Origin of the sequence: Sulfitobacter sp. S190, assembly GCF_025141935.1 — a bacterium.
Classification (GTDB): Bacteria; Pseudomonadota; Alphaproteobacteria; order Rhodobacterales; family Rhodobacteraceae; genus Sulfitobacter.
Map to the genome: position 1 here is coordinate 2761043 of NZ_CP081120.1, position 113734 is coordinate 2874776.

Sequence of the window (113734 nt, forward strand, 5' to 3'; positions counted from 1 at the left end):
AGCCGCTGACACCCCAACACATCACCCAGATCGCAAGCCCGCCCGGCAAGCGCGGTCGCCTTCGCCTCATCCACGCCCACGTAGTTTCCGGTCAAAAACGCGCCCGCCAGCGCGGTGCAGCTTTCGGACGCCCCAAGATCACACCCGCGTTGCCACGCAGGCAGGAACAGGTCCGGGCGCTCCAGGTCTCCGCGCCCCGACTGGCTGTGCCCGAACAGGGTGCACCCGCGCGCGTCACCGGCCTCACACAGACTTTGCAAAATCGCTCCCGACGTTTCGGTGTCGGCCATGCCGTCGTGGTGGCCCCAGTCAAATCCGCGCCCTGCCAGAGTGATGTAGGTATCGGCGAGCGCGGCGCAGGCCGCGTAATCCGTATCTTTGCACGCGCGGGCAAGACGGCGAATTTGCCCATGATACCGGGGCTGGAACAAAAAGAGCTCGGGCGTCATCACCGCCTCGAAGACGCGACGCCCCGACCGGTTGGCGGCCGACATGGCCTGCGCCTCTTCCCAACTGGTCGCCAGACGGGCGTGGGGGCGTGGCATGGCCGCCTGACACTTTGCGCTGTCGTATTCAAACGTGCAGGCATCCGCCGCCTGCGGCGCATCGCCGGGGCGACCGGCCCTTCGACAGGCCGTCGCATCGCCCAAATCGCATCCAGCCTCGAAAAGGGCCTGCGCCGCGTCTTTCTGCGTGCGCTTGCGCTCACCCAGCCATGCACAACTTTGACCGTGGCCCAGATCGCAACCGGCCTGCAAAACGCCATCCTGCTCCGCCGCGTCGGGCTCCGGCAAATCAAAGGCATCATAGCGGGGAAACGCGCGCCGGATCCCATCGCCTTGGGCAATGCGGTAACGCGTGAAACAGGCCGCCCCGTCACCCGCCGCGCAGCCTTTGCGGGCCAGATCACGCGCCCGCGCCCTGAACGCCTCCGCCCGCTCCAAATCCCGCGCAACAGGCGCGGCTTCGGATTCCAGCCGACCCGCCAGATACGCACAGGCCCGTGCATCGGCTTTGTCGCAGGCCACCTCGAACGCGCCGATGAGCGGCTCACGCTCAGGACGATAAATGCCCAGATCGACCTCCTCGATCAATCCATGACACCCCGCCATAAGGCCGCGGATGCAGGCAAGCTCGAGCGTCACCGCCCCGACGTCCGCGTCAATCCAGACCCCGTCGCCACGGCGGTACATCTCGCCCAGCACGAGGCAATCGCGGGCCTGCCCGGCAATGCACCCCTGCCGGTGCCGGTCGGCGGTCGCGCGCCTTTGCGGTTCGAAATCCTCCCCCGCCTGCGGGGTCAACACCTGCGCCTCGACGGTCTCAAGCGCCGCGATACGGCGGTCATCGCGGTGTCGGTCGCGCCGCGCGGTGCGCACCTGCGCCTGCGCCAGCACCCTGTCGAACTCGGCGCGCGACAGATCCGTGGCGTCCAACCGAGCCAGCGCAGGCCACGCATTGAAAGGCGGCCGTTCCTGTGCCTGAACGGCACCGGCACCGGCGAAAACCAAAGACAAAAGAACCAGAAACAGCCGCATCGTAACCCCGTTGTTTGGCCACACCAAACCGCGCAAGGGTGTCACTATTGAGGCAAATACGCGCCAAAAACGGCACAGATGCCGCCCCGGCAGGGCTCTGGCCCCATCGCCCCTCGCAATTGCGCCGGTACCATCGAAAACCGCTCGCAGCCCCCTAAATCCTTGAACAGCGCACCCACAGCCATAGCGAGACCGTTCATGCCACGCCGATACGCCGAGATTTACCCCTCCTCGCCGCTCCTCAACAGCGACGCGATGGAACATATCTCGGCCGCGGCGCTCATGTCGGTGCGCTACTTTCAGGCCGAACCCGATATCATGCCCGAGGAAGTATTCGGCGAACATCACGTCCTGCTCAACCTGTGCGACACGCCACACCGCGTACAGAACCGGCGCGACGGACAGCTGCGGGATTTTACCTTTCACAAGAACGAAATCGTCGTCACCCCCGCCGGTATGAAATCCGGCTGGCGCTGGTTCGCAAAATCCGATGTCATCGTGGTGACACTCGATCCCGAAAGGGTGAAAAAGTTTGCCCAGACCGAACTGGGCCTCATCCTCGACGCACAGCAATTTGCCGATCTGCCGCAATTCAGCGATGCGGATCTCTGTGCCGCGGGGGTCATGCTGCGCGACGCGCTCGAGAATGACGATCTGACCTCCGGTGTCATGTTCGAGGCCATGAGCCGCGTTCTGCTGGTCAAGCTCTTGCAACGCTACGGCCAGCGGCGCCCCGAAGATCTGGCGCTTTCCGCCCGCTTTACCTCGGATCACTACGGGCGTGTTCTGGCCTACATCCGGGCCAACCTCGACCGCACCATCACGGTCGATGATCTCGCCACGCAAGCGGGCATGTCGCCATCGCATTTCGGACGGGTGTTCAAGGAAACGCTGGGCGAGACGCCGATGCAGTATGTGCTGGCCTACCGGATCGAACAGGCGATCGAGATGATGAAGGATCCCGCACGCGCCCTCGGTGGCATCGCGCTGGACTGCGGGTTCGCCGATCAGGCGCATTTTTCGCGCAGCTTCAAACAGGTCACCGGCCAGACCCCGCGCCAGCACCGGCAAACCTGATCCCGAGCGGTATCGTGCAAAAACTGCGCAGTCCGGTACAATAAATCCCGCCGCCAGCGCCGTATCTCTTTTGTCATCGGGCCAAACGCCCCCCACCTGACACAGGAGAGACTGACATGAAAAACTTCGCCCTCACCACCGCCGCCTTCTTGATGGCCTCGACCGCGGGCTTTGCACAGATCGAAACCCGCACCGTCACTTTCGAAAACGAAGGCGCCACTCTTTCGGGCACCCTGTATCTCCCCGAAGGTCACGACGGCTCCGCCTTGCCCACGGTCGTCGTGACCGGCGCATGGACCTCCGTCGAAGAGCAGATGCCGCGTGTCTATGCGCACGAAATGGTCGAACGCGGCTTTGCGGCCTTTACGTTCGATTTCCGCGGATGGGGCAAATCCGGTGACCTGCCGCAGAACGTGCGCTTTGTCGAAAGCCCCCGGGCCAAGACGTCGGACATCCGCGCCGCCTTTGACTTCGTGGGCACCCTGCCCGAAGTGGACGCCACCCAAATCAACGGTCTGGGGATCTGCGCGTCTGCGGGGTACATGGTCGATGCGGTTTCGGGCAACGCGCAGGTCAGGCGGATCGGCCTCGTCGCACCGTGGCTGCAGAACGAAGAACTCGTCAACGCCGTCTATGGCGGGCCCGACGGTGTGCAAAGCCTGATCGAGATTTCGCGCGACGCGCAGGCCGCGGGCGGCCAGATCATCCCCGCTGCCGGTCCCGAAGGCGCGCAAGGCGTGCTGATGCCCATCGGTGGCTACTACTTCGAAGAAGACCGCGGCGCGATCCCGGCCTACGACAACCAGTGGAACAATGCAGGTTGGGAAGAGTGGCTAACCTATCATCCCGCAGACCACGGTCCGCAGCTGACACAGCCACTGGCCATCGTGCACTCCGACGCAGCGGCCATCCCGCAAGGCGTGCGCAGCTTTCTGCAGGGCTATGCCGGTGACGCCACGCTGCGGATGCTCGAAGAGGTGACGCAGTTCGACTTCTACGACACCCCCGAGGACGTCGCCCGCGCCGCCGATACCGTGGCCGCCCATTTCGCCGCCCCCACCGGCACAGACAGCTGAGCCAGACCGCAGGGGCACCCGCGCCCCTGCGCATTCTCCCCCAATCACGCACAAAAGGATCTTACCATGACACGTTTTCTCGCCACCACCGCCTTGATCGCTACCACCCTTCCCGCCTTCGCGACACAGCCGTTGCCCCCCGCAGGCGCGCCGGACACGGCACAGATCACAACCCTCGTATCCTCCATTCCGCTCGCGGTGGACCGTGCCGCCTACGATCTGGCCGAAGCGGCCTTCGCTCCGGAAATCATCATCGACTACACCAGCCTCTGGGGCGGCGAGCCCACCACGATGACACCCGCCGAACTGATGACCGGATGGCGCGGCATCGTGCCCGGTTTTGACGCGACATGGCATGAACTCGGCCCCGTCAGCGTGACAATCGACGGAGATCTGGCCACAGCAACCGCAAGCGTCGACGGCCGCCACTGGATCGGCGATGACATCTGGCGGCCCATCGGCACCTATCACTGGGATGTGGCACAGCTGGACGGTGAATGGCGCGTCACCCGCATGGTCTTTGACATGACCGCCGAAATCGGGGACCGCGCGCTGGCCGCACAAGCGATGGAAAGGGCGGCCGCCGGCAACTGATCACATGTGGCCATTGCGCCGGCTTCGGTGATAGCTTTCGAGGAAACGACATGACAAACGCTGCACCCGACGCCTTTGAAACCCGATCACAAGACCGACTGACGCGGGCCGAACAGACCGGCCTGCGTCTCGCGCTTGCGTGCCGCTCCGCCATCACCGGTGCGGCCTTTGCCTGGTACGTTCTGGCCGCGTTTCTCTTTCCCGAAGTCTCGCCGCGGACCGCGACAATCGCGGTTCTGCTTGCCTTTACAATGGTCGGGGTGGTGCATCTGGCGATCATCGGAACACGCTATGACCAACGGTGGATCAAATACGCGGTCTATGCCCTCGACAGCTTTGCCATCTGCGCCGCTTTCGCGCTCGTCCCGATCAGCCGCGCCGCCGACATCCCGCAAATCATCGCCTTCCGCGCCTACGGTATCTATTTTCTCTTTCCCCTGCTGGCGATGTCCTGCCTCAGCCTGTCGTGGCGGCTGGTGCTGTGGACCGGGGGCGCGATCATTCTGGGCTGGTGGGCTGCTTTCACATGGGTCGTGGCGCGCATGGACAGCACCCTGTCGTGGGCCGACATCCCGTCCCATGCACAGCGCGACGACTACGTGAACACGTTCCTCTCTATCGATTTCATCGGGCGCGGCAACCGGATCGAGGAAACCGCCATGATCCTCTTTGCCGCCCTCGCGCTGGCCATTGCAGTCTACCGGGCGCGGGCGGTGTTCTTCGCGCAGGTCGCAGCAGACCTCGAGTGGCGACAGGAACGGGCGCTGCGCGAACGGGTGTCGGGCCTTCTGGGCAAATACGTGCCCGAAGCGATTGCCCGCAAACTGATCGCAGATGACAAACCGCTCAAACCCCAGCGCGGCCACGGCACGGTCCTCGTGATGGACATCGCCGGTTTCACCGCCTATTCGGCCCTGCACCCGCCCGAAGTGGTGATTGAAACGCTCGACCACTTCCTCGCGGATGCCGCACAAAGCGTATCGAACACCGGCGGCATCGTCATTTCCTACATCGGGGACGGGTTTCTCGTGACCTTCAATGCCCCGCTGGCCCTCGACAGGCCCGAGCATCACGCCGTCAGCGCCGCGATTGACCTGCTCGATATCGCCAAAACGCATGGCTTTGACATTCGCATCGGTCTGGCCAGCGGCGATCTGGTGACAGGGATCATCGGCAACGATGCGCGGCAGTCCTTCACCGTCTACGGCGACGCCGTGAACCTCGCCGCGCGGCTCGAAGCGCAGGCCAAAACGCTCGGCGCGCGCATCTTGGCGGATGAGGCCACGTTTACAAACGCGGACCACGCTGGCCGACTGCAAAGCCGCTCAGAGGTCAGCATCAAAGGCCTCGATTCCGCTACCGCGGTGTTCACACTCGGTTGAGACGGGCAAGCCCCCGGTCAGCGGCCCGCCCCCTGCATAGGTCTCAGGTGCCCTCGCCCGCACGGCCCGACTTTTCAAATGCCGCAAAGCTTTCGGCATGATCGGGGTGCCAGCGTGACAAGGCGGGGCGGTTCTGCACGATGTCCTGTGCGGCCCATGCGACGCGCCTTGCGTCAATCTCCGGCGTCACCTCGTTGTCGGGGCACAGGATATAGAAATCATCCTGCTCCAGGCGCGCCACCAGATGCGATACCGTTTCCCCGGATGTCCACGCCGCTGCGGGTTTTTCGGGCAGGAACGACGCAATCATACCGGTATAGGTAAATCCCGGCACGAACAGATGCGCCGATACCGGCGCCTTCGCCTCGCGCAGTTCATGGGCGAGCATTTCGGTCATCGCCTTCACACTGGCCTTCGACACGTTGTAGCCCGCGTTGCCCGGCGGGGTCGTGATGCCCTGCTTCGATCCGGTGTTGATCACGACGGCGGGCCAGCCCGCGTCGATCATCCGCGGCACAAACGCCTGCACCCCGTTGAGCGGGCCAAAAAGGTTCACCTCCATAAGACGGCGCCAGTTGTCGGCATTTTCCCACGCCTTCGTGGGCGGGGCGATGCCTGCGTTGTTCATCAGCACCGCCACAGGCCCGATATCAAAGGCGGTATCGGCAAGGGCGCGCACCGCCTCGGCATCGCTCACATCCGTCGTGACGCACCGGATATCGGCCCCCTTCAGCGAAAGCTCTTGCGCGGCGTCCGCCAATGCACTTTCCGAAACATCGGCCAGCACCAACTTCAGACCGCGGGCGGCACATTCCTGCGCCATGGCAAACCCCACGCCGCTTGCACCCCCGGTAATGACGGCAACACCGCCTGCTTTGATTGCTTCATTCCACATGTCTGGTCCTTTCATTTGGCAATCGTGCCCCGCCGCACCGGCAGGGCACCCTGATCTGTCTTCAGCCGATGTTGCGCGCCGCAGAGCCGTAGCTCACGTCTAGCACTTCGGCCGTCATGTTGCGCGTGGCATCACCGGCAAAGAACATCACCGCTTTCGCGATATCCTCGACCTTGTGGTGGCCCACGGGGATCGGGTTGCCCGGCTCCAGAAGGGCAGACACCGCATCGAACGTCGGGGCGGGATGATCCGGCAGCATCTTGCCCAGGATCACCGGGTTGTCCGCCAGCGGCGTGCGCACCAGCCCGGGTGCCACCACGTTGCACATGATGTTGTCGCGCCCGTAGGACAATGCCGCACTTTTCGCAAAACCGATCACCGCCCATTTGGTCGAGGTATAGACCGGGAACAGGTCATTGCCGACCCGCCCGAGCCCCGACGACATGTAGATGATCCGCCCGCCCCCGTTTGCGCGCAGATGCGGCACCGCCGCCTGCGTGGTCTTGACCATGCCGGCCACGTTGATCTCGTACTGGGTCGACATCTCATTGGCGCTGAATTCCTCGATGCGGCCCGCTTGGCTGACCCCCGCATTGGCCAGAACGATATCCAGACCGCCGAAGGTTGCGACCGCCTCGGCCATGGCATCCTCCTGCGCCTGCAGATCGCGCACATCGCCCTGCACAGCGAGACAGCGCACGCCGTGGGCCTCGATCCGCGCCGTGGCTTGCGCCAGATCGTCGGGGCTGGACAACGGATACTGCACATGCGGCACCTCGCGGGTGGCAATGTCGAACAACACGATGTTGGCACCGGCACGGGCCATTTCCTCGGCCGAGGCGAGCCCGATGCCACGCGCACCGCCAGTGATGAACGCGGTCTTGCCCTCCAGCTCCTTGGCGGCAGCGCCGGATTGGGCCATGCCCGCCCGCGCCGTCGCAACCGTCGATGCGGCAACCGTTGCCGCGCCGATCGTTCCCGTGCGCAACATGTCGCGGCGCGACATTTTCGGGGCGGATGCAGAATTGTGTGAAATACTTGTCATGTCGGTAACTCCTTGTCTGTGCCTCTCGGGGCAGGTCAACGGGTGAATGGGGGTCCGTGCAAAGCGCGCTCAGAACGTCAGCAGAACGAGGTGGCTCAGCCGCTCTTGCGCGGCCATCCCCGCGATAACCTCGTCCGTCTTGGCAGTCCGGCGGGTTGCGCGATCGGTCACTTTGAAAAATCTGAACATGGCCATCTCCATTTGTTAGCTGTCGTCGGAAACGCCGCTTTGCCTTTCCGTGACAAACATATGGATCATGCGCCCATGATGCGGTATAGGGCGATTTAACCAATCACAATTGCGTAAAACGCATCAATGGATGACGACGAACTCTTTCTGGCCGTTTTGGACGGGGGCAGCTTTCGCGCCGCCGCCAAAGCTGCGGGGCTTGACCCCAGCCGCGTCAGCCGCCGCATCGCGGCGCTGGAGGCACGGGTGGGTGTCAAACTGCTCAACCGCACCACACGGGCCTGCGCGCCGACCGAAACGGGCACCCGTTACGGCGAAGGGATACGGCGCCTGACCGACGCCCGCGCCGCGCTTCTGGCCGAGGTGACAGGCGGGCAGGACGTGCCCAAGGGCCGGCTGCGCGTGGCGGCGCCCACGGATTTCGGCGCGCGGTTCGTGGCGCCGGTGCTGACGAAAATGTCCGAAACCTATGCGGAGCTGAGTGTCGATCTGCGGTTGGGGTCGGGGTTCGCGGATCTGCTCGCCGAAGGCATCGACGTCGCCATCCGCATCGGCAACCTGTCCGACAGCGCCCTGATGGCACGGCGGATCGGCATCTCGCAGCGCGTTCTTGTCGCCGCCCCCGCCATCGCCGCTGCGGTGCGCACGCCGGCGGACCTTGGCGACATCAGCATCGTTTCCTACCGCACCGGAATGACCGAAATGCGCACGAGCTTCGAACAGGGCGGCGTGCGCCAGGACCTGCGGATGCCCTGCCGCTACGCCGTGAATTCGATGACCGCAGTGCGTGATGCGGTCCTCGCGGGCCGCGGTGCGCATCTTGGGCCGGTGTGGGCGTTTCGCGACGATCTCGCGCAGGGCGATCTGGTCGCTCTGTTGCCCGATGCCCGGTTCGACCCCTTCCCGATCCACGCCGTCTGGTCGCCGACCCCCTACCAGCCCGCCGCGTCCCGTATATTTGTCACCCTGATGGCGGAGCACCTGACCAAAGCAGGGCTGTCGCAGGCATAACGCCTGCCCAAACACCCCCACGCCACGCGGCTTGGGATGCGCCGCAAATCCCTAGGACACCGCCGAAAAGGCGCTCTGCCGGCAGCCGGTTCAGGCCACGTATTCATCGCGCAATTGACGCCGCAGCACCTTACCCGACAGGGTGACTGGCACTTCGTCCACGAACCGGATCACCTTTGGCACCTTGTAGTTTGTCAGCCGCGCCCGGCACGCCTCGAGAATCTGCTCCTCGGTCACGCTTTCATCGGCGCGCACCACGAAAGCCGCTGGCGCCTCGGCTGTCTTGGCATCCTCGATCCCGATCACGCCGACCTGCACCACGCCTGCCACGGTTGAAATCGCATCCTCGATCTCGTTCGGCGACACGTTGAAGCCCGACACAAGGATCATGTCCTTCTTGCGGTCCACGATCTCCAGATACCCGTCCGCGTCCATCACCCCGATGTCGCCCGAATGGTACCACCCGTCCTGCATCACCTCTGCCGTCGCCTCGGGATTGTCGAGATAGCTGTCCATCATGCCGGGGCTGCGCCCGATCACTTCGCCGGGCTCTCCCGCCGCCACATCCTTGCCTGCGTCATCGACAATCCGGATGTCGGACCCCGGTGCCGGCACACCCACCTTGCCCAACCGGTTTGCGCCGGGGGGATTGAAGGTCAGGATGCCGGACACTTCGGTCATGCCGTATCCCTGCAAAATCTCGACCCCGGTCATCTCCTGCCATTTCTGCGCCACACCGGTCTGTTGGGCCGCGCCGCCCGACCCGCAAAACCGGATGTCGGCGAAAAGCGCGCGGTCGAACCACGGCTCGGCCATCAATGCGGCAAACAGCGTGTTGATGCCGGTAAACCACGTGATCCTGTAGGCTTCGAACGCCGCCTTGAGGTTCGACGGTGGCCGCGGGCTGGGCACGAGAATGCCGTGCGCGCCCACCGACATCCCCGAAACGAAGATCAGGCTGAACGCGGTGATATGGTACAGCGGCAGCGCCACCAGCGCGACCTCCTCGCCGTCCCGCAGGGTTCCGACCGTCATCAGGCGGCCCTGCTCGGCGTTTGCCAAAATCGCCTGATGGGACAAAACGGCCCCCTTGCTGCGTCCAGTCGTCCCGCTGGTGTATTGCAGCAGGGCCGGAGTATCGCCGGTGGTATCGCGCGTGTAGGCCGCAATGTCGCTCGACGCCATCTGCGCCCGGCCTGCCGCCAAGGCCTCAGCCATCGGCGTGGCAGCCGTGGTCATTGCCGGGATCACCTTGCGCACCCGTTTCAGGACAAACTTCAAAAGGGTCTTTTTCAGCGTCGGAAAGAAATCCGCAACAGACAGGGTAACGACATGGCGCACCTGCGTTTGCGCAATCACCTCGTCCAGCTTGTCTCCGAAAACATCAATGATCACAATGGCTTTCGCCTTGCTGTGGGTCAGCTGATGCTCAAGCTCGGCCGGCGTGTAGAGCGGGTTCACATTGGTGCCGACGCATCCCGCCTTCGCAATCCCGAGCGAGGCCACACAAAAGCCGATGCAGTTCGGCGACATGATCGCCACGGTTTCTCCGGCGGCCAGACCCAGCTTTTCGCGCAGATACACCGCAAAGGCCTCCGCATGCGCCTTGAGCTCGGCATAGGTGATGGTCGTCTGTGCACCATTGGGCAAAATCGTGGTCAGCGCGGGTTTGGTCCCGAACGTCCCCGCCGCCCGGTCGAGCGCTTCCGACAGCGTGCGCACCTCCAGCGTGTCGAGGCCAAAGCCCGCCGCCTGCTCTCCGAACGGATGTTTCAATGTCTGCGCCATAAGGTCCCTCCCCAACGCGCCCAATGATCCAGACGCAGGATCAGTATACCAAAAATCGGGCCTCCGCATAGGGACACGGACAGACGAAGCCCGCCACACACCCTGCCGGTCGCCTGCCTCCGGGTTTGGTCCACACGCAGTTTACTGGCCGATAAATTCCGCCCGGCGCTCCATCAGCGCGGCACTCAGGTAATCCACCAAAAGCCGTGCCCGCCGAACGCGCCGCAAACCGCCATGCAGCAGGATCCACGTGGATCGACGCTGGTCCAGCCCCGTTCCGGGGACGCGCTGCAATTCCGGAAACACGCTGGGAACCCAATGCGCCAGAAACGTCATTCCCGCACCCGCGCGCGCCAGATGCACGTGCATCTGCGGGTCGCCGACCGTGTGCCGGACACGGGCTGCCGGAAACGCACTGGCCTCGATCATCGCGCGCAGTTCGGGCACTTCTCCGTACCCGATCCACGTCAGCCCCTTGCCCTTCGGTCCGGCCTTCGGCAACTGCGTATCGACATAGCTGCGCGACGCAAACACACCGAGCGACAGCGGAAAAAGCTTCCGCCCGACGGCATCTTCATCGACCTCGATCACGTGACGGACAGAAATATCCGTCTCGTCCTTTTCGATCGAATCCACCGTATAGGAAAGCTTCAGCTCGATCTCGATCTCGGGGTACAGCGCCGCGAATTCCGCCAGAACCGGCGCCAGCAGATAATGCGCGGTCATCGGATCGGCTGACAGCCGAATGCGCCCCGATGCCTCCCGATCCAGCCCTTTGACGGCACTGAACCCCTTGAGCAACGCCGCCTCCGCTTCAATCGCCTGCGGCAACAAACGCCGCCCGGCAGCGGTCAGCGTCAGCCCACCCGCGGCCCGTCGAAACAGCGTCGTGCCCAGCTGCGCCTCCAGACCCTCGATCTGGCGGCGCACCGTGGCGTGGGTGCCGTCCACCTGCGCGGCCCCCGCCCGAAGCGATCCAGAGCGGGCAACAGCCAGAAAGGCAGGGAGCGATTTCCAATCCACGGCAGTGTAACACTTTTTGACCAACTTGGATCATTATAGACAATTATCGGATCAAAATAAATCCGGTATCCCATCCTTCGACCCAAGAAGGAGACCATCATGGACCTCACACGCAATGCCTGGGCCGTCAGCCGCTACGGCGGGCCAGACGTCCTCGTTCCCGTCTCGCGGCCCGTGCCCGCACCCACCGCCACGCAGGTTCTGATCCGTATCCGCGCCTCGGCGGTGTCGCGGGCCGACACGATGATGCGGGCGGGGCAGCCGAATTTTGCCCGCCTGTTTCTTGGTGTGCGACGCCCCCGCGCCGGTTTGGCCGGCACCTGTTTTTCGGGCGATGTGGTTGCCGTCGGCGACCGTGTCACCCGGTTTCGCATCGGTGACGCCGTCTTTGGCGAAGCCGGTCTGCACTTCGGGGCCAACGCGACGCACATCAGCCTCGACGCGCAGGCCAGCCTGCTGACCAAGCCGGAAGCAGTAAGCTATGAGGAGGCCGCAACGCTCTTTGATGGTGCGATGACGTCGTGGCATTTCCTGACCCGCATGGCCCAAGTACGGTCAGGCAGCGCCGTCCTTATTCTGGGTGGTTCCGGGAGCCTCGGAACCGCCGCGATCCAGTTCGCCAAGGCGCTCGGCGCGCGGGTCACGGCCAGCGCGAGCGCACGCAACGCGGCACTGCTGCGCGCGCTGGGAACGGACCGCGTCGTGGACTACACCGCCGAAAACCCTCTGGCAAAAGGCGCCGGTTTCGACGTGGTTTTCGACACGCTCGGGGTCGCGTCCTACCGCGCGGCCAAACCCGCGCTTGCCCCGACGGGCCGGTATCTGTGTCCGGTGCTTGATGCGACGCTCCTGCGCGACATGATCCTGACCCGCGCCACGGGGCAAAAACGGGCGATGTTCGCCGCCGCCGGCATGCTGAAATCCGAAACCCACCGCGCGCAAATGTCGGAAATTCTGGCACTCATGGCAGCGCAGAAATTCGCACCCGTGATGGATCGCACCTACCCGCTCACCGATCTGGTCGAAGCGCATGCCTATGTCGAAACCGGTCGCAAGCGTGGTAATGTCGTCGTGGTTTAGGCGCCGGCGGCGCATCGCCCCCAATGCCCCCAAAAACCGGCAAACCGATTTTTACCTCCTCTCTTCACAAAGGAGCACAACATGCCCCAGCACGCCGTTCTGACCTTGATCAAACAGGCCGACAAAGCGATCAGCGCCGAGGACTTCGACACGTTGATGGAATTCTATGCAGATGACGCGGTTCTGGTTGTGCAGCCGGGCCAGATCGCCAAGGGCAAACCGCAAATCCGTACCGCTTTCGAGGCAATTTCCAGACATTTCGGCAAGACCCTCACCGTGACGCAAGGCCACGCTCATGTGATCGAAGGCGCCGGCACCGCACTTGTCGTCATGGAAACGCTCCTGCATATCGGGCAGGCACCGGAACCGGTCGTGCGCCGCGCGACATATGTATTTGCCATGGACCCGACGCGCGGATGGCTCTGCACCGTCGATAATTCCTACGGCACGGACCTGCTGGATTAGGCGCCGCATTCAACGGCTCGAACGGCCGCGGCGAAAAAGCGGCCCAATGGCCACCCGCCCTGACCCCACGTTGCGCGATCCGGCAACAACACGGGCAGCCCTTGACAGCACGCTGGCCATCGCGACGATGCACCCCCCACCCCTTGTCACGGGCACAAAGAAGTTGGACATGCAAAATCTGCGCGGCAGCACCCTGCGCCATCGCCCCCCCGTCGGGGACATTCCCGGCCCGTTTTACGCCCGGCGCGGATGCATGAGCCATGGATGACACAAGCCTCATCCTGTTTGCCCTGCACATCGCGGGCGCGGCTGCGCTTCTGATCTGGGCGGTTCGGTTGCTGCGCACCGGCGTGGAGCGGGCGTTTTCCGTGCAACTGCGGGCCTTCCTGCGGCGGTCCAACGCGAACCGCGTACAGGCTCTGGGCAGCGGTGCGCTCGCCGCGTTGTGTCTGCAAAGCGCAACGGCGGTGGCCGTTCTGGTGTCGAACTTCGCAACAAGGGGCGGTGTGGGGGTGCTGGCGGGCGTGGCGATCCTGCTGGGCGCCGACATCGGGTCGGCCCTCGTGTCGCAAATTCTGCTGGTCCGGCAGGAGTTCCTGATCCCCCTGCTTCTGCTGGGTGGGGTGGTTCTGTTCCTGCGCAGCGCCCGCAACGAAATCCGGCAATTGGGGCGGATGCTCATCGGGGTCGCACTGATCTTCGTCTCGCTCGACATGATCCGCGCCGCGACCGGCCCCCTGATCGCCAGCCCCGCCACGGCCAGTGTCATGGGCTATCTGGCGGGGGATCTGGTCACGTCCTTCCTGATCGGCGGGCTGTTTGCCTGGGGCGTGCATTCCTCGGTGGCGGCCGTCCTGTTCTTTGTCACTCTCACGGCACAGGGGCTCCTGCCCCCCAGCGGTGCTGCTGCGATGGTGCTGGGGGCAAACGCGGGCGGCGCGATACTGGCCTTCATGCTGACGCTGGGCGCACCTATGACGGCGCGCCGCATGGTCATGGCCAATCTGGTGTTGCGCGGCGGGGGTGCTGCGCTGGTGCTTGTGATCCTCGCCAAAAGTGCCGGCAATCTGGGCTGGCTGGGCGTTGATCCGGCGCGGCAAATCATCAACCTGCATCTGGTTTTCAACATCGGGCTGGGGCTGGTCTGTCTGCCGTTTCTCGGCTGGATCGCCTCTGCCATGCCGCGGCTGATGCCCGACGGCGAAAACACCGCCAACCCGCTCGCGCAAAGCTCCGCGCTTGATCCCTCGACGCTCGACCGGCCGTCGCGCGCGTTGCCCTGTGCCGCGCGCGAGGTTCTCAAAATGGGCGAAGCGACCGAAACCATGCTGCGGTCGTCGATGGCCCTGTTCCAGTCATGGGATGCCCCAACGGCCAAGGCGATCAACGAAAAATCAGAGGACGTCAGCAGGCTGCACGCAGACATCAAGGGCTTTCTGGCAGCACTCGACCACAAAAACCTCTCCGAGACCGAACAGGAGAAAGCAAGCGAACTTGCCTCGATCGCGTTCAATCTGGAAACGGCGGCCAACGCCATTTCACACAACCTCGTGGCGCAGGCCGAACAGCTCGACGCTGACGGGCTGGAATTCTCCGACGATGGCTGGTCCGACCTCAGCGATTTCCACGACCGCATCCTGAGCAATACGCAGCTCGCGCTGAGCGTGCTGATGACCGGCGCGCCGGATGCCGCACGCCAACTGCTGCGCGCCAAGGACAAGGTGCGCAAGGCAGAGCAAAAACTGCAGGAACGTCATCTGGACCGGCTCCGCCGCAACATCCCCGCCAGCTTTGACACCAGCCACATCCATCAGGACACCCTGCGCACGCTCAAGACGATCAACGCCGCTTTTGCCACGATCGGCCAGCCGATTGCGGCGCGGTCGGGCGATCTTTTGTCGACGCGCCTGTCCGCGAAGCCCAAAACAGGCGGCTGAACACCTATCGGTTGGCGCATGGGGCAAAGACCACCTGCCACGGGCGACGGTCCCGACACAGACGCAAGCCAACAAAGCGCATCAGCATCCTCCATCAGGGTGACGCCGACAAACACGCATCCGGCGCTCCGATGCCGGATCACAAAGGCAACCCCACCGCCCGGCGCCCCGCGTCCGTCTTGAGCGAGAAATCGGTCCCCGCATGGGCCGCGCCATCCGGCCCACACAGATACGCAATGGCCCGCGCAACCCATTCGGCAGGGATGTGCACCGACGGATCAAGCCGGCTGACAGGGTTCAGACCGCTTTGCCTGATCGACACCTGCATGTCCGTGGCCACCGTGCCGGGGCTCAACCCCACCACGGTGATGCCCTCGGCGCTGTACTCCTTGTGGGCCACACCCGTCAGACGCAGGACCGCGGCCTTGGTGGCGCAGTAATGGCTCCACCCTTCGAGAAAGGAATTTGCCGCCCCCGACGAGATATTGATGATCGTGCCCGCGCTCTGCGCCTGCATCACCGGGATCGCATAGCGCAGACCATGGTAGACACCCTTGATGTTGACATCGACGACCCGGCCCCACGCTTCTGGGTCACTGTCGGCAATACGGCTGATCGGGTCAATCAGCCCCGCGTTGTTCACAAGAACATCAAGGCTGCCAAAGGTATCCCCGGCAAACTCCACCAGCCGCGCAACCGCGTCCGGATCGCTAACATCACAGGCAAGCGCCGCGGCATGGCCACCGGTCGCCGTGATGTCTTCGGCAATGGCATTGATCCGATCGGCGGACCGTGCGGCCAGAACGACCTTGGCACCAAGCCCGGCAAGATGCCGCGCCGCCGCAGCCCCGATCCCCCGGCTGGCCCCCGTGATGACGACTGTCTTGTTTTGAAGATGTGACATGGGTTTCAATTCTTTCCTAATCATGATGGCCCCGCGGAACGTGATGTCTGCCGTGATGCGACAGATCTATTTCCTGCACATTATTTGCGATATGGTGAGTTTCTCCTTACAGTCGTGCGTAATCTGCATGAATGGATGCCCGATGAATCTCGTCTCTCTCAAAACGGTTCTGGCAGTGCAGCGGGCGGGCAGCATCGTGTCCGCGGCACAGGCGCTGAACCTCGATCCGTCAAACGTGTCGCGCACCGTGAGCGCGGTAGAAGCGGCAGTTGGCCTGCGGATCTTTGAACGCACGACCCGCAGCTTGCGCATCACCGAAGCGGGCGCGCGGTATCTGGCCCGCGTGGCGCCGCTGCTCGACGATCTCGATGCCGCACAGGAAGAGGCGCAGCGCATGGCCGTGGCACCGCAAGGACACCTGCGCATGACCGCATCCGTGGCCTTTGCCATTGAACGGATCGTGCCGCTTCTGCCCGCGTTTCATGCCGCCTATCCGGATGTGACGGTGGAACTCATACCGGCGGACGCAAATCTGGGCCTGTTGGATCAGGGGCTTGATCTGGCGGTGCGTCTTGCGGCCGCGCCCAAGGGCGATCTGATGTCGACGCGGCTGATGCGCACGCGCTACCACGTTGTGGCGTCGCCCGGCTATCTGGCCACAGCGGGGGCGATCGACCATCCCCGCGCGCTGACAGGGCGCAACTGCCTGCGGTTCGCCCTGCCCGATTTCCGAAGCAGATGGCTCTTCCGGCAAAGCGCGCAGGACGACGTGCTCGAGGTCGAGGTGGGCGGCAGAACGCTTATCTCGAATGCGCTGGCGCTGCGCGATGCGGCGCGCGCGGGCATGGGGCCGGTTCTTCTGGCCGACTGGCTGATTGATCGCGATTTGCGTGCAGGCACGTTGGTCGACGCCCTGCCAGATTGGGACTGCACGGCAACGCAGTTCGACACCGGCGCGTTCATTCTCTATCCCAGCCGCGCATATCTGCCGCGCAAGACGCGCGCCATGATCGATTTCCTGAAGGCCGAATTGGGCTGACGGGCCTATCTTCCCGCCCCGTTGCCCCGCAGGCCAATCGCGCCCTCGCGCCGCCCTGAAAACGATTGCGGCTGCGCGCAAACAGGCTCTTGCCGGTCGTGCGCGGGGTGCCAACCCTCAAGCCGCCGCAACAGTGGCGGGGTTTTTACCGGCACCGGACTAGCCGTCACTCGACGCCCGCTTTTCGCAACCCTTCCAGAAACAACTGGCGCTGTTCTTCCGATTTGAAAATCTGGGCAAAATTCGCCGCCCGAAAAAATGGAAAGCGGGATAATCCTTCGGCCACGAGCGCTGTCGCCGCCTCGTTTTGATCAAGCATGGCGTGGGCGGCCGCGCGCACGAACAGGCTGCTCGCCTCGTCGTTCGAGACAAGCGGATACCGCTCGGCCAGCCGGATGACCTCCTCGAACTGCCCTTGGAGATATAGTGCGACGATGGGGCAATTGATCTCATCGGCCCGCGGATAGGGATCAATCATCAACGCCCGTTGGGAGGACAACAGCGCCTCTTCCGCGTCGCCCGAAAACATCTGGACGCTGCAGCGCACGGCATGGCCCTGGGCACTATTGGGGTTGAGCGACAGCGCCTTGTCGATCAGACGTGCCGCTTCCGGCAGCTGCCCTGAAAACTTGAGCGCCTCCGCTTTCAACGCATGGGCCCGATAATCGAACGGATCGAGCGATATTGCCTTGTCTGCATTGGACTGCGCGGCGTCCCAGGCGCGTTGCGGCCATTGGGTCCAGCCAAATTTCAGGTCATTGAGGTGCGTGAACCCCAATTCGGCATAGGCGCTTGCGTAATTCGCGTCCAAGGCGACGGCGCGCTCGAAAAGGCCTCTGGCGTCGGCATTGGCCCTGAGACTGACTTCGCGCATGATGTCGCGGCCACGCAGCACAAGATCATAGGCCGTCAGACTGTCTGTCGGTGCGACCGCGACGCGGGCCTCTTCCACTTGCGTGACCCGCACCGCCAGCGCGGCAACAACCTGTCGGGTCAGCGTGTCCTGAACCTCAAACAGATCGAGAATGTCCTCGTCATAGCGGTCGGACCAGATCAGGACGCCGTTGGCGGCTTCGCTCAATTGCACGCTCAAACGGATCTTGTTGCCGGAGCGTTGAACAGACCCGCTCACAACATAGGCCGCGCCCAGATCGTTCGCCTGCGCCAGCGCAGAACCGTCGGGCTCTCGCAAGGACTCGACCGCGCTCCACGACAGCACGAGCAGCCCCGAAAAACGGCCCAATGCGGCGATGACGTCCTCTGTCACACCATCCACGAAATAGGACTGATCGCTTTGCCCGCCCCTGTTGTCAAACGGCAAAACGGCAATCGTCGGACGTGTCGCTTCGAGGGGCGCTGCCGTTGCCGGTGGCGTATTGGTCCGCGCCGCATCGCCCGTCCCTTGCGACAGGTCAGAGAGCATCCAGACCCCAGCGATCGCTGCCGCAAGAACGCACAGACCCGCCAAGACCACGGCGCGTGCGCGCCGCTTTCGGGCTGTGACGGGTTGCGCGGTCGGGGCATCGCCGTCCGCTTTCGTAACCGCATAGACGTGCAGCGGTTCCGCGATGTTCTTGACGTGATGGGTCCCCCGGTCCTCGAAATGAAGGGGCAGCTTGGTGCCGATCTGGTCGCGCACCGCGGCAGTCACGGCGATACCACCCGCATCCGCGAGCGCCTCGACACGCGCGGCAACATTCACGCCGTTCCCGAATATATCGTCTCCGTCCACGATGATATCACCGAGGTTAAGACCGATCCTGAAGTGCAGCTGTGCGTCCGTCGGCACCGCGAGATGTTCGAGGGCAACCCCGAAAAATATGCTCCCCGCTACGGGGGGTTCTGTGCGGGCGGCATGTCTCTCGGGCGCAAGACGGTGGTTGATCCGCAAGCGTGGATGATCGTCGACGGCAAACTCTTCATGGGCGGGTCGCACGGCGCGATTGCCTACATGGAAAAAGGCACCGACGAGAAAATCGCCAAAGCGGACGAGAATTGGAAAACGCTGGGCGTGACCAACTGATCGACCGCCGGTGTGCGCGGCCCTGTCCATGCCGCCCGACCCATGGGGCGGGCTTAGGCATGGGGAGCGGTCACCCATCACCTGTCGATGACCGACCGCTCCCTAAGGGCTGGACCTAATCCGCCGCCGTTGCTTCGATCTCGAACAACAGACCCGGAATGGCCAAGCGCGTCACACCCAGAAGGGTCATCGGCGGCGCCGCGTTGTGCGGACCAAACCGCATTCCCATCAGATCGAAATTCTTCAGCGCCTCGTCCACATCGGTGGCATAAACGCCAAGCCGGGTCACATGGCTCAGGTCCATCCCGGCCTTGGCCAAAACCGCTTCGAGGTTGTCCAGCGCCAGCGCGATTTGCCCCCGCATGTCGCCGGGATGCTGCGGATTGCCTTCGCCGTCCACCGCCGTCTGGCCGGCGCAGGTGACCTGACGCTTTGCCCCTTCGACCACCTCTGCCTGATTGTAGCCCAGCTTCAGGGACCAGTCCCAAGGGTTTACTGCAGTACGTTCCATCTGTCCGTTCTCCTGTTTGGTGTTGACGATTCAGTCCTACGTTAAAAAGGTGCCAAAATTTGGCACCATTGGTGCTATGGTTGTTTCATGAACATTCGCATCCGACATGACGCACTCGTGCGCAGCCTGCGCCGCAACGGCACCACGACCATCGATGAGCTCGCCCGCGAAGTCGGCGCCTCGCGCCGCACGGTCCTGCGCGACATCAGCGCGCTGCGCGACGAAGGGTTCGTCATCCACTCCGACGTAGGCCGCGGGGGCGGGCTGCAGCTTGATCCCCAATCGATGCAGACCACGGCGCGGCTGTCGGTGTCTGAGGTTTTCGCCCTGTTGATCAGTGTCGCGGCCATGCGCGCCGCCGGCAATCTGCCCTTCTCCGATCTGGCCGATGCCGGACTGGCACGGATCGAAAAGGCGCTGCCTTCGGACAAGATCCGCGATCTGCGGCGGTTTCTCGATTGTCTCCATATCGGTCAGCTTTCTCCGCTTCAGGATCTCTCCGACATCCGGCCGATGGACCCCGCGTTGTTGCCTGCCTTCGAAACGGCGTTTCTCCAACGTCTGCATCTGCGCTTCGACTACCGCGACGCCAAGGGGGCCAAGACCCACCGCACCGTCGAACCGCAAGCCATGCTGATCCTGCAGCCCTTGTGGTATCTGGTGGCATGGGATCCCGCGCGCGATGACTTCCGGCATTTTCGCATGGACCGGATCAGCCAGCCGGAATGCGTGATGGATGCGCCCTTCCGCTGGCGGCATGTGCCGTTCGAGAATGACGTCTGCCCCTACAGCGAGCTGGCGCGTTAGCGGGCGCGCGGCGGCCCTTCGGGCGGTCGGTCGATCAACGTCTCGATCTCCGCCATGACATGCGCGGGCAAAGGGCCGAATGCCACGGCGCCTGCGTTTTCCGCGGCCTGCCTTTCGGTGCGCGCACCCGGCACGGGGATATTCCGGTCCGATTTCGCCAACAACCAGCACAGGGCGCCCTGCCCAAGCGTGCGGCCGTCCGTCTGCAACAGCTCGCGTATGGCCGCGAGGTTGCGAAGATGCGCAGCGGCGGGCTTTGCATCCTGAAAGTAATCCCGCTTCACGCTATTGACCGACCGCACGTCCGTGTCCGGCATCACCGTGGTGCTGTCGTATTTGCCGGTCAGCACCCCCATCGCCAAAGGTGACCGCAACAGGGCCACGAGACCGCTGTCGGAAACGGTTTTCTGGATCGTCGGCACATCCACAAAGATGTTCATCGCGTGCTCGACCCCGACAAACCCCTCCAGATCACACATTGCCCGAATGCTCTCGGGGAAATCCGTGCTCCACCCGTAAGCGCGCAGCTTGCCTTGCGCGCGGGCACGCTCCATCTGCTCGAAAATCGGGCGGGCGGTCTCGATGGGCAGCGCGTTGAGATGCAGCAGCATGACGTCAACGTGGTCCCGGCCCAGCCGCCGCAGGCTGCGTTCTATCGCGGGCATCACCTCGCCCGGCTCTGTCTCGTCATGCAGGACCTGCCGCGTGTCCTCGTCGACGGCGGTGCCCAGTTTCGACACGACGATCGCATCGCGCGTACCCTTCAGCGCCCGGCCTAAAACGCGCTCGGAATGCCCTGCACCATAAACCGCGGCCGTGTCGAAAACCCGCAGGCCCGCCTCCAGCGTGGCGCGGATGGCCCGCTCGGATTCCGCGTCGTCGATGCCGGGAAACCCGTGCGGCTCCGCACCCGCATAGAACTGGCCGCCGATCGCCCAACACCCCATGCCCATCGGCAAAATATCCTGATCCAGAAATCTCATAGAAGCATCTCCCGCAATTCCGGCCCCATCCTCCGCCAGTTCGGCTGGTAAAAATACACAAAGAAACGCAACATACATTTCATGAGTGAAACGAACTCCGACTGGAATGACCTGAAGTTCTTTCTGGCCGTCGCCCGACACAGCGGCCTTTCCGGGGCCGCGCGGCAAACCGGGCTGAGCGCCGCAACGCTCGGACGCCGCATGCAGGCGCTCGAACAGGCCACCGGGATCGAAATTTTTCGCAGGCACGCGCGTGGATACGACCTGACGGAACAGGGCGAGGCGCTCTTTGCCCGGGTCGCGGCCCTCGACGCCGAGGTACGGCCCCTGTTTGACCGTCAAAACATGCGCCCCCTCACGCTGGTCAAATTGTCAGGGGGGCATTGGACCCTGCACGCGCTGGCCCCGCATATTCCGCAGATCGCCAAATCCGCGCCCGACGCCATGCTGCGCCTGATTTCGGCCACCGATCATATGAAGATCAATCACCGCGAAGCAGTGATCGGCATCCGCAACCAGCGTCCCGAAAGAACCGGGCTGGCCTGTCGCAAAGTCGGCACCGTCGCCTTCGCCGGATACGCCACCGACGACGCGGTGCAGGGATGGATACGTGTCACCTCCAAGGCGCCGTCGGCCCGCTGGCTCGCCGATCAGATCGACACGGAAATCACACTGGAAGCAAATGCGCCGCGCCTTGCCAGAGATCTGGCGCTACAAGGGCTGGGCCGCGTGATCCTGCCGTGTTTCATCGGCGAACGCACGCCGGGCCTTGTCCGCGTGCACCCCCGCATCCGCGACCTTGACCACGAACAATGGTTGGTCAGCCACGACGAAGACCGTTTCATCCCGGCAGTCCGCAAAGTACTCGATGCGACCTACACGGCGCTGGGTTTGATCCTCAAAACATCTGAATGAAACGACGCCCCCGCGACTCACCCGAGAACGTCAGGCCCGAACAGCCGCATCCCTGCCCCGCTGCCGCCGGACAAAACAGGTCAGGCATCACCCCAGAAAGACGCGCGGCCCCACACCGCGCGCGCCAATCCCCTGCTCCCGGCCTAGGCTGATCTTCACCGCAGCCCGGCCATCAGCCACATTTCGAATGGCCGCAGCTGCCGCAGGTCATGCAGCCCTCGACCATGCGCAGATCATACTGGCCACAGCTGGAGCACGCCTTGCCGCGCGGCTTGTCCAGTCCCACGACCTTGGCCTGCGGATCGGCCTTCAGGCCCATGCCCTCGCCCGCGATGAACCCCGTGGCCACCATATGCTGCTCGATCACACCGCCGATGGCCGCCAAGATCGAGGGCACGTATTTGCCGCCCATCCACGCCCCGCCGCGCGGGTCGAACACGGCCTTGAGCTCTTCGACCACGAACGACACATCGCCGCCGCGCCGGAACACCGCCGACACCATCCGCGTCAGCGCCACGGTCCAGGCGAAATTCTCCATGTTCTTGGAGTTGATGAACACTTCGAAGGGCCGCCGCTTGCCCCCCACGATCAGATCGTTGACGGTGATGTAGAGCGCGTGCTCGCTGTCGGGCCACTTGATCTTGTAGGTCGCGCCTTCCAGCTCCTGCGGACGGTCCAGCGGCTCGGACATATAGATGACGTCGCCGTGGGGGGCCTGCGGGGCCTCCCCGTCCTGCGCCATCACCTCGGGGGCCTCCTTCTTGTCCTCGCTGACGCTCAGCACGCTGCCGGTGACGTCGTTGGGGCGGTAGGTGGTGCAGCCCTTGCAGCCCGAGTCCCACGCCTCCATGTACACATCCTTGAAGCTCTCGAAGCTGATGTCCTCGGGGCAGTTGATGGTCTTGGAGATGCTCGAATCTACCCACTTCTGGGCCGCGGCCTGCATCTTGACGTGGTCCAGCGGGGCCAGCGTCTGGGCGTTGACGAAATAGTCGGGCAAGGGCGCATCCCCCTTCAGGTCGCGCCACATCTGCACGGCGTAGTCGACCACTTCCTCTTCGGTGCGGCTGCCGTCCTTTTGCAGGACCTTGCGGGTGTAGGCATAGGCAAAGACCGGCTCGATCCCGGAACTGACATTGCCCGCATACAGGCTGATGGTGCCGGTGGGCGCGATCGAGGTCAGCAGGGCGTTGCGGATGCCGTGGGTGCGGATGGCCTCGCGGACATCCTCGTCCATCATCTGCATCGTGCCGGACGCCAGGTATTTATCCGCATCGAACAGCGGGAACGCGCCCTTCTCCTTGGCCAGCTCCACCGACGCCAGATAGGCGGCGCGGGCGATCGCGTGCAGCCATTGCTCGGTCTGACGCGCCGCTTCGTCGCTGCCATACCGCAGGCCCAGCATCAAAAGCGCATCGGCCAGCCCGGTCACGCCCAAACCGATCCGGCGCTTGGCCTGCGCTTCCTGCGCCTGTGCCTCCAGCGGGAATTTCGACACATCGACCACGTTGTCCATCATCCGCACCGCCGTAGCGACCAGCGTGTCGAGCGCGTCGATGTTCAGCTCGGCTGCCTCCTCGAACGGGGCCGACACCAGCCGCGCCAGATTGATCGATCCCAGCAGACACGCGCCATAGGGCGGCAAGGGCTGCTCGCCACACGGGTTGGTGGCGGCGATGGTCTCGCAATAGCTCAGGTTGTTGGCGGCGTTGATCCGGTCGATGAAAATGACACCCGGCTCGGCAAAATCATAGGTCGCCTGCATGATCTGGTTCCACAGATCGCGGGCCTGCACGGTCTTGTAGACGCGGTCCCCGAACACCAGATCCCACGGCCCGTCGGCCTTCACGGCCTCCATGAACGGATCGGTGATCAGCACCGACATGTTGAACATCCGCAAGCGGGCCGCGTCGGATTTGGCGGTGATGAAATCTTCCACATCCGGGTGGTCACAGCGCATCGTGGCCATCATCGCCCCGCGCCGCGATCCCGCCGACATGATGGTGCGGCACATCGCGTCCCATACATCCATGAACGACAGCGGGCCCGACGCATCCGCCGACACGCCTAGCACATCCGCACCGCGGGGCCGGATCGTGGAAAAGTCATAGCCGATGCCGCCGCCCTGCTGCATGGTCAGCGCCGCTTCCTTGAGCATGTCGAAAATGCCGCTCATGCTGTCGGGCACCGTGCCCATGACAAAGCAGTTGAACAGCGTCACGCGCCGTGCCGTGCCCGCCCCGGCGGTGATCCGGCCCGCAGGCAGGTATTTGAAATCCGACAGCGCGTCATAGAACGTCTCTTCCGCCGCGGCAGGGTCGCTTTCGACCTGCGCAAGGTCCCGCGCGATGCGGCGCCAGGTGTCCTCGACCGTGGCATCCTTGGGCGTACCATCTGCCGCTTTGAAACGGTATTTCATGTCCCAGATCTGTTCGGCGATAGGGGCGGCAAAAGCGGTCATTGCGATTCCTCGGATGGCTATGGACGGGGGACGGACAATAGACGGACCTGCGCAAAAGGCCACAGTAAAACGGCCCGGTACTGCCGCGTCATCCTACCACAGTTTGCAGTTTTCTGCGAAACCCCTACTTTATGTCGTGGCTCGCGGGGTGAGTCTGTGGATAAGGCGGTGGATAGATCTGTGAGTAAATTCGTGCATCTGATCAAGCTGTCGGTGGGCAGCGAAAGCGTCGAGCAAATGATCGACTGGCAGCGCCGCCGGTCCAAGCAGATCGTGAACGGCGATTACTACCACCTGACGCGCATGTGGCCCAAACGCGAGGCCGAAATCATCAACGGCGGATCGATCTACTGGGTCATCAAGGGCGAAGTGGCCGCACGCCAGCGGGTGATCCGTCTGGACGAGAAAATCGGCGCCGACGGCATCCGGCGGTGCGCCATCGTGCTCGACGCCGAGGTGATCCCGACGGTGACGGCCCTGCGCCGCCCGTTTCAGGGGTGGCGCTATCTCGATCCGGCGGACGCGCCCGCCGATCTGCCCAAGGGCCGCAGCAAGGAAGACGCCCTGCCGGTCGAGCTGAACAAGGCACTGGCCGACATCGGCGTCCTCTAGCCGCCCGCGCGGGTCGCGGCGGGGCGCGGCGGTCCGTCCTGAGGCCTAGACCGACAGCCGGTCCAGCAACGCGGCCAGCGTGGCGCTCTCGTCTGCATCCATCTCGGCCACACGGCTGCGCCACAGCGTCGCCTGACTGCGCAGCACCAGACCGTCCTCGAGAATTTTCAGATGGTTGGCGCTCAGGGTCTCCCCGCTGGACGTGATGTCCGCAATGGCCTCGGCCGTCTCGTTGGCCACGGTGCCTTCGGTCGCGCCCTGACTGTCGATCAGCGCGTAATCGGCCACACCGGCCTCGCGCAGGAAATCGCGCACCAGCCGGTGGTATTTCGTGGCGATCCGCAACCGCATGCCATGGGTCTGCCGAAAGGCCGCCGCCACCGCATCCAGATCGTCGAGCGTGTCCACATCGATCCAGCCCTGCGGCACCGCGATGATCAGATCGGCATGACCAAAGCCCAGCTCGGCCACATCGGTGACCAACTGGTCATGCAGGGGCAGCTTTTCGCGCACCAGATCGGTGCCCGTGACACCCAGATGGATACGCCCGGCCGCCAGTTCGCGCGGAATTTCTCCCGCCGACAGCAGCACCAGCGACACCCCGTCGATGCCGTCCACGACCCCTGCGTATTCGCGGTCGGACCCGCTGCGCGACAGGGTGATGCCCCGCGCCGCGAACCACTCGAATGTCTTTTCCATCAGCCGCCCCTTCGACGGCACGCCCAGCTTCAGGGTCATCGGCTCTCTCCGTCCAGCAGCAGCATCAGCCCCGGGCGCATCACGCCGCCCACCGCCGGTATTTCCGCGCCCTGCCCCAACCGCCGGGTCAGCGCATCGTATCGCCCACCGCTGGCAATCGCGGGCAGATCGGACCGGCCCCGCGCACGGAACCCGAACACGAACCCGTCGTAATACTCCATCGACGTGCGGCCGTAATCCGCCTCGAACGCCAGCGCCTCCACATCGATGCCACGCGCCGCCAGTGCCGCCTGACGCTGCGCCACGCGCTCCACCGCATCGGCAATCGCGGGCATGTCCCCTGCCAGCGCGCGCAGCTGCTCCAGCGCCACGGGCAGCGTGCCGCGCACCTCCAGCAACCGCTCCAGCAGCGCCACCTGCGCCCCCGACACCGGCGGGGCCGCCTGGTCCGCACGCAACGCGGCCACACGGGCCTCGATCTCGTCCGCGCGGCGCTTGCCGTTCAACGGCGCATCGGTCCGGCAGGTCCCGTCCAGCACGGCCTGCCGCGCCGCCGAGGGCGCAGCCCCGCCCGCGTAGCGCTCCAGCAAGGCGCGGAACCGGCGCGGCCGCCAGATGTGGCGCATCAACGCCGCCTTGCGGGCCGGCAATGTATCCAAGCCCGCAACCGCCGCCATCAGGATGCCGATGTCCCCTGTAACGGGCCGCACATCCAAGCCCTCCAGCTGCCCCGCGATCAACGCGAACACCTCTGCGTCGGCGGCGGCCGGATCGGCGCGGTCGAACACCTCGTATCCCACTTGCACATATTCATTGGCGCGGCCCGGATCGCGTTCCTGACGGCGAAACACCTCGCCCGCGTAGGTATAGCGCGCAGGCTCCGCCCCGCCCGTCATGTGCATCTGCACCACCGGCACCGTGAAATCGGGGCGCAGCATCTGCTCCCCGCGCAGCGCGTCCGACGTCACATAGGCCCGCGCGCGAATGTCCTCGCCATAAAGGTCGAGCAACGTCTCCGCCGATTGCAACAGCGGCGGCTCCACCACCTGCGCGCCCTCGCGCTCGAATGCGGCGCGCAACGCGGCGGCGCGCGCGTTGGTCCGGCCCCGCTCCGACATCAGGCGTAAAGCTCCAGAATTTCGCGCACCTTCGCCACCAGATCGGCGCGGGGCACTTCGTACTGGCTGGGGCGGTCCTTCCATTCCTCCAGCGTCGCCTCCTGCGCGATCCGGGCCCCCAAGATCAGATCCTTGATCTGCACCACACCCTTCTCGTGCTCGTCGCCGCCCTCGATGATCGCCACGGGGCTGGACCGTTTATCGGCGTATTTCAACTGGTTGCCGAAATTCTTCGGGTTGCCCAGATACACTTCCGCACGGATACCAGCCTGACGCAGCTCGGCCACCATCGCCTGATAATCGGCCATGCGGGCCTTATCCATCACCGTCACGACAACGGGGCCCTGCGCGGCCGCGTCCATGCGGCCCTTGGCGTGCAGCGCGGCCAGCAACCGGTCCACCCCGATGGACACACCCGTCGCGGGCACCTCCTGCCCCGTGAAGCGTTTGACCAGATCGTCGTAGCGCCCGCCCCCCGCAACAGAGCCGAAGTTGCGCACCCGGCCCTTGTCGTCCGTGATGTCAAAGGTCAGTTCGGCCTCGTACACGGGGCCGGTATAATACCCCAGACCGCGCACCACAGACGGGTCGATCTCGATACGGTCGGGGCCATAGCCCCCCGCCGCCAGCAGACCCTCGATCGTCTGCAACTCGTCTACACCGTCCCGGCCCGTCTGGCTGTCACCAACCAGTTCGCGCAACCGCTCGACCGTTTCGGCACCGCTGTCGCGCTTGGCCTGCATGAAGCCCATGATGACCTCGGCCTGCGCCACATCCAGCCCCGCACCGTCGGTGAAATCACCACTCTCGTCCTTGCGGCCCTCCCCGAGCAGCGCCCGAACACCCTGCGGCCCCAACCGGTCCAGCTTGTCGATGGCGCGCAGCACGATGCCACGCTCGGCGTCCTTGTCGTCGCCCGCCAATCCGGCGACCTCCAGAACCCCGTTCAGCACCTTGCGGTTGTTCACCCGCACAACGTAATCGCCGCGGGCAATGCCCACCTCTTCCAGACAATCGGCCAGCATCGCGCAAATCTCGGCGTCCGCCGCGACCGAGGCGGCCCCGACGGTGTCGGCATCACATTGGTAAAACTGGCGGAACCGGCCCGGACCGGGCTTTTCGTTGCGCCACACAGGGCCCATCGCATACCGGCGGTAGGGCGTGGGCAAATCGTTGCGGTGCTGGGCGTAAACGCGCGCCAAAGGGGCCGTCAGATCATAGCGCAGCGCCAGCCAGTCGCCGGGCTTTTCGGCCTCTGCATCTTCCTGCCACGCGAAAACGCCCTCGTTGGGGCGGTCCACATCGGGCAAGAACTTGCCCAGCGCCTCGACCCGCTCCACTCCGCTGCTCTCCAGCGCATCAAACCCGTAACGGTGGTACACGGCGGCAATCTTGGCCAGCATATCGGCACGCTGGGTGACTTCGGCACCGAAATAATCGCGAAATCCACGCGGGGTTTCGGCCTTGGGGCGCGGGGTCTTCTTGGGCTTGGCCATGACAATCCTCTGGAACGGTCCGTTCTTTGCCCTGCCTCGTAGCGGATGGTCGCCAGCGGGGCAAGCGTTGCGCCCCCCTGCGCGCCCCCTGCGCCCCCGCCAGCCCCGCGCGCGACACGGGGCGCCCGCAAATGGCGTCGCAGCTTTGCTGCGTCCTTTGGATTGCCCTGCCATTGCCAAAATGCCCTGCACCGCGTAGCAGCGGCGCATGGAACATATCGAAGAAAAGCTGGCCCATCTGATGCGCACCGTGGACGATCTGTCCGATGTGGTGGCGCGGCAGGAAACCGAAATTGCGCTGCTGACGCGGCGTGTGGAGATGCTGATGCGCCGCGAGGCCGAGCGCGACAGCGATCCCACCGGCGGTGTGGTCATCGGCGATGAACGTCCGCCGCACTACTAGGGCGTCGGGGTCTAGTCGGTCGTCTTGACAGCACTGGCCAGCACCGCGCCATCGTGGATCAGGAATTCTTTCCACCGGCCGTTGGTTTCGGCGTATTCATAGGCGCTCAGGAACGCGGTATTCTTGTCGAGCCTGCCGATCCGCCGCGCGTCGCACGGCTTGCGTTTGCCCACCTTGCAGACCGAGGCTTTCACCTTGTCATAGGCCTTGTCCGTCGCGGCATACGGCAGATGCCGCCCCGCCGGTCCGAACCGCAGCACCTCGTAGAAAGACGGCGCACCCACCAGCGCCGTGGCGGCGGTAAACTGGCGCGGGCATTTGTCGTCAAATCCGGTCAGGTAGAACGTCCGCTTGCTCTTGATGCCGGGGTTGGTGTCATAGAGCGCAAAGCCGCGCCCGCCCATGTTCTCGACCCGCGTGCCCAGCGGCTTGCCCCGCGCCTCGCAGACGCGCGCGATCTCGCCAAAGGCCAGCACCGTGCCATAGGGCACATCGGCGGTGTCGGGCCCGTTGCGCGCGCTGCTGCCGGCGCCGCGGCCGAACAATCCGCCGCGGCGCGGTTGGGTGGCCTGCGGGCTGTCTGCGCTGTCGGCATCCGGACTGCGGGTCGCCACGACGACGGTCGCGGCCGTCTGCGGTGTTGCCGCCTCCGGTGCGGCGGCGGTCGCGCTGTCGACCAGACGGCCGAAAAATCCGCGTGGTTTGTCAGGTGAAGCGCTTTGTGCTGTGGCCTGCGTGTCTGCGCCGGTTTCCGCATCTGCGGGCAGGTCGCGTCCCTCTGCCGCATCGGTGCCCAGAAACCCGTCGCGCGCCACTTCCGCCGCATCCGGTGCCACGGCAGCCGTGTCGCTTGCCGGCACGTCCACATCCGACAACCGGTCGACCCCCGACAGCGGATCCGCGCAGGCAGCAAGCCCCAAAACAATCACACAGGCGACAAGTGCACGCACGAAAACCCTCCCGATACCTCGCGCTTGTGTAGCGAACACCGCCCGCGCCGTCCAGCGGGCCATCGCGTCACATCCCGGCTCCGCCGGATCACGCCGATGCCTGCGGGTGCTCAGATTTCCTCGACCTCGAGCACCCCGCCCAGCGACCGGATCGCGCCCTTGATCTGCGGTGTGACGGGAAATTCCGCGCCCAGATCCACCTCGACTTCACCGGGCAGGCTGGGGTCCATCAGGCACAGCTGCACCGGCCCCTTGCCCGCCGCCCGCGCGGCCGTGCGCGCGCCCGCCAGCACATCCGACACCGCCGCGATCGCGGCCGGGCTCTCGATGAAAATCTTCAGCCCCATGCCCCCCGCATCGGCCACTGCCGCCTCTACCGGCGCCACCGACCGGCCCAGCAGCTTGAGCTGGTCGCTCTCCATCGTGGCCTCGACGGTGACGACCACCTTCGATCCCGTCTCCAGATGATCGCGCGCCAGCTCCAGCGTGTCGGAGAACAGCGTCACCTCATAGGCGCCCGTCGGATCGCTCAGCTGGGCAAAGGCAAACCGGTTGCCCCGCGCCGACTTGCGCTCCTGCCGGCCCGCGACCACACCGGCCAGCCGCGCATTCATCGCCCCGCGGTCGGCCACCTTGTCGGTCAACCCGTCCAGCGTCATGAACGGCACACCGCGGTCATTGCCCCACTTGCGGTTCAGCGGCCCCATATAATCATCCAGCGGATGCCCCGACAGGTAGAACCCCACCGCCTTGAACTCCTCGGTCAGCCGCTCGGCACTCAGCCAATCGTCGCCCGCCATGATGCGCGGCTCGGGCAGATCGTCACCCGCCTCCCCGAACAACGACACCTGGTTTGACGCCTTCTGATCGAAAATCGCCGCCGAATAGGCCACCAGCGCATCCAGCGCGCCAAAGACACGGCGGCGGTTGGGATCAAGCTGGTCAAAGGCGCCGGACCGGGCCAGCATCTCCAGCGGGCGCTTGCCCACCCGTTTCAGATCCACCCGCCGCGCCATGTCGAACAACGTGGCAAACGGCCTGTCGACACCTTCCACCTTGCGGCCCTCGGTCACCAGACGCATCGCCTCCACGCCCACGTTCTTGAGCGCGCCCAGCGCATAGACCAGCGCCCCGTCAACAACCTTGAACGTCGCATCCGACCGGTTCACGCAGGGCGGCACCCAAGGCAATTCCAGCCGCTTGCGGACCTCTTCGAAATACACGGCCAACTTGTCGGTCAGATGGATATCGCAATTCATCACGCCAGCCATGAACTCGACCGGATGGTTCGCCTTGAGCCACGCGGTCTGGTAGCTGACGACCGCATAGGCCGCCGCGTGGGACTTGTTGAACCCGTAGTTGGCGAATTTCTCCAACAGGTCGAACACTTCCGAGGCCTTCTTCTTCTCGACCCCGTTCTCCATCGCGCCCTTTTCGAACTTGGGGCGCTCCTTGGCCATCTCCTCGGCGATCTTCTTGCCCATCGCACGGCGCAACAGGTCCGCCCCGCCAAGGCTGTAGCCCGCCATGACCTGCGCGATCTGCATCACCTGTTCCTGATAAACGATGATGCCCTGCGTCTCTTCGAGAATGTGATCGATCAGCGGATGCACACTCTCGCGCTCGCGCTTGCCGTTCTTGACCTCGCAATAGGTCGGAATGTTCTCCATCGGACCGGGCCTGTAAAGTGCCACCAGCGCCACGATGTCCTCGATACAGGTGGGCTTCATCCGCTTGAGCGCATCCATCATGCCCGAGCTTTCCACCTGGAACACCGCCACCGTCTTGGCCGCGGCATACAGCCTGTAGGACGCCTCGTCATCCAGCGGGATCGTGGCGATGTCGTCAAGCAGCCCCTCGGGCGGCTCGAACAGCTCCGTGCCATCGGCGGCGATGTGCAGATGACGCCCCGACGCCTTGATCTGGTCCACCGCGTTCTGGATCACGGTCAGGGTTTTCAGACCCAGAAAGTCGAATTTCACCAGCCCCGCCTGCTCGACCCATTTCATGTTGAACTGGGTGGCGGGCATGTCCGATCGCGGATCCTGATAGAGCGGCACCAGCGCGTCCAGCGGGCGATCGCCAATCACCACCCCCGCCGCGTGGGTCGAGGCATTGCGCAACAGCCCCTCCACCTGCTGGCCGTATTCCAGCAGGCGTGCGACCACCTCCTCGCTGCGGGCTTCCTCGCGCAACCGCGGCTCGTCGGCCAGCGCCTTTTCGATGCTGACGGGTTTGACCCCTTCGACGGGGATCATCTTCGACAGACGGTCCACCTGCCCGTAGGGCATCTGCAACACGCGCCCGATGTCGCGCACCGCGGCCTTCGACAGAAGCGCGCCAAAGGTGATGATCTGGCCCACTTTGTCACGGCCGTATTTCTCCTGCACATAGCGGATCACCTCTTCGCGGCGGTCCATGCAGAAATCGATGTCGAAATCCGGCATCGATACCCGTTCGGGGTTCAAGAACCGCTCGAACAGAAGCGAGTACCGCAGCGGATCGAGATCGGTGATCAACAGCGCATAGGCCACCAACGATCCCGCGCCGGACCCCCGCCCCGGCCCCACCGGAATGCCCTGATCCTTGGCCCATTTGATGAAATCGGCAACGATCAGGAAATAGCCGGGAAACCCCATGCCCTCGATGATCTTCAGCTCGAAATCCAGTCGTGCCTCGTATTCGGCCACCTCTGTGGCATGCGGGATGATCGCCAACCGCGCGCGCAGCCCCTCTTCGGCCTGACGGCGCAACTCGGCCACCTCGTCATCGGCAAACTTCGGCAGGATCGGATCGCGGCGATAGGCCTGAAAGGCACAGCGCTTGGCAATCTCGACGGTGTTCTCGATCGCTTCGGGCAGATCGGCGAACAGGGTGACCATTTCGGACTGCGATTTGAAATAATGCTGCGGGGTCAGACGGCGGCGACCGTCCTGCTGATCGACATAGGCGCCTTCCGCAATACAGATCAGCGCGTCATGCGCCTCAAACATGTCGGTCTTGGGAAAATAGACATCGTTCGTGGCCACCAGCGGCAGCTCCATTGCATAGGCCATCTCGATATGACCCCGCTCGGTCAGCCGCTCGGCCTCCGGCGGGCCGCTGTCGGTCGGGTGGCGCTGCAACTCGACATAGAGCCGGTCGCCAAAGGCCGCCGCCAGCCGGTCCATCAACGCCTGCGCGGCGGGGCGCTGGCCGTTTTGCAGCAAGCGGCCCACCGGCCCGTCCGGCCCGCCGGTCAGGCAGATCACATCGGTGGCATGGGCGGCCAGCTGGTCCAGCGTCACCTGCGGCAGCGCGCCGTCCTTGTCGACGTAAAGACAGGTGTTGAGCTTCATCAGGTTTTCGTAGCCGGTCTCGCTCTGGGCCAGCAGCACCACCGGCGCGGGATCGCGGGCGCGCTCGCCGGGTCCGACCTGCACGTATTCCACATCGACCTGACAGCCGATGATCGGCTGGACACCCGCCCCCGTCATCGCGACGGAATACTCGAGTGCCGCAAACATGTTGTTGGTATCGGTCAGCGCCAGCGCAGGCATCTGCGCGTCAACGCACATCGCAGGCAGCTTTTTCAGCCGCAGCGCCCCCTCCAGCAAAGAGTACTCGGAATGGGTGCGCAGGTGAATGAATCGGGGGGTCTGGGTCATGGCGCGATGTTAGCCAAGCCGCCCCGCCGCCGCCACCGCGAAACGCGCGCGGCGCAGGGGGGATCTGCCGGGCGGTGTACGCGCGGTGCACATCGTGTGCACAGGATGTGACACCTGCCTGCGCCTGGTGCCACGTCACTGCGCAAATCTGCGCCCGCGGCCTTGCCAAGCGCGCCCGCTTGGCTCTAGCCTGCGTCAGGGGCCCGTGTTCTACGCCGCATCGAACACGCCCGCCTCCCCAGACATCCGGTACCGCGGCGGGGTTTTCCCCATGCAAATCTCGTTCCACCTCAACGGAACCCCTGTCACCCTGACGGACCCGTCCCCGACGCTGACACTTCTCGATTGGTTGCGTGAAAACAAACACTTGACCGGCACAAAGGAAGGCTGCAACGAAGGCGATTGCGGCGCCTGCAGCGTCATGGTGACGGACGCCGGAGGCAGCCACGCGCTCAACGCGTGCATCCTGTTCATGCCGCAGCTTGCAGGCAAACACGTCACCACCGTCGAAGGGCTCGCCGCCCCCGACGGCACCCTGCACCCCGTCCAGCAAACCATGATCGACCACCACGCCAGCCAATGCGGCTTCTGCACCCCCGGCTTCGTCGTCACCATGGCCGCCGCCCACCTGCAAGGCACCACCGATCACGACACCGCCCTCGCCGGCAACCTGTGCCGCTGCACCGGCTACGCCCCTATCGTGCGCGCCGCAAAGGCTGCCGAAAATGCGCCTGTTCCCAACCACTTGCGCAACCTCGGCCTTCATCTTGCCGACAAAACTCCGGGGGAGCAGCCAAGGGCTGCGGGGGCAGCGCCCCGCTTTCCTGCCGCACCGCGCGACACGGACACCCTTGCGGAAATCTACAAAGCAACCCCCGAGGCCACTCTCGTCGCGGGCGCCACGGACGTGGGTCTATGGGTCACCAAACAGCTGCGTGACCTGGGACCTGTCATCTTTCTCAACCAATGCGCATCCTTGCGCGACATCACCCAGACCGAAACCCACTGGCACATCGGGGCGATGGCCACGATCCGCGATCTCGAAGAAGCTCTGGATCCGCATTTCCCCAGCCTCGGTGCGCTCTTGCGCCGCTATGGATCGCCGCAGGTCCGCAACGCCGCGACGCTGGGCGGCAATATCGCAAACGGCTCTCCCATCGGGGACGGATCGCCCGCCATGATCGCGCTCGGCGCACGGCTGCACCTGCGCTGCGGGGACATCCGGCGCGAGATCACACTCGAGGATTTCTTCATCAGCTACGGCAAGCAGGACCGCAAACCCGGCGAATTCGTCGAAGCGATCAGCGTGCCGAAGCAGACCGACACCTTGCACTGCCACAAGCTCTCCAAACGCTTCGATCAGGACATCTCCGCCGTTTGCGGGTGCTTCAATCTGCCCGGTGACGGGCGGCTTTTCGGTGAGGTACGGCTCGCGTTCGGGGGCATGGCGGGCACGCCCATGCGGGCCAAGGCCGCCGAAGCCGCATTGCGCGGCGCGCCCATCAGCCTCGCCTCGGCACAGGCCGCAGCAGAGGCCCTGCAAGACGATTTCACACCGCTTTCCGACATGCGCGCCTCAGCGCACTACCGGATGCAGGCCGCACAAAACATGCTCTTGCGGTCCGTGCACAGCTTGCTCGGCACTCCAACCGACCTGCATGAGGTGACAGCATGAGCGTCTCAAAACCCCTGCCCCACGACGCCGCGCACCTGCACGTAACGGGGGCCGCGCGCTACGTTGACGACATTCCGACGCCCGCGAATACGTTGCATCTGGCTTTCGGGCTCAGCGATACGGCGCGGGGCACGCTCAAGAAGGTCGATCTTGCCGATGTGCGGGCCGGCGAGGGCGTTGTGGCCGTGCTGACAGCGGATGACCTGCCCTTCGACAACGATGTATCGCCCTCCAATCACGACGAGCCTTTGCTGGCCGACGGCACGGTCCACTACAAGGGGCAGCCGATCTTCCTGGTGGTTGCCACGTCCCATCTCGCCGCCCGCCGCGCGGCCCGGCTTGGCAAGATCGAGATCGACGCACAGGATCCGATCCTGAGCATCGAGGCCGCACTTGCCGCCGACAGCCGCTTTGAGGACGGCCCGCGCATATACGCAAAGGGCGATGTCACAAACGCGCTGTCGCAGGCGGCGCATCGGCTGTCGGGCAGCGTCGATGTTGGCGGGCAAGAGCATTTCTATCTCGAAGGGCAGGCCGCGATGGCCCTGCCTGGCGAAGATGGCGACATGACCGTCCACAGCTCCACCCAGCACCCGACGGAGATACAGCACAAGGTGGCTGAAGCACTTGGCACGCCGATGCATGCCGTGCGGGTCGAAACGCGGCGCATGGGCGGTGGCTTTGGCGGCAAGGAAAGCCAGGGCAACGCGCTCGCGGTGGCCTGCGCCATCGCAGCCCGTCTGACAGGCGCGCCGTGCAAGATGCGCTACGACCGCGATGACGATATGGTCATCACCGGCAAGCGGCACGATTTTCGCATCGATTACGACGTGGGCTTTGATGATGACGGCAGGCTCACGGCCGTGGATTTCACGCATTACGCGCGCTGTGGATGGGCGATGGACCTGAGCCTGCCCGTCGCCGACCGCGCCATGCTGCATGCCGATAACGCCTATCACCTCGCCGATGTGCGCATTACATCGCACCGGCTGAAGACCAACACCCAATCTGCCACCGCCTTCCGCGGGTTCGGCGGGCCGCAGGGGATCGTGGGGATCGAGCGGGTCATGGATCACGTGGCCGCCCACCTCGGCCTCGACCCTCTGGTGGTGCGGCAGCGCAATTTCTACCGTGACCTGCTGCAGAAGGACACGCCCGTGGGCACCGCAGCACCCGCCGACCCCCGCCCGCAAAGCGACGCGGCAAGCCGTGGCGCGCAAGCAGACACCGATGCGCCGCAAATCGCGCCGGAGCCCGTCGATGTGCAGACCACTCCCTATCACCAGCCGGTCACGGACTGCATCATCAACGCGCTGTCGGAGCGGCTCATCGACACGTCGGACTATCACGCCCGCCGCGCCGCGATTGCACGATGGAACGATGAAAATCCGGTTTTGAAGCGCGGCATCGCCCTGACGCCGGTCAAATTCGGCATCTCCTTCACGCTTACCCATCTCAATCAGGCGGGCGCGCTTGTGCATGTCTATCAGGACGGCTCCGTGCATCTGAACCACGGGGGCACCGAGATGGGTCAGGGCCTGTTCCAGAAAGTCGCCCAGGTCGCGGCAAGCCGTTTCGGTCTGCCGCTCGATTCCATAAAGATCACCGCGACCGACACGGCCAAAGTGCCAAATACCTCGGCCACCGCAGCGAGTTCGGGCAGCGATCTGAACGGCATGGCGGTTCAAATCGCCTGTGACACCATCCGCGACCGCATCGCCGCCCATCTGGCTGAATTGCATCAGGCGCATCCTAACCAGATCAGGTTTGCCGACGGTCAGGTGCATTTGCCGGGCGAGACGATCAGCTTTGCCCAGGCGGCAAGCCTTGCCTATCAAGGGCGCGTCAGCCTGTCGTCGACGGGGTTCTACAAGACCCCTGACATCCAGTGGGACCGTATCGCGGGCAAGGGCAGACCGTTCTATTACTTTGCCTATGGCGCAGCCGTGACCGAGGTCGTCATTGACACGCTGACGGGCGAGAACCGGATTCTCCGGGCGGATGTTCTGCACGACGCGGGAACGTCGCTGAACCCCGCGCTCGACATCGGACAGGTGGAAGGCGCCTTTGTTCAGGGCGCGGGCTGGCTGACCACGGAGGAGCTTGTCTGGGATGACACCGGCGCGCTGCGGACGCATGCACCGGCAACCTATAAAATTCCGGCCTGCGGGGACCGGCCCGATGTGTTCAACGTCGATCTGTGGAACGCGCCAAACCCCGCGCAGACGGTGTACCGGTCCAAGGCGGTGGGCGAGCCGCCGTTCATGTTGGGTATTTCCGCCTGGGCCGCGCTGGCCGATGCGATACGCGCCTGCGGCGATGGCTACGGTGATCTGCAAACGCCCGCGACCGCCGAAGCCGTATTGGCAGCCGTAACGCGGACCCGCGCGTGACGCAAATTACGGTCGAGATAACGGCAACGCGGGGCTCGGCCCCGCGCGATGCAGGCACCGTCATGGTGGTGAGCCCGACCGACATCACCGGCACCATCGGCGGGGGTGCGCTGGAATACCGTGCCATCGAAACGGCACGGCGCTTGATGGCAAAAGACCGACCGCTGCTGGAGGAAACCATTCCGCTTGGCCCTGATCTGGGTCAATGCTGTGGCGGCGCGGTGAGCCTGCGGTATTCCACGGCCGCGCATGCGCCAGATGCACCGCAGCCCACACGGTTTGCCCCCGGGCTCGTCCCGGACCGGTCGCTGGGCGATCTGTGGGTGTGGGGTGCGGGGCACGTGGGCCGCGCGGTGATCCGGCAGGCCGCCCCGTTGCGTGCTTTTAATCTGTGCTGGATCGACAGCGATATGACCCGTTTTCCTGCCGACATTCCAGATACGGTAACCCCGCTTGCCGCACGCGACATGCCGCGGTTGGTGACACATGCCCCCCGCACGGCGCATCACCTGATATTCACCTATAGCCACGACATTGATCTGGCCCTTTGCTCGGCGCTTTTGACCCACGGATTCGCAAGCTGCGGGCTGATTGGGTCGCAGACCAAGAAAACGCGATTTTTCAAGCGGTTGAGGGCTGCAGGTCTGACGCCGGAACGCATTGATTGCCCCATTGGCACGCCAGCGCAGGGCAAGCACCCAGACGCAATCGCCCATTCCACGCTCACTGTGCTCTTGAAAACCTTGCAGCAACGGGATGATAGTGCGCCCGACAAAAAGGCTGTGCACCCATGACCACCCCATTGCTGAAACTGACCGGCCTGACCAAAGCCTATCCCGGGGTCGTGGCGAATGACGATGTATCGCTTCGGATTGCCCCCGGCGAAGTGCACGCGCTGCTGGGGGAAAACGGGGCCGGCAAATCGACATTGGTCAAGATGATCTACGGGCTGGTCAAACCCGACAGCGGCGACATGCAGATGCACGGTGCACCTTTCGCGCCGTCAGAACCGCGCGCGGCCCGTGCGGCGGGTGTCGGCATGGTGTTCCAGCATTTTTCGCTGTTCGATGCCATGAGTGTGGCGGAAAATATCGCCCTCGGGATGGAACACGCGCCGAAACTGGGTGCGCTGTCGGCCCGTATTCGCGAAGTGTCGCAGACCTATGGTCTGCCGCTGGCACCTGACCGGATCGTGGGCGATCTGTCCGCCGGTGAACGCCAGAGGGTCGAGATCATCCGCTGTCTGTTGCAGGATCCAAAGCTGTTGATCATGGATGAACCCACATCGGTTCTGACGCCGCAGGAAGTCGAGATCCTGTTCAAGACACTGCGCAAACTGAGCGCCGAAGGCACGGCGATCCTGTATATTTCCCACAAGCTCGAGGAAATACGCAGCCTGTGTGACAGCGCGACGATCCTGCGCCTGGGCAAGGTGGTCGGCCATTGCACACCCCGTGAGACGACCGCACGCGACATGGCGGAGATGATGGTGGGCAAATTGCTCGAGACACCGAGCCGCGCGGGGCGTGATCTGGGCGAAACCCTGCTGCGGCTCACCGCGCTGTCGGCCCCGTCTCCCAACGCCTTTGGCATGCCGCTCAAGAGTATCGATCTGGACCTGCGGGCGGGCGAAGTGCTGGGGATCGGAGGGGTTGCGGGCAACGGTCAGGATGAGCTGCTGGCGGCGCTGTCGGGCGAACGGCCCGTGGCCGCGGGCATGCTGGAGTACCGCGGACAGGACATCGGACGGCTGGGCCCCACGGCGCGGCGCAAACTCGGTCTGCTGGCCGCACCCGAAGAGCGCATGGGCCATGCCGCGGCCCCCGATATGACGCTGGTGGAAAATGCGATGTTGACCGGTGCAGTGCGCCAGGGTCTCGAGCGGCGCGGCATGCTGGACTGGCCCGCCGCCCGCAAATTCGCGGAAGAGGTGATCGCCCGTTTTGATGTGCGCACGCCCAACAGTGCGGCGGCAGCCCGGTCCCTTTCGGGCGGCAACCTTCAGAAGTTCGTCATCGGCCGTGAGGTCATGCAGCGGCCCGAGGTTTTTGTGGTCAACCAGCCGACGTGGGGCGTGGACGCGTCTGCCGCCGCCGCGATCCGGCAGGCGCTGCTGGATCTGGCGCAAAACGGCGCGGCGGTGATCGTCATCAGTCAGGACCTCGACGAACTGATGGAAATTTCGGACCGCTTTGCCGCACTCAACGAAGGCAGGCTGAGCGCTTCGCGTCCGGCCCAGGGCCTGACCGTGGACGAGATCGGTCTGATGATGGGTGGTGCCCATGGAATGGAGGTCGCGCATGTCTGAGCCGCGCAAAGCCACAGGGATGCGCCGATGATCCGTCTCGAAAAACGCCCCGAACCCAGCCGTGCCTTTTCGCTGGGAACCCCGTTGCTGGCGGTCATTGCCACGATGATCTTTGGCGGGCTGCTGTTTGCGGTGCTCGGCAAAGACCCCTTCGAGGCCATTCGGACCATTTTCTGGGAACCCCTGTTCGGTGAATTTGCCTTCTTCTATCGCCCGCAGCTGTTGATCAAAGGCGCGCCACTGGTGCTGATCGCCATCGGTCTGAGCCTCGGGTTCAAGGCGGGCATCTGGAACATCGGTGCCGAGGGGCAGTATATCATGGGTGCGCTGTTCGGGGCGGGCGTGGGCCTTGCCGCCTATCCCGCCGAGAGTGCTCTGCTGTTTCCCGCGATGGTGCTCGCGGGGGCATTTGGCGGCTGGATCTGGGCGATGATCCCCGCGGTGCTGAAGGTCAAATTCGGCACCAACGAAATCCTCGTCTCTCTGATGCTGGTCTATGTCGCAGAGCAATTTCTTGCCTCGATGGCGCTTGGCGCGATGAAAAACCCCGAAGGTTTCGGCTTTCCGGGCAGCCGCAACCTGCAGCAGTATCCCAGCGCGCATAACGCCGAGATAATCACGAACTCCGGCATGCACTGGGGAGTGGTGACGGCCTTTATCGCGGTGATCTTCGCCTATGTCCTGCTGGCGCGGCACCGCCTCGGCTTTGCCATTCGCGTGACCGGCGATGCCCCGCGGGCCGCCCGTTTTTCCGGCGTGAACCCGACGCGGCTGGTGGTGTTCTGCCTTGGCACGTCCGGTGTGCTTGCCGGGCTTGCGGGTCTGTTCGAAGTGTCCGGTCCCGCAGGCCAGGTGACCATCGACTTCAACGTGGGATACGGGTTTACCGCAATCATCGTGGCGTTTCTGGGGCGGTTGCATCCGATTGGCATTCTGTTGGCCGGCGGGTTGATGGCGCTGACCTATATCGGCGGTGAAATCGCGCAGAGCAATCTGGGCCTGCCTGCCGCGGCCATTCAGGTGTTTCAGGGGATGCTGTTGTTCTTCTTGCTGGCGTTCGACCTTTTGACAAATTACCGCGTCCGCATGGGCCGGGCGGAGGTGGCGTAATGGACCTGTCTGCAATCAATCCGGTTCTGTTTGTCGCCGGGTTTCTGGTGGCTGCCACACCACTGATCTTTGCCGCCGTGGGCGAGCTGGTCGTGGAAAAGACCGGCGTTCTGAATCTGGGCGTGGAAGGCATGATGATCATCGGCGCGATCTGCGGGTTTTCCGTCGCCGTGGAGACGGGATCACCGCTGGCGGGGTTCGCGGCGGCGGCCTTGGGCGGGGCGATGCTGAGCTTGCTGTTCGCCTTCCTGACGCAGGTCACACTTGCCAATCAGGTTGCGTCGGGGCTGGCCCTGACCCTGTTCGGACTGGGGTTTTCCGCGCTTCTGGGTCAAAGCTATGTCGGGATCAAACCGCCGCGGCTGGGCGATATCGACTTCGGCCCGCTTGCCGATATTCCGGTGATCGGACCGATCCTGTTTACCCATGACATCATTCTCTATCTGGGCATCGCACTGGTCGCGGCGGTGTGGGCGGTGCTGAAATTCACGCGCACCGGGATGATCCTCAGGGCGGTGGGCGAAAACCACGATGCCGCGCATGCGCTGGGGTTCAAGGTCAAACGTATCCGTACGCTGGCGATTATGTTCGGCGGGGCCTGTGCCGGTATTGGCGGGGCCTACATCAGCCTGATCCGTGTGCCGCAATGGACCGAAGGCATGACCGCCGGGATCGGCTGGATCGCGCTTGCGCTGGTGGTCTTCGCCAGCTGGAAGCCATGGCGGCTGTTGCTGGGTGCCTATCTTTTTGGCGGCATCACCCAATTGCAGCTCAATCTGCAGGGAGCGGGCGTTGCCATTCCGGTCGAATATCTGGCAATGTCGCCATATCTGGTCACCATTGTCGTTCTGGTGATCCTGTCGCGGGACAAATCCGCAGCACCCGGCTCACTCGGCCGGATTTTCCACGCCTCGAGCTGAGGCCACTCATCACCCCTGACCGGATCAACCGGCAGGACCACCACTGGGGAGACTACAATGAATTTCACCAAACTGCTGACCGGCGCTGCGCTGGTGGTTGGCATGGCGACATCCGCATTCGCGGACGGCCATGAGAAAACCAAAGTGGGCTTTGTCTATGTCGGGCCGGTCGGAGACGGCGGCTGGACCTACGAGCACAACAAGGGCCGCCTGATGGTCGAAGAGCAGCTGGGCGATGCGGTCGAGACCGTTTTCGTCGAGAGCGTGCCAGAAGGCCCCGACGCCGAGCGTGTGATGACGCAAATGGCGCTCGACGGTGCCGATCTGATCTTTACGACCTCGTTCGGTTACATGGATCCGACGATCAACGTGGCGCAGAAATTCCCCAACGTGAAGTTCGAGCACGCCACCGGTTACAAGCGTGCGGACAACGTCTCCACCTATTCGGCCCGCTTCTACGAAGGCCGCGCCATTCAGGGTCACATCGCGGGCAAGATGACCAAGTCCAATATCGTGGGCTACATCGGTTCCTACCCGATCCCCGAAGTGATCCGCGGCATCAACGCCGCCTTTATCCACGCCCGCAAGGTAAACCCCGACGTCCAGTTCAAGATCGTCTGGGCCTACACGTGGTTCGACCCTGCCAAGGAAGCGGACGCCGCGAAGGTGCTGATCGAACAGGGTGCTGACGTCGTCCTGCAGCACACCGATTCCACCGCGCCACAGGCCGCTGCTCAGGAAGCGGGCAACGTCGTGACCTTTGGTCAGGCTTCCGACATGGCCCAGTACGGCCCCTTCCCCCGTGTATCGTCGATCATTGACGAATGGGGCCCCTACTATGTTGCGCGCACTCAGGCCGTGATCGATGGCACATGGGAGAGCACTGATACATGGGACGGCATCGGCGCCGGTATGGTCGGCATCGGTGAGATTTCCGACGCGGTACCCGCAGATGTGAAAGAAGAAGCGCTGGCGATGAAAGCCGCGATCGCGGATGGATCCTACCACCCGTTCACCGGACCGTTGAAAAAACAGGACGGAAGCGAGTTTCTGGCGGAAGGTGAAACCGCAGACGACGGCACACTGGCCGGCATGAACTTCTACGTCGAGGGCATCGAAGGCGACATTCCGCAATAAGCGCGGATTTGTCCTTACCTCTTCAAGGGCAGCCCTCGGGCTGCCCTTTTTCGTTTGGCGCAGGCGCGATGTGTCAGACCATGGCAAAGATGCGCGCGGGGCCACCTGTACCGCCGCGATGCTTGGGCGCGCCAATGACAAGCGTGGCACCCGCCGCCGGTACGGCATCAAGGTTGGCCAAGTTTTCGATCCCGAACCGGCCTGAGGGCAGCCATGCGTAATGCGTTGCAAAATCGGCCGAAATACCGTGATCCAGAGACAGCGTATCGGATGCGATCGACATAGCGCCGGTGCCTTCCATCAGCATTTGCGCGGCTTCGACGTGAAATCCGGGGTAGTGCTGTTTGCCTGCGTCATCGGTACCGCGGTAGGCATCGGTGGCCGTCTTGGCGGACCAGCCGGAATTCATCGCAACACAGGCACCGGCAGGGATTTCACCGTGTGCGTCCATCCATGCCTTGATGTCATCGGGGGTTACCTGTGCGTCCGTGTCCTGCGCGGCGCGTGCCCTGATATCGATCACACACAGGGGCGCCACGAGGTTTTCGACCGGAATTTCCGCAACTGATTGCCCGTCGGGCGAGAAGTGCAGCGGCGCGTCGATATGGGTGCCCGTGTGCTCGTTAACGGTCAGCTCCAGCAAATTGAATTTGTGTTCGTCCCAGTTGAATACCTGCCGTGCGGCGAATCCCGGCTCTCCGAAATAAGTGGGAAAGCCCGCGTGCAGTTCATGGGTCATGTCCAACACAGACCCGTGGCCTGCCGCCAGAGCGGGCGTGCCCGTCATGCCGCTGCCCAGGGCTGTTGCTGCCACACCGGCGGCCCCTGCTTTGAAAAGGCTGCGCCGCGACAGCATTTTTTCCTTCACGGCATTCATCACACATGCATCACACATTGGTCGGTTCCTCTGTTTGTGGATCTGCAGGCTAACAGCAGCGGGCGGCATCGCCTAATTCGCGGCGCAGGTTCTTGACGCGGGCGGCGGGCTCTGGCTGCATGGGGGTCGGATCACAGGACTGCACACATGACGATTGACGCCATCATCGATATCGAACGCCACCCGATCACCGCGCCGGATTTCACCGCCCGCTGTGCGGCGACGCTGGAAGACGCGGGCGTGTTAGTGCTGGCGGATTTCATCCGGCCCGATGCGCTTAGGCGGATGCGCGATGAAGCCGTGACAGGGGAGCCGGAGGCATATTTCTGCACCCAATCCCACTCTGTGTACCTGACCCCGGATACGGCGGATCACGCCCCCCATCATCCGGCAAACCGCAAGGTCGTGTCATCTAAGGGGTGCATCTGCGACGATGTCGTGGATGCGCGCTCTCCCTTGCGCCAGATGTACGATGCTCCCGAATTCCGCGCTTTCGTGGCGGCCGTTACCGGTCAGACCGCCCTGCACCCCTATGCCGATCCGCTGTCGTCGATCAATATCCACTACGCGCGGCGCGGGCAGGAACTGGGCTGGCATTTCGACAACTCTTCGTTTGCGATTACGTTGCTGATCAAGAAGCCGGACGCGGGAAGCCGGTTCGAGTATATCAAGAACCTGCGCGATGCCGCGGCGGGTGACATGAACTATGATGGCGTTGCCGATCTGCTGGACGGCAAAAGCACACCGCAGGTGCTGGAGATGGAACCGGGGGCGCTTGTGTTGTTCCGTGGCCGCGATTCCATCCACCGCGTCTCTCCGAACGAAAGCGACACAACGCGGATGTTGGCCGTGCTGGCCTATAACGATGCGCCCGGCGTATCCTTGTCGGAAAACGCGCGAATGACGTTTTACGGTCGGCTCGACTGATCGCGCGCGGGCGGGTAGCTGCCGTCGGGTCCGTGCACCTCGTCCCCTTCGAGCCCCGGCGAGAACACGCATATCAGGTGCAGCGCCTCGCCGTCGTCGGGCACGCGGACCTCGTGCAGATCATGCGCATCGGGTGCGTAAAGCACGCCTGCCTTGATCTCGTGCACCTTGCCGGATTGCAGTTCCGCCACCTGCCCCGCGCCCGCGATGCAATAACACGCCTCCACGTGATGTTTGTAGTGCAGCCGCAGGCAGGCACCGGGCAGCACACGCGTTTCGGTCATTGAAAATCCCATCGCGTCCGAGCGTACCAACAGCCGCAGGCTGGTCCAGCCGGGCCCCTGTGCGTCCCGCGGCCCGCCGATCAGGTCCGCCTTGTCGGTAATAATCATCGCACCTCTCCGGATTTTTAACGGTCCGTCATCATCGCGTGCTTTCCCAAATGCCGTAAAGAGCCTAGCGTAGCGCGATGATCACTTTGCATCACCTGAACCGGTCCCGCTCGCTGCGTATTTTGTGGCTGCTGGAGGAACTGGGCACGCCCTATGACATCATCAGCTATGAGCGGGACCCGATCACCAATCTCGCCCCGCCCGCGCTGCGGCGGTTGCACCCGCTGGGCAAATCACCCGTGCTCGAGATTGATACCCAGATGATTGCGGAAAGCGGTGCGATCACGGAACATCTGTGCCGCAGGTTTGCACCCCACATGATCCCGCAACCCGGCACGCGGGAGTATATTCGCCACCTCGAACTGATGCATTTCGCAGAAGGCTCGGTGATGACGCCGATACTGCTGGACCTTTACGTCGGAAAATTGGGTGATGCAGGTGCCCCACTGCACGGGCGGATCGCTGCGGAGCAGGACAATCACTTCGGCTATATGGAGCAGATGCTGCGCCCGTCGGGCCATTTCGTCAGCGACGAGCTGTCGGCTGCCGATATCATGCTGAGCTTTCCCGCGCAGATCGCGATGCGCAAAGGCCGTGCATCGGATTTCCCCAAGCTCGCCGCCTTTGTCGACTGGATCGAGGCGCGTCCGGCCTATCTGCGCGCGGTGGAGAAAGGCGGCGTCTGAGGCATTGCAGAGGGGCAAGCATCGTGCCACCAATCAGATATGAGTTTTCCCCTGACCAGCCCCGACGGCACCCGGGCCAGCCGCTTTGCCTTTGGCACCATGCAATTCGGCGGTACGGCCGATGAAGCCGCGTCTGCCGCGATGTTCGATGCCTGCCTTGAGGCCGGTATTACCCATTTCGACACGGCCCACATCTATACCGATGGCGCATCCGAAACGTATTTGGGCAAGTTCGCCCGCCCCCATCGCGACCGGCTGATCATCGCGACCAAAGCGGCCTATACCGGCGGCGCGGGGCGGGACAACATACTGCAATCGGCCGACCTATCGCGCAAACGCATGGACATTGACTGTATCGACGTGATGTACCTGCACCGGTTTGATCCGGACACACCGCTGGAGCAGACGTTCGACGCGCTTGCCACGCTACGCGACCGTGGCCATATCCGCTTTGTCGGCGTGTCGAATTTCGCGGCATGGCAGACCGTAAAGGCAGCACAGATCGCGGCAGGTTTCGATCTACAGATTGCGCTGATGCAACCGATGTACAACCTCGTCAAACGGCAGGCGGAAGTCGAGATCCTGCCGATGACCGCCGATATGGGTATCCTGTGTGCGCCCTATTCGCCCCTTGGCGGCGGTCTTCTGACCGGCAAATACGCGCGCGGCCTGACCGGCAGACTGACCGAAGACGACAGATATGCCGCGCGCTATGCCGCGGACCGGATGCATCATGCGTCTGCCAGCCTGAGTGCGATTGCGGACGATGAAGGCACCGATCCCGCCACGCTGGCCGTGGCGTGGGTGGCTGCGCACGCAGCGCGGCCGGCGCCGATCATCTCTGCGCGCTCGGTCGAGCAGTTACGCCCGTCGCTGGACGCGCTGGATTTCACGATGTCGCAGGACCTTTACGCGCGGCTCTGCGCGATCAGCCCCGCACCGCCTCCCGCGACCGACAGGACCGAAGAGCAATGACCGATATCATCGTCATCGGTGGCGGCATCGCAGGGCTATCTGCCGCTGCCAGACTGTCGGAAGATGCGCGTGTGACCGTGCTCGAGATGGAAAGCGCGACCGGCTATCACGCCTCGGGCCGCTCTGCCGCGTTGATCGAGGAAAATTACGGAGCGGTGTCTGTTCAGGCGCTCAACCATGCGAGCATTGATTATCTGCGCGATGCCAATGACGGGTATTTGACGCAACGGGGGCTGTTGATTGTCGCCGAGGATCACGACGGCGCCGCATTCGCCGCCGACGTCAAGACGATGGGTGTGACCCGGATCAAAGCCACCGAAGCCTGCGAAATGGTGCCGATCCTCGACCCCGGACAGGTCCATTTTGCCGGGTATCACGCTGAAGCCTTCGATATCGACACCGACCGCCTGATGCAGGACTTCATCCGCAGCGTGCGTGCCAATGGCGGCCAGATCATCACCGACGCGATTGTGACCGACATTCGCCAGACCGCACAGGGCTGGGTGGTCAAGGCGGGCGAGGAATATACCGCACCCACGCTAGTCAACGCCGCAGGGGCATGGGCCGATCTGATCGCGGGCATTGCGGGCGTGACACCGTTGGGCATCGTGCCCCATCGCCGGTCCATGGCCCGGATCGCAGCACCGGGCGGGCATGATCTTTCACGCTGGCCCATGTTCTTCGGCACCGGCGAAAGCTGGTACGCCAAGCCCGACGCGGGTGCGTTGATCGTGTCGCCCGCGGAAGAACACGCAACACACCCCCATGATGCCTTTGCCGATGACATGGTACTGGCCGAAGGGCTGGCACGGTATCAGAACATGGTGACGCCGGAAGTCACCCGCCCCCTGGCGACATGGGCCGGGCTGCGCAGCTTTGCGCCCGACCGCACGCTTGTTCTGGGCCGCGATCCCGATGTGCCGGAATTTGTCTGGTGCGCGGGACAAGGCGGCTACGGTTTCCAGACCTCTCCGGGGGCGTCGCAGCTGTTGGCCGATCTGGTCATGGGCCGCCCGCCACAGATCGAACCCGCGATGGTCGCCGCGTTGATACCGGACCGGTTGCGCCCATGACAGGTGCCCTGCCCCCGACGGCGAGTGTCGTCGCGACCGATACGGGTGGCAAACTTCACGCACCATCGGCGGCGCGCAACATGCAGGTCATTGTTGATCTTGTCGCGTCGGTCGCTCCGCAAACGGGCACAGCGCTGGAAATCGCAAGCGGGACCGGCCAGCATATCGTCGCCCTCGCACAGGCCCTACCCCGCCTGCAATGGCAGCCAAGTGATGTGGCCCCTGACCGCATCGCAAGTATAAATGCGCGCGCGGTCGAGGCGACCGGCGTTGATATTGCGCAAGCCCGGCACCTTGACGCGACAGACCCCGGCTGGGCCGCGGCGATCGCTCCGGTCGATCTGGTGATGGTTGTCAATCTGCTGCATCTTGTTTCGCAGGACGCGGCGACCTGTGTTTTGGGCGGGATGTGCGATGCGCTCTCATCCGGTGGCGTCGTGATCTGCTATGGCCCGTTCAGGCGTTCGGGCGAGCTGATTTCCGAAGGCGATGCACAATTTAACCAGGACCTGCGCCGCGCAGATCCGGACATCGGATACAAAGACGACGAATGGGTGCTTGAAACGCTCGCAGCCAAGGGTCTGCGGGTCGAGACACGCGCCATGCCTGCAAACAACCTCGCCTTTATCGGGCGGAAAGGAAAATGATGATGCTGCGCCGTGTTCTGAGCATTCTTGCACTTGGCCTTCTGGTCGCCTGTGGCAGCGGCGGGGGTCAATCGGTGCCGCTGGGCGAGGTGACGCCGCGCAATTTTTCGGACAATGATCCGGTTGATTTTGCAGCCCCCGCACCGTCGAGATATGCCGTTCACGGCATTGATGCCGCCCGCTTCCAGCAAAGCATCGACTGGTATCAGGCCCGCCGCAATGGTGTGAATTTCGCCTTCATCAAAGCGACCGAGGGCGGGGATCTGCTGGACCCGATGTTCGCTTCTCACTGGCGCGGGGCCGCACAGGCGGGCGTGGCCCGGGGCGCTTATCATTTCTACTATTTCTGCACCACACCCGAGGTGCAGGCCCGCTGGTTCATTCGCAACGTGCCGCGCCGCGCCGGTGATTTGCCGCCCGTGTTGGACATGGAGTGGAACCCGTTTTCACCGACCTGTGCGCACCGTCGTCCGCCCGCGAATGTGGTGCAGGATGAAATGCGCAGATGGCTCGATATCGTGACCGCGCACTACGGGCAGCGGCCGATCATCTACACGACACCGCGGTTCTACCGCGAGAACAACCTGCGCCAGTTCAAAGGCTATGAGTTCTGGTTGCGCTCGACCGCGAAAACCCCGGCCGAGGCCTTTGCGGGACAATCGTGGCGGTTCTGGCAGTACTCCGCGACCGGCATCATCGGCGGGATCGCGGGCGAAGTCGATCTGAACGCATTTTCGGGCAGTGCCGCGGGCTGGACCCGCTGGCTGGCGGACCGGCAGCAACGCTAGGACAGGCGGCCCAGGCCAAGCGGCAAAACGTAGACCGCCGTGCGCGGGGCGGATGCGTGACAGGGGACCGCCCGCGCATGCAACGCCGCCAGTTCGGCCTGCGCGCGCTGCGCAATGCAGGCCATGTCGCCCTCGAAACTGGGCAGGTGAAAAACAACGACCTTGCGCGTCTGGCCAAACCGCATGTGGGTCAGCGCGATGTGGCCGGCCTCACGGTTGTGGCACGCATCCCAGCACAGCTCGGCGATATCGGGCAGATGTTGCAGGCTATCCCAGCGATTAATCAGCACAAAAGTGACGGTGGCCGCGTCGCTTTGATCGGTCGCTCCCAGCGCGTCGCGCAGTTCATGCGCACGGTCCCCGATTGCAGCGACCGACGGGCTGCGCGGCGGCGACAGAGCAACGCCCAGCGCAAAAACCACCGCCACGCATACCGCGGCGATGGTGACGGTGCCTTTAACCGTCCACCCGTATCTTGGCGTTTTTCGGGTCATAGGGGCTGTCCTCGACAATCTGCGCGTCCCACAGCTGATTGTGCATCTTCACCTTCAGTTTGGTGCCGACCTCAGCGATGTCAGGAGAGACATAGCCCATGCCGATCGACTTTCCAAAAGCGACGGAATAGCCCCCGGAGGTGAGCCGCCCGACCCTCGTTTCGCCGTGATAAAGCACCTCGCGCCCCCACGGATCGGAATCGTCTGGCCCGTCGATCAGCAGGGTCACGCATTTTGCCTTGATGCCGTGATCCTGCATCGCCTGCTTGCCGTGAAAATCCTTGGTAAGGTCAACGAAACGCGGCAGATCGGCCTCAAGCGGGGTGGCGTCGCGGCCCAGTTCTGTGCCGAAGGCGCGGTATGATTTTTCCTGACGCAGCCAGTTTTGCGCACGCGCACCGACCAGCTTCATCCCGTGGGGCTCTCCGGCCTTTTCCAACTGGTCAAACAGGTAGTTCTGCATTTCGATCGGGTGATGCAGCTCCCAGCCCAGCTCTCCGGTATAGGCGACCCGGATGGCGCGTACGGGGCACATACCCAGTTCGATGTCGCGTTTGGTCAGCCACGGAAAGCGCTTGTTGCTCAACACGGTATCAGGGTCCGCGTCCTTGACGATTTCTTTCAGCACGTCGCGCGATTTCGGTCCTGCGATGGCAAAAACGCCCCATTGCGTGGTCACGTCATGGCATTCGATATAGCCGAACTCGGGCGCCTTGTCCTCGATGGCCTTGCGCAGATAATCGCTGTCATAGGCGGTCCAGGCCCCCGCGCTGACGAGATAGTACTCATGCTCGGCCAGACGGACGATGGTGTATTCCGTGCGCGTGGTCCCCGCACCGGTCAACGCGTAGGTCAGATTGATGCGGCCGACCGATGGCAATTTATTGCACGTGAACCAGTCGAGAAAGGCGGTCGCGCCGGGGCCTTTGACCAGATGTTTGGTAAAGGCGGTCGCGTCGATCAGCCCGACACCTTCGCGAATGGCCTTCGCTTCGTCCACGGCGTGTTGCCACCATCCGCCGCGCCGGAAACTGCGGCTGTCATGGTCGCTGAACCCTTCGGGCGCAAAGTAGTTGGGGCGCTCCCATCCGTTGACCCAACCGAATTGCGCCCCGCGCGCGGCCTGCCGGTCGTAGGCGGGCGAGGTCCGCAGGGGACGGCACGCGGGGCGTTCTTCGTCGGGATGGTGCAGGATATAGACGTGTTCATACGCCTCTTCGTTCTTGCGGGCCGCGAACTCGGTTGTCATCCAGTCGCCGTAGCGTTTGGGGTCAAGGCTGGCCATGTCGATTTCGGCCTCTCCGTCGACCATCATCTGCGCAAGGTAATAGCCCGTGCCCCCCGCCGCGGTGATGCCGAAACTAAAGCCTTCGGCCAGCCACATGTTGCGCAGTCCCGGCGCCGGGCCGACCAGCGGATTGCCGTCGGGCGTATAGCAGATGGGACCGTTGAAATCGTCCTTCAGCCCGCAGTTTTCGGCCGAGGGAATGCGGTGGTTCATCGCCATGTACTGGTCTTCGATACGGTCCAGATCAAGCTGGAACAGATCTGCACGGAAGCTGTCGGGCACACCGAATTCGAACCGTGCGGGCGCGTCTTTTTCGTAGACGCCCAAAATCCATCCGCCGCGTTCTTCGCGCACATAGCTTTGCGCATCGGCATCGCGGATGACAGGATGTTCGACGTTGCCTTCGCCCTTTCGGTATTCGACCAGTTCGGGGTCCTGATCCATCACGATGAACTGGTGCTCGACCGGGATGGCGGGCATCTTGATGCCCAGCATCTTCGCGGTGCGCTGTGCGTGGTTGCCGCTGGCAGTCACGACATGTTCGGCGGTGATGACGACCTGTTCGTCGGACGGGATCAGGTTGCCGCCCTTCTCTACCATCTTCGTGCAGGTCACTTCCCATGCGTCGCCGGTCCAGTGAAATGCGTCGGCCTGCCATTTGCGTTCGATCGCCACGCCACGCTGCCGCGCGCCTTTGGCCATCGCCATCGTCACATCGGCAGGGTTAATGTAGCCGTCGGTCTGGTGGTACAGCGCCCCCTTGAGATCTTCGGTACGGATCAGCGGCCATTTGGCCTTGATCTGCTCGGGCGTCATGAACTCATAGGGCACGCCGCACGTCTCGGCGGTCGACGCATAGAGCATGTATTCGTCCATGCGCGCGTCCGTCTGGGCCATGCGCAAGTTGCCCACCACGGCAAACCCTGCGTTCAGCCCTGTTTCTTCTTCGAGCGTTTTGTAGAACCGGATGGAATAGTCGTGGATGTGTGTCGTGGCGTAGGACATGTTGAAATACGGCAGCAGGCCCGCCGCGTGCCAGGTGGAGCCCGAGGTCAGCTCGTCGCGTTCCAGCAACATTACGTCGTCCCAGCCCGCGCGCGCCAGATGATACGCAATCGAGGTACCAACGGCGCCCCCGCCCACAACCAATGCTTTCACTTGGGTTTTCATGTCCGCGACTCCCTTGGGCAGATAGTTGAGCCTGTTTTAGCCCGACGTTGCGAAAACCGACGCCGAACCGCGACCGGACATGGCGAAAATGCGACCGCAGCCCAGCCAAAATGGCCTATCCCGCTGGCCGTCATAAATTCTTAAGCTTTCGCGGTTTTGCTCGGACAAAAGGATGACGCCGATGCTGGATAAACTCAGACGCCTTGGAGGGCGTGGGGATCAGAGTGATGAAAAATCAGACGCGTGGCAGGATGCGCACGAACGCAACCTTGCCGCGCGGGGATGGCATGATCCATGTCCTGTCCCCGAGCCGCAAGACATGCCCGAACCCTCAACAACCGGGCTGCGACCCATGGCTAGATAATCTTGCCCGGGTTCATGATGCCGTCCGGATCGAGCGCCTGCTTGATTGCGGCCATCACCGGGACGGCGCCGCCGAGTTCCTTTAGGAGATAGGGCTTCTTGCCCTGCCCGATCCCGTGCTCTCCGGTGCAGGTTCCGTCCAGCGCGATCGCCATTTCGGCCAACCAGCTGACGAATTGCTCCGCCCGTGCCACTTCACCCCGGTCGTCCAGATCAAGCAGGACCGAGGCATGGAAATTGCCGTCTCCCGCATGGCCGACGATCGGCGCGATCAGATCCAGTTCGGCGGCCTTTCGGTTGGCCGCACCGACTGCTTCGGCAAGACGCGAGATCGGCACACAGACATCGGTCGCCACCGCCTTGCACCCCGGGCGCAACGCCAGCATCGCCCAATAGGCGTCGTGTCGCGCCTGCCAAAGCCTGTTTCGGTCCTCCAGCGTGGTCGTTGCCGCATAACCGGTCCCGCCGAATTCTGCCGACAACATGCCAAAGGTTTCTGCCTGCTCCGCGACCCCTGCTTCGGAGCCGTGGAATTCGAGCAGCAGCAGGGGAGTTTCTGGCAGGTCAAGCTTCGAATAACCGTTGACCGCTTTGACCACCATCGCATCCAGCAATTCGATCCGCGCAACCGGCAGCCCGTACTGGATCACGGCCATCACCGCCTCGCACGCCGCCTCGACCGTGGGGAACGAACAGCTCGCTGCGGAAATCGCTTCGGGAATGCCTTGTAGCCGCAGCGTGATTTCAGTGATCACACCCAGCGTCCCTTCAGAGCCCACCATAAGCCGCGTCAGATCATATCCGGCGGATGATTTGCGCGCCCGCGTGGCTGTGCGGATGACCTCGCCGTTTGCCATGACCGCCTCGACGGACAGCACATTGTCTTTCATGGTGCCGTAGCGCACGGCGTTGGTTCCCGATGCACGGGTCGCTGTCATCCCGCCAATGCTCGCATCTGCTCCGGGATCGATCGGGAAAAACAGGCCCTGATCGCGCAGGTGTGTATTTAGCGCCATGCGGGTCACCCCGGGCTGCACACGGCAGTCCAGATCACCTGCGTTGACCTCGATCACCTGATCCATTTGGCTTACATCGATGCTGATGCCGCCCTGGGGCGCATTCACATGCCCCTCAAGCGACGTGCCGGTCCCGAATGGAATGATCGGCACCCGATGTGCGGCGCAGGTCTTTACGATTTCTACAACCTCTTGCGTGGTATGGGCGAAAACCACGGCGTCGGGCGGCTCATTGGTGATCCAGGTGGTGGTGTGGCCGTGTTGCGCGCACAACGCCGCCCCGGTTTGAAGCCGTTCACCGAACCGTTGCTTGAGGATACCGCACACGGCGCCGATCCCGGTGTCATTGCGTGCGAGCATGTCCGCCTGCGCCATTGTGTCAGTCTCCCAATGCGATGCCTTCGCGACGCGGATCCGCCCCGCCACGTAGGCCGTCACCGATCGCGATCATGTGCAAACCGGACGTCAGCGCGCGCACGTTCGTCTCATAGCCGATCGCGGCGAGGCCGTCGGCCCACCCTTCGGCGGCTGTGCCCTCTTCGACATCATAGGTGCCGAAGCGGTTGACCGCATGGGGCATTGCGGCGGCTTCCTGCACGTTCATGCCCCAATCAAGGGTCGCGATGATCGCCTGGGCCGTGTATCCGATGATACGGCTGCCACCGGGGCTGCCCACGGCAAGAACGGGCTTGTCATCCTTCATGACGATGGTCGGCGACATGGACGACCGCGGTCGTTTGCCCGGCTCCACACGGTTTGCCACGGGGACCCCGTCTCGCTGGCTGCGGAAGGAGAAATCCGTAAGCTCATTGTTGAGCAGAAAGCCCCCCACCATCAAACGGCTGCCGAAACCGTTTTCAATTGTCGTGGTCATGGATGCCACATTGCCCATGCTGTCGACAATCGACACATGCGAGGTTGAAGGGTATTCAATGGCGTCGTCATCGGCCCAAAACAGTGCGTGATCAAATTCGGGCGTGCCGGGGCTGACTTCTGGAAGCGCGTCGTCACCCGTCAAAAGCGCGCCGCGCTGTTGCAGATAGGCCGGATCGATCATGCCCGCGATGGGGACCGGCACATAGTCACTGTCCGCCACATACCGGCCCCGATCCGCAAAAGCGAGCCGCGAGGCATCACCGATCAATCTGCGCACATTTATGTCGTCCGGCCCTGCACTCAGGTCGTGCTGCTCGAGCATGCCCAACGTCTGCCCGACAGCCAGAGCTCCCGAAGACGGCGGACCCATCCCGCAAACATCATGCGCACGGTAAGTCACGCAGACGGCCTCGCGCTCCTTGACCCGGTAGATTGCCAGATCCACTTCGGACAGTACCCCAGGATTGTCCGCCACACCGCGCACGGTCGCCACGATCGTTTTGGCAAGCGGCCCTGCGTAGAACGCACCGACACCGTCCTGCGCCAAGGTTTTCAACGTTTCGGCATAGGGCCGGTTGACCAAAGTCTCACCTGCGCTGATCGGGCGGCCGGCGGGCATGAAATAGGACGCTGTGATGTCGCTGCGCCCCAGCCGCTCGGCATCCGCCGCAACCAACTGCGCCAAACGCGGGCTGACCACAAACCCCCGTGTCGCCAGATCGATCCCCGGCTGCAAAAGGCTGGCCCACTCCTGCGACCCCCACTTCCGGTGCGCCTCAGCCAACAAGGCAGGCGTGCCGGGCGTGCCCACGGACCTGCCCCCGACAACGGCGTCGAAAAACCCCAGCGGCTCACCGTCAGCATCCTGAAACAGGCGCGGCGTCGCGGCAAGCGGGGCTGTCTCGCGGCCATCGAGCGTGGTCAATTCGCCCGCTTCCGCGTCGTACCAAACCAGAAAAGCGCCGCCTCCAAGACCCGAACTCTGCGGCTCCACAAGCCCAAGCACAATCTGGACCGCCACCAGCGCATCCGCCGCTGTCCCTCCGGCGGCCAGCACATCCGCCCCCGCCTTCACCGCATGCGGGTTCGCCGCGGCAACCATCCAGGTATCGGCCTCGACCGGAACACCGGCCTCCTTGGCCTCCAGCGCTGCAGTCACGGCAGGTGACAGGCTTTCAAAATCCCCCCGGCTCGCCGCTTCCGGAGCAACGGCGTCCGCGGCCTGCTGCGCCTGGGCGGCCCCCGCCAACATCAGTGCAACGATCATTCCGGCATTTCGCATGGCATTTCTCCTCCAGAGGGGGCTTCATCTTGCCCTTTAAACTCAATCCCGCACGCGCCGCCTGCGCCGACGTTGCGCCTGTTTTACAACATCGCGGGGACGACCTGATCGGGGGGGCGATGGCCGTCATTGAATGTCTTGATGTTGATGATGACCTTTTCGCCCATCTCGACACGACCTTCCAACGTCGCAGACCCCATGTGAGGCAACAGCACGACATTGCTCAGCTCGCGCAGCCGGGGATTGATCTCCACCCCGTGCTCGTACACATCGAGCCCGGCCCCCTTGATATCGCCAGACCGCAGCATGCGGGTCAGCGCGTTCTCGTCCACCACCTCCCCGCGCGAAGTATTCACCAAAACAGCATCCGGCTTCATCAGCTTGAGCCGGCGCGCGTTCATCAAATGGAACGTAGAGGGCGTGTGCGGACAATTGATGGAAAGCACATCCATCCGCGCAACCATCTGATCGAGACTTTCCCAATAGGTCGCCTGAAGCTCGCTCTCGATCTCGGGACGCAGGCGTTTGCGGTTGTGGTAGTGGATCTGCATGCCAAAGGCCGCCGCTCGGCGCGCCACAGCCTGTCCGATCCGGCCCATGCCCAGAATTCCCAGACGGCGACCCGAGATACGCCCGCCCAACAGGGCGTTGGGCGCCCAGCCCGTCCATTCGCCGCGCTGCATCTGCGCCATGCCCTCGGGCATCCGGCGTGTGACCGCGAGGATGAGCGCCATCGTCATGTCGGCCGTGTCATCTGTCAGAACACCCGGCGTGTTGCTGACGAGCACACCGTTCTGGCGCGCGGTCGCCATATCGATGTGGTCAACCCCGGCCCCGTAATTCGCGATCAGCTTGAGCCGGTCTCCCGCCTGCGCGATCAGCGCGTTGTCGATCACATCCGTCAGCGTCGGCACCAGCACATCGCAGGTCTTGATCGCGTCGGAGAGCTCTGACCGGGTCATGGGGGTGTCGTCGTCGCGCAAGCGGACATCGAACAATTCCGACAGTCGCGTCTCGACGACCTCCGGCAACCGTCGCGTGACTACAACACTTAGTCGTTGTTTTGACATAGGGACCTTTCATGTCTTGGCGCAGCGTAGATGTTGCAGGCATGGTGACCCAATCGGCGACAGGTCACAAGAACCATGCGCCGGATTTAAAGCGGTTAGATTCAAAGACAGTGCAGGCAGCACACCATGACAAGGCAAAAAATGCGCGGGTTCATTGCTCATTGGGCTGCAGCAATCGCTGTGGCCTGCACCGTTGGCTTCGCCGCGCCAACGGTGGCCTTGTCAGACAACGCGCGGGTCGGAAAGGTAACGCACCGTCCGATACCGCGGTTTGTCTCCATGAAGGCATCCGAAGGCAACGTCCGGCGCGGCCCGTCGCTGACGCATCGCATCGACTGGGTTTTCAAACGGCGTGACATGCCCCTGCGTATTACCGCGGAACACGGCCATTGGCGCCGCGTCGAAGACCGTGACGGCATGGGGGGCTGGGTCCATTATTCCCTGTTGTCGGGCACACGCACCGCGCTGGTGGAAAAAGACATGCTCACCCTGCATGCGCGCCCCGATGCAAACGCCCCTGTGACCGCGGCACTCGAACTGGGTGTCGTGGCTCGCATCAGCGCCTGCGACACCGAATGGTGCCTGCTTCGCTCAGGCGGCTATAAGGGCTGGGCCCCCAAGGCCCGTCTTTGGGGCGTCGGCACATCCGAGATCATCGACTGACGCTGCACATTGCGCATGCCACCGCTTTGAGGGACAGTTGCGCCAAGCGCAATGATCAGGACATTCCCCGTGCACGCCATTACCTATGAACGCTTTGGTCCCGCCTCGGACGTACTCAGCCCAGCCGATATCGAAAGTCCCTCGCCCGGCGAAGGTGAGGTGCGCGTCAAGCTCAGCTTCAGCGGTGTGAACCCTTCAGATATCAAGGCCCGCGCCGGCACGCGCCCCGGCGTCACAAAACCCGCCTTTCCCAAGGTCATTCCGCACAGCGACGGGTCGGGCATCATCGAAGCGGTCGGGGCTGGCGTTGATCCGGCCCGCATCGGCACCCGCGTATGGATCTGGAACGGTCAATGGCAACGCGCATTCGGCACGGCGGCCACGCATATCACTTTGCCCTCGGCACAGGCGGTCGCCCTGCCTGACAGCGTGTCGCTCGAGACAGGTGCCGTGCTGGGCATTCCGGGCCTGACCGCGGCAGAGGCTGTTTTTGGCGGCGGCGACGTCGCGGGGCAGACGCTTCTTGTTGCCGGTGCAGGGGGCACGGTCGGCTTTCTGGCACTTCAATTGGCAAAATGGGGCGGTGCCAAGGTGATTGCCACCTGCAGCCCGCGCGACTTTGACCGGGCGAGCGCTGCGGGCGCGGACGCCGTTATCGACTACCGCGCCGAAGATTTGCCCGCCCGCATCCACGCAGCCAACGACGGCAAAGATATCGACCGCATTACCGAAGTGGAGTTCGGCGTGAACATCGCGTGCGATGCGGAGGTCATTGCCCCAAATGGTACGATCGCCGCCTTTGGCTCGGCTCTCGATATGACCCCGACAGTGCCTTTTGGGCCGTTGCTGTTCAAAGCGGTCACGATCGACATCATCCTGATTTATCTGCTGCCCGACGACCGGCGCCAGCGCATGATCGAGCGCCTCCACGTCGCACTGGACGCGGGCGCGCTGGTTTGCCCGGTGGAAGCGGTCTTTGAACTGGCGGACTGCGCCGCAGCACATGACGCGGTACTGGCCGGCAGCCGGACGGGCGCCATATTGCTTTGCTGTGAGTAATCACCTGCCTGTGCGTCCTCAACCAGAAAGCTGACCATGATCCGCCTTATCGCCCTGCTGGTATTCATTACGTTGCCATTCCACACCCTGGCGCAGAACGCCGATCAACCCTCAGGGACGATCGCGGTTGCCGATGACGCAAGGCAGGATGCCGCCATCGCAGAACGCATTCGCGGCATTCTGTCGGAACTTGAGGGCTACGACGATGTGACCGTCGATGTGGCATCGGGCATCGTAACCCTGCGCGGTGATACCATTGACGGAGCGGCGGCCGAGAGGCTGAGCGAACTGGTCAGCCGTGTCGAAGGGGTGGTCGCGATTGAGAACGAGGTGGCGGAAACCACCGATGTCGTGCGACGGCTCAATCCCGCGTTCGATCGCTTTCGCGACCGCGCGCAGCAGGTTGTCGCGTTTCTCCCTCTCGCCGCCGTGGCGCTCGTGGCATTCTTCGCCATCGCGGCCCTCGGCTTTGTGCTCGCGCGGATGAAGCAGCCCTGGGACAGGCTGGCCCCTAACGCCTTTATCGCCGACATCTACCGTCAGGTGCTGAGGCTGTTGTTCATTCTGGGCGCGTTGGTGGTGGCGATGGATCTGATGGGTGCCACGGCCCTGCTGTCGGGCATTCTGGGCGCGGCGGGGATCGTCGGTCTGGCCATCGGTTTTGCGGTGCGCGACACGGTCGAGAATTTCATCGCGTCGATCATGCTGTCGATCCGCCAGCCGTTTCGACCGAATGATACTGTCGAGATCGAAGGCGATACCGGCAAGGTCATCCGCCTGACCAGCCGCGCAACCATCCTGCTGAGCTTTGATGGCAATCACATCCGCATTCCCAATTCGACCGTTTTCAAGAGCCGCATCGTCAATTTTTCGCGCAACGCGGAACGGCGCTTCAACTTCAGTCTCAGCGTGAAACCGGACACCGATCTGGCGCATGCGCAGACGCTGTCGCTCAACACGCTCAACGGCTTGCCCTTTGTTCTGAAAACCCCCGCGGCAAGTGTCTGGATCGAATCGGTCGACGACAGCTATGTCACGATGAGCATGGCGGGATGGATCGATCAGAACGCCACGTCGATCGTGCTGGCGCGCAGTGAGGCGATCCGGTTGGTGCAAGCGGCCTTCGACACGCAAGGCATCGGGGCGGATGTACCGGCATACCGTGTCGTGCACGAGGGCGCGCCGTTTGTGGCCACGCGCGAAGAGGAAACCGCCCGTGCGCCCGAGTTCGAAGGCCCCGCAAAGGCCCCCACACCGGCGCAACCTGTTGAAGCGACAGAAGACAAGGAACTGGCCCAGATCGTCGACATGGAACGCGCCGGAGAACGTTCTGATCTGCTGCGCGAGAACGGGGAACAGGAGTAAGGTGAAAATTCGTGAATTTTCTTGTCAAAAATGGCTTGCGCCCGACGCCCGACAGCCCTATCTAACGCCCCACGTTGGGATGTAGCCAAGTGGTAAGGCAACTGTTTTTGGTACAGTGTACCGTAGGTTCGAATCCTACCATCCCAGCCAAATTTTCCTGCTCCGATCAAGTGTGAATGCGTGTCGATTGACGGCCGCGGCTTTGCCAGGATGCAGTATGCGCGCACGCTTGCGCGCCTAAGGTGGAAGGTCTGGCACGCGATTGTCGCCGGTGCAGATCGCCTGCCCTGCTATTCGTATCAGACTGATCTATTGATCCAGCGCCTCGGACAGACCGAAAATCGCCTCTTCAAAGACTTCTGTATAAGTCCGTCCGACCACCGGCTGCGCAAGGGGCGGAAAGACGATGTTTTGCAGCCCGAGGGCTGACGTCATTTCAAACGCGCCCGCCGGTGGTGTCGCCTCCCAGATCAGCACCTGAGCCCCCGTTTCGGTAATTCGCGATTTCAAATCGGAAATGTCCGCCTCTGTCGGCATGGCACCCGCGTCCCACTCCAATGAGGTGATGGACAAATCGTAGCGGTCGGCGAAGTACTCGTATCGTGGATGCGTTGCGATGAGCGTAACGTCTTGCAGGTCAGCACGCATTGCTTTTGCCGCGTCATCCAGCGCATCAAGATCGGCTCGTAATGCTGCAAGCCGTGCCTGAGCGTCCGCTTCTGATACAAGACCGCGCGCCGTGATCGCGGCGGCAATCGCCTCTGCCTGTGCTGCGGCCAGAGTGGGATCAAGCCAGACGTAGGAGGCCACCCCCTCATGAGAGTGCTCACCGCCGTCGCCGTGGCTGTGGGTGATGCTTTCGGTCATGATGAATTGGTCTTCGATATCGGCCGATGTGTTCACCAGCTTTGCGCGCGACAGCGACACGCGGTCGATCCACGACGCAAAACCGGCCCCGTTCAACAGGACCAGATCGGCGGACTGCACCATGCTGATATCGGCAATCGACGGACGCCAGAACGACGGGTCCACATCGCGGGGCACCGGGAAGACCACATCTCCTGCATCGCCGATCAGACGCTGCGCAAAATATTGCAGGGCGTGGTTCACGGCGACGATTCTGGGGCGGTCCTGGGCCACTGCCATCTGTGCGGAATAAATGATGAGGCCAGCGGCCAGCAGGGGTTTGATAAGGCGCAACATCACTAGCTCTGGCAATTCTTCGATATGTCTTCGGGTGTCACGATCCAGTAATTGTCGTGGCTGCCGGTATCCACTTCGATCACCAGCCCCTCGCTATGATCCACGCTTTGCAACGGGACGGCCAGTGTGCCGTCCTTCCCAATGGGAAGCGTCGTCAGCAGCGTATTCTGACCGTCCAGCACCCGCACGTCCGCTATCTGCACCGCTTTCCCGTTGGAAAACTTGGCCTCGACCGTGACCGCGGTGCAATCAACGGATGCGAAGACGGTCAGCTGGTGTGCAGCCGCCCCGAATGGTGCGGCCGCCAGAACACATGCGAGTGTGCCGGTGCGGATCACTGGCCGGTCCATTCTTCGAAATGCACCCAGATCACAGCGCCCAGTTCGACGGCTTTGTCCTCACCGTCTTGCGGCAACGTATAATCAGCGGTGTTCAGGGCCGCGAACCCCCACCAGCCATCGGACGGCGGCGCGTACGTAAAGACGCCGTCGGCATCTGCCTTGACGGTCTGGGTTATCATCAACGCGTCGGGAACCGTGGCTTCGGCGCCCTCGTTAAAGAACTCCACCTCGACTTCGGCGTAAGGCACGGGCGCCCCGTCCATCTTGACGATCCCCTGAAAAACATTGTGCTCCCACAGTCCGAATGGCTTGGACAGCGGCACGATTTCCGTCTTGAGGCCCAGTTCGGTATCCCAGCCTTCGTCATCGCCATAAGCTGTGACGTAGGTCTTGGTGTAATGGATGATAAAGGCGTCTTCGGCGGGTTCCCAGTAGGGCTGCGGCTCCATCGCGAAGATATAGGTACCGGGCCGGTCCAGCGCGAAATCAAGTGTGTACCCCTGATCCTCCATGACTGTCGCATCCTCAAGATCAGCCAGCAGATCGGACGTGGTGCCCTCATGGGTGACGGAAAACGCGACCGGCGTGTCGAGCATCATGCCGTCCAGCTCGAACGGATGCGAAAACGACATGGTCAGCCCGACACTGCGCCCGTCTTCCTGACTGATCATCGGATCGTCGGGAATGATCATGCCATAATGCGCGAGCCCAGGCGTCGCGATCAGAAGACCCCAGATAGATGCGGCGAGAAAATTGTATTTCATAAAAACTCCAACGATGCTCATGAGCCCAGGGCAAGCAGCCAGCCTACCCAGCGATCCGCATTGCGCGACACGACAGCGGCGCCGAGCCCTGCTATGATTCCCGACAACAAGAGTAATGTAAGTGTTTCCGCTGACAACAGCCGCAGGACCATTCCCCGCCGCGCGCCTAATTTTACAGCAGTTGCGATCTCGCGCGCCCGCAAACGGTAGCTGAGGAAAACCGCCAGCCCGATGGCCGCGAAAGCCGCGATGGCGATGATCATCGTGACCACATCCAGTAATGACTTGATGCGGAATATGCGATCCACCAACCCTTGGATGACGCCTGCCGGTTCGATCAGCTGCGTCGGGGTGTCAGTGCCCAGATACCGCCCCTTTAGGATGGTCGCCGAGCGCGTGTCATTCGGCACGACGATCACGGCCGATGTCGGGAAATCATCCTTGCTTCCGTGAAAATGGAAACTTTCGATATTGTCCTGTGTGATGCGCTGGTACTGCACGACGGCGGCATTCGCGACAGTTTCGCTGCCCGCGGCTACCTCGGCCGCGGTGACGACATCCTCGTGACCGTGACCGATGCCCTGAATAACCCAGGCCGTTTTGATGTCCACAAAGATGGCCTGATCATCGGGCGAATTTGTCGGCGCGAGGACACCGACGATCGGCATCTCCAACGGGTAGACACCGTCAAGATCGAACAGGTTTTCCGGCGAAGACACGAGACTGTCGCCGACCCCTTTTCCAAGCACTTTTGCCACGTCTGCACCGATGATTGCATCACCCAGCACAGACAGGCCGCGCCCGTCGGCAAAACCCAGCCCGCGAAAGTCGAAATAGTCGAGCGTGGTACCCACGATGCGGAACCCGCCCGACGAGAAGGCCGTATGCACCGGTATCGGTGTGGCAAGCCCGCTGTCCCAGACTGCCTCGACCTCGCGCATTTCCACCGGATCGGGGCGCTCATCCGAAAAGTAGAGGGCCGCCATGGTCAGGTCGAGTTGCGATCCGCGACTGCCCAGCAGCAGCGGTGTTGCGTCGCCCCGCGCCACGAGGGCGCGTTCGCTGGTGGACAACAGGATTTGCGTGGCCACCGGCACGAACAGGATCAGGGCTGCGACCAGCGTCATCACAAGGCTGCGGCCCCAATGGTACCGCAGATAGGCGAATGCGAGATAAAGCGCGTTCATGTCCCGGCACTTTCGCGGAATTGGGCAAAGTCCAGCACCCGCTCGAAACGCGGCAGCAGTTCGTGGTCATGGGTCACGGCAAGCACGGCGGCCCCCGCTTCTGACGCCTGCGCAAACAGCAGGTCAAGAATGCGCGCCTTGCTGTCGGGATCCAGATTGCCGGTTGCCTCGTCCGACAGGATCAGTTTGGGCCGGGTGACCAGCGCCCGGCAGATCGCGACCCGCTGCTGTTCACCTTGACTGAGAGCCGTGGGGTGGCGGTCCAGCTTGTCACCAATACCGCAGGATGCGGCCAACGCCTCTGCCCGCTCGCGCGCTGCGGCGTCAAGTGTCAGGGCGGGCGTAATCCGGTAGGGGTAGAGAATATTCTGCCGTGCGGACAGGTAGTCGAGCAACGCGAAATCCTGAAAAACGAAACCGATCGTGCTCGCCCGAAAGCGGCGACGTTGCACATCCGTCAGGGCCGCAACATCGGTACCGGCCACATCGATGCGGCCTGCTTCTGGCGTCAGGATACCCGCGATCAGGTTCAGGAGCGTTGTCTTGCCGCTGCCGCTTTGTCCGACTATGGCGACACGTTCCTGCGGGCCCAGAGTGAACGCCGGAACATTCAGTCCAAACCCAGTGCCGCTGTAGCGGAAAGTGAGGTTCTCGATGGAGACCATCAATTCGTTTGCGGGGCAGGAAAGGTCTCGCCCGCCGTGTCCCGATTGACGTCCAGCAAAGCGAAATCGGTGATGCGCCACGCGCCCTCCACAGGGGCGACAGACAATTCGGCGCTGTATGTATTGCCGCGAACGTGCAGGTGTTCCGCGTGTCCGACCGTGCCAATCACTTGCCAGGATGCGTCGATGGCCAAAGTTGCCCCTTCACGGGCGATCTGGGTGTTCAACAGCTTGATCTCGTGGATGGTCTGGTCCGCCTCTTCCAGACCGCCGCCCGCCATCGCCCCCACCCTTTCGAGATACAGGTACTCGAGCGCATCTCCGTGGGTGACGCTGGCCAATGTATCGTAAATGCCATCTTCCTGCGTTTGCCCGAAAGCGTCGTAGACGACCAACAGCAGGGCGGGCGTCAGGCTCCAGAACTCCGTGAGCGCCTGATCGACTGTCAACGGCTCAAGGCCGGGTGCCGTGAACGCGTCGGTTTCCGACACTCCTTCTTGCGATGGCATGAAGAAGACTGCAGCCAGCAGTGCGGCGCAACCGACGGCAATGCCAGCAAGGATCGGAGTGCGGTTCATCAACGAAATTATCCAGGTGCGACGGTTCTACGTCGCCAAACTTGTTACAGGCTGGCACGGACTTCAAGGGGCGACTGTGCCGCTTCGGATACGAAACCTCTCGGTTTCATGATGACGGGCGCACAATGCAACGCACGCTGGACAAAACGATGCTGTCCAACGATTTCCTTGCGGGGTTCAAATATCTGCAGGTGCTTGACCGTCGGCTAGCCCGTCGCCTCTGATCGCCAGAGCGCTGCGTATCTTTGCAGTTTTGCAGGGTCGTAAGCGGAACGCGCCGGAACAGGCTTTGCCAGTTTCGCCTCACGCTCGAACAACAATGCAGCGCCTATGCTGGTGCCCGTTGCGGCTTCGCTGGTCAGGACGTCGCGTCCGGTTGTTGCTGCGAGCATCGCGACGAATTCGGCATTTCGGGCGAAAGGCCCTTCGACAATCGTGGGGCCCCGAGCGCCCGTAAGCCTCAGACAGGTGTCGGTCATCAAGGCAAGATAGAACGACACTGCTGCAGACCGCGCGCCGCTGCCGACCTCCGGCTCGGTCGGTGTCCAGCGCATGTTCTGTCCGGCAAAAGGGCCTGTTTGCGGTTCGACGGCGGGCAGAAGCCTGATGCCCGCGTCCAGAACGCGCATGACGTCCTCTCCACTCGGCAATGTCTCGTGACCACGTTGAGCAAGCTCGTATTCGCGCCCGCCCATAAAGCGCGCGCTGGGTACGGGGTCGCCGCGGGCATCGACATTCATCAAGGTGTCGCGCTGCGGATCAAGGGCGACGTCTTTGCCGCCCACGGACATGGTCACGACCCACGTGCCGGTCGAAACCACCGAAAACGCCCCCTCCTGCGTGAGCAAATGGGGGTAGAGCGATGCGTTGGAATCGTGAATGCCAACGCTGACCTGCGTATCAAGGGGAAGACCAGTTTGGCCGGAAATTTCGGGGCGGATCGTCCCGAGAATATCCGTGGGCTTGCGCACCGGCGCGATCTTGTCCGCGATACCAAGCTGCGCGGGCAAATCGGAGAAGCGCGCGGCGCGGGGCACCCAGAGATCCGTATGGCACCCGAGCGAGGTCACGTCCGTCGCGGTCGTGCCTGTCAGGCGATGGCCCCAATACTGCGGGTAGGTCACGATCTGTGCGGTGCGTTCGCGCAGGCTCGGGTCCTGTGCGAACATCCAGTGCAATTGCGCGCCTACGTTCAGACCGCCAGCAAGTGTCGGTGATCCGGTTTCCGGAAAATCGGGCTTGAGAACCGCGTAATCCGCGACCGTCTCGGCCGAATACATATGCTCGTAATCCAGTATGGGCGCTGCTAGCTGTCCGTCACCGGTGAGCAAAGCGGCGCAGGCACCGTGGGTGGTGACCGAGATCGCGTCGATGCGGTGCTCCTTGTGAAAGCGGTTGAGGGCATCAAGAAGGAACGCCCAGTGCCCCTCCACATCGAAGTGGGGCCATGGCCCGTCCGTCTGGACGGTGTTCGGGCGGGTCAGTACGGCCACTTCCGTGAGATTTGGCAGGTCCACAAGCGCCAGCTTGGCGTTGGTTTTGCCGATGTCGATCACGGCGATGTGGCGCAGGGCTTTCATGGCATGTGGAACAATCGCTCAAGTGGCACGGCCACGGGTGCATTGTCTGGACCGGTTTCCATGATGTCGGCCATGTGGGCCCACCATTCCTGCATGACCGGATGGTTGGGCAGATCATCCATCGTATGATCCGCAGACCGCGTCAGAACACCGATCAGAAGGTTGGTTTCAGGGTCGAGATGAATGGAGTAGTCACTGATCCCTGCGTCGTGCAGCAGATCAACCAGCGCGGGCCAGATCGCATCGTGGCGGCGGGCGTACTCGGCCTCCATTGCGGGGTTCAGACGCATGCGAAAGACGTAGCGTTCGGTCATGTTCCCCTCCGTGCGGCGATCATGGCCCACAGGCGTGGCAAGGCGATGACCCCGATCAGCAAAAGACCGATGAAGATCGACATGACGATACCCGGCACGTTCAACAGGCCAAGCCCGAAGGTGACAAGCCCCATGACAAAAGCCGCGATCACCACACCGGGGATCGACCCGGATCCACCGAGGATATTGACGCCACCAAGGACGACCATGGTTACCACTTCGAGTTCCATCCCGGTTGCGATACTGGGGCGGGTCGAACCAAGGCGCGACGTCAGGCAAACGGCGGCCACGCCCGACATCAGACCGGTAAGCAGGAACAGGATGAACTTGACCCTCTGCACCCTGATTCCACTGAAAAGAGCGCCGGTTGGATTATTGCCAATCGCAAAGACTGCCCGGCCGAAGTTGGTTTTGTGCAGCAACACGCCGTAGATGATGGCGATGACGACGAAGAGCAGCATCTCGACCGTGAACACCCAGTAAATGTAGCCCTGACCAAACCACGAAAAGCTGGCCGGATATCCGCGGAACGCATCGTCGCCGAGGATGATAAAGCTGATGCCGCGAAACAGGCTCATGGTGCCGATGGTGACAACGATAGACGGCAAGCCGAGGACCGTGACAAAAAACGCGTTGAACGCACCGCACAACAGGCCCACGGCAAGCCCGATCACCACCAGTTCAGGCGTGCCGGCCCCGTATTGCAACGCCAGCCCCATCGCGGTGCTGGCAAGCGCGATGATCGAGGCAACCGAAAGATCGATCTCCCCCGAAATGATCAGCAGCGCCATGGCAAAGGCGATCATGGCTTTCTCGGTGAAATTGAACGTCGCGTCGCTCAGGTTCCAGGCGTTCAGGAAATAGGGTGAAGCGAAACTATTGATGACGAAGATCGCAATCGCCACGGCGAGCAGCAGCGCTTCCCAACTGCGCAGCGTACGATAGACGCCGCTGTTGAGGCGATCGGGCACATTGCGGGATTGAGCACTGGTGTCGGTCATGGCGCGCCTTCCGTCGATGTCTCGGCTGATTTGAGGATGATCCGGCCTTTGGTGCGTCCTGCGCGGGCGTTGAAGGCGACGGCAATCAGGATCGCGCTGCCGGAGATTGCCAATTGCCAGAAGGGCGAGATGTTGACCACAGGCAGCGCGTTTTTCACCACCCCGAGAAAGATCGCACCCAGCACCGCGCCGCCCACCGTCCCGACACCACCCGCAATCGAAATCCCCCCGATGACGCAGGCGGCAACGACTTCAAGCTCGAACCCGCCGGCGATATCGACATAGGCCACCGCGAAACGCGACACCCAGAGGTAACCGGTAAGACCTGCCAGCGCACCCGAGATCACAAAGGCCGCGAACTGCGTCTTTCCGACGTTGATGCCCGTGTAAACGGCGGCATGGGGATTGCCCCCTACCGCAAAGATCGACCTGCCCAAAGGCGTGCGCGACATCATGACCGCAAAGCCGATGACGCAAACGATGGCGATCCATGACAGAACCGGCAGACCGAGAATTTCGGCACGGGGAAACCCCGTGAAAGCAGGCGACATTTCATGCGAGTTCACCCATTTCCCATCCGAGATCAGAAAGATAATGCCCCGGAAAATGGTCATGGTGCCAAGGGTGACCACGATCGGCGGGATCGCCAGTTTCCAGACAAGGATGCCATTTATCGCCCCCATGACCGCACCCATTGATAGGGCGATCACGATAATTACCGGGATCGGCAGACCCGGCATCGCGACATTGATCATGGCCACCGCCATGCCCGTCAGCGCCAGATTGGCCGCCACCGACAGATCAATGCAGCGTGTCAGGATCACCACCATCTGACCCAGCGCAAGGATGATCAGCGGTGCGGTGTCGTTAAAGACATTCGCCAGATTGGAGGGGGCCACGAACCCCGAAAACCGCGATGCAATCAGGACAATCAGCACCAGAATGGCGGCGGCAAGGATGGTTTCGCGGACAGGGATAAGGCGGGTCATGCCGGGACACTTTCAGCCGGTGCAGAGATGCCTGCGGCGTGCCGGACAAGTGTTTCCGGGGTAAGCGCGTCTCCTGCCAGTTCTGCGGCGATGCGTCCGTCCCGCATGACGATCACACGATCGGACATGCCGATGACTTCGGGGATTTCCGAGCTGACCATGATCACGCTGAGGCCCTGTGCAGCCAGTTCGGCCATGAATTCGTGAACCGCTGCCTTTGACCCGATATCGATGCCTTTCGTCGGCTCATCCAGAATGATGACCTGCGGCTGGGTCGCGAGCCATTTGGCGATGACAACCTTTTGCTGGTTGCCCCCTGACAGATTGCCCACGTCCTGATCTAGCGACGCGGCGCGCAAATCCAATCGCTCGGCGTATTCCCGTGCCAGTTTGAATTCTTCGGCCAAGCGCAGAAAGCCGCGCTGCGACGTGCGGCCAAGCGACGGCAGGGTAATGTTCTGGAAAATCGGCAATCCGATGATTGCCCCCTGTTTGCCGCGGTCTTCCGGGACATAGACGATACCGTTGTTCACGGCATCGGCAGGCGAGCGGATGATGCGGATATCGCCGTTGATCTTGGTGACGCCCTTGCTCGGTCTGGTGATGCCAAAGAGCGCCTGCATGAACTCGGAACGCCCCGCCCCGACAAGCCCGTAGAAGCCAAGGATCTCGCCGCGTTTGAGGGTGAAGCCGATGTCAGCGAATTCGGTGGGATGATCGTAGCCGACGACTTGCAGCACGTCCTCCCCCACGGCCGTATTCCGGTCGGGAAAGATATGATCGACGGCGCGACCCACCATCATTTTGACCAGCGCATCCTCGTCGATGTCCGCGATCAACCCGTCGCCCACGAAGGCACCGTCGCGAAAGACGGTGTAGCGATCGGCAATCCGGAAAATCTCGTCGAACTTGTGACTGATGAACAGGATCGCTTTGCCTTGGGCTTTCAAGGTTTCGACCAGTTCGTACAGCTCTTCGATTTCCTTGTGCGACAGGGCGGCGGTGGGTTCGTCCATGATGACCACACGCGCGTCGACGGACAAGGCCCGCGCGATGGCGACAAGGTGTTTGTTGGCAATGCCAAGCTCGCGCAACTGGGTGTAAGAGCTGAACGGCGCGCCGATCTCTTGCAGCAAGGTTGTCGCGTTGCGGTGCATTTCGGCTTTGTCTATCAGGCCGAACCGCGTACGCGGCGCATGACCGATATAGATGTTTTCGGCGACGGAAAGTTCGTCAAAGAGAACGGTTTCCTGATGGATCGCCGTGATGCCAGCGTCGGCAGCGTCATTGGGATTGGAAAACGTTACAGGATCGCCATCGATGCGGATCGTCCCCCCATCGGGAAAGTAGATGCCGGTAAGGATCTTGACGGTGGTGGATTTGCCCGCCCCGTTTTCCCCGACGAGGGCGGTGACCTGACCGGGGTAAAGGTCGAGTTTCACCTCGTCCAATGCCTTCACTCCGGGGAAGGTCTTGGTGATCATGTCCATGGAAACGACCGGGGACACGAGCGGCGAATTTGGCGCGATCTGCGTCGTCATTCGGAACCTCATCTGGAGTGGGGACATGTCCGGCCCGGCGCAACTGAGCACGCCGGACCATTCAGGGAGGTGGTTTAGAAGATCGACTTGAACTGGTCGATGTTGCTGGCGTCGTAGACGAACGGATCGGCCATCGCGCCTTCGTTGTTTTCATCCAGCGTCAGGCTGCCCATGCGGCCCATCGGGATTTCTGCGCCAGGTTCGGCTTCAGCACCGTTCTTGCTCAACTCATAGGCCAGCATTGTGGCAGAGTAGCCCAGATCAATCGGGTTCCAGATTGCAAATGACTTGGATGCGCCGGATTCGATGGCACCGGCCATTTCGGACGGCAGACCAAGCCCCGTGACGTTCACTTCGCCGACCTTGCCCGCGTCGACAACGGCTTGGGCCGCAGCGACGATACCGACGGACGTCGGTGCAATGATTGCATCCAGATCGGGATAGGACTGCATCAGACCGGTGGCCTCACGGTAGGATTTATCTGCAAGATCATCGCCGTAAACAGTGGCGACGACGTTGATGCCCTCGTAGTTGCCCAGAACCTTGTTCATTTCTTCCATCCAGATGTTCTGGTTGGTCGAGGTCGTGGTCGCCGATAGCAGCGCCACTTCACCGCCATCCGGCAGATGATCGGCCGCCAGCTTGATGATCATGTTGCCGATCAGAGAATTCGACGACGGGTTCAGGTGCAGCTGGCGCCCCTCCGGTGCCACGCCGGAATCCCAGCTAATCACCGTGATGCCACGCTGCATGGCGCGCTGAAGCGCAGGCACCAACGCGTCAGTGTCGTTGGCAGAAATCGCAATGGCATCGACCTGCTGGGCGATAAGCGCGTTGATGACTTCGATCTGGCCTTCTGCGGTGGTGTCGGTCGGACCGGTATAGATAATCTCGACATCGCCGAGTTCTGCGGCGGCTTCTTCGGCGCCTTGTGCGGCCGCTTCAAAAAATCCGATGCCCAGTGCTTTGACGACGACGGCAATACGCACGTCTTCTGCGAAGGCCGGTGTGCCCAGCATAGCGCCGGCGAGCGCAACGGATGTTGCTAGTTTTTTCAGTACACTCATGGTTTCCTCCCTGGAGTGGTTTCTTTCAGGCTGGCAGCGTCGCCACCTCCTCTTTGTGCGCGGCACCCGAAGGCACCACGATCAATGTCACATCCGCCGCGTCCAGCATGGCCGCCGTGCGGTCCTCAAGTCGGTCGTCGGTGATGATTGTGTCGATCCGGTCAAGCGGGCAAAGCACAAGGCTTGAGCGGTTTTCGAATTTCGAGCTGTCCACGAGGACGATCAGTTCTTCCGCCTGCCCGATCAGCTTTTGCTCGGCCTGCACCAGCAGCGGGTCTTGCTCCATCAGGCCGAGAGGCCCGATGCCCGCCGCCCCCATGAACATCCGCTTGGCGTAGAAATTGCGGGTCACATCATTATCGAAAGGCGACAGGATGATGTTTTGCTCACGGTAGATTATGCCACCCGACAGCATCACGGTGTTTGTGGTGTTCTTGAGCAGGTGCTCTGCGATCGGGAACGAGTTCGTGAACACCTGCAACCGCCGCGACGCCAACGGATGCACCATCTGGAATGTCGTCGTGCCGCCATTGATGATGATCGGTTCACCGTCTTCGCACAGATCGACGGCGGCAGCCGCAATCGCCTGCTTTTCCGTGATGTTCATGGTTTCGTTGACCGAAAAAGGGCGCCCGGACAGCCCGACAAATGGCGTCGCAGCGAGTGCTTCGGCCCCACCTCGCACCCGGCGCAGACGCTTTTGGTCGTCCAATGTGTTGATGTCACGACGCACAGTCGCCTCGGACGCGCCGGTCAAAGCGCAGAGATCCGCAACGGTGACCAGCGAACGGTCCTGAACGGCGGATAAGATAACGCGGTGTCTGTCTTTCTCGTGCATCGGATGCCCTTTCGATTGACCTAAGTTGGATTGAGTCGCCGCTCACTGTCAATCAGTTTTTATCAATTTCAATCATTCTGCGGCGCAACATGATTGTTTGTGATTGAAATTGATTGACTTGATGGAAGTGGCCCGTCACCTTGTTTTGGAACCAAAAGATTGAACCCGCCGCCTACGGAGCCACACATGACCTCTTCCGAAGCCTCGCAACGACTTGAAAACAAATGGGATGTGACCGTTTCCTCAAATATGAGCGAGCCGGAAAAGCTGCTGTACCGTTCGAACCTATTGGGGTCCGACAAGAGAATCACCAACTACGGGGGCGGCAACACATCTGCAAAGGTGATGGAAGTTGATCCGTTGAGCGGCGACACGGTCGAAGTCCTGTGGGTCAAGGGGTCAGGCGGGGATGTCGGGTCCATCAAGCTGGACGGGTTCTCGACACTTTACATGGACAAACTGGAAGCGTTGAAGGGCAAATACCGGGGCGTTGAATTCGAAGACGAGATGGTCGGCTACCTGCCCCACTGCACCTTCAATTTGAACCCGAGGGCCGCGTCGATTGACACTCCACTGCACGCCTATGTCCCGGCCAAACACGTCGATCACATGCACCCTGACGCCATCATCGCGATTGCCGCGGCCAAAGACAGCAAAGCGCTGACCCAAGAGATTTTCGGCGATAGCATCGGATGGTTGCCGTGGAAAAAACCGGGCTACGAGCTCGGGCTGTGGCTGTCAGACTTCTGCGCGAAGAACCCGGAGGCCAAAGGTGTCGTTCTGGAAAGCCACGGGTTGTTCACCTGGGCCGATGACGCGCAGGAGTGCTATGACCTGACACTTGCCGTCATCCAGAAAGCGATGGATTGGTTTGCCGCGAAGACAGACGGAAAACCCGCCTTTGGCGGGGCGGTCCATCACAGCCTTGACGCCAGTGCGCGACGTGCGGCAGCCGCCCGCCTGATGCCTGCCATTCGCGGCATGGTATCGGGCCAACAGCACATGGTCGGCCATTTCACCGATAGCGATGCGGTGTTGGAGTTCGTGAATTCCAAGGACATGGAGCGGCTCGCGGCGCTTGGCACCTCCTGCCCTGACCATTTCCTGCGCACGAAAATACGCCCGCTGGTTGTCAATTTCGATCCTGCCAAACCGGACGTCGATGCAACCCTCGCCGGATTGGGCGATGCGGTGGCGACGTACCGTGATGGCTACAATGCCTACTATGATCGGTGCAAACGCGACGACAGCCCCGCCATTCGGGACCCGAACGCCGTCGTTTATCTGATCCCGGGCGTTGGCATGATCACATTCGCCAAGGACAAAGCCACAGCGCGTATTTCGGGCGAGTTTTACGTCAACGCGATCAATGTCATGCGCGGGGCCGATGCGGTGTCCGAATATCAGGGCCTGCCGGAGCAGGAAGCGTTCGACATTGAGTACTGGCTTTTGGAAGAGGCCAAACTGCAGCGCATGCCAGCGCCCAAATCGATGGCGGGGCGTGTTGCCCTTGTCACCGGTGGAGCGGGCGGCATCGGCGCGGCGACGGCTGAACGCTATTTGCGCGAAGGCGCTTGCGTGATGCTGGCCGATATCGACGACGCGGCGCTGAAAGAAACATCAGCGCAGCTGAGTGACCGCTATTCCGAGGACGTCGTACGCACGGTCAACATGAACGTGACCAGCGAAGATGCCGTTGCCGCAGCCTATGGCGATATCGCCGCGGAATTCGGCGGCGTCGACATTCTGGTGTCCAACGCAGGCATCGCAAGCTCTGCCCCCGTCGAGGACACGACGCTCGATTTATGGAACAAGAACATGGCGATCCTGTCGACAGGGTATTTCCTTGTCAGCCGGGAGGCGTTCAAGCTGTTCAAGGTGCAGGACATGGGCGGCGCGGTCGTCTTTGTGGCATCGAAGAACGGGCTGGCGGCTTCGCCAAACGCATCGGCCTATTGCACCGCGAAAGCGTCGGAAATCCACCTCGCGCGGTGTCTGGCTTTGGAAGGCGCGCCAATGGGTGTGCGTGTGAATGTCGTGAACCCGGATGCCGTCCTGAAAGGCAGCAAAATCTGGCAGGGCGAATGGCTGGACCAGCGCGCGGGCACCTATGGCACTGACAAGGACGGGCTGGAAGCCATGTACCGCGACCGCTCGATGCTCAAAAGATCCGTCCTGCCCGAAGACATTGCCGAGGCCGCCTATTTCCTTGCTTCCGACCTGTCGGCGAAATCGACCGGAAACATCATCAACGTGGACGCAGGCAACGTCCAGGCATTCACACGGTAGGGGCAGATACATGATCCAGTCAGATATTATCTCGAAGTCAAACGACGCGGCTCTGGACAAACTTCAGGCGGACTATGAGGCGCTTGGCGCACACCTGGACCGGCGCGGCATAGACATTGCAGCGATCAAGACCAAGGTCGCCAAATACGGGGTCGCGGTGCCCAGCTGGGGTGTCGGGACCGGAGGCACACGGTTTGCGCGCTTTCCCGGCTCCGGCGAACCACGCGATATCTTTGACAAAATGGACGACTGCGGAGTGATCCACCAGCTGACCCGCGCCACACCGTCGGTGTCGCTGCACATTCCGTGGGATGCGCAGCCCGCGGCCGACCTGAACAGCAAGGCAGAAGAGGTCGGGCTGACGTTCGATGCGATGAATTCCAACACGTTCCAAGACCAACCCGATCAGACGCATAGCTACAAGTTCGGATCCCTTTCCCACGTTGACGCTGCTACGCGACAGCAGGCGGTCGAGCACAACATCGCATGTATCGAACTGGGGACGCAGATCGGCTCCAAGGCGCTGACGATCTGGGTCGGAGACGGGTCCAACTTTCCCGGCCAGACGAATTTCACACGTCAATTCGAACGTTATCTGGATGCGGCCAAACAGGTCTATGGCGCGTTGCCTGACGACTGGACCTTACTGACCGAACACAAGATGTATGAACCGGCCTTCTATTCCACGGTTGTGCAGGACTGGGGCACGAACCTGTTGATCGCCCAGCAGATGGGCGACAAGGCCAAATGCCTCGTCGATCTCGGCCACCACGCGCCCAACGTGAACATTGAAATGATCGTCGCGCGCTTGACGCAATTCGGCAAACTGGGCGGTTTCCACTTCAACGACAGCAAATACGGCGATGATGATCTCGACACCGGCAGCATCGATCCCTACCGCCTGTTTCTTGTCTTCAATGAGCTGGTCGAGGCCGAGGCGAACCCCGATTTCAACCCCATGCACATGCTGGACCAGAGCCACAACGTAACCGACCCGATCGAAAGCCTGATGGTGTCGGCGACCGAAGTGCAGCGCGCCTATGCACAGGCGTTGCTGGTGGACCGTGCCGCATTGGCGGGATTTCAGGATGACAATGACGCCTTGATGGCGACGACCACGCTGAAACATGGTTTTCGGACCGATGTCGAACCGATCCTTGCCATGGCCCGGTTCGAGACCGGTGGGGCGATCGACCCTGTCGCTGCCTACCGTGCATCGGGGTATCGGGCAAAAGTCGCCGAACAACGACCCGTCGTCAGCGGTGCGGGCGGTGGTATTGTATAGGGCGGATTAGGAGCTGCCCTGGTACTAGCCCCTGCACGCGGAGCACGTGGGTCGCCGTTTGCACATTGGTGCGCGCGCGGCTTACAGCCATTCTGAATACCCCTTGATCCACGCCTGCCGCAGTGCGTCACCCTTGCCGGCAAAACGTTCGGGCAGGATGCGGTACGACGAAATGCGATCGGGCCGGAAATGACGAAAATCATTTCGCAATTCGCACCACCCGGCAAGCACGATAGCATCCGAGTGATAGGCGATGGCGATGGGAAGGATGGTCCGCTGGCTTTGCGTCTGTGCGGCATTGCGATAGGCGATCCGGAGCTTTTGTTCTTCTCGAATGGCCTTTCGGATATCTGACAGATCGACAGATGCGGGTTCGTCCGCACCCCAACTCGATGCGAAAAGCGTGCCGCTGAGTGGCGTTGCATCGGTCAGTTTTCGCGCGGCGCTGCGTGCAGCGCGTTTCAGCCCCTTGTCTCCCGTCCGCGCAATCATCGCCAAGCCCACAGTGATGGCCTCGGCTTCTTCGATGTCGAAATTGATGGGCGGCAGATCAAAGCCCGAACGCATGATGTAGCCCACGCCAGCCTCTCCTTCTATCGGGATCCTAAGCGCCTGTAGTGACGCAATATCGCGGTAGACGGTGCGTTTGGTCACTTCCAGCGCTTGCGCAATGGACTGGGCCGTGCAGGGGGTCTGCGCGTTGCGCAGCAACTGGATTATCTCGAACATCCGAACCGATCGACCCATGCCACACTTCCGTAAACCATTCCGCTTTCGGCAGCGGCCCCGAGACTGCTGACACACACATGTCAGCAGTACGGTGCTAGGATTACAACTGCCAATCCCAGAAAAGAGGACCCCGCGCATGCCGCATCCATTCCGAGACCTGCACGTTCCCGGTCGCCCGTTCATACTTGCGAATGCCTGGGACAAAGGGACCGCCCGTCTTTTTGCCGCGCTTGGCGCACAGGCACTGGCGACATCGTCGGGCGCACACGCTTTTTCGTTGGGTCGGTCCGATCTGGGCACGATTACACGCGATGAAGCACTGGCGCATGCGCAAACAATCGTATCGGCGACGTCCCTGCCCGTCTCGGGCGATTTCGAGAACGGGTTCGGGGACGCGCCCGATGCCCTGGAAGAAACGGTCCGACTGTCCGCAGAGATCGGGCTGGCGGGCATTTCGATCGAGGACATCTCATTTCCCGGCGTCCAGCACTACACATTCGACCTTGCCGTTGAGCGCATCAAGGCGGCAAGTGCCGCCGCACGGGCGCTGCCGAATGATTTTGTCCTTGTCGCGCGTGCGGACGGTTTCATGCATGGCCTTTACGATCTTGATGAAAGCATCCGTCGTATTCAGGCCTTTGAAAAAGCGGGCGCAGACTGCGTATATGTGCCCTATCTGCAGGATCTCGAAACAGTCACCAGGGTCTGTCGAAGCGTGTCCATACCGGTGAATGTCGGGATCAGCACGGTTGAACATCTGTCCTTGAAAGACTTCGCGACCGCCGGAGCGGCGCGTATTTCGCTGGGAATGGCGATGGCGACGGCCGCTTATACCGCATTGCACCAGCTTTCCAGCAACATGTTCGGGGAAGGTGACTTCGCTCAACTGGGTGAAAGTTTGCCATACGAAATACTGGATGACTGCATAGCCAAGGGGCGCGCGATGTAATGCGCCAGGCCGCTGGCGTGCCCACAGCAATGATAGATAGGAGGATCGTCCCATGGGGATCAAGACCGACAAACTGAACCCGTCGTTTCGGACATTTATCGAAGACCAGCCATTGTTCTTTGTGGCGACCGCGGCGCCGGAGGGGCGGGTCAACCTGTCTCCGAAAGGGCTCGATACGTTGCGGATTCTATCCGACCAAAAGATTGTTTGGCTCAGCCTGACCGGAAGCGGGAATTAAACGGCGGCCCATATCCGCCAGAACCCGCGCATGACGCTGATGTTTTGCGCATTCTTGGGCGACCCCTTGATCCTGCGCACCTATGGGAATGCAACTGTCGTCCACCCCCGCGATGAGGAATGGAAAGAACTGGCATCACTGTTTCCCGACCATGCGGGCGCACGCAATATCTTCACGCTTGAAATTGATCTGGTCACGACGTCCTGTGGCACTGGCGTCCCCGAGATGGCGGTCGTGCGCAGCCGTGGTGAAACTGATCTGGAACCGTGGTACGCGGATATGGGCGAACGTGCGGTAGAGGCGTTCTGGGAAAAGAAGAATACGGTCAGTCTGGACGGGCAGCCCACCGGAATTTTCGAAAGCTGACCTTCGCCATCGTTTCAGGTACGGTACGAAAGTGTTAATGCGGGTGACATGCGCGTGTCCGCACAGGTCCGAACATATTGGCGTGGTGATTTAGTCCTTTCGCCAAAAATCGAACCGATGCCCGTCGACGGGGGGCACGCCGTGCCGTTTGCAACCCGCGCTGCGACGGGAATGGTTTCGGCTGATGCCCCGCTAAAAGCTTGATCAAGATCAATGTGCGACGCATGCACTCATGTCAGGAAGATCGGACAGAGTATGCGCCCCGCAGGAGAATAAGCCATCATGTCCCCCCAGATTATCGCCAGCCTATGTGCCGTGGTCCTTTGTCTTAGCGCGTGCGCGGCAACGTCCAACAGGCCGGAGGACGCAAGCAAGCGCGGAAGGCTCATTTATGCCAAGGAATGCGCGCAATGCCATGGATTAGCCGGAGAAGGCGGCGGGCCTGCGTCGCTGGGGCTGGGCGGACCCGCACCTGATCTTGTCGGTTTGAGCCAGCGCAATGACGGCTTTTTCCCGAGGGAATTCGTCAGCCGGTTTGTAATGGGGTCTTTGGAAAAAGATGACCCAGACGCCGCCATGCCCGAATTCGCCAAACAAGGGCTGCGCCATGTCTATCCTGACGGGGGCGCCGATGGCGAAGTGCTGGAAGCCGATTTCGAGGCGCTGCTGGATTATCTCGCTTCAATTCAGAACTGAACCGGTCCGACCCCGCCCTCACCGTCTCTTTTCCACCGCACACCAATCGCATCCTCTTGCGGTCTGGTCTGGCGCGGATCACCGTGCGCAGGTTTTGCACAGCGCGGCATAAGGTACGGCATCAAGCCGTGCTTCGGATATCGGATGGCCGCACTTTTGGCATATGCCAAAGCTGCCGTCCTTGATGCGTTTGAGCGCCTGCGTCAGCAATCGGGTTTCTTTTTGCGCCGCTACTCCCAGACCCTCGAGTACCTCGTCATCTTCGATGTCGATAGCCTGTTCATTCAGCTCCGCGGATTTTGGATGGCCCAACTCCTCGTCGACGTCGTGAATCCGGGTATCGAGCTCCGCGAGGCGGGCTTGAATAATCTGTTTGTAGCGTTTGAGATCGGGCATGAGGCTGTCCTTCCTGTTGGGTTGGGCCCACCCTAGAACGATGCCTCCAGAACAGAATTGATCCTTGTCAAAACCGGGAATGCGGGACCTATTGCGCCACCTTCGGCGCGGGCATTCGCGACAGCGCCAAGCGCGCCAGCATCATTCCGGCGATCAGCGCGGCAACAAAAACACCAACTTGCGGATTGAACGTTCCCAAGGCCGGCAGTGCACCACCCGGACAGAAACCGGCAATGCCCCAACCGACCCCAAAAACCGCAGCACCGCCAAGCAGTCGCCTGTCGAGGGTACGGTTCTGCGGCACATCGAACGTTTGCCCGAATACCGGTTTGGGACGCTGCAAAACAATGCGGTATCCGATGAAGGTCGTGACGACAGCGCCGCCCATCACAAAGGCAAGGCTTGGGTCCCACGTCCCTGCGACATCGAAAAAATTTATCACTTTTGCAGGGTTGGCCATGCCGGACAGCACGATGCCCGTGCCGAAGGTGACCCCGATGAGAAACGTAAGAAACAAGCGCATTTGTCAGCCCCCCCATACATGCCGAAGAAGAAAAACGGTCAGCCCGGTTGCCGCCATGAATGTCGCCGTCGCCACGAAGGACCGCGGCGACAAACGCGCCATGCCACAAACGCCGTGGCCGGACGTGCAGCCGGAGCCAACCGTCACGCCGATGCCGACAAGCAGCCCACCCAGTATCAGCATCGTGGTCGAGGCCGGCACGGTGATGGGCGGAAACTGTCCCGCAACGAGCAAGTAAACCCACGGGCCGACAAACATGCCCGCAAGCAGCGCAACACGCCAACCCCAATCGGCAAGGCCTGTCGGCATGATCGCCCCTGCGAGGATACCGGTAGCGCCCATGATACGTCCACGCAGATACATCAGGCAAACCGCGGCCAGACCGATCAGCGTTCCGCCCGCCAAGGAGGCAAAGGGTGTGAATTCGGTTTCCATATGATCAGATCTTGCAGGTTGAAATGCCAAGAACGCGGTAGAGCGGGCAAAATCTGAAGACTGCTGTAACGAACAGGATCAGGCCCACTGCCATACTGCCATAGGCGAGCGCAGCGTTGGACCAGATGGCAGGCACGTTCAACATAGGTGCGCCAAACAGGACGATGCCAAGGACGGCCCGTATCAGGCGATCGAAACTTCCGAGATTTGCGCGCATCGTCTTTCTCCTTGCCACTGCGTTAGTGCAAGTGTGCCCTGCAAGCGGAAGACAGTCTGTGATCTTGTCACACGGCCGCGCGATCAGGGCGAATTTGCCAACCGTTCGATGGCGGGGACGTCGCGCAATTCGATCTGGCCCCTGCTCAGGTTCAGCCAACCGCGCCGTTCGAACTCCTTGAGCTGTCTTGAAATGACCTCGCGTGCGGTGCCCAGTTCGATCGCAAGCTGCTGGTGGGTCAGATGCAACATGCCGGCATCGTCCTGAAGGTCGAGCAATCGCTGGGCCACACGAATATCCATCCGCCGAAACGCGATCTCTTCGATGACCATAAAGAGATCGGTAATGCGCTTTGAATAGGCTTCGAAAACAAAGGCCCGAAACTCTTTGGAGGCTGCCATCATCTGGTCGAATGCGTCACGCGGGATCAGGATTGCCTCTATATCCGTTTCGGCGATGCCCTCGGCAGAATAGTCCTCGAAAGCCAGAATGCATGCGGTTGTCAGAACACAGCTTTCGCCCGCGTGTATCCTGTACAAAACGATTTCGCGTCCTGCTTCGGATAGCTGCTGCACCCGCACGGTTCCCGACACCATCAACAGCAGGTTTTCCGCCGGCTTGCCCGGACCGAAGATCAGGGTTCCCTGTTCAAATCGGGCATTGCGCGCGTTTTGATCCAGAATATCCGAAACCGTGGGGGACAAACCGCCAAGTCCGGGAAAACGCTCACGCCATGTCGGAGTTTTCAGCATAGGTCACATCCTGCTTTTCGCGTTCACTATCGTGGTTCGTATCGCCCGCCCTTTGATCTCTATCAAGCGACAACGTCAATTCGGCGTTTCGCGGGCCGTGCTATGGGCGGCACGGGCAAGACGGAAATTCACCAAGCCGGTCGATGTCACCGGCGCCCTCACGCGCTTTAGATGCAAGTCTTTTTTCTGGATTTAAAGAAGGCGTAAACGTCCACTGCCCTGCCCGGCGCCAAATTGATGTCGCTCAATCGCGGCGGTGTTATCCGCGCTAGTACCCGAAGCAGCAGGAGAATGCCGTGCCGGATATCATTTTCAGAACCGAGGGGATTACAAAGGTCTATGAGACCGGAACGGTCAAGGTCTATGCCTTGGCCGGTGTTGATCTGGCGCTCTATAAAGGAGAGCTGACAGTTCTCTTGGGGCCTTCGGGCAGCGGAAAGTCAACACTCCTCAACATTCTGGGGGGGCTGGATCACGCAACCGACGGCCGCGTCTGGTTCGACACTACCGAACTGACGCATATGTCGGATCGCGGTTTGACTCGGTACCGCCGCGATCACGTCGGGTTCGTTTTTCAATTCTACAATCTGGTGCCGAGCCTGACTGCGCGTGAAAACGTGCAGCTTGTGACGGATGTATCACCAGATCCCATGCCCGCGGAAGAAGCGCTCGATCTGGTGGGCCTGGGCAAGCGGATGGACCATTTTCCGTCGGAGATGTCGGGCGGTGAACAGCAGCGTGTCGCAATCGCACGCGCGATCGCGAAGCGGCCACAGATCCTGTTGTGTGACGAACCGACAGGCGCGCTTGACAGCACGACGGGCGTGAAGGTGCTCGAGGTCCTGCGTGACATCAACGAGCGCTTCGGCACGACAACGGTCGTCATTACGCACAACGCCGAAATACGGCGCATGGCGCATCGCGTGATCTTTTTTCAGGACGGCAAGATCAGCGAAACACAGGTCAATGAGACCCAGTTGGCACCGTCCGAGATTGTTTGGTGACGCATCATGCAAGCCATTGATCAAAAACTTCTGCGGGATTTCAGGCGTCTGTGGATACAGGTGTTTGCGATTGCAATGGTGCTGGCGTGTGGCGTCGCGATCCTTTTAACCTCCGTCGGGATGTACAAGGCGCTTTCGGAAACCCGAACCGCCTATTACGAACGCAACCGCTTTGCCGATATCTTTGCACATGCGACGCGTGCGCCGCTGTCCTTGCTGCCCGAGATCGAACGCATGAACGGTGTGCTTGGCGCAGAGGCGCGGATTGCCGAATACGCCATTCTGGACATTGATGGATATCCGCGCACGGCCGTGGGCCATATCATATCGCTACCGAAAACATCGGCGCCGATCCTGAATGTCCCAATCCTCGTGACCGGTCGGTATCCGGACCCTGCAAGTACGCATGAGGTTCTGGTCAACGCCCCTTTTGCCGCAGCGCACGGTTTTACCATCGGTGACAGGTTCAGCGCGAACCTGAAGGGACGGCAACGCGCGTTTGTCATCGTGGGAACCGTCCTATCTCCCGAATTCATTTACACGATCGGACCCGGTGCATTGATGCCCGATGACGCGGCATTCGCCATCGTATGGATGGCCGAAAGGGCGGCGGCGGCTGCGTTCGACATGACCGGCGCGTTCAATGACGTTTCGCTCTCGCTCCTGCCCGGGGTACAACCGGAACCGGTGATCGACGCGCTTGATACACTGCTCGCACCCTACGGCGGACAGGGCGCTTACGGGCGGGATCTGCAGACATCGGACGCGTTTCTGGACGCCGAGATCAATCAGCTCAGAGGCATGTCGATCATCCTGCCGCCCATCTTCTTCGGCATCGCAGCTTTTCTGGTCAGCATGGTGATGAGCCGGATCATCACGCTCGAACGCAGCGAGATCGGGCTTCTCAAGGCACTCGGCTATTCAAATGTGGAAATCTGCCTTCACTACCTGATGCTTGCCGGATTGATCGCAATTGTCGGCGTCGGGATCGGGTGGATCGCAGGCACGCTGATGGCGCGGTCGACCGCGGCGCAATATGCGGATTTTTTCAATTTTCCCTATGTGATTTTCCATGTGTCCTATTGGGTTTACGCTCTTGCGGGAATCGCGGGGCTGGCCACCACAAGTATCGGGGCGGCACAGGCCGCGTTGAAAGCGGCGCGGCTTGCACCTGCAATCGCAATGCAGCCGCCGGCCCCACCGCGCTTCAAAAGGTCGTACATCGACGATGCGATGGCGCGGATGCGCCTTGCGCAAACCACGGTGATGATCCTGCGTTCCCTGCTGCGCTGGCCCTTGCGGAGCTTTCTGACATCACTCGGGCTCGCGCTTGCGGTGGCGTCGGTCATCGCCGCGACTTTCATCAACGACGCGCTGGACGAGATTGTCGATCTGGCGTTCTACCAGACCAATCGGCAGGACGCGATGCTCCTGTTTTCCGAAGATATTCCGCAGGTCGCAATCGAGGACGTGCGCAATCTGCCCGGCGTGCTGCAGGCGGAAGGGCAGCAGTTTCACGCGGCCACCCTGCGTCACGGCCATCTGAGCAAGCGCGTCGCAGTCGAAGCGCGACGCCCCGACACCGACCTGAGCAGGGTTCTGGATGCGAAGGGCCAGCAGGTGAATGTGCCCGCAGGCGGTATCGTTCTGTCCAGACGGCTTGCATCGCATCTGGCTATCGAACCGGGGGAGACCGTCGAGATCGCGTTTCTCACCGGCCGCCGGGAAACACACGATGTCACCGTGACGGATCTGGTGGACCTGCATTTCGGGCTTGGTGCCTATATGGACTTCGAAGCGTTGAACACCCTGTTTCGACAGGCGCCGCGCGTGTCGACGGTCAATATTACGCTGGACGCTAACGCGCTGGATGCGCTGCACGATGTCATCAAGCAAACGCCGCAAATCACGGGGATCGTTGAAATGAACGAAAACCGTCGGTCGTTTCAGGAGACAATCGAGGAAAACATCGTGGTGATGAACACGATCTATATCGCGGTTGCGGTCCTGATTACCGTGGGCGTCACCTATAACGCCGCACGCATCCAGCTATCGGAACGCGCCCGCGAGTTGGCCAGCCTTCGGATACTGGGGTTCGGGCGGGGCGATGTCTCCTATATCCTGATCGGTGAGATGATGCTGATCGCGCTGATCGCACAGCCTTTTGGCTGGGGCATAGGGGCGTACATCGCGCATCTGATGAGCACCAATTTCACCTCCGACCTCTACGAAATTCCGCTGGTGCTCAAACCGGCGACATTCACGTTTGCCAGTCTCGTCGTGCTGGGCGCCGCCCTTATGTCTGTTCTGGTCGTGCGTCGCCGCCTTGACCGGCTCGATCTGGTTTCTGTCATGAAAACGAGGGAATAATCCGATGGCCTATTCAAACCGCACGCTTGTCCTTTTCGGCACCGGCTTTGCACTGATTGCCGGGCTGTCCTTCATCAGCTTTCGTACCGATCCGGTGCCGGTCGATCTGGCGGTGGTGACACAAGGTCCGATGCAGGTCACAATAAACGCGGACGGCAAGACCCAGGTGCGCGATCTGTTCGAAGTCGCCGCACCCGTTTCCGGCACCGCGCTGCGGTCTCCTGTGGCAGAGGGCGACCGCGTGGTGGCAGGGGAAACAGTTGTTGCGGTCGTCCAACCCGCATCGGTCGCCTTTCTCGATGCCCGCTCACAAATGCAGGCCGAAGCCGCGTTGCGCGAAGCCGAAGCCGCCCGGCACGTGGCACAGGCTGATCTGAAGCAGGCGGAGGAAACGGCCCGATTTGCGCAGTCGCAGTTTGCCCGCACGCAGGCTTTGCTGAACCGCGGCGTGACATCTGTCACGCGGATGGAGGACGACAGCCAGCGCCTTGCGGTCGCGGAAGCCGCGATTGCTGCAGCGCAGGCGCGTATCGAAATGGCCGACGGGACCATCGAACGTGCCCGCGCCACCCTGCTGACGCCCGATCCGGGCAATACGCAGGCCGATGCGTGCTGCGTACGGATCGTGGCCCCCGGTGACGGCGTGGTGTTATCGGTCACGGCAATAAGCGAACGGCCCGTTGTCACGGGAGCGCCCCTGCTCAGCATTGGAAATCCGTCACAGCTAGAGCTTGTGGCAGACATACTGTCAAAAGATGCCGTGCGACTATCGCCCGGTGCCCTGGCATATGTCGACCGGTGGGGAGGAGACCGTCCACTTGAAGCGCGGCTGGTTCGTATCGATCCCAAGGCAATCACCAAAGTATCCGCGCTGGGAATTGAAGAGCAGCGTGTCGATGCCACTTTCGATCTCGTGACGCCCATCGAAGAACGTCCGGGGCTGGGCGACGGTTTTGCGGTCTTTTTGCGCATCGTTGAATGGCAGGCCGACGATGTCCTGCAAGTGCCCCTGAGCACGGTGTTTCGCGAGAACGAGGATTGGGCCGTATTTGTCGAGATCGACGGCGTTGCAGAAAAGCGCGCCGTCACACTGGGGCGGCGCAACGATACGACGGTCGAAGTCATCAGCGGGCTGCTCGTCGGCGAAAAGGTTGTCGCCCATCCGAGCGATGAGATAGCCGCCGGTGCCGCATTGATCGAAAGATCGGCATTATGAAGGACACAGGCGAAAAGATACCGGGCCTTGATACATATTGGCACGCGGCACTCGGCCAATTCACACACGGTCTGTCACCCTCTGCGCTTGCGACCGCCTATACGGATTGGGCGCTACATTTGTTGGGCTCCCCGCAAAAGCAGGCCGAATTGGCACGGCTTGCAATGTCGAATGCAGTCGGGTTGGAGGACCGGCAAGACAAACGGTTTGCCGACCCTGCATGGTCTCAGTTTCCGTTCAAAGGGTATGCGCAGAGCTTCTTGGCGGTGCAGACATGGTGGGATGCGGCGACGAAGGATCTCGCTGGGGTGGAGCCCAGACACACCCAGATTGTCAACTTCGCCGCCCGTCAATGGCTTGACCTCTTCTCGCCCGCCAACTTCGCGATGACCAACCCCAAGGTGATCAGAAAGGCGCAGGAAACGGGCGGACAGAGCCTCGTGCAAGGTGCACGGTACTGGATCGAGGACTTTAACCGGGTTCTGACAAAGCAGCCGCGCAAACCCTCCGGGTTTGCAGTTGGCAAGCAGCTCGCCACCACCCCGGGCGATGTCGTGATGCGCAACCGGCTCGTAGAATTGATCCGCTACCGCCCGACAACAGAAAAGCTGTACCCCGAGCCCATCTTGATCGTGCCCGCATGGATCATGAAATACTATATCCTTGATTTGACGGCACAGCGGTCCCTTGTCGCGTACCTGCGCGATCAGGGTTTCGAGGTCTTTATCCTTTCGTGGGTAAATCCCGGCGCCGAAGACGCCGAATTGTCGATACAGGATTATGTCGATCTGGGCGTGCGCGCGGCCATCGCCCGGATCAGGGAAATGGGACACGAACGCCTGCATGCCGCAGGTTACTGTCTGGGTGGCACGTTGCTTGCCATCGTGGCGGCAGCCTTGGCCCGCGATGCGGACGACAGTCTTGCCAGCATCAGCCTGCTTGCCGCTCAGGTGGATTTTTCGGAGCCGGGTGAGCTGGGGTTGTTCATCAACGAAAGCCAGGTCGCCTTTCTGGAGGATATCATGTCGACGCGCGGGTATCTCAGGGCGGATCAGATGGCCGGTGCCTTTCAGCTCTTGCGGTCGAACGACCTGATATGGAGCAGGGTCATCCGGCATTATCTGCTGGGGGAACGGACCCCGGACAACCCTTTGCTGGCGTGGAATGCCGATACCACGCGGATGCCGGCCCGGATGCATGCGCAGTATTTACGCCAGCTTTTTCTGGAGAACGATCTGGCCAAGGGTCGTTTCAAGGTCGACGGGAGAGCTGTAGCGCTGAGTGACGTGAGACAGGACATCTACTGCGTGGCGACCGAAACCGACCACGTCTCACCATGGATATCGGTCTATCGATTGTCATTGCTGACCGACACGGATGTGACATTCGTATTGACGAACGGCGGGCATAACGGGGGCATCCTGTCGGAGCCGGGGCACAGCGGTCGGCATTATCGCTTTGGACACAAGACCGAAGGTGACAAGCACGAAGCAGCTGCCCGCTGGATCGACAATCACCCGCCCAGCGATGGGTCATGGTGGGAACACTGGGTCCATTGGCTGTCACACCGAAGCAGCCCGATGGTTCGGACCAAATGCGACCCCTCGGTTTCCCTCGGGGCCGCACCTGGTGGCTACGTCTTCGGCTGACGTCAGGCTTTTTTGTCGGAAGACGTGAACGCTTTGGTCCCCATTTCGACCAATTTGCCCGTCTCCGCCTGATACTGGTCGAGAGCCTTTTGCATGAATTGCCCTTGAATATGCTGCAGGTCAGCCACGTTCTTGCAGTGCAGGATTTCGTGCTGTGTCTTTACATCTTCCTTGATGCGCTCGGCCACGAACCCCGCGACTTCGGCACTCATTGCGCTCATCGCTTCGAGCCATGCAGTCCCGATCCCCAGCAGGTTTCCCATCCCCGCCTCCTGAAGCTGCGACACAGCATCGAACGTTGCATTGACGGGATCTTCCTTGTTCGGCGTCGTTTCGGCCATTCTGAATGCTCCTGATCTGTGACGTTACCGGCAGATACTAGACCTGCCCGGACAAGCCGCTTTGACATTGCTCAATCCGGCACCGCGCTTTCGCAAGATACCAAGGCAAGAAATGCGTCGATGAGGTGTCTGATGTCCGAAACTGCTCGCCTGACCGGCCTGACAGAGCAAGAGGTCGCGAAGGCCCGTGAAACATTCGGGGCCAACACATTGCCCTCGCCTGAACAGGCGGGTCCGCTGTCGATCGTTGTGCGGCAGTTCAAGAGCCTGCTGGTGCTGATCCTTTTTGGCGCGGCGATCGTAGCGCTCGCCCTTGGCGAAATGATCGACGCCGCGACCATAGCGGTGGTCGTCGTGTTGAATGCGGCGTTGGGATTTGTTCAGGAATGGAAGGCCGAAACCGCGCTTGCCGCTTTGCGCAAATTGCTCTCGCCACAAGCGATGGTTTTGCGCGACGGGCAGGAACAGCTCATCCCGGCGCAGGATATCGTGCCGGGCGATATGCTGGTCTTGTCGCCCGGCGTGAAAATCGTCGCAGACGCCATGCTGGTGCGCGCCGTAAACGTGAGTGTTGACGAAAGCATTCTGACGGGCGAATCCCTGCCGGTTTCGAAGGGAATGACCGAAGGTGATCGGCTTGTTTACGCCGGAACCTCGGTGATCGAAGGGCGGGCTTTTGCACGGGTCACGGCGATTGGCGGCATGACCGAATTCGGCAAGATCGCACATCTGACGGGGTCCGTCGGGGCAAAGACCACGAACCTCCAGCACAAGCTCGGACACCTCGCCCGCCAGCTGGGACTGGCGGCTGTTCTGGTGGCTGGCGGCGTTGCGGTGCTCGGCCTGGCAATGGGGCGCAATACGACCGAGATGGTCATGACCGGCCTATCGCTCGCCGTGGCGATGGTACCCGAAGGTCTGCCTGCTGTGGTGACGATCACGCTTGCGTTGGGCGCCACTGCGATGGTCAGACAAAAGGCATTGGTTCGCAAGTTGCAGGCGGTCGAAACGCTGGGCGCGGCATCAGTGATCTGCACCGACAAAACGGGTACGTTGACCGAGAACAAGATGACGGCGACGCGCATCTGGACGCTGGCGCGTGCGTATGACGTCACCGGAACCGGTTACGACCCCGCAGGCCAGATCGAGACAGAAGGCGCGCGTGTCCGGGCTGCGGATGATCCTGTGTTGGCCGCATTGCTGCGCGTTTGCCTGTCGTGCACGCATGCACGTCTGATCGAGAACGAAAATGGCTGGCAAACTGTCGGGGCGCCCACCGAAGGGGCCCTGCTCACGCTGGGCCATAAGGGCTGGGACGCTGCGCCGGAACCGAAAGAACCGATTGCGGAAATCCCCTTTAACAGCGCGCGCAAACGCATGAGCGTCCTGCAACGGTTCGGCGAGCAACTCGAGGTCCTGACCAAAGGGGCGCCGGAACAGGTGTTGGAAATCTGTACCCAAGTCATGACGCCGGACGGGCCGCGACCCCTTTGCGAAGACGAAACGATGGCCATTGAAAAGGCCTACACGCGGCTCGCGCGGGAGGGCCTGCGTGTCATGGCGTTTGCCATGGGTGCGGCGCGGAGCGCGCACATCGAAGAGCGCGATCTTACGTTTCTCGGGCTTGTCGGAATGATCGATCCGCCACGGGGTGAAGTGCGCGATGCCATCGGCATGGCGCGTTCGGCAGGGATCCGGGTCATCATGATCACCGGTGACAGCCCCGTTACCGCAGAAGCAATTGCCCGGCAGCTTTCGCTCGATATCACGACACGGATCACTGGCCCCGACCTCGCGATGATGGACGAAAAAATCCTCGCGGGTGCACTCAAGACCGATCCACTTTTTGCACGCACAAAGCCGGATCAGAAAATGCGCATCGTGTCGGCGCTTCAGGCGCAAGGACAGATCGTGGCCATGACGGGCGACGGGGTGAACGATGCCCCTGCTCTCAGGAAGGCGGACATCGGTATCTCCATGGGCGTGCGCGGCACGGATGTCGCGCGGGACGCGTCTGATCTGGTACTTCTCGATGATAACTTCGCGACTATCGTACGCGCGATAAGCGAAGGGCGGCGCCAGTTTGCCAATGTCCAGAAATTCGTACGCTATTTGTTGTCCTCGAATGCAGGCGAAGTGATTGCCCTTGTCGTGAACATCGCCATTGGCGGGCCGCTGGTTTTTCTTGCCACCCAAATACTGTGGATGAACCTTGTCACGGATGGCGTGACTGCGGTGGCACTGGGTCTGGAGAAAGCCGAACCGGACCAGATGCAGCAGCCGCCGCGCGCCAAGCAAACCCCGATCCTCGGGAGAAGCGGTATTCTCACCATTTTGATGCTGGGGACCTATACGGGCCTTTCGAGCTTGTGGATCTTCTTCCATCTGCTCGACGCGGGAGTGGAGCTTGCCCGGACGACGGCCTTCACCGCGATGGTTCTTTTCGAGAAAATCAGCGTCTTCGCCTTCCGCTCATTGCGGCTGCCGGTCTGGCGGATCGGCTGGTTCAGCAATCCGTTTTTGCTGGCGGCACTGTGTCTGACGATCGGCGCGCAGATTGCCGCGGTGTATTGGCCCCCTCTGCAGACCCTTTTACGGACGGTCCCGATCGGGGTCTGGGAATGGTCGCTTATCGCGATGTTTGCGCTGCCGATCCTGATCGTACCGGAATTCTATAAGCTTCACCGCTACCGCGCGACATAATACGCGACCAGACTGCTGACGAAGGTCAAGAGCACGAGGATTGAATCCAGTCCGAACGCGCGGATACGGGGTTTGCGCCGCACGATCAGCCCAATGAGATATATCGCCGTCACCACCAGACCGAACGCCAAAGCGAGGCTGACCGTGCGCGATGTGTCTTGCAAGATCGCGCCACCGCGGAACAGGAGGTCTGCGGGAAATACCAGCACCAGCATGATGAGGTTGCTGCCAAAGATGTTGGATATTGCCATTGTGTAAGCGCCGATGCGCACTGCGGCGATGCTGGTGGTCAGTTCTGGCAAAGACGTGGCCGCTGCCAGAAGTGTGACGCCAACAAAGCCGGTACCGAGCCCCGATTGATCAGCGATACGCTCCGCAAAAAGAACCAGAAAAAGACCGAAAATCAGGATGGAAAGACAGGCCAACACAGCCTGGCGCAACAGCGCGCGGCTGTCCTTGTGCGCCAGACCGGTCGGCGCCGGAAACGAGAGCGGATCAGGGTCCGGCAGATCAACCGGTACCCAATCGCTGTTGCCATCGTACCGTCGCAGCAACCAGACCGCACCGGCATAGATGACGGCGATGCAGACACTTCCCAGACCGATACCGGCGACAACCATCATTTCGCCGAGGTTGACGATCACCAAAACGACCGAAAGCAGCAGAACCAGCAGGGTCGCTTCGAGCGCGTGGTTCGCTTTGCGCGGATAGTTCGTGATGGGACCACGTGCCCAGAAATCCGACATGGCAAGGATCGCGGTCTGCAGCGTGATCCCCCCAAACAGATTGCTGAGCACCAGATCGCGTTCCTGCGCGACTGCAGCGGACAATGTCGTTGCGACCTCGGGCAATGACGTTGCCAGCGAAAGGACAACCAATCCCATAAGGGATTTCGCCAGTCGAAATCGGTCCGCCAGTGCATCGGCAAGGTAAGCCAGCCGGGCACCTGCAATCCACACACAAGTGGCGCACAACACAAAAGCGATCATGCTTTGCGCTATTGAGGTCGATGGAAGCTCCATGCAGCCTGCCTACGCGGCAATGGTATGTCCGGTTTGATTTTGCTCAATGGCGGATTGTACCAGCCAGACATACTGCTGTGATGACACCCGAACACGGACACACCCCCGCTGAAATCGCCGAGCGTTTGACACAAGGACAACGGCAATCGCATCTCAAGGACTTTATCTACGGAGGGATCGATGGCGCCGTGACAACGTTTGCCATCGTCGCTGGTGTCGAGGGTGCAGGGCTGTCTCACGGTGTCATTGTCGCACTTGGTCTAGCCAATATTCTCGCCGACGGGTTTTCGATGGCGGCCAGTAACTACTCCGGCACGAAAGCCGAGCTTGACGATCGCAAACGGATTATCAAGATCGAACAGAACCACATCGCGCAACACCGCGCGGGTGAGCTGGAAGAACTGCGCCAGATCCTTCAGCAGCGCGGTCTTTCGGGCGAGGTGCTCGAGAAGGCCACACAGGAAATCGCGCGCAATGAGCGCAACTGGATCGACTTGATGCTCAGCTATGAATACGGTCTTGCCAGCGAAGAACCTGACCCAAGGGGGGCGGCCATCGCCACCTTTGCGGCTTTCATGGTCGCGGGCGCAGTGCCTCTCGTACCGTTTGTACTGGGCTTGCCGAACCCTTTCTTCATCTCGATCATCGCTACACTGCTGACCTTCTTCCTTATCGGTACCGGAAAAAGCCGATGGTCGCTCTCGCGATGGTGGCGCTCGGGGTTCGAAACCCTTCTGATCGGGGGGATTGCCGCGCTCATCGCCTACGGTGTCGGAGGGCTTTTTCATTCGGGTTGAACAGGTTTGCGCAATATCAATCTGCCGGGACGAGGCGGGCCTATGCTGGCCAGAAGGATGGGCCTGTGATGTTCTCGAATGCCGTAAAAATCTGTACGATTGATGACTTCGATATCAGGATCGACCCCAGTTGGCTCATCATTGCGTCATTGATAACGTGGAGCCTGTCGCAAAGCTATTTTCCCCGCACCGCTCCCGGTTTGAACGAAGTCACCTACCTGGTGATGGCGCTGGTTGCGATGCTTGGTCTATTTGCGTCCCTCATCGCTCACGAGCTTGCCCATTCGATCATTGCCCGTCGTCTCGGCGTTCCGATCAAGACAATCACGCTCTTCCTGTTTGGTGGCGTGGCCGAATTGGAAGCCGAGCCCACATCCGCCAAGGTCGAATTTCTAGTGGCGATTGCCGGACCCGTGATGTCGCTCCTGCTGGCAATTTTCATCTGGGCCCTGTCGGTGGGCACCATGATGGCCGGCGCTATCACGCCTTTCGCCGAAGTCCTGAGCTATCTGGCGTTGATCAATCTTGCCTTGGCACTGTTCAATATGATCCCCGCCTTTCCGCTGGATGGTGGGCGCATGTTGCGCGCATACCTTTGGCACCGACACGGAGATGCGTTGGCGGCAACGAGAACCGCAGCCAAATCCGGCAGCATCTTCGCCTACGCATTGATGATTGTGGGGATCATGTCTCTATTTCAGGGCGGCATCGTCGGCGGCATATGGTATTTATTGATCGGTGGGTTCGTCCTCATCGCCGCGCGGATCAGCTATGCCAACCAGCTTGCCAAGAGCGCGTTCCGAGGAAAAACCGCAGCGGACCTCATGCACCGCGCGCCTGTCACTGTTAGCCCCGGAGAAACGCTGCAGGATATGGTGGATGCGATCATGCTCGAACGTGGCATCAGCTTCCTTCCGGTCGTCGAAAACGAGGTACTACTGGGGCATATCGATTGGTCGGTGCTTGATCGGATTGATCGGGAGAACTGGGCGAATACACGGGTGGGCGATGTCTTCATAGGCTTGGGAGACGCCGCGATGGTCGCGCCGCAAATGCACGTCTCCGAACTGTTCAGGCTGATCCAGTCCACGGGCCGGCGCAAATTCATGGTCGTTCAGGATCATGCGCTTCTGGGCGTGATCACGCTTTCCGATCTGAGCAAGCACCTCGGCAAAGCATACCGGAACCACCCTTCATGATAAGGCGGGACTTCAGCATCACTGTGCGGCGCGGCCAACGAAAAACGGCCCGAGATTTCTCGGGCCGTTCGATACTCTGGACCGGCGACGTACTGGATCAGATGATCGAGAGACACGCGCATTTGGCAAGGTGGTTGATCCGCTGGGTGGTGCTGCCAAGGACGAGGCTCGAAATACCGCTGAGACCGCGCCGGCCGGTAATGATAAGATCGGCGTCGATTTCGTCAGCATAATTCAGAATTTCGGTAGCCGCGTCCCCGTGCGGCATTTGTGTTTCGACGTTCTCGAATGACCTGTCTTTCGCAATGGCCAGCGCGGTATCGAGCACTTTTTGCCCTGCTTTCTCGATCTCAGCAAAACTGGGTTTGGTGATGGCGGCGTGATATCCCGAGACCGCACCGACGACAAATGCCGCCGTTTCCGCATGCGGGACATGCATCAACGTGACTTTGCCGGAATAGAGCTTTGCGAGATCGAAGCCGACAGCAGCTGCCTTGTTTGCTTTTTCAGAGCCGTCGAGGCCAATGATGATACGTCTGAACATTAGGTCTTCCTTTCAAGCGCGGCAGCGCCGCTTTCAAATGACGATGAAATCGCCGAGGTGTCTTTCCACGTCCTTCGATGCGAGGTACGCCAAATCGGATGCACCGCCTTCATCAAAACCTCCCACCTTGATCGCGGACAAAGGTGGCACGCTTGCGACGAAGGAATTTGATGCAAATCAATTGGTTCTTGCGCGGATCCCTTCCCGTCGGCAGGTTACGAAGCAGGAGGCACGGACCGATGAACCCCTCGGAAGACAGCGCAGTTCTGCACGCGATCATGGATGCGGCCGTGGACGCGATGATCGTTTCCGACCAGGCGGGCACCATCCTGCGCGTGAATACGGCGGCGGCGGACCTGTTCGAATACGGTGCCGACGAAATGGTATCGCAAAGCGTAAACATCCTGATGCCCACCGCTCTTGCGGAACTGCACGACGAATTCATGGCAACGCATGTTCGCACCGGTGAGAGAAAGATCATCGGGATTGGTCGTGACGTTGAAGGTGTGCGCAAAGGCGGGAGCGTGTTTCCGCTCCACCTGTCGGTCGGGCGCGCCGAATATGCAGGCCAATATCTTTTCGTTGCAATCTTGCATGATCTGACCCATCGCAAAGCGACTGAGCAGGCGTTGGCGCGATCGCAACGGTTGGATGCGATCGGCCAAATGACCGGCGGCATCGCACATGATTTCAACAATCTGCTGACGGTGATCGTCGGCAATCTCGAGCTGCTTGAAATGCGCGCGCCCGATCCAAAGCAGGCACCACTGATCAAGGACGCGCTCGAAGCGGCAGAAATGGGCGCCGACCTGACCAGCCGCCTTTTGGTTTTCGCACGTCGCAGCAATCTCAAACCCGTACACACCGATCTGCGCGATCTGTGTCGCGATACGCTGAAGTTGCTCAAGCGGACGCTCGGCACGATGTACGAGGTGAAGACAGATTTTGCGGACCGGGTCGATCCCGTGATGGTCGATCCGGTACAGCTTCAATCGGCCTTGATGAACCTCGCCTTTAACGCGCGCGATGCGATGGAAAACGGTGGCGAATTGCTGGTATCGATCGCCAATGTCACCATCGATGACACCTACATGGCGCAGGAGACAGATATCGGGCCGGGAGACTATGTCCGCCTTTCGGTCAGCGACAACGGCGACGGGATGAGCCTTGAGGCGCAGCGTCGCGCCTTTGAGCCGTTTTTCACGACCAAATCACACCGTGGTGGCACGGGCTTGGGGCTTGCCATGGTTTACGGTTTCGTGCGCCAATCGGGCGGTCATGTCACGCTCTACAGCGAACTGGGATTGGGCAGCAGCTTTGCCCTCTATTTCCCCGCGGCCAGGCAGGAGCCATCTGATATCGAGCGTGAGGCCGACGGTCTGCATACCCCCCCTCGTGGAAGGGGCCAGACCGTTTTGGTCGTCGAAGACAATGCCCGCGTCCGCAAGCTGTCCATCGAACGCGTTCGCGATCTTGGCTATACGACGCTCGAAGCGGAAAACGGTGATGCGGCATACGCGCTTTTGCTATCAGGAACGCAGGTCGACGTTGTCTTTTCGGATCTCGTCATGCCGGGTGCATTGAACGGATTTGATCTTGCGAAACGGATCGCCAAGGAGTTTCCGGCGCTGAAAGTCCTGCTTACGTCCGGCTATGCAAGTGATGTCGTGACCGGCGCGATGGATGGTGATCACAGCTATAGTATCCTGCACAAACCCTACCGGCAGACGGAACTCGCCCAGCGTCTTTACGCGCTCTTGGCAGGCTCCTCCGACGGCTCGAGTACCTGAACATTGCAGGCAAAGGTGTACCCCATACCGCGCACCGTCTTGATCAGCTTGGGCTCCGATGGGTCACGTTCGATTTTCTTGCGCAATCGTGCGACCTGATTGTCGACGGTCCGGTCAAGCGGGCTCCACTCGATGCCGCCTGTCAGGTCCATCAACTGATCGCGCGTCAATACTCTTTTCGGTCGGGTCAGGAACACGTCAAGTAATTTGAAATCACCGCTGGTGAGTGCGCAGTCCGTGCCAGTCCGGTCGATCAGCTGGAATTCAGCGGGGATCACGGTCAACCCATCAAAGCAGTACCGTTTGCTTGTCGTGGGGCCATTGCATGCTTCCTGGTCCGATTGCTCGTTTGTCTGCGCCTCCTGCACCACTTGGGTGCGCCGCAACACGCTTCTGATGCGGGCCAGAACTTCGCGCACGTGGAAGGGTTTCGTGATGTAGTCATCCGCCCCCACCTCGAGCCCGACAACACGGTCGATCACATCATCCTTGCCCGTCACCATAATGATCGGAACGGCAGATTGTGCCCTGAGCTGTCGCGCAAGATCGATACCGTTTTCCGACCCGAGATTTATGTCCAGCGTGATCAGGCTGATCGAATGATCTTCAAGCGCCTGTAGTATCTCGGCCATGCTGGCCGCTTCAATCACGGCGAACCCTTCTCCCTCCAGCACATTGCGCAGCAAGGTCCGGATTTTCGCATCATCGTCTACAACAAGGATATGCGGATCGCTCATGTCATTCTCTCAGAATGGTTGACGGTCGCCCGGATGCGCGGGCAACAGGATGCACCGTCAGCAGCATTACAAAACGATACAAAAGATCACAGAAAATACACTACGCCCATTACGGAAGACACTCAAGTTGCCCTCATCACCAACTGGGAGGCTGCCGAAATGTATGTGACCACGCCAACGGAATTTGCCGAAACCTATTGCGTCACACCGCTGCAAAGTGCCCGAACGCAGGCCGCGGCGGCGCACCTCAAATCGGGCGCGTGCCTGTATTTTGAGGGGGACGAAGTCGTCTGGCTGTATCAGGTGACCTCAGGTGTCTTGCGTCTGTCGCGCATGCTGGCCGACGGGCGCCGTCAGGTGATAGCCTTCGGCTACCCCGGTGATGTTCTGGGCTTCCCTTCAGACGGCTTGCACCATGCCGATTGCGAAGCGCTGACAGACGCGGTTTTGCAACCCGTGCGCCGCGCGCATCTGGAAACCGGAGACGGCGATCCGGCCCTGCATACAGCGCTTTTGCAGGCTGCCCTGCGCGAGATCAGCGCAATGCAGGATCATTTCATGATGCTGGGCCGCAAATCGGCAAGCGAAAAGCTGGCATCCTTTTTGTGCGTGCTCGCAGAACGTGTCGGAGAGCAAAGAGGCACGTGCAAACAGATTACCCTCCCCATGAGCCGGTCCGACATCGCGGACTTCCTCGGGCTGACAACCGAAACGGTCAGCCGCACTTTTACGCAACTGCGCAAAAGCCGGATCATCGCGATCGAAAATAACAACACCATCATTATCCGGCGCGCAGATGCCTTGTTCCATCTGTCACTGACCGAAGCGGACTGACCCAAAGCCGCACCAATACGCGGAAGCAACCGGTCTTTCGCGCGGCGTCCGTCGGGCTATGGCGGGGGCCACATGGCGCGCAGATATTCGGGCAGTCTGGCACGCACGTCCTCGATCTCTCCACGGCTGATGCGCGCGTTGAGCAGATCGAACACGCATGTGATGTCTGCCACCCCGCGAAAATCGCGCGTCTGATCCATCTGCTTGTGAATGAAGGAAACAAAGTCTTCGCCGCGCCGTTCCTTTATCGGCGTCACCTTCGGCACCCATCCTTCGAAAAAGAAGCCGCGGATCATGACCGGGAGTTGCGCGGACAGCTGGGCTGCTTCATCAACCGATAAATGATCGCGTATCCGGTGCAGAACAACGCGTAGGAGCCGCAAAGATGTGCGGTGCGAGGCATACTCGAGCCGCCGCGCCAATTCATTGATCCACTCATGCGTCAGGTGAACCGTATGATCGATCACTTCGAGACCCTGCGTCGTCATGCGCTGTTCCTCCTTTTCGGTCAGTCCCTAATGGGCGTCATGTCCACATCAAGAACGGCGTCGGGCGTGGTGATGAAAGACTGAAATACCGCGCGGGTCATCGCGCCGATGCCGAGCAAGACAAGCGTGTAGTTTGCCACCCATCCGACGAACGGGATGAAGTTCAGCAACGCGATACAGGCGATCGCACCGGCGAATATCAAGAGCCGCATAAGCGCGACAGGATCATCATCGCCGCCAAATCCTGTCCAGACCCGCATTGCGACATTATAGGCGCCCAGCGCGTATCCAAGTGTCCACGCGGCCACAATTGTGAGGATTGCAATCGGTGTGAACGGCAGCCCGACGATCGTCAGTGCGGTGATCGGGACCATCCCGATAAGAACCGACAACCCCAGAACGCCCAGCAAGAGCGTTTGTCCCGGGGCCTTTGCGGTGGCACGGCGCATGGCAGCAATTCGGGCAGGCATGAAGGAGAGGAGCACGGCCATAAGAGCGACGAAAAACAAGAGCGAGACGATGAACCCGAAGAACATGGACGCAAAAGTCGGCAGTGCGGGCATTTCCTCACCAATGACTTCCCACTCCTCCCAGACCCGCTCGCTCGAAACCTGCTCGAAGAACACACGGTCATCGGCCGCCACGCTTTGCGGCACACGCACCTCATCGGGTGTGCTGTAGGTCAGCGTGCCAGCGACGACCGCATCCGGCCCGAACGACAGCGTCTGTGCGAGGATTCGCACGTCCCCCGCGATGGACGCGTTCAGGATCACATTCCGCCCCGTGACGGTCAGCGCGCCACCGGCAGAACCGTCCACCGTGACCGAACTGCCCAACAGCCGCACATTGCCCTTGGTTTCGGAGCTGGCCTCGGTCCTGACCGAATACCCCATGACAGACAGATCCTCGCCCACGTTACCGCGCACGGTTGCAGTCGCGGCCATGACATACAGATCTTCGGATGCGTCTGCAGTCACCGTCACATCGAATCCCGAAACATGCAGATCCCCCTGCGATGTTCCGGCGATGCGTGCGCTGCGCGCCCCGACAAATGTGTCACCCGCTTCACTGATCGTCTGATCGACGTGGGCGCCATTAATGAAAGTATCTTCTCCGGTGCGCGTCGTAATCGTTTCTGCCCCGGCCGATTGTGACAGGGCAAGCAAACCGACAACGAAAACGGCTTTGAGAATACGCAGCATGACCAACCTCGCTTTGGAAATCCGTGGCTCCTTTCCAATTAAACCGCTGCGCAGCGTTCGGATTGATCCGGATCAATTGCGCGCGGCGGTCTGCTTGGTATCCAAAAAGCAGGCACATGTGGTGTCAGGTGTTTGTGGGCAGCCCGCCCCGGTCGTGAAGGCTGCTGGCTGCTTGTTTCATCGGCCTGGGCGCATCGGTGTCGGGCTTTAGGTCTGCAGGTGCCCTGACCGGGAAAGCAGGCGCATCCGCAATCGACATAGGATCGAAGACAATCCAAGGAGCATATTCATGGGACCCAAAACAATACTGGTCTGTCTGACCACTCCCGACCACGCAGCGACATTGCTGAGGCTGGCTGTGCCGTTGGCGCGCAAGCATGGCGCCCATCTGATCGGTCTGCATACGATCGAGGCTCTGGTCGTCTATCCGGGCATTGCGATGCATATCCCGGAATCCGCCTTTGCATCCTTCAACAAAAGCCAGCGTGAAGAAGCGGAGGCGATCAAGGATGTGTTTCAACAGTACACCCGCGCCGAGGACTTTGTGAGTGAGTACCGCCTCGTGAGGGCCGAAGCGAGTTCTGCCTCGGAGCGCATGATCGAAAGCGCAAGGGCGGCCGATCTCGTCATCATGGCGCATGAGGACAAGAACAGTGACCGCTTTGACCAGCGTCACGCGCAATCGCAGGTCATCCGCGAAAGCGGGCGGCCCGTGATCGTCGTTCCGCTGGATTATGACGGGCCGGAAATCGGCAGCAATTTCCTGTTGGGTTGGAGCGACACACGCGAGGCCGCGCGCGCAGCACATGACATGCTGGGGCTCGCGGATGAGGGGGCAGAACTGACCGTGTTGCGCGTCAGCAAAGCGTCGAAGGACGCCTTAACCGATTCCGATGCCATCGATATGTCCGAAATGTTTGCACGACACGGTCTCAAAACAACGCTGGAGCATCGAGAACCTATGGGCGACAGCATTGCCGATGTGCTTGGCACGGTCGCCTTTGAAAAGGGGGCCGACCTGATCGTGACAGGTGCCTTTGGCCACTCGCGGGCCTATGATTTCGTGATCGGAGCCACGACCTATGCGCTGCTTAAGGATCAAAAAGTTCCGGTGTTGTTCAGCAAGTAGCGGCAGGCACAGAAATGTCGGACCAAATAGGTAAGTGGTCCGACGCGATCCGGGCCAAGGGACCCTGCTCAACGCCCGCGTCATCCATACCGAGCCCGTGCGACAGCGCAAACCGGTCGAGCGCCGCAATCGGACGCCGGGCGTGAAACGATTGACCGGGAGCATGGATGTCAAACCTGTCGGCCAAGGGCTCCAGCCCCTTTTGACCCGACCATTCATTGAAGTCCCCTGCAATCACACAATGCGCATCGGCTGCGGTGGCTGCATTCAATTTCTCGAACTGCGAGATTCTGTCCCGACGTCTTAAACCCAGATGGGTCCCGACGATTGTCAGACCTGTACCCACATCCAGCGTCAGGCGGACCGCGCCGCGCGGCTCCAGCCCTGGCAGGGTGATCTGCCTGACACCAGACGCGGAAAACCCTTTGCGTATCAGCACCGCGTTGCCGTGCCAGCCGATACTGGCTTCGCTTTCCGCCACCGGCAGAACATCAAAATCGGTTTCGGCCTCGATCATCCTGCGCGGCAGGGCCGTCGGTCGCACCCCCAAACGCTTATCGGCTTCCTGCAAGAGAACAACGTCCGCTTCCAGACCGTTGACGACCTGCAAGATACGCTCTGGCCTGCGCCTGAGGTCAAGCCCGCGCGCTTTGCGTATATTATAGCTGGCGATACGTATCTGTGTTGTCTTCATCTTTGGTATATAGGCAGAGATAGGGCTGATTTTAACACCACCGGACGAGGAACCTGTGAAACTGATCCGCGACAGCAGCAGCACCATGCTGATCATCTGGGCGATGCTTCTCGGCACTGCGCTGGTGGCTCTCGTGCTGGCGCGGTGGTCATTGGCTTTCGTCAGCTTTGCGACCCTGGCGTTGTCGCTCGTGCCGCCTTTGCTGGCCGCGCGCTGGTCGCTCAAACTGCCACTGCCGTTCTTGCTGTTCACAACCCTGTTCTTCTTTGCTTCCATCTTTCTGGGGGAGGCGTTTGATTTTTACGAACGGCTGTGGTGGTGGGATCTGGCATTGCATACCTCATCCGCAATCGGATTTGGCCTGACGGGATTTCTTTTCGTGTTCATGCTGTTCGAAGGCGACCGTTTTGCCGCGCCACCATCCGCCATCGCCTTTATCAGTTTTTGCGTTGCGATGACCGTGGGCGCCACATGGGAGATTTTCGAGTTTGCGATGGACAGTTTTTTCGGTCTGAACATGCAAAAGTCCGGCCTCAACGACACGATGGGTGACCTGATCGTCGATGCCATCGGCGGGCTGATCGCGAGTTTGACCGGATACTTGTATTTGCGCCGTGATGCTGCTGGGCCACTGGGTCTCGGGCTGAGCCAGTTCATCCGCCTGAACAAACGGCTGTACCAGAAATACAAACGGCGGCTGAAGAAATAGCGGGTTGGCGCGACATCAGTGTGGGTTTTCGGCCCATTCGTATTGCATCAACCTGCGCAGCGCCGCGTCACGCTCTTCGAGCAGGTCGAGCACCAGCGCCACGCCCGCAACATTGACACCCAGATCACGGTGAAGGCGACGGGCCTTTTTGGCACGTGAAATATTGCTACCGGCGAATTGCCACTTCGCGACTGTCGTTCCTTTCGGCTCGAGAACGCCGTGATCCACCAGTTCGATCACCCATGTCTCATCGGCCTGACAAAAGCGGCACAGATCCGATAGGGACAGCGCCTCGATGACACGGCTTTGCTTCGTCGTTTTCTTCATTGGCTATCCTCCCATTTGTGCACGCGAATCAAACGCCAGACGCTCGGCCATATCTTCGAAAAAAGCGCGCGCCTCGGCTGTCTCGACTTTCGGGTTCACGATCCTGAGCGTGGCGTAGATATCGCCGGGTGCGACCCCCGGAAGGCCCTTGCCCCTAAGTCGCAGTTTCTGGCCGGTTCGCGCATTTTTCGGAATTCTCAGATCCACCTTGCCCCCGGGGGTCGGCATGACCACGTGCCCGCCCAGCGCGGCCTCCCACGGAGCGATGGACAGATCGAGATAGAGATCTTTCCCGTCAGGCCGGTAAACGGGATGCGCGGCAAAGGTCACTTCCAGAAACAGATCCCCTGCAGGTCCTTGGCCAATTCCACGATCCCCCTGCCCTGACAGCCGGATATGCTGTCCTTGTGTGGTACCTTTGGGAATACTTACCGAGAGCGTTCGATCCTCGAAAGTGACCGAACCATCGCGGCCCAGCACGGGTGTCCGCAGGTCCAGTTGGCGCGTTGCCCCTGTGTAGGCGTCCTCGATCGTGATTTCGATCCGGCCATGACGATCCGCGCCCGGTGCGTTGGCCATATCGTGCGGCCGGCTACCCTGATGGCGATACAAGCTTTCGAAAAAATCGCTGAAATCCGCGGCTGTGTGGTCGCGAGAAAAAGAAAAGCCGCCGTCCGGGTCCGCCGGTTTTCGCGTCCACTCCTGCTGCTGTGGCGGCTCTTGCCCCAATTGATCATATGCGGCGCGGCGCTCGGGGTTCTTGAGCGCTTCATACGCTTCATTGACCTCTTTGAATTTGATCTCGGCGCCTTTGCCGGGGTTGATATCGGGATGATATTTACGCGCCAGCTTGCGGAACGCTTTCTTGATATCGTCGGTGCTTGCGTCCTTCGAAAGACCAAGCACCTTGTAGTAATCCTTGAAGTCCATGACGGGTTTTCCAGCCGATTGAATACCACTGAGCATGCGCCGGAATCGTTCGTGCCAGATTGATCTGTGTCATTCCTGAACGGGCACCTTCATGCCAATCTCGGATCGCAACAATGATGAGGCAAATCGCGATGACCCGCAGGACAATACTCTATGTGATGGACGCAAACACGCCAGACGCCCAGATCACCGATGCGGCAGTGGCCGCGGCGCAGGATCAAACCCATTTGATCTGTCTCATCCTCGCGCAGGCCCCGGCGTTGCCGATGTATGCCTACGGTGTTCCGCCCTATGGCGGCGTGAATATACCAGACAACTGGCCCGAGCTCATCTCCGGCGCGCAACAAAAGCAGAAAACCCGGATAAACGCTGTCGAAACTGTTCTGGCAAAAAGCAACGCATCCGGAGAGGTTGTTTCTGCCTTGTGTGTCAGCCGCGATATTAAACATCACGTCGCGCGTGTGGCGCGTGTCAGCGACGAAGCGTTCATTGCGCCCAACCTGCGGGAGACGCCGGTATTCCTGCACGAAGTCGCGGCAGGCGTTCTGTTCCATGCGCCAGTCGGCCTGCGGATCAATGGTACCCTGTCACAGGTTAACAAACGCATCATGATCGCGTGGGACAGCAGCAAAGCGGCGTCCGCGGCAGCCCACGCGGCCCTGCCTCATTTGAAGTCGGCCACTGACGTGTTGATTGCCTGTATCGATCCGGTGATGACACCCGACCGCGATGGCGAAGAACCCGGCGCGGACATTGCCGCTTGGCTGAGCCATCATGGCTGTAACGTGACAGTTGCGCAGTATCCCGGCGGCGGGCGCGAAGTAGAACAGTGCATTCAGGACCGCGCGCATGAGTTCGGCGCTGATCTGGTCGTGATGGGGGCATACGGCCATTCGAGAATGATCCAGACAGTCCTCGGCGGTACCACGCGGTCGTTGATGGACCAGACGGAAACGCCAGTGCTTTTTGCCCACTGACACCGGGAGGCGGTGCGATGGCGTGCTCGACCAAAAAAGATCTGATCGCTCTGACCGAGAAGGAGTTTGAAAAGCTGTTCAAGCTTATTCGATCATTATCGGAAAAAGACGCACAGCAGGCTGTCGACGGGACCACGATAAGGGAAATTGTCGGGCATCGCGCGCATTGGATCGATCTGTTTTTGGGGTGGTACCATGACGTACTAGAAGGAAAAGAAGTGTATTTTCCTGCAAAGGTTACAAATGGAACGACCTCAAACGCTACAATGCGGATCTCAAACGGCGCCAAGCGGACCTGTCGTGGGAAGACGCGCGCGCTCTCTTGGAAAACCGCCATCACGCCTTGATCGGGTTCTTGTCCGCGGCGTCCGAAGGGGCTTTGTATGCGGGCCCGATGAAAGGCGCCAATAACAACTGGACCCCCGGCAGATGGGCGGAGGCCGCCGGACCGAGCCATTACCGTTCTGCCGCAAAATTTGTCCGATCGGTGTTGCGCGCCAACAGCAAATCGCGAGGCGTCAGATCCGCGACAATGCGCGAAAGGCGTCATGCTGCGACAAGAAAACACGGCCTGTGAGATGGTCGAGGAAATGGCCACGGTGCAGCCGATCCATCACCGGGCCTTTCACTTCTGACAAGGACAGATCGATGCCCATCTCTTTGAGACGGATGTTGATCATCTCCAGCGTCTCCAACGCGCTAAGATCGATTTCGTTGACGGCCGAGCACATCAGCACCACATGCCTGAGCTGCGGGTCGTCAATCACCCGATCATAAATATAGTCTTCCAGAAACCGTGCGTTCGCAAAGTACAGGCTCTGGTCGATGCGCAGGCTCAGCACCTGTGGATCGGTTTGCACGTCGTGGCGCAGGATATTCCGGAAATGCTCGGTTCCGGTGACACGCCCGACCTCGGCCACATGCGGGCGCGACGTGTCAAAAAGAAACAGCGCAATGGACAGTATCACGCCCGCGCTTACACCAACCTCTACGCCCAAACCGAGCGTGAGCAGCATTGTCACGGCAACCGCTCCAAAATCCCTTTTCGAATATCGCCAGCTGTGCCGCAAAATCCGCAAATCAACCAGCGTCAGAACAGCGACGATAATCGTCGCGGCAAGCGTTGCCTTTGGGAGAAAGTAGATGAGGGGCGTGAGGAAAAGGGAGGCGACCGCAAGCCCGATTGCGGTAAATGCGCCCGCCGCCGGTGTTTCCGCGCCGGCGTCGAAGTTGACGACCGATCTGGAAAATCCGCCAGTTACTGGAAAGCCACCGGTCAGTGCCGCACCGATATTCGCAGCACCCAGACCGATGAGTTCCTGATTAGGGGCAATCCGGTGACGTTTCTTGGTGGCGAGTGTCTGCGCGACCGAAATGGATTCGACAAAACCGATGATCGAAATCAAACAGGCAGGCAGCGCCAGGGCCGACACCAAATCCAGTGAAAAATTCGGCCACGTGAAGGGTGGCAGGCCCTGTGGCACCGCACCCACGATATGCACACCCTTCCCATCAAGTGCGAAGACCCAAACCAGCGCGGTTGTAACACCGACGGCCAGTACCGGACCCGCCTTGGCCGCGAAATCCGCCGCCGTGGGTCTCAGCCCCATTCCGATCAGCATAGGTCGCAGGCCAGAGCGCACCCAGAACAGAAAGACGATGGCGGGTAGTCCGATCATCAGCGTCAGCGCATTGGCAGCATCAAGATCGCCAAGCATCGACGATACGATCTGAAACAGCGTGTGTCCTTCGGCGCTGATCCCGAAAATGTGCTTCAGCTGGCTCAGGGCGATAAGGATACCGGACGCGGAGATGAAACCCGATATGACCGGATGCGACAGGAAATTGGCGATGAACCCCAATCTGAAGAGCCCCATCGCCACCAAGATTGCGCCGGACATGCCTGCCAGCGTAAGCGCCGCAGTCGCGTAACCGACATCTATCGTGCGCGTCACTTCTCCGACTGCAGCCGCAGTCATGAGCGAGACCACGGCAACCGGGCCGACCGCGAGTGTCCGGCTTGTGCCGAATACGCTGTACAGAAGGATGGGAACAATAGAGGCATAGAGCCCTGCCTGCGGGGGCAGGCCCGCCAACATCGCGTAGGCCAGCGACTGCGGGATGAGCATGATCGTTACAATGAGGGCCGCCACCGCGTCTCGCGCAGCAGTTGTCGCGTCATACTCGGACGCCCACTGCAGAATCGGCAGATGGCGCATCCAACCCGTGGGCCGACCGGCCCGCCCGCGTCCCGTGTTCACAGCGCGTTGATGGGCAGTTTCAGCATCGGCGTCCCGTCATCGCTTTTTGGCACCTCGCCTGCGCGCATGTTCACTTGCAGCGATGGCAGGATCAGTTTGGGAACATCCAGCGTCGCGTCGCGGGCCTCACGGAAACTGACGAATTGCTCGCGGGTCTTGCCCTGACCGACGTGTATATTCTCTGCCTTTTCCGCCGCGACGGTGGTTTCCCACATGATGTCGCGCCCGCCCGGTCCATAGTCGTGGCACATGAACAGCCGCATCTCGTCGGGCAGCGAAAGCACCTTTTGAATGGAATCGTAGAGTTCCCCGGCATCGCCCCCCGGAAAATCGGCGCGCGCCGAGCCGCCGTCAGGCATGAAAAGCGTATCGCCCACAAAGCTCGCGTCCCCGATCACATGGACCATACACGCAGGTGTGTGCCCGGGTGTAAGGATCGCGAATGCTTTCATCCCGCCAATGCTGTAAGTGTCACCGTCCTTGAACAACCTGTCGAACTGGGATCCATCGCGCTGGAATTCGGTACCCTCGTTAAAAACCTTGCCGAAAACGTCTTGAACTACTGTGATCTTTTCACCGATGCCGATCTTGCCACCCAATTTTGCCTGAATGTAGGGGGCGGCAGACAAATGGTCGGCGTGCACATGGGTTTCAATCAGCCAGTCCAGTTCCAGATCATTGTTCTTGACGTAGCGAATGATTTCGTCCGCGTGTTCATACGTCAGGCGACCTGCGGCAAGGTCAATGTCCATCACAGGATCGATCACCGCACAAGATGCACTTGCCGGATCCTGAACGACATAGCTTATCGTGTTGGTGTTCTTGTCGAAAAAGGCCTGAACCTTCGGATGAACGTCCATGTCTGTAACGTAGTGGGTCATGCGGCTTTCCAATATCAGATACGTGTATAATAGAGCGATTGACCGTCCCCTTCAGTGACATGGTCACACTTGCCAAATTCAATTTGCGGCGTGTGGAAATAAGATCTGTTCCACGTCGGCGATGTAGAATGCAAAGTAGTTGTCGGAGCCGAAAAAATTGCCAGCCTCAACCCGTGTTGGCAGCGTAAACCCCTGAAACTCCTTGAAGTTCTCCAGAGTACCGCCAAAGCTTTGCAGCTGGTATGACTTATCCGGGTTCGCATTGCTCCAGCGCGGAAATACGATCTGGATCGGCCGACCATCGGCACCGACCGTCAAATCAAGGCTCTGCGACATCTCCCGATAGGTCATCGTCAGCCGCGCGGCATTCTGGCCGAGTTCGGTCCACACAACACCCGGCCCCGGCAGCACGGCGGCGGGGGTCCAGAAAACGGCCTCTGCCACGTACCGCCCAAATGCCGATCTCGCATGATCCGCAGTACCGCCTTGGCGTGCGACAGGCAGCAGCCCTCCCATGCGGAACCGCGTCCATTCTCCGCTGTCCGAACCGCTCAGTCGCAAATGGCCGGACCGCATCTTGACCTGCCAGACGAACCCTTCCGGTGCAGCAAGCACCTGCCGACCTTCCATCCGCATGTAATTGGGCCTTTGCGCGGTGCCGAGGCTAAATTTCCCCGACATACGTATGTCCGCGACAGTAAAAAGTGCCGTTCCCTCTGCAATCGCAAATCGGAAAAACCTCTGTGCGGGTTCTGGGAGCCCTGTAATCATGCTGTGGTCGAAAACTGCGGGGGCCCTTGGCTGAAGTGCGAGCAATCGGGCTATTTCGCGCCGATCCGCGCGATGATCCACCGCTCTGAGCAAAGCGAGGCACGACACCCCCAAAACCAATACAGTGAAGAACACGACAAAGCGCATCTTGAACCAATCCTCTTTGCGTTCATCGCCTTTGCGGCTGCGCTCGGGCTTGCGTCAAACCGGAAAATTGCCATCGTCGAATGGATCGGTGCCAGGGTCTTCGGAGGGTTCAGGCGCTTCGGGTGGTACGGGCCGCACGGCTGGATCCATCGGCGGAGGCGCTTCCTTTGGATGTGGTTGGTCCTCAGGATCGAGCGGCATAGGCGCTTCGTCAGGCGGGTCGGGCGTGTCTGTGGGTGACATGTGCACATCCTTTCGTTCTTGCGAAAATGTGTAGCGCGTGCAGCCGCACCAGCATTGACCAAGATCAAATGGACTTGCCTGTTCTTTTCTCCAAAGCAACCGACCCTGTGCGCGGGATCGGGCTAGGCGCGGATGGATTCTGCCGCCTCCAGCACGCAAACGGCAAACGCTTCGTCTGCATCGGTCAGCATCCGGTTCAACTTCCACCCCGCCTCATGCGCCAGTTTCTCGATGCTATCGGGCGAATATTTGCGTGCCGCACTGACGTGGATGCGTTCATCGCGCTCAAATTCGAAGGTTTGCCCGCTCATCTGCGCAGTCTGATCGCGGGTCGAGACCAGATGCATATCGATACGCGCAGCCAGTGCATTCCACGTCGCCTCATAGTCAAAAGCGTTCACGTCGAAATCGGCACCCAGTTCATCGTTCAGACGCACCAGAAGATTGCCAATGAATTGTGCCGTCACGCCTTGGGTATCGTCGTAGGCCGCGATCAGCGTTTCGGGATCCTTGACCAGATCGGCACCGAGGATGAAATGGCCGACATCGGGCCACGCACGGGCATGTAACAACAGATCACGTGCCAAGGCGGGGGGCAGATTGCCAATGGTCGAGCCGGGGAAGAACCCGACGACCTGTTTGCCCGCCACACCCGGAGGCAATGCGACCGGGCCGGTAAAATCGGCTACCACGGGCATGATGCCAAGCGCAGGATACCGCAGGCGCAGATCGTCTGCCGTTTCGAACAGGAAATCGCGTGAGATATCAATCGGGACATAGGCCCCGAAATGTGCACCGGCATCCAGTAAGGTGCGCGTTTTGACGGACGCCCCCGAGCCCAGTTCCGCCAAGGCCCCACCCGGCGGCACGAGACCGGCCAGATAAGGCGCGTGGGCGCGCAAAATACCCGCTTCCGTGCGGGTTGGATAGTATTCCGGCAGTGTTGTGATACGCTCGAAAAGCGCGCTGCCGCGTGCATCGTACAACCACTTGGGGCTCAGCACCTTTTGCGGTGCAGAAAGCCCGCGCAGTGCATCCTCGCGCATCTCGCGCTGCGTGTCTGTCAGGGCTGCACTGTCTTTCACGAAGCGTCACGCGCCAGTCTGAGACCCATCATCTGCCACCGCTGATGAGGATAGAAAAACGTACGGTACGTGGGCCGCATCTGTTCGGCCGGGGTTGCACAGGATCCACCCCGCAGGACGCGCTGATTGACCATGAACTTTCCGTTGTATTCGCCCAAAGCTCCTTCGGGTGCCCGGAAGCCCGGATAGGGCGCGAAATCGGATGACGTCCATTCCCACACGTCCCCCCAGATGCCGGCCCCAGGCAAGGGCCGCAGCGCGCCGGTATCGCCTGCGTCGCCCATCAGGTTGCCCGTGATCGGCGTATCGCGAAAGGCAAGCTCGTGCTCCGCCTCGGTCGGCAGGCGTGCGCCCGCCCATCGGGCAAAGGCGTCGGCTTCGTAATAGCTCACGTGAACCACCGGCGCATCGAGTGCGACAGGCTGCGGGCCGCGCAGGCTGTAGGTCCACCAGACATCATCTTGTTGCCACCAGTAAAGCGGATGGTCCCAGGCTTCGCGCATGCGCACGGCGTGACCCTCCATCAGCCAATGTCGCGCGTCGTCGTATCCGCCGTCTTGCATGAACGCGATCCAGTCGCGGTTGGTCACGGGGCGGTGCGCCATTTCGAAAGGGGCAATAAAAACCCGGTGGCGCGGGCCTTCGCAGTCGTATGCAAAGCCGGGGCCTTCATGGCCAATTTCCACCAGGCCACCCTCGTGGCGCTTGTACTGCTGAGGCACCTCGTGGGTGATCTCCAGCGGCTGGGGATCCTTGTAGACCGGCAAAAGCGGATTGAAACTCAGCCCGTGCAACAAATCGGTGACCAGCAGCTCCTGATGCTGCATTTCGTGGTGACACCCGAGTTCGATCAGACCTGCAATGCGTTCGGCATCCCCGCGGCCCGAGGCGACGAGGGATGCCATACTGTCCTCTACATGGGCGCGATAGGACCGCACCGCGTTTCCGTCGGGGCGTGACACCAACCCGCGCCTGTCACGGGCATGACGCGGTCCGGCCTGCGTGTAGTAGGAGTTGAACAGAAACGCGAACCGGTCGTCCGGCGAGACATACCCCGGCGCGTGCGGTCGAAGGATGAATTCCTCGAAAAACCAGGTGGTATGGGCAAGGTGCCATTTGACCGGCGACGCATCCTCCATGCTTTGCAGCATTGTGTCCTCGGGGCACAGCGGGGCGGCAAGCGCATCGGTGCGCGCGCGGGTCCGGCGAAAAAGCGACAGACTTTGGTCAGGCGCGAGAGGTGCTGGGTTTGCGTTCATGCTGTCGTCCTTTCGGCGTCTTTTCGCGCGGCCCTTGCACGCGGTTTTGCGGGTGTTCCAACCCACGTTCGGAAGCGCGAAATGTCAGTCTGTGTTATTCGCGTCAAAATTGAAACAGGGCGGGGTTCACCTTTTGGTGCGCGGCAATGGGCCGCCGGTTCGGGTGCCTCAGGATGTCATGCGACCGGGCCGCGCGGTATGTCAAAGGCTACAACCAACGGACAATGGTCTGACGCCTTCGGCCTGTCCCAGCCGACGCGGGGGTAGCGGTTGATATCGTCCGTATTGGGAACGCGGTAAGGCTGCCCCTCGCGAATGAAACGCGGCGCTTCGGACACCATTTCAGCCAGTGCAGGTGAAGCAATGATGTAATCGAGCTGCGATTTGGTGGGGCCATTTGCGTAAAACTGGCTCCACCGGTCGATGGGATCAAGGCTCTGCGCAAGGTTGATCCCGAAACCACCGTCGAGCAGCGGATCGACGCCCGATCCGGTTCGGTTGCCCGATGGTGCATAGTCACGTATCGTTTCGGGCCGCCCTTCGGTGCGGCTTACGAAAATATGCTCCTGTGCATCATTCAGATCACCGACCACGGCCCAGAGCGCCTGCGCTGGATCGGGAAACTTGCGGTTGATGATCTCGCGGACCGTCAGCGCCTCGAGCTGGCGCATCGCGTGCCCCTTGTCCTCACCGCTGCCCATCGATTTGAAGTGGCAGTTGAAAACTGTAACCGGCGTTCCGCGCATATCCAGAACAATCTCCAGACAATCGCGCCTGAATATGCGTTTCCCGCGCATCTTGCCCGCGAGGACACGCGCGGCGTCATACTGTGCAAGCAGGGCTTCGCCGGTGGGCTCATCGTCCAGCCAGGCAGGCGTCAGCGTGGCATGCGAGCGGGCATAGAACGGATAGTTCCGCGCCCCCAGCGCCGCAACGTCAATACCTCTGAAATCATTGCCTTCCTGCAGAACCCGGTGCGGCAGGCTGTCTCCCCCTGCCTTGGTGTAATAGGCCCGCAAAAAGCGCTGCAGAGCTGTGAAATTGTCGACCTCCTGCAGGCAATATACATCCGCATCCGCCGCAATCATGGCAAGCGCGGTGTGCTGGCGAAAGTCGTCTGCCTGCGCGATTGCCGCCGTTTCGACGGTACGTTTGAATTGTTCGAATTTCGACAGATCACCGTTGCCATAGGGCGCATAGAACAGTGCGACCGGATCGAGATATCTTTCGTCGCCGCGATCCGAAAAGGCATCGAAATCATGCCGCAGAAAGAGGTTTTCTATGTTGAAAGTACAAAGCCGCAGTCGCATATCAAAGCCTTTCTCAAAATCATTTCTGACTGCTTTCAGGCTAGGCGCTTGCCGGTTTTGTGCAACGATTCCCTTAATGCGGGTATCAATGCACCCGTGCGGATCTTTCCTGCACGGGTGCCGTTTTCTTTACAACAGCTTGGTCAAAGCGCGATGCGGAACGCGGCGAAGCCGTCCGAGCCTTCGCCCGCAGGCTCGACCGACACACCCTTGACGTCACCAACGTATTCCGCGGCTTTGGGGCCTGTTTCGAACAGGACACTCGCGCCTTCGACAGGCGCGAAAGACCAGTTTGCATCCGCGCGCGGGCTGATCGTGCCTTTCTCGACGATGTAGCGGACAATCACGTCGCGGTTGGTGTCCGGCCCTTCGAACACGATCGTATCCCCCATGGCACCGGGAAAGCTTCCGCCGCCGGAGGCACGGTAGTTGTTCGTGGCCACGATGAATTCTGCGTCCATATCGAGCGGCGCACCATTGTAGGTCAGGTTTACGATCCGGTTCGCGTCGGCATCAAGCAGCCCGCCTTTGGGATCAAAACGGGAAGGCTGGCTTAGATCGATCTGATAAGCGACCCCGTCCATGACATCGAAGTTATAGCTGGGAAAGTCGGGATTGAGCAGCGGTTGATCCGCCACGCCCGCCTCCACCTGATTGAACATGCCCGCCGAGCGTTCCAGCCAGTCTTTCACCTGCTGTCCGCTGATCCTGACCGCACGCACCGTATTGGGATAGAGATACAGATCGCTGACATTCTTGATCGCCACATCGCCCGCTGGCACGTCGGTGTAATACTCCGGTCCGCCCCTGCCCCCCGCTTTGAAGGGTGCGGCGGCCGACAGGATGGGCAGGCCTTCGTGCGCGGTTCCCTGCATCATCTGCTCAATGTACCAAAGCTGCGCATTGGACACGACCTGCACCGACGGATCATCCGCGACCAAGGCAAAATAGCTGTGCAGGTTTGCGTCCGTTTTGCCAACGGCGCGGCGCACATAGGCAAGTGTCTCATCGTGCGCCTGCTGCGCGGAGGCAAGCACGGCGGGTACACTTTCGACAAGCGCGGTCACACTGCGGTCTTCGTTCCGCTTCGCGATGGGGCGCGCCTCAGCCGTGTGTCCAGCGATGCGCCAGCTTCCGCCGTCGCGTTCCAGCATAAGGTCGATCAGCCCCAGATGGCTGCCCCAAAAGCCGCCCATCGTCGCCGGTTTGCCATGGATGGTACCGGCGTCCGCGTCGACCGCGGCATAGTCCGCATAGGTGCCCGACGGAAACACGAGATGCGAGTGACCGGTCAGGATCGCATCGATGCCCTCGACAGCAGCCAATGGAACAGATGCGTTTTCCATCATGTCGGCTTCGTCCGCAGCGCCGATCCCCGAATGGGACAGCGCGATGATGATATCGGCGCCCTGCTCTTTCATCTGAGGCACATAGGCGCGGGCTGTTTCCAGAATGTCGCGGGTCTGAACGTTGCCTTCGAGATGGCGGCGGTCCCAGTTCATGATCTGGGGGGGTACAAAGCCGATCAATCCGATCTTGATGGGATGGGTCGCACCCGCACCATCGGTGATCTGGCGATCCAGAATGACGTAAGGCTGTATCAACGGTGTGTCCTTGGTCGGGTCACTCCCGCGCTCCTTGATGACATTGGCACTGACCACCGGGAATTGCGCGCCGTTGAGCGACTTGAGTAGAAAGTCGAGACCGTAGTTGAACTCGTGGTTGCCGAGGGTCGACGCATCGAAACCGACTTCGTTCATCGCCTGAATGACCGGATGCATGTCGCCGTCGGCCATCCCCCGTTCATAGGCGATGTAATCGCCCATGGGGTTGCCCTGCAGAAAGTCCCCGTTGTCCAGCATCAGCGAATTGGTCGCCTCCGCGCGGATCTCCCCGACGATGGCCGCCGTGCGGGCCAGTCCGACTGTATCGCGCGGTTTGTCAGCGTAA

110 protein-coding genes, 1 tRNA gene and 2 pseudogenes (2 of these 113 cut by a window edge) are annotated in these 113734 nt (G+C 61.5%); 54 read left to right on the plus strand and 59 right to left on the minus strand.

All coding sequences use genetic code 11. The annotated features are described in order from the left end of the window. A protein-coding gene (locus K3756_RS13830; protein ID WP_259988346.1) for a hypothetical protein crosses the window boundary here: on the minus strand, positions 1–1538 show its 5' portion. 199 nt of this gene lie to the left of the window's left edge; 1538 of the gene's 1737 nt are visible here — the first part of the coding sequence; its start codon is at positions 1536–1538; its stop codon lies off the left edge, out of view. 198 nt (positions 1539–1736) lie between these two features. Here K3756_RS13830 and K3756_RS13835 point away from each other — a divergent pair, with 198 nt between their 5' ends. The 4 genes from K3756_RS13835 (at position 1737) to K3756_RS13850 (ending at position 5667) form a co-directional block, all read left to right on the plus strand. Then, positions 1737–2615 (plus strand): AraC family transcriptional regulator, encoded by an 879-nt coding sequence (locus K3756_RS13835; RefSeq protein ID WP_259988348.1) that lies wholly within the window; start codon positions 1737–1739, stop codon positions 2613–2615. 116 nt (positions 2616–2731) lie between these two features. After that, positions 2732–3691: an alpha/beta hydrolase gene (locus tag K3756_RS13840; protein ID WP_259988350.1), complete on the plus strand. Its 960-nt coding sequence runs from the start codon at positions 2732–2734 to the stop codon at positions 3689–3691. 66 nt (positions 3692–3757) lie between these two features. Further along, positions 3758–4285 (plus strand): nuclear transport factor 2 family protein, encoded by a 528-nt coding sequence (locus tag K3756_RS13845; RefSeq protein WP_259988352.1) that lies wholly within the window; start codon positions 3758–3760, stop codon positions 4283–4285. A gap of 50 nt (positions 4286–4335) precedes the next feature. Next, positions 4336–5667, plus strand: a complete 1332-nt coding sequence (locus K3756_RS13850) for an adenylate/guanylate cyclase domain-containing protein (protein ID WP_259988353.1) — start codon at positions 4336–4338, stop codon at positions 5665–5667. Between the two features lie 43 nt (positions 5668–5710). Here the strand turns inward: K3756_RS13850 and K3756_RS13855 are convergent, their stop codons facing one another. Continuing rightward, the gene (locus K3756_RS13855; protein WP_259988354.1) at positions 5711–6562 is read right to left on the minus strand and encodes an SDR family NAD(P)-dependent oxidoreductase; all 852 of its coding nucleotides are present in this window, start codon (positions 6560–6562) and stop codon (positions 5711–5713) included. Positions 6563–6623: 61 nt separating this feature from the next. Continuing rightward, positions 6624–7607 carry an SDR family NAD(P)-dependent oxidoreductase gene (locus K3756_RS13860; RefSeq protein ID WP_259988356.1) on the minus strand — a complete coding sequence of 328 codons (984 nt, stop codon included), beginning with the start codon at positions 7605–7607 and terminating at the stop codon, positions 6624–6626. A gap of 315 nt (positions 7608–7922) precedes the next feature. Between K3756_RS13860 and K3756_RS13865 the strand changes: the two genes are divergently transcribed. Beyond that, positions 7923–8807 carry a LysR family transcriptional regulator gene (locus tag K3756_RS13865; RefSeq protein ID WP_259988358.1) on the plus strand — a complete coding sequence of 295 codons (885 nt, stop codon included), beginning with the start codon at positions 7923–7925 and terminating at the stop codon, positions 8805–8807. A gap of 90 nt (positions 8808–8897) precedes the next feature. Here the strand turns inward: K3756_RS13865 and K3756_RS13870 are convergent, their stop codons facing one another. After that, positions 8898–10595: an AMP-binding protein gene (locus K3756_RS13870; protein WP_259988360.1), complete on the minus strand. Its 1698-nt coding sequence runs from the start codon at positions 10593–10595 to the stop codon at positions 8898–8900. A gap of 141 nt (positions 10596–10736) precedes the next feature. Beyond that, the gene (locus tag K3756_RS13875; RefSeq protein WP_259988362.1) at positions 10737–11618 is read right to left on the minus strand and encodes a LysR family transcriptional regulator; all 882 of its coding nucleotides are present in this window, start codon (positions 11616–11618) and stop codon (positions 10737–10739) included. A 99-nt stretch (positions 11619–11717) separates the two neighbouring features. On the opposite strand from K3756_RS13875, the gene K3756_RS13880 reads away from it, so the two are divergent. The 4 genes from K3756_RS13880 to K3756_RS13895 all read left to right on the plus strand — a co-directional run bounded on the left by K3756_RS13880 (position 11718) and on the right by K3756_RS13895 (position 15100). Further along, positions 11718–12698: an NAD(P)-dependent alcohol dehydrogenase gene (locus tag K3756_RS13880; RefSeq protein ID WP_259988364.1), complete on the plus strand. Its 981-nt coding sequence runs from the start codon at positions 11718–11720 to the stop codon at positions 12696–12698. A gap of 81 nt (positions 12699–12779) precedes the next feature. Next, the gene (locus K3756_RS13885; RefSeq protein WP_259988366.1) at positions 12780–13163 is read left to right on the plus strand and encodes a nuclear transport factor 2 family protein; all 384 of its coding nucleotides are present in this window, start codon (positions 12780–12782) and stop codon (positions 13161–13163) included. A gap of 46 nt (positions 13164–13209) precedes the next feature. Beyond that, positions 13210–13431, plus strand: coding sequence for a hypothetical protein (locus K3756_RS13890; RefSeq protein ID WP_259988368.1), 222 nt, complete (start codon positions 13210–13212; stop codon positions 13429–13431). Further along, the gene (locus K3756_RS13895) at positions 13424–15100 is read left to right on the plus strand and encodes a Na/Pi cotransporter family protein (RefSeq protein ID WP_259988370.1); all 1677 of its coding nucleotides are present in this window, start codon (positions 13424–13426) and stop codon (positions 15098–15100) included. The genes K3756_RS13890 and K3756_RS13895 overlap by 8 nt, the downstream gene beginning before the upstream one ends. Positions 15101–15239: 139 nt before the next feature. Here the strand turns inward: K3756_RS13895 and K3756_RS13900 are convergent, their stop codons facing one another. Beyond that, positions 15240–16004, minus strand: coding sequence for an SDR family oxidoreductase (locus K3756_RS13900; protein ID WP_259988371.1), 765 nt, complete (start codon positions 16002–16004; stop codon positions 15240–15242). A 142-nt stretch (positions 16005–16146) separates the two neighbouring features. On the opposite strand from K3756_RS13900, the gene K3756_RS13905 reads away from it, so the two are divergent. Further along, on the plus strand, positions 16147–17043 hold the full coding sequence (locus tag K3756_RS13905) for a LysR family transcriptional regulator (protein WP_259988373.1): 897 nt from the start codon (positions 16147–16149) through the stop codon (positions 17041–17043). Positions 17044–17209: 166 nt separating this feature from the next. On the opposite strand, the gene K3756_RS13910 is transcribed toward K3756_RS13905, so the two are convergent. After that, positions 17210–18832 (minus strand): adenylate/guanylate cyclase domain-containing protein, encoded by a 1623-nt coding sequence (locus tag K3756_RS13910; protein WP_311201698.1) that lies wholly within the window; start codon positions 18830–18832, stop codon positions 17210–17212. Here K3756_RS13910 and K3756_RS19585 point away from each other — a divergent pair. Further along, the gene (locus K3756_RS19585) at positions 18809–19066 is read left to right on the plus strand and encodes a YHS domain-containing (seleno)protein (RefSeq protein ID WP_311201699.1); all 258 of its coding nucleotides are present in this window, start codon (positions 18809–18811) and stop codon (positions 19064–19066) included. The genes K3756_RS13910 and K3756_RS19585 overlap by 24 nt on opposite strands. 115 nt (positions 19067–19181) lie before the next feature. Here K3756_RS19585 and K3756_RS13915 read toward each other — a convergent pair whose 3' ends face one another. Next, positions 19182–19577 (minus strand): RidA family protein, encoded by a 396-nt coding sequence (locus K3756_RS13915; RefSeq protein WP_259988377.1) that lies wholly within the window; start codon positions 19575–19577, stop codon positions 19182–19184. A gap of 87 nt (positions 19578–19664) precedes the next feature. Here K3756_RS13915 and K3756_RS13920 point away from each other — a divergent pair, with 87 nt between their 5' ends. Next, a complete protein-coding gene (locus tag K3756_RS13920; RefSeq protein ID WP_259988379.1) occupies positions 19665–20384 on the plus strand; it encodes a YafY family protein in 720 nt (239 codons plus the stop codon). On the opposite strand, the gene K3756_RS13925 is transcribed toward K3756_RS13920, so the two are convergent. After that, positions 20381–21367, minus strand: coding sequence for an aldo/keto reductase (locus K3756_RS13925; RefSeq protein ID WP_259988381.1), 987 nt, complete (start codon positions 21365–21367; stop codon positions 20381–20383). The two genes, K3756_RS13920 and K3756_RS13925, sit on opposite strands and share 4 nt — an antisense overlap. A gap of 81 nt (positions 21368–21448) precedes the next feature. On the opposite strand from K3756_RS13925, the gene K3756_RS13930 reads away from it, so the two are divergent. Beyond that, positions 21449–22282: a LysR family transcriptional regulator gene (locus K3756_RS13930; RefSeq protein ID WP_259988383.1), complete on the plus strand. Its 834-nt coding sequence runs from the start codon at positions 21449–21451 to the stop codon at positions 22280–22282. 172 nt (positions 22283–22454) lie between these two features. Here K3756_RS13930 and K3756_RS13935 read toward each other — a convergent pair whose 3' ends face one another. Beyond that, positions 22455–24743, minus strand: coding sequence for an adenosylcobalamin-dependent ribonucleoside-diphosphate reductase (locus tag K3756_RS13935; protein WP_259988385.1), 2289 nt, complete (start codon positions 24741–24743; stop codon positions 22455–22457). 180 nt (positions 24744–24923) lie between these two features. Here K3756_RS13935 and K3756_RS13940 point away from each other — a divergent pair, with 180 nt between their 5' ends. Then, on the plus strand, positions 24924–25355 hold the full coding sequence (locus tag K3756_RS13940) for a DUF1489 family protein (protein WP_259988387.1): 432 nt from the start codon (positions 24924–24926) through the stop codon (positions 25353–25355). Between the two features lie 45 nt (positions 25356–25400). Here K3756_RS13940 and hisG read toward each other — a convergent pair whose 3' ends face one another. The 3 genes from hisG to hisS are packed head-to-tail and all read right to left on the minus strand — an operon-like array spanning position 25401 to position 28668. Further along, positions 25401–26093, minus strand: coding sequence for an ATP phosphoribosyltransferase (gene hisG / locus K3756_RS13945; protein ID WP_259988390.1), 693 nt, complete (start codon positions 26091–26093; stop codon positions 25401–25403). After that, the gene (locus K3756_RS13950) at positions 26090–27172 is read right to left on the minus strand and encodes an ATP phosphoribosyltransferase regulatory subunit (RefSeq protein ID WP_259988392.1); all 1083 of its coding nucleotides are present in this window, start codon (positions 27170–27172) and stop codon (positions 26090–26092) included. Before K3756_RS13950 ends, hisG begins: the two co-directional genes overlap by 4 nt. Further along, the gene (gene hisS, locus K3756_RS13955) at positions 27172–28668 is read right to left on the minus strand and encodes a histidine--tRNA ligase (RefSeq protein WP_259988394.1); all 1497 of its coding nucleotides are present in this window, start codon (positions 28666–28668) and stop codon (positions 27172–27174) included. Before hisS ends, K3756_RS13950 begins: the two co-directional genes overlap by 1 nt. Before the next feature lie 208 nt (positions 28669–28876). On the opposite strand from hisS, the gene K3756_RS13960 reads away from it, so the two are divergent. Next, positions 28877–29071, plus strand: coding sequence for a SlyX family protein (locus tag K3756_RS13960; protein WP_259988396.1), 195 nt, complete (start codon positions 28877–28879; stop codon positions 29069–29071). Positions 29072–29082: 11 nt separating this feature from the next. Here the strand turns inward: K3756_RS13960 and K3756_RS13965 are convergent, their stop codons facing one another. Then, on the minus strand, positions 29083–30021 hold the full coding sequence (locus tag K3756_RS13965) for a hypothetical protein (protein WP_259988398.1): 939 nt from the start codon (positions 30019–30021) through the stop codon (positions 29083–29085). A gap of 110 nt (positions 30022–30131) precedes the next feature. Continuing rightward, positions 30132–33668, minus strand: coding sequence for a DNA polymerase III subunit alpha (gene dnaE, locus K3756_RS13970; RefSeq protein WP_259988400.1), 3537 nt, complete (start codon positions 33666–33668; stop codon positions 30132–30134). A 271-nt stretch (positions 33669–33939) separates the two neighbouring features. Between dnaE and xdhA the strand changes: the two genes are divergently transcribed. Genes xdhA through K3756_RS14005 form a run of 7 tightly spaced genes read left to right on the plus strand, consistent with a single transcriptional unit; the run spans position 33940 to position 43211 of the window. Continuing rightward, a complete protein-coding gene (gene xdhA / locus K3756_RS13975) occupies positions 33940–35343 on the plus strand; it encodes a xanthine dehydrogenase small subunit (RefSeq protein WP_259988402.1) in 1404 nt (467 codons plus the stop codon). Then, positions 35340–37736, plus strand: coding sequence for a xanthine dehydrogenase molybdopterin binding subunit (gene xdhB, locus K3756_RS13980; protein ID WP_259988405.1), 2397 nt, complete (start codon positions 35340–35342; stop codon positions 37734–37736). The genes xdhA and xdhB overlap by 4 nt, the downstream gene beginning before the upstream one ends. After that, complete coding sequence (xdhC, locus tag K3756_RS13985) at positions 37733–38530, plus strand: xanthine dehydrogenase accessory protein XdhC (RefSeq protein ID WP_259988407.1); 798 nt, start codon at positions 37733–37735, stop codon at positions 38528–38530. Before xdhB ends, xdhC begins: the two co-directional genes overlap by 4 nt. Continuing rightward, the gene (locus tag K3756_RS13990; protein ID WP_259988409.1) at positions 38527–40044 is read left to right on the plus strand and encodes an ABC transporter ATP-binding protein; all 1518 of its coding nucleotides are present in this window, start codon (positions 38527–38529) and stop codon (positions 40042–40044) included. Before xdhC ends, K3756_RS13990 begins: the two co-directional genes overlap by 4 nt. A 27-nt stretch (positions 40045–40071) precedes the next feature. Then, a complete protein-coding gene (locus K3756_RS13995) occupies positions 40072–41154 on the plus strand; it encodes an ABC transporter permease (RefSeq protein WP_259988411.1) in 1083 nt (360 codons plus the stop codon). Beyond that, positions 41154–42074 (plus strand): ABC transporter permease, encoded by a 921-nt coding sequence (locus K3756_RS14000; protein ID WP_259988413.1) that lies wholly within the window; start codon positions 41154–41156, stop codon positions 42072–42074. The genes K3756_RS13995 and K3756_RS14000 overlap by 1 nt, the downstream gene beginning before the upstream one ends. Positions 42075–42131: 57 nt before the next feature. Further along, entirely contained in the window at positions 42132–43211 is a 1080-nt protein-coding gene (locus K3756_RS14005; protein WP_259988415.1) for a BMP family ABC transporter substrate-binding protein, read from the plus strand. A gap of 73 nt (positions 43212–43284) precedes the next feature. Here the strand turns inward: K3756_RS14005 and K3756_RS14010 are convergent, their stop codons facing one another. Further along, entirely contained in the window at positions 43285–44106 is an 822-nt protein-coding gene (locus K3756_RS14010) for a cyclase family protein (protein ID WP_259988417.1), read from the minus strand. Positions 44107–44165: 59 nt separating this feature from the next. Between K3756_RS14010 and K3756_RS19630 the strand changes: the two are divergent. Both K3756_RS19630 and K3756_RS14015 read left to right on the plus strand, forming a co-directional pair. Next, positions 44166–44246: pseudogene (locus K3756_RS19630) on the plus strand (twin-arginine translocation signal domain-containing protein); the annotation flags it as partial. Then, positions 44236–45015 (plus strand): 2OG-Fe(II) oxygenase, encoded by a 780-nt coding sequence (locus tag K3756_RS14015; protein WP_259988419.1) that lies wholly within the window; start codon positions 44236–44238, stop codon positions 45013–45015. The pseudogene K3756_RS19630 and the gene K3756_RS14015, both read left to right, overlap by 11 nt. Here K3756_RS14015 and K3756_RS14020 read toward each other — a convergent pair. Further along, on the minus strand, positions 44997–45407 hold the full coding sequence (locus K3756_RS14020) for an ectoine synthase (RefSeq protein ID WP_259988421.1): 411 nt from the start codon (positions 45405–45407) through the stop codon (positions 44997–44999). The two genes, K3756_RS14015 and K3756_RS14020, sit on opposite strands and share 19 nt — an antisense overlap. Before the next feature lie 77 nt (positions 45408–45484). Here K3756_RS14020 and K3756_RS14025 point away from each other — a divergent pair, with 77 nt between their 5' ends. From K3756_RS14025 to K3756_RS14045, 5 genes are read left to right on the plus strand one after another with little or no spacing between them, the layout of a single operon-like run. Beyond that, the gene (locus tag K3756_RS14025; RefSeq protein ID WP_259988422.1) at positions 45485–46093 is read left to right on the plus strand and encodes a glutathione S-transferase family protein; all 609 of its coding nucleotides are present in this window, start codon (positions 45485–45487) and stop codon (positions 46091–46093) included. 39 nt (positions 46094–46132) lie between these two features. Then, a complete protein-coding gene (locus K3756_RS14030; RefSeq protein WP_259988423.1) occupies positions 46133–47068 on the plus strand; it encodes an aldo/keto reductase in 936 nt (311 codons plus the stop codon). Next, the gene (locus K3756_RS14035) at positions 47065–48141 is read left to right on the plus strand and encodes an FAD-binding oxidoreductase (RefSeq protein WP_259988425.1); all 1077 of its coding nucleotides are present in this window, start codon (positions 47065–47067) and stop codon (positions 48139–48141) included. The genes K3756_RS14030 and K3756_RS14035 overlap by 4 nt, the downstream gene beginning before the upstream one ends. Next, a complete protein-coding gene (locus K3756_RS14040) occupies positions 48138–48788 on the plus strand; it encodes a class I SAM-dependent methyltransferase (RefSeq protein WP_259988427.1) in 651 nt (216 codons plus the stop codon). Before K3756_RS14035 ends, K3756_RS14040 begins: the two co-directional genes overlap by 4 nt. A gap of 2 nt (positions 48789–48790) precedes the next feature. Then, on the plus strand, positions 48791–49576 hold the full coding sequence (locus tag K3756_RS14045) for a GH25 family lysozyme (protein WP_409202401.1): 786 nt from the start codon (positions 48791–48793) through the stop codon (positions 49574–49576). On the opposite strand, the gene K3756_RS14050 is transcribed toward K3756_RS14045, so the two are convergent. The 5 genes from K3756_RS14050 to K3756_RS14070 form a co-directional block, all read right to left on the minus strand. Further along, positions 49573–50070 (minus strand): hypothetical protein, encoded by a 498-nt coding sequence (locus tag K3756_RS14050; RefSeq protein WP_259988429.1) that lies wholly within the window; start codon positions 50068–50070, stop codon positions 49573–49575. The genes K3756_RS14045 and K3756_RS14050 overlap by 4 nt on opposite strands. Next, complete coding sequence (locus tag K3756_RS14055) at positions 50033–52528, minus strand: FAD-dependent oxidoreductase (protein WP_259988431.1); 2496 nt, start codon at positions 52526–52528, stop codon at positions 50033–50035. Before K3756_RS14055 ends, K3756_RS14050 begins: the two co-directional genes overlap by 38 nt. Before the next feature lie 356 nt (positions 52529–52884). Next, the gene (locus K3756_RS14060) at positions 52885–54282 is read right to left on the minus strand and encodes an FAD-binding oxidoreductase (RefSeq protein ID WP_259988433.1); all 1398 of its coding nucleotides are present in this window, start codon (positions 54280–54282) and stop codon (positions 52885–52887) included. Between the two features lie 4 nt (positions 54283–54286). Further along, positions 54287–56065 (minus strand): gamma-glutamyltransferase, encoded by a 1779-nt coding sequence (ggt, locus tag K3756_RS14065; RefSeq protein ID WP_259988435.1) that lies wholly within the window; start codon positions 56063–56065, stop codon positions 54287–54289. An 83-nt stretch (positions 56066–56148) separates the two neighbouring features. Further along, complete coding sequence (locus tag K3756_RS14070; RefSeq protein ID WP_259988437.1) at positions 56149–57135, minus strand: D-glycerate dehydrogenase; 987 nt, start codon at positions 57133–57135, stop codon at positions 56149–56151. Between the two features lie 126 nt (positions 57136–57261). Between K3756_RS14070 and K3756_RS14075 the strand changes: the two genes are divergently transcribed. The 4 genes from K3756_RS14075 (at position 57262) to K3756_RS14090 (ending at position 60372) form a co-directional block, all read left to right on the plus strand. Further along, positions 57262–57798 (plus strand): SH3 domain-containing protein, encoded by a 537-nt coding sequence (locus K3756_RS14075; protein WP_259988439.1) that lies wholly within the window; start codon positions 57262–57264, stop codon positions 57796–57798. 69 nt (positions 57799–57867) lie between these two features. Beyond that, entirely contained in the window at positions 57868–58857 is a 990-nt protein-coding gene (locus tag K3756_RS14080; protein ID WP_259988441.1) for an NADPH:quinone reductase, read from the plus strand. A gap of 36 nt (positions 58858–58893) precedes the next feature. Continuing rightward, on the plus strand, positions 58894–60222 hold the full coding sequence (locus K3756_RS14085) for a mechanosensitive ion channel family protein (RefSeq protein WP_259988443.1): 1329 nt from the start codon (positions 58894–58896) through the stop codon (positions 60220–60222). A 75-nt stretch (positions 60223–60297) separates the two neighbouring features. Further along, positions 60298–60372: transfer RNA gene (locus K3756_RS14090), tRNA-Gln, on the plus strand. A gap of 159 nt (positions 60373–60531) precedes the next feature. On the opposite strand, the gene K3756_RS14095 is transcribed toward K3756_RS14090, so the two are convergent. From K3756_RS14095 to K3756_RS14155, 13 genes are all read right to left on the minus strand, one after another. Continuing rightward, on the minus strand, positions 60532–61425 hold the full coding sequence (locus tag K3756_RS14095) for a metal ABC transporter solute-binding protein, Zn/Mn family (protein ID WP_259988445.1): 894 nt from the start codon (positions 61423–61425) through the stop codon (positions 60532–60534). Positions 61426–61427: 2 nt separating this feature from the next. Continuing rightward, the gene (locus K3756_RS14100; protein ID WP_259988447.1) at positions 61428–61763 is read right to left on the minus strand and encodes a hypothetical protein; all 336 of its coding nucleotides are present in this window, start codon (positions 61761–61763) and stop codon (positions 61428–61430) included. After that, entirely contained in the window at positions 61760–62530 is a 771-nt protein-coding gene (locus tag K3756_RS14105; protein WP_259988449.1) for a DUF4198 domain-containing protein, read from the minus strand. Before K3756_RS14105 ends, K3756_RS14100 begins: the two co-directional genes overlap by 4 nt. Positions 62531–62547: 17 nt before the next feature. Continuing rightward, a complete protein-coding gene (locus tag K3756_RS14110) occupies positions 62548–63717 on the minus strand; it encodes an ABC transporter permease (protein ID WP_259988451.1) in 1170 nt (389 codons plus the stop codon). Further along, positions 63714–64382, minus strand: coding sequence for an ABC transporter ATP-binding protein (locus K3756_RS14115; protein WP_259988453.1), 669 nt, complete (start codon positions 64380–64382; stop codon positions 63714–63716). Before K3756_RS14115 ends, K3756_RS14110 begins: the two co-directional genes overlap by 4 nt. Further along, complete coding sequence (locus K3756_RS14120; protein ID WP_259988455.1) at positions 64382–64960, minus strand: hypothetical protein; 579 nt, start codon at positions 64958–64960, stop codon at positions 64382–64384. Before K3756_RS14120 ends, K3756_RS14115 begins: the two co-directional genes overlap by 1 nt. A 206-nt stretch (positions 64961–65166) precedes the next feature. Further along, positions 65167–66540 (minus strand): FGGY-family carbohydrate kinase, encoded by a 1374-nt coding sequence (locus K3756_RS14125; RefSeq protein WP_259988456.1) that lies wholly within the window; start codon positions 66538–66540, stop codon positions 65167–65169. Beyond that, positions 66537–66854 carry an L-rhamnose mutarotase gene (locus tag K3756_RS14130; protein WP_259988457.1) on the minus strand — a complete coding sequence of 106 codons (318 nt, stop codon included), beginning with the start codon at positions 66852–66854 and terminating at the stop codon, positions 66537–66539. Before K3756_RS14130 ends, K3756_RS14125 begins: the two co-directional genes overlap by 4 nt. Then, positions 66851–67855 carry an ABC transporter permease gene (locus K3756_RS14135; RefSeq protein ID WP_259988459.1) on the minus strand — a complete coding sequence of 335 codons (1005 nt, stop codon included), beginning with the start codon at positions 67853–67855 and terminating at the stop codon, positions 66851–66853. Before K3756_RS14135 ends, K3756_RS14130 begins: the two co-directional genes overlap by 4 nt. Continuing rightward, positions 67852–68844 carry an ABC transporter permease gene (locus K3756_RS14140; RefSeq protein WP_259988461.1) on the minus strand — a complete coding sequence of 331 codons (993 nt, stop codon included), beginning with the start codon at positions 68842–68844 and terminating at the stop codon, positions 67852–67854. Before K3756_RS14140 ends, K3756_RS14135 begins: the two co-directional genes overlap by 4 nt. Further along, positions 68841–70385 carry a sugar ABC transporter ATP-binding protein gene (locus tag K3756_RS14145; protein WP_259988463.1) on the minus strand — a complete coding sequence of 515 codons (1545 nt, stop codon included), beginning with the start codon at positions 70383–70385 and terminating at the stop codon, positions 68841–68843. Before K3756_RS14145 ends, K3756_RS14140 begins: the two co-directional genes overlap by 4 nt. 74 nt (positions 70386–70459) lie before the next feature. Then, positions 70460–71452, minus strand: coding sequence for a rhamnose ABC transporter substrate-binding protein (gene rhaS, locus K3756_RS14150; RefSeq protein ID WP_259988465.1), 993 nt, complete (start codon positions 71450–71452; stop codon positions 70460–70462). Positions 71453–71477: 25 nt separating this feature from the next. Continuing rightward, positions 71478–72290, minus strand: a complete 813-nt coding sequence (locus tag K3756_RS14155) for a DeoR/GlpR family DNA-binding transcription regulator (RefSeq protein ID WP_259988467.1) — start codon at positions 72288–72290, stop codon at positions 71478–71480. Between the two features lie 186 nt (positions 72291–72476). On the opposite strand from K3756_RS14155, the gene K3756_RS14160 reads away from it, so the two are divergent. Both K3756_RS14160 and rhaI read left to right on the plus strand, forming a co-directional pair. Beyond that, a complete protein-coding gene (locus K3756_RS14160; RefSeq protein WP_259988469.1) occupies positions 72477–74579 on the plus strand; it encodes a bifunctional rhamnulose-1-phosphate aldolase/short-chain dehydrogenase in 2103 nt (700 codons plus the stop codon). 10 nt (positions 74580–74589) lie between these two features. Continuing rightward, the gene (gene rhaI, locus K3756_RS14165; RefSeq protein ID WP_259988471.1) at positions 74590–75864 is read left to right on the plus strand and encodes an L-rhamnose catabolism isomerase; all 1275 of its coding nucleotides are present in this window, start codon (positions 74590–74592) and stop codon (positions 75862–75864) included. Positions 75865–75945: 81 nt separating this feature from the next. On the opposite strand, the gene K3756_RS14170 is transcribed toward rhaI, so the two are convergent. Next, positions 75946–76611: a YafY family protein gene (locus K3756_RS14170; protein ID WP_259988473.1), complete on the minus strand. Its 666-nt coding sequence runs from the start codon at positions 76609–76611 to the stop codon at positions 75946–75948. A 118-nt stretch (positions 76612–76729) separates the two neighbouring features. On the opposite strand from K3756_RS14170, the gene K3756_RS14175 reads away from it, so the two are divergent. Genes K3756_RS14175 through K3756_RS14185 form a run of 3 tightly spaced genes read left to right on the plus strand, consistent with a single transcriptional unit; the run spans position 76730 to position 78146 of the window. After that, complete coding sequence (locus tag K3756_RS14175) at positions 76730–77542, plus strand: isocitrate lyase/phosphoenolpyruvate mutase family protein (protein ID WP_259988475.1); 813 nt, start codon at positions 76730–76732, stop codon at positions 77540–77542. Between the two features lie 52 nt (positions 77543–77594). Beyond that, complete coding sequence (locus K3756_RS14180; protein WP_259988477.1) at positions 77595–77780, plus strand: pyridoxamine 5'-phosphate oxidase family protein; 186 nt, start codon at positions 77595–77597, stop codon at positions 77778–77780. A 30-nt stretch (positions 77781–77810) separates the two neighbouring features. Then, positions 77811–78146 carry a hypothetical protein gene (locus K3756_RS14185; RefSeq protein ID WP_259988479.1) on the plus strand — a complete coding sequence of 112 codons (336 nt, stop codon included), beginning with the start codon at positions 77811–77813 and terminating at the stop codon, positions 78144–78146. A 34-nt stretch (positions 78147–78180) separates the two neighbouring features. On the opposite strand, the gene K3756_RS19635 is transcribed toward K3756_RS14185, so the two are convergent. After that, positions 78181–78372 carry a hypothetical protein gene (locus K3756_RS19635; RefSeq protein WP_409202402.1) on the minus strand — a complete coding sequence of 64 codons (192 nt, stop codon included), beginning with the start codon at positions 78370–78372 and terminating at the stop codon, positions 78181–78183. A gap of 56 nt (positions 78373–78428) precedes the next feature. On the opposite strand from K3756_RS19635, the gene K3756_RS14190 reads away from it, so the two are divergent. Next, on the plus strand, positions 78429–78842 hold the full coding sequence (locus K3756_RS14190) for a cytochrome c (protein WP_259988481.1): 414 nt from the start codon (positions 78429–78431) through the stop codon (positions 78840–78842). A 78-nt stretch (positions 78843–78920) separates the two neighbouring features. On the opposite strand, the gene K3756_RS14195 is transcribed toward K3756_RS14190, so the two are convergent. From K3756_RS14195 to K3756_RS14215, 5 genes are all read right to left on the minus strand, one after another. Further along, positions 78921–79238 (minus strand): TraR/DksA family transcriptional regulator, encoded by a 318-nt coding sequence (locus K3756_RS14195; protein WP_259988483.1) that lies wholly within the window; start codon positions 79236–79238, stop codon positions 78921–78923. 88 nt (positions 79239–79326) lie between these two features. Continuing rightward, positions 79327–79761, minus strand: coding sequence for a DUF6691 family protein (locus K3756_RS14200; RefSeq protein WP_259988485.1), 435 nt, complete (start codon positions 79759–79761; stop codon positions 79327–79329). Positions 79762–79764: 3 nt separating this feature from the next. Next, positions 79765–80196 carry a YeeE/YedE family protein gene (locus K3756_RS14205; RefSeq protein ID WP_259988487.1) on the minus strand — a complete coding sequence of 144 codons (432 nt, stop codon included), beginning with the start codon at positions 80194–80196 and terminating at the stop codon, positions 79765–79767. Between the two features lie 4 nt (positions 80197–80200). Further along, positions 80201–80413, minus strand: a complete 213-nt coding sequence (locus K3756_RS14210) for a DUF2892 domain-containing protein (protein ID WP_259988489.1) — start codon at positions 80411–80413, stop codon at positions 80201–80203. A gap of 83 nt (positions 80414–80496) precedes the next feature. Further along, positions 80497–81165, minus strand: a complete 669-nt coding sequence (locus K3756_RS14215; protein WP_259988491.1) for a Crp/Fnr family transcriptional regulator — start codon at positions 81163–81165, stop codon at positions 80497–80499. Positions 81166–81461: 296 nt separating this feature from the next. On the opposite strand from K3756_RS14215, the gene K3756_RS14220 reads away from it, so the two are divergent. Genes K3756_RS14220 through K3756_RS14235 form a run of 4 tightly spaced genes read left to right on the plus strand, consistent with a single transcriptional unit; the run spans position 81462 to position 87404 of the window. Continuing rightward, positions 81462–82169 (plus strand): ABC transporter ATP-binding protein, encoded by a 708-nt coding sequence (locus tag K3756_RS14220; protein ID WP_259988493.1) that lies wholly within the window; start codon positions 81462–81464, stop codon positions 82167–82169. 6 nt (positions 82170–82175) lie between these two features. Further along, positions 82176–84539: an ABC transporter permease gene (locus K3756_RS14225; protein ID WP_259988494.1), complete on the plus strand. Its 2364-nt coding sequence runs from the start codon at positions 82176–82178 to the stop codon at positions 84537–84539. Between the two features lie 4 nt (positions 84540–84543). Next, entirely contained in the window at positions 84544–85755 is a 1212-nt protein-coding gene (locus K3756_RS14230) for an efflux RND transporter periplasmic adaptor subunit (RefSeq protein WP_259988496.1), read from the plus strand. Continuing rightward, entirely contained in the window at positions 85752–87404 is a 1653-nt protein-coding gene (locus tag K3756_RS14235; protein ID WP_259988499.1) for an alpha/beta hydrolase, read from the plus strand. The genes K3756_RS14230 and K3756_RS14235 overlap by 4 nt, the downstream gene beginning before the upstream one ends. 2 nt (positions 87405–87406) lie before the next feature. On the opposite strand, the gene K3756_RS14240 is transcribed toward K3756_RS14235, so the two are convergent. Further along, the gene (locus K3756_RS14240; protein WP_259988501.1) at positions 87407–87745 is read right to left on the minus strand and encodes a phasin family protein; all 339 of its coding nucleotides are present in this window, start codon (positions 87743–87745) and stop codon (positions 87407–87409) included. Between the two features lie 132 nt (positions 87746–87877). Here K3756_RS14240 and K3756_RS14245 point away from each other — a divergent pair, with 132 nt between their 5' ends. Beyond that, the gene (locus K3756_RS14245; RefSeq protein ID WP_259988502.1) at positions 87878–90448 is read left to right on the plus strand and encodes an HAD-IC family P-type ATPase; all 2571 of its coding nucleotides are present in this window, start codon (positions 87878–87880) and stop codon (positions 90446–90448) included. Here the strand turns inward: K3756_RS14245 and K3756_RS14250 are convergent. Further along, the gene (locus K3756_RS14250; RefSeq protein ID WP_259988503.1) at positions 90433–91437 is read right to left on the minus strand and encodes a sodium:calcium antiporter; all 1005 of its coding nucleotides are present in this window, start codon (positions 91435–91437) and stop codon (positions 90433–90435) included. The two genes, K3756_RS14245 and K3756_RS14250, sit on opposite strands and share 16 nt — an antisense overlap. Before the next feature lie 113 nt (positions 91438–91550). On the opposite strand from K3756_RS14250, the gene K3756_RS14255 reads away from it, so the two are divergent. Then, positions 91551–92267 (plus strand): VIT1/CCC1 transporter family protein, encoded by a 717-nt coding sequence (locus tag K3756_RS14255; protein WP_259988505.1) that lies wholly within the window; start codon positions 91551–91553, stop codon positions 92265–92267. Between the two features lie 68 nt (positions 92268–92335). Further along, positions 92336–93466: a site-2 protease family protein gene (locus tag K3756_RS14260; protein ID WP_259988507.1), complete on the plus strand. Its 1131-nt coding sequence runs from the start codon at positions 92336–92338 to the stop codon at positions 93464–93466. 97 nt (positions 93467–93563) lie between these two features. Here the strand turns inward: K3756_RS14260 and K3756_RS14265 are convergent, their stop codons facing one another. Then, positions 93564–94010 carry a universal stress protein gene (locus K3756_RS14265; RefSeq protein ID WP_259988509.1) on the minus strand — a complete coding sequence of 149 codons (447 nt, stop codon included), beginning with the start codon at positions 94008–94010 and terminating at the stop codon, positions 93564–93566. Between the two features lie 239 nt (positions 94011–94249). Here K3756_RS14265 and K3756_RS14270 point away from each other — a divergent pair, with 239 nt between their 5' ends. After that, positions 94250–95800 carry a PAS domain S-box protein gene (locus K3756_RS14270; protein WP_259988511.1) on the plus strand — a complete coding sequence of 517 codons (1551 nt, stop codon included), beginning with the start codon at positions 94250–94252 and terminating at the stop codon, positions 95798–95800. Here the strand turns inward: K3756_RS14270 and K3756_RS14275 are convergent. Next, positions 95758–96537, minus strand: a complete 780-nt coding sequence (locus K3756_RS14275) for a response regulator (RefSeq protein ID WP_259988513.1) — start codon at positions 96535–96537, stop codon at positions 95758–95760. The genes K3756_RS14270 and K3756_RS14275 overlap by 43 nt on opposite strands. 159 nt (positions 96538–96696) lie before the next feature. Here K3756_RS14275 and K3756_RS14280 point away from each other — a divergent pair, with 159 nt between their 5' ends. After that, positions 96697–97371, plus strand: a complete 675-nt coding sequence (locus K3756_RS14280) for a helix-turn-helix domain-containing protein (RefSeq protein ID WP_259988515.1) — start codon at positions 96697–96699, stop codon at positions 97369–97371. A gap of 56 nt (positions 97372–97427) precedes the next feature. Here the strand turns inward: K3756_RS14280 and K3756_RS14285 are convergent, their stop codons facing one another. Then, a complete protein-coding gene (locus K3756_RS14285) occupies positions 97428–97859 on the minus strand; it encodes a DUF2267 domain-containing protein (RefSeq protein ID WP_259988517.1) in 432 nt (143 codons plus the stop codon). Between the two features lie 20 nt (positions 97860–97879). After that, positions 97880–99061 carry a hypothetical protein gene (locus K3756_RS14290; RefSeq protein WP_259988519.1) on the minus strand — a complete coding sequence of 394 codons (1182 nt, stop codon included), beginning with the start codon at positions 99059–99061 and terminating at the stop codon, positions 97880–97882. Between K3756_RS14290 and K3756_RS14295 the strand changes: the two genes are divergently transcribed. Further along, positions 99060–99272, plus strand: coding sequence for a hypothetical protein (locus K3756_RS14295; RefSeq protein ID WP_259988521.1), 213 nt, complete (start codon positions 99060–99062; stop codon positions 99270–99272). The two genes, K3756_RS14290 and K3756_RS14295, sit on opposite strands and share 2 nt — an antisense overlap. A 78-nt stretch (positions 99273–99350) precedes the next feature. Further along, a complete protein-coding gene (locus K3756_RS14300; RefSeq protein WP_259988523.1) occupies positions 99351–100190 on the plus strand; it encodes a universal stress protein in 840 nt (279 codons plus the stop codon). Here K3756_RS14300 and K3756_RS14305 read toward each other — a convergent pair. Then, the gene (locus K3756_RS14305) at positions 100180–100884 is read right to left on the minus strand and encodes an endonuclease/exonuclease/phosphatase family protein (protein WP_259988524.1); all 705 of its coding nucleotides are present in this window, start codon (positions 100882–100884) and stop codon (positions 100180–100182) included. The genes K3756_RS14300 and K3756_RS14305 overlap by 11 nt on opposite strands. Positions 100885–100939: 55 nt before the next feature. On the opposite strand from K3756_RS14305, the gene K3756_RS14310 reads away from it, so the two are divergent. Next, positions 100940–101593 carry a hypothetical protein gene (locus K3756_RS14310; RefSeq protein WP_259988525.1) on the plus strand — a complete coding sequence of 218 codons (654 nt, stop codon included), beginning with the start codon at positions 100940–100942 and terminating at the stop codon, positions 101591–101593. A gap of 15 nt (positions 101594–101608) precedes the next feature. Here the strand turns inward: K3756_RS14310 and K3756_RS14315 are convergent, their stop codons facing one another. Further along, complete coding sequence (locus K3756_RS14315; protein ID WP_259988527.1) at positions 101609–101920, minus strand: chaperone modulator CbpM; 312 nt, start codon at positions 101918–101920, stop codon at positions 101609–101611. 3 nt (positions 101921–101923) lie between these two features. After that, on the minus strand, positions 101924–102886 hold the full coding sequence (locus tag K3756_RS14320) for a DnaJ C-terminal domain-containing protein (protein WP_259988529.1): 963 nt from the start codon (positions 102884–102886) through the stop codon (positions 101924–101926). Between the two features lie 77 nt (positions 102887–102963). Here K3756_RS14320 and K3756_RS14325 point away from each other — a divergent pair, with 77 nt between their 5' ends. The 3 genes and pseudogenes from K3756_RS14325 to K3756_RS19640 form a co-directional block, all read left to right on the plus strand. Then, positions 102964–103827 carry a universal stress protein gene (locus K3756_RS14325; protein WP_259988531.1) on the plus strand — a complete coding sequence of 288 codons (864 nt, stop codon included), beginning with the start codon at positions 102964–102966 and terminating at the stop codon, positions 103825–103827. 17 nt (positions 103828–103844) lie between these two features. After that, positions 103845–104174 carry a ClbS/DfsB family four-helix bundle protein gene (locus K3756_RS14330; RefSeq protein WP_259988533.1) on the plus strand — a complete coding sequence of 110 codons (330 nt, stop codon included), beginning with the start codon at positions 103845–103847 and terminating at the stop codon, positions 104172–104174. Then, a pseudogene (locus K3756_RS19640) lies at positions 104096–104404 on the plus strand (ClbS/DfsB family four-helix bundle protein); the annotation flags it as partial. The gene K3756_RS14330 and the pseudogene K3756_RS19640, both read left to right, overlap by 79 nt. Here the strand turns inward: K3756_RS19640 and K3756_RS14335 are convergent. The 8 genes from K3756_RS14335 to K3756_RS14370 form a co-directional block, all read right to left on the minus strand. Further along, a complete protein-coding gene (locus K3756_RS14335) occupies positions 104346–106046 on the minus strand; it encodes a SulP family inorganic anion transporter (RefSeq protein ID WP_259988535.1) in 1701 nt (566 codons plus the stop codon). The pseudogene K3756_RS19640 and the gene K3756_RS14335 overlap by 59 nt on opposite strands. A 38-nt stretch (positions 106047–106084) precedes the next feature. Further along, positions 106085–106969 carry an MBL fold metallo-hydrolase gene (locus K3756_RS14340; RefSeq protein ID WP_259988537.1) on the minus strand — a complete coding sequence of 295 codons (885 nt, stop codon included), beginning with the start codon at positions 106967–106969 and terminating at the stop codon, positions 106085–106087. A gap of 78 nt (positions 106970–107047) precedes the next feature. Beyond that, positions 107048–107887, minus strand: coding sequence for a DUF6544 family protein (locus K3756_RS14345; RefSeq protein WP_311201700.1), 840 nt, complete (start codon positions 107885–107887; stop codon positions 107048–107050). A gap of 54 nt (positions 107888–107941) precedes the next feature. Continuing rightward, on the minus strand, positions 107942–108130 hold the full coding sequence (locus K3756_RS14350) for a hypothetical protein (protein WP_259988541.1): 189 nt from the start codon (positions 108128–108130) through the stop codon (positions 107942–107944). Positions 108131–108252: 122 nt separating this feature from the next. Then, positions 108253–109215, minus strand: coding sequence for an L-histidine N(alpha)-methyltransferase (egtD, locus tag K3756_RS14355; protein WP_259988543.1), 963 nt, complete (start codon positions 109213–109215; stop codon positions 108253–108255). Then, positions 109212–110474, minus strand: a complete 1263-nt coding sequence (egtB, locus tag K3756_RS14360; protein WP_259988545.1) for an ergothioneine biosynthesis protein EgtB — start codon at positions 110472–110474, stop codon at positions 109212–109214. The genes egtD and egtB overlap by 4 nt, the downstream gene beginning before the upstream one ends. A gap of 176 nt (positions 110475–110650) precedes the next feature. Next, positions 110651–111784, minus strand: a complete 1134-nt coding sequence (locus K3756_RS14365; protein WP_259988546.1) for an endonuclease/exonuclease/phosphatase family protein — start codon at positions 111782–111784, stop codon at positions 110651–110653. A gap of 143 nt (positions 111785–111927) precedes the next feature. After that, positions 111928–113734: the 3' portion of a bifunctional 2',3'-cyclic-nucleotide 2'-phosphodiesterase/3'-nucleotidase gene (locus tag K3756_RS14370; protein WP_259988547.1), read on the minus strand. It continues 152 nt past the right edge of the window; the window shows 1807 of its 1959 coding nt (coding positions 153–1959); its start codon lies off the right edge, out of view; its stop codon occupies positions 111928–111930.

Bases quoted from the DNA above. Each gene is read 5' to 3' on its own strand.
- K3756_RS13835 (WP_259988348.1), top strand. From the start codon at position 1,737: ATGCCACGCCGATACGCCGAGATTTACCCCTCCTCGCCGCTCCTCAAC.
- K3756_RS13840 (WP_259988350.1), top strand. From the start codon at position 2,732: ATGAAAAACTTCGCCCTCACCACCGCCGCCTTCTTGATGGCCTCGACC.
- K3756_RS13845 (WP_259988352.1), top strand. From the start codon at position 3,758: ATGACACGTTTTCTCGCCACCACCGCCTTGATCGCTACCACCCTTCCC.
- K3756_RS13850 (WP_259988353.1), top strand. From the start codon at position 4,336: ATGACAAACGCTGCACCCGACGCCTTTGAAACCCGATCACAAGACCGA.
- K3756_RS13855 (WP_259988354.1), bottom strand. From the start codon at position 6,562: ATGTGGAATGAAGCAATCAAAGCAGGCGGTGTTGCCGTCATTACCGGG.
- K3756_RS13860 (WP_259988356.1), bottom strand. From the start codon at position 7,607: ATGACAAGTATTTCACACAATTCTGCATCCGCCCCGAAAATGTCGCGC.
- K3756_RS13865 (WP_259988358.1), top strand. From the start codon at position 7,923: ATGGATGACGACGAACTCTTTCTGGCCGTTTTGGACGGGGGCAGCTTT.
- K3756_RS13870 (WP_259988360.1), bottom strand. From the start codon at position 10,595: ATGGCGCAGACATTGAAACATCCGTTCGGAGAGCAGGCGGCGGGCTTT.
- K3756_RS13880 (WP_259988364.1), top strand. From the start codon at position 11,718: ATGGACCTCACACGCAATGCCTGGGCCGTCAGCCGCTACGGCGGGCCA.
- K3756_RS13885 (WP_259988366.1), top strand. From the start codon at position 12,780: ATGCCCCAGCACGCCGTTCTGACCTTGATCAAACAGGCCGACAAAGCG.
- K3756_RS13890 (WP_259988368.1), top strand. From the start codon at position 13,210: ATGGCCACCCGCCCTGACCCCACGTTGCGCGATCCGGCAACAACACGG.
- K3756_RS13895 (WP_259988370.1), top strand. From the start codon at position 13,424: ATGGATGACACAAGCCTCATCCTGTTTGCCCTGCACATCGCGGGCGCG.
- K3756_RS13900 (WP_259988371.1), bottom strand. From the start codon at position 16,004: ATGTCACATCTTCAAAACAAGACAGTCGTCATCACGGGGGCCAGCCGG.
- K3756_RS13905 (WP_259988373.1), top strand. From the start codon at position 16,147: ATGAATCTCGTCTCTCTCAAAACGGTTCTGGCAGTGCAGCGGGCGGGC.
- K3756_RS13915 (WP_259988377.1), bottom strand. From the start codon at position 19,577: ATGGAACGTACTGCAGTAAACCCTTGGGACTGGTCCCTGAAGCTGGGC.
- K3756_RS13920 (WP_259988379.1), top strand. From the start codon at position 19,665: ATGAACATTCGCATCCGACATGACGCACTCGTGCGCAGCCTGCGCCGC.
- K3756_RS13925 (WP_259988381.1), bottom strand. From the start codon at position 21,367: ATGAGATTTCTGGATCAGGATATTTTGCCGATGGGCATGGGGTGTTGG.
- K3756_RS13930 (WP_259988383.1), top strand. From the start codon at position 21,449: ATGAGTGAAACGAACTCCGACTGGAATGACCTGAAGTTCTTTCTGGCC.
- K3756_RS13935 (WP_259988385.1), bottom strand. From the start codon at position 24,743: ATGACCGCTTTTGCCGCCCCTATCGCCGAACAGATCTGGGACATGAAA.
- hisG (WP_259988390.1), bottom strand. From the start codon at position 26,093: ATGACCCTGAAGCTGGGCGTGCCGTCGAAGGGGCGGCTGATGGAAAAG.
- K3756_RS13950 (WP_259988392.1), bottom strand. From the start codon at position 27,172: ATGTCGGAGCGGGGCCGGACCAACGCGCGCGCCGCCGCGTTGCGCGCC.
- hisS (WP_259988394.1), bottom strand. From the start codon at position 28,668: ATGGCCAAGCCCAAGAAGACCCCGCGCCCCAAGGCCGAAACCCCGCGT.
- K3756_RS13960 (WP_259988396.1), top strand. From the start codon at position 28,877: ATGGAACATATCGAAGAAAAGCTGGCCCATCTGATGCGCACCGTGGAC.
- dnaE (WP_259988400.1), bottom strand. From the start codon at position 33,668: ATGACCCAGACCCCCCGATTCATTCACCTGCGCACCCATTCCGAGTAC.
- xdhA (WP_259988402.1), top strand. From the start codon at position 33,940: ATGCAAATCTCGTTCCACCTCAACGGAACCCCTGTCACCCTGACGGAC.
- xdhB (WP_259988405.1), top strand. From the start codon at position 35,340: ATGAGCGTCTCAAAACCCCTGCCCCACGACGCCGCGCACCTGCACGTA.
- K3756_RS13990 (WP_259988409.1), top strand. From the start codon at position 38,527: ATGACCACCCCATTGCTGAAACTGACCGGCCTGACCAAAGCCTATCCC.
- K3756_RS13995 (WP_259988411.1), top strand. From the start codon at position 40,072: ATGATCCGTCTCGAAAAACGCCCCGAACCCAGCCGTGCCTTTTCGCTG.
- K3756_RS14000 (WP_259988413.1), top strand. From the start codon at position 41,154: ATGGACCTGTCTGCAATCAATCCGGTTCTGTTTGTCGCCGGGTTTCTG.
- K3756_RS14005 (WP_259988415.1), top strand. From the start codon at position 42,132: ATGAATTTCACCAAACTGCTGACCGGCGCTGCGCTGGTGGTTGGCATG.
- K3756_RS14010 (WP_259988417.1), bottom strand. From the start codon at position 44,106: ATGTGTGATGCATGTGTGATGAATGCCGTGAAGGAAAAAATGCTGTCG.
- K3756_RS14015 (WP_259988419.1), top strand. From the start codon at position 44,236: ATGACGATTGACGCCATCATCGATATCGAACGCCACCCGATCACCGCG.
- K3756_RS14020 (WP_259988421.1), bottom strand. From the start codon at position 45,407: ATGATTATTACCGACAAGGCGGACCTGATCGGCGGGCCGCGGGACGCA.
- K3756_RS14025 (WP_259988422.1), top strand. From the start codon at position 45,485: ATGATCACTTTGCATCACCTGAACCGGTCCCGCTCGCTGCGTATTTTG.
- K3756_RS14030 (WP_259988423.1), top strand. From the start codon at position 46,133: ATGAGTTTTCCCCTGACCAGCCCCGACGGCACCCGGGCCAGCCGCTTT.
- K3756_RS14035 (WP_259988425.1), top strand. From the start codon at position 47,065: ATGACCGATATCATCGTCATCGGTGGCGGCATCGCAGGGCTATCTGCC.
- K3756_RS14040 (WP_259988427.1), top strand. From the start codon at position 48,138: ATGACAGGTGCCCTGCCCCCGACGGCGAGTGTCGTCGCGACCGATACG.
- K3756_RS14045 (WP_409202401.1), top strand. From the start codon at position 48,791: ATGCTGCGCCGTGTTCTGAGCATTCTTGCACTTGGCCTTCTGGTCGCC.
- K3756_RS14050 (WP_259988429.1), bottom strand. From the start codon at position 50,070: ATGACCCGAAAAACGCCAAGATACGGGTGGACGGTTAAAGGCACCGTC.
- K3756_RS14055 (WP_259988431.1), bottom strand. From the start codon at position 52,528: ATGAAAACCCAAGTGAAAGCATTGGTTGTGGGCGGGGGCGCCGTTGGT.
- K3756_RS14060 (WP_259988433.1), bottom strand. From the start codon at position 54,282: ATGGCGCAGGCGGACATGCTCGCACGCAATGACACCGGGATCGGCGCC.
- ggt (WP_259988435.1), bottom strand. From the start codon at position 56,065: ATGCGAAATGCCGGAATGATCGTTGCACTGATGTTGGCGGGGGCCGCC.
- K3756_RS14070 (WP_259988437.1), bottom strand. From the start codon at position 57,135: ATGTCAAAACAACGACTAAGTGTTGTAGTCACGCGACGGTTGCCGGAG.
- K3756_RS14075 (WP_259988439.1), top strand. From the start codon at position 57,262: ATGACAAGGCAAAAAATGCGCGGGTTCATTGCTCATTGGGCTGCAGCA.
- K3756_RS14085 (WP_259988443.1), top strand. From the start codon at position 58,894: ATGATCCGCCTTATCGCCCTGCTGGTATTCATTACGTTGCCATTCCAC.
- K3756_RS14095 (WP_259988445.1), bottom strand. From the start codon at position 61,425: ATGTTGCGCCTTATCAAACCCCTGCTGGCCGCTGGCCTCATCATTTAT.
- K3756_RS14105 (WP_259988449.1), bottom strand. From the start codon at position 62,530: ATGAAATACAATTTTCTCGCCGCATCTATCTGGGGTCTTCTGATCGCG.
- K3756_RS14110 (WP_259988451.1), bottom strand. From the start codon at position 63,717: ATGAACGCGCTTTATCTCGCATTCGCCTATCTGCGGTACCATTGGGGC.
- K3756_RS14115 (WP_259988453.1), bottom strand. From the start codon at position 64,382: ATGGTCTCCATCGAGAACCTCACTTTCCGCTACAGCGGCACTGGGTTT.
- K3756_RS14120 (WP_259988455.1), bottom strand. From the start codon at position 64,960: ATGAACCGCACTCCGATCCTTGCTGGCATTGCCGTCGGTTGCGCCGCA.
- K3756_RS14125 (WP_259988456.1), bottom strand. From the start codon at position 66,540: ATGAAAGCCCTGCGCCACATCGCCGTGATCGACATCGGCAAAACCAAC.
- K3756_RS14130 (WP_259988457.1), bottom strand. From the start codon at position 66,854: ATGACCGAACGCTACGTCTTTCGCATGCGTCTGAACCCCGCAATGGAG.
- K3756_RS14135 (WP_259988459.1), bottom strand. From the start codon at position 67,855: ATGACCGACACCAGTGCTCAATCCCGCAATGTGCCCGATCGCCTCAAC.
- K3756_RS14140 (WP_259988461.1), bottom strand. From the start codon at position 68,844: ATGACCCGCCTTATCCCTGTCCGCGAAACCATCCTTGCCGCCGCCATT.
- K3756_RS14145 (WP_259988463.1), bottom strand. From the start codon at position 70,385: ATGACGACGCAGATCGCGCCAAATTCGCCGCTCGTGTCCCCGGTCGTT.
- rhaS (WP_259988465.1), bottom strand. From the start codon at position 71,452: ATGAGTGTACTGAAAAAACTAGCAACATCCGTTGCGCTCGCCGGCGCT.
- K3756_RS14155 (WP_259988467.1), bottom strand. From the start codon at position 72,290: ATGCACGAGAAAGACAGACACCGCGTTATCTTATCCGCCGTTCAGGAC.
- K3756_RS14160 (WP_259988469.1), top strand. From the start codon at position 72,477: ATGACCTCTTCCGAAGCCTCGCAACGACTTGAAAACAAATGGGATGTG.
- rhaI (WP_259988471.1), top strand. From the start codon at position 74,590: ATGATCCAGTCAGATATTATCTCGAAGTCAAACGACGCGGCTCTGGAC.
- K3756_RS14170 (WP_259988473.1), bottom strand. From the start codon at position 76,611: ATGGGTCGATCGGTTCGGATGTTCGAGATAATCCAGTTGCTGCGCAAC.
- K3756_RS14175 (WP_259988475.1), top strand. From the start codon at position 76,730: ATGCCGCATCCATTCCGAGACCTGCACGTTCCCGGTCGCCCGTTCATA.
- K3756_RS14180 (WP_259988477.1), top strand. From the start codon at position 77,595: ATGGGGATCAAGACCGACAAACTGAACCCGTCGTTTCGGACATTTATC.
- K3756_RS14185 (WP_259988479.1), top strand. From the start codon at position 77,811: ATGACGCTGATGTTTTGCGCATTCTTGGGCGACCCCTTGATCCTGCGC.
- K3756_RS19635 (WP_409202402.1), bottom strand. From the start codon at position 78,372: ATGCGTCGCACATTGATCTTGATCAAGCTTTTAGCGGGGCATCAGCCG.
- K3756_RS14190 (WP_259988481.1), top strand. From the start codon at position 78,429: ATGTCCCCCCAGATTATCGCCAGCCTATGTGCCGTGGTCCTTTGTCTT.
- K3756_RS14195 (WP_259988483.1), bottom strand. From the start codon at position 79,238: ATGCCCGATCTCAAACGCTACAAACAGATTATTCAAGCCCGCCTCGCG.
- K3756_RS14200 (WP_259988485.1), bottom strand. From the start codon at position 79,761: ATGCGCTTGTTTCTTACGTTTCTCATCGGGGTCACCTTCGGCACGGGC.
- K3756_RS14205 (WP_259988487.1), bottom strand. From the start codon at position 80,196: ATGGAAACCGAATTCACACCCTTTGCCTCCTTGGCGGGCGGAACGCTG.
- K3756_RS14210 (WP_259988489.1), bottom strand. From the start codon at position 80,413: ATGCGCGCAAATCTCGGAAGTTTCGATCGCCTGATACGGGCCGTCCTT.
- K3756_RS14215 (WP_259988491.1), bottom strand. From the start codon at position 81,165: ATGCTGAAAACTCCGACATGGCGTGAGCGTTTTCCCGGACTTGGCGGT.
- K3756_RS14225 (WP_259988494.1), top strand. From the start codon at position 82,176: ATGCAAGCCATTGATCAAAAACTTCTGCGGGATTTCAGGCGTCTGTGG.
- K3756_RS14230 (WP_259988496.1), top strand. From the start codon at position 84,544: ATGGCCTATTCAAACCGCACGCTTGTCCTTTTCGGCACCGGCTTTGCA.
- K3756_RS14235 (WP_259988499.1), top strand. From the start codon at position 85,752: ATGAAGGACACAGGCGAAAAGATACCGGGCCTTGATACATATTGGCAC.
- K3756_RS14240 (WP_259988501.1), bottom strand. From the start codon at position 87,745: ATGGCCGAAACGACGCCGAACAAGGAAGATCCCGTCAATGCAACGTTC.
- K3756_RS14245 (WP_259988502.1), top strand. From the start codon at position 87,878: ATGTCCGAAACTGCTCGCCTGACCGGCCTGACAGAGCAAGAGGTCGCG.
- K3756_RS14250 (WP_259988503.1), bottom strand. From the start codon at position 91,437: ATGATCGCTTTTGTGTTGTGCGCCACTTGTGTGTGGATTGCAGGTGCC.
- K3756_RS14255 (WP_259988505.1), top strand. From the start codon at position 91,551: ATGACACCCGAACACGGACACACCCCCGCTGAAATCGCCGAGCGTTTG.
- K3756_RS14260 (WP_259988507.1), top strand. From the start codon at position 92,336: ATGTTCTCGAATGCCGTAAAAATCTGTACGATTGATGACTTCGATATC.
- K3756_RS14265 (WP_259988509.1), bottom strand. From the start codon at position 94,010: ATGTTCAGACGTATCATCATTGGCCTCGACGGCTCTGAAAAAGCAAAC.
- K3756_RS14270 (WP_259988511.1), top strand. From the start codon at position 94,250: ATGAACCCCTCGGAAGACAGCGCAGTTCTGCACGCGATCATGGATGCG.
- K3756_RS14275 (WP_259988513.1), bottom strand. From the start codon at position 96,537: ATGAGCGATCCGCATATCCTTGTTGTAGACGATGATGCGAAAATCCGG.
- K3756_RS14280 (WP_259988515.1), top strand. From the start codon at position 96,697: ATGTATGTGACCACGCCAACGGAATTTGCCGAAACCTATTGCGTCACA.
- K3756_RS14285 (WP_259988517.1), bottom strand. From the start codon at position 97,859: ATGACGACGCAGGGTCTCGAAGTGATCGATCATACGGTTCACCTGACG.
- K3756_RS14295 (WP_259988521.1), top strand. From the start codon at position 99,060: ATGACCAACCTCGCTTTGGAAATCCGTGGCTCCTTTCCAATTAAACCG.
- K3756_RS14290 (WP_259988519.1), bottom strand. From the start codon at position 99,061: ATGCTGCGTATTCTCAAAGCCGTTTTCGTTGTCGGTTTGCTTGCCCTG.
- K3756_RS14300 (WP_259988523.1), top strand. From the start codon at position 99,351: ATGGGACCCAAAACAATACTGGTCTGTCTGACCACTCCCGACCACGCA.
- K3756_RS14305 (WP_259988524.1), bottom strand. From the start codon at position 100,884: ATGAAGACAACACAGATACGTATCGCCAGCTATAATATACGCAAAGCG.
- K3756_RS14315 (WP_259988527.1), bottom strand. From the start codon at position 101,920: ATGAAGAAAACGACGAAGCAAAGCCGTGTCATCGAGGCGCTGTCCCTA.
- K3756_RS14320 (WP_259988529.1), bottom strand. From the start codon at position 102,886: ATGCTCAGTGGTATTCAATCGGCTGGAAAACCCGTCATGGACTTCAAG.
- K3756_RS14325 (WP_259988531.1), top strand. From the start codon at position 102,964: ATGATGAGGCAAATCGCGATGACCCGCAGGACAATACTCTATGTGATG.
- K3756_RS14330 (WP_259988533.1), top strand. From the start codon at position 103,845: ATGGCGTGCTCGACCAAAAAAGATCTGATCGCTCTGACCGAGAAGGAG.
- K3756_RS14335 (WP_259988535.1), bottom strand. From the start codon at position 106,046: ATGCGCCATCTGCCGATTCTGCAGTGGGCGTCCGAGTATGACGCGACA.
- K3756_RS14340 (WP_259988537.1), bottom strand. From the start codon at position 106,969: ATGACCCACTACGTTACAGACATGGACGTTCATCCGAAGGTTCAGGCC.
- K3756_RS14345 (WP_311201700.1), bottom strand. From the start codon at position 107,887: ATGCGCTTTGTCGTGTTCTTCACTGTATTGGTTTTGGGGGTGTCGTGC.
- K3756_RS14350 (WP_259988541.1), bottom strand. From the start codon at position 108,130: ATGTCACCCACAGACACGCCCGACCCGCCTGACGAAGCGCCTATGCCG.
- egtB (WP_259988545.1), bottom strand. From the start codon at position 110,474: ATGAACGCAAACCCAGCACCTCTCGCGCCTGACCAAAGTCTGTCGCTT.
- K3756_RS14365 (WP_259988546.1), bottom strand. From the start codon at position 111,784: ATGCGACTGCGGCTTTGTACTTTCAACATAGAAAACCTCTTTCTGCGG.